Raw genomic sequence first — 115,343 nt, forward strand, 5'->3', positions numbered from 1 at the left:
TATCCGAACTTCTTTCAGCATTCTCCTGCCCCCCATCTAACATGCCTCCCCTTTGCTAATAGTTTAATTAATTGGGGGCTAAGACTCCAGTTTAATTAGGGGGCCGTGGAGATAAGGCCGGTTTATTTCTTACGATTATCGGCTTTAAGGAGTGTTTTCACAAGAATCCTCAGAGCGTTCTATTTGTTCACGTACTTCATAATTATTTTTCAATGTCATTATCTTTATTTTGCATCAGCTGTTTTGCCAAATTTTCCGAAGCTTCTTCGTTAATGGAATTCTCCGCCGGTACATGTTCAATCGCATTTTGCACATAGCTTGTTCCCGAGTGATTTAAATTGGTATAGGCAACCGGCTGCTTCTCCATTTTTGAGTTGCTTAGCTGATCTTGTTTCATAAGGATCCGACCTCCATTCTGTTTTTAAATTCAAGTTATTTTGGATGTATTCGTTAAATAATATGCATATTTAGGGTAAATCCATAGGAAAAAGTTTCTTGTCCTGTCCGGTGCTCGGATTTTCAATTTTTTTTACCGGCACCACTTGCACCCAAAATAACGACGAAATCTCCTTCTGATATGGAAAAGTCAACACTATCAAGGGCCTTGATTAACACTGAGAATCTCTCGTTCACGACATCCAATTGTATTTTGGTTAGACCCTTGTCCTCGACAAACGACAAGAACATGTATTCATAAAAAAGAACCACGCAGCGCGTGGATCCAAATGAATACATGTTCTTGTCATTCGACATTTCAAGAGTTGCCTGAGTTCTTGTGACGAAACAATAGTCTAACACCTTACATAATTGCGTTTGAAACCAAGCTGCCCTTTATCTACTGCCTTTTGAATATTTTCGGAAGCGTGTAGAAACTTGCTCTTTGTCTTGTCGCGTTTGACTTCAACTGGGCCTACAGCCTTTGCGGTCTCGAACGCCTTATCATGAAGAGGTAAATAGGATACCCCCACTGTGTAAATAAAATTATTCATTGCGTATTTTGTTCGTTCGGGAGAATCGTGAATCGTATTTTGCACAATTTCAAGCATATTGGCAAGCTTGCTTTCGGAAAATTCACCGTCCGGTCGATTACCCAAAAGCCAGCAGTAACAACTCCAACCCGCTGACATTCTCAGCTCTTCGCCGCTTGCAATCCATTTATCGGCAACTTCTTGTGCTATATCTGTTTCTGCCAAGGTAACTGCCACCACATAATCGGAAAGCATATAAAAATAAGCCGCATCTATCCAACGATTAAAATCATCTTCAGTCATTGCTTTTGGGTCTGCAATTACGCCGGCAAAGTACATGGCATCGTAATTCCCCGTGGTATAAAGCTGCTCAGCCAAAAGTTGATTTTTTTTGATTTTCTTGGCGATGGGCTTCATTTCGCCTGTGGACACACCGAAAAGTGGTTCGTGCGCGCCATTGGATATGTATATTTTCTTGGTTCGTTCCTTACCGAGAGTTTCAAGCTCCTGCATAACCGTTTCGAAATTCATTGTTTAACACTTCCTTATTTTTGAAGGATTCATCAAGTTTATCATAACCACATCATATCACTAGATAGCGATAATTTGTACTGCATTGACTTGTTATATATTAACTTGGGACCGTTATTCCGTCATGCAGCCTCCACCCATTAGCATAAAAAAATGAGCAGGTCACCATAGCGCCTGCTTATAAAAGAATTATTCAATTATCGTTTCCGATTAAAATTACATAGAAAGCTCCATTAGCCATTGATCCCTAAGTTCCCCTTCATGCCATTCGTGCTTAGGCAATAGCTTTACCTTTTTGAAGCCGCATTTTTCATAACACGCGATTGCTCGTACATTCCAAGTCTGTGGGTCCATCACAATTTTGCTTGCATTTAGTTCAGTTATTAAGTAGTTGACCATTGAATTAACTAATAACTTACCTATCCCTTTATTCCAATAATTGACCTCTCCAATGAATTGGTCCATACCATATATTTTTTCTTTCAAATTTGTATAACCATAATCCCCTTTTCCTTCATCATCCAATTCATAAAATTGAATATACCCTATTGCTTTAGAAGCGTATTCTATAATGCATCTCGTTTCACTATCTTCTTCTTGAAAAAATATTTCTCGCACCATCTCAATATTATGAGGGCGGTCTCTTCCAGCGTAATATTGCAGCACCAATGGATTAGAAAGCCACTGTACTATATAATCCGCGTCTTCATTCGATAATTTGCGAACACGAAGGTTACCCATTTCGAAAAACAACAACATGAACTCCCCCATATATCGATATTATTCGTTAATATTACCATATCCGAACTTTATCGGGGAGATCAATAGCGTTTGAAGAGGAAATAAAGCAGCTAGCTCAAGAGGCGAATCGTATGATTTCAGCGTATTTCCCAGGCCCCAAGCAATGGTGTTTTACAATGCGCCAACTACTGGATGGGGAACATATAGCTCCTCTAACGATGCAATTTCATCATGCGTTAATGTCATCGTAAGCGCATCTACCGCCTCTTCGAGTTGGGCTATTTTCGTAGCGCCGATAATTGGAGCTGTTACGGGATCTTTCTGCAATAGCCAGGCAAGCGCAATTTGAACACGGGGAACGCCGCGCTTTTGTGCGATTGCAGCAAGACGGTCAACAATCAATCGATCAGCGTCTGCAGTTGCCTCGTATTTCATTTTCTGGGCTTGGTCGGTTTTGGAACGATGTGTCGTTTCGGACCAATCACGTGCCAATCTTCCTGATGCGAGCGGGCTGTATGGAATAACGCCGATTTTTTCCTCCTTACAAAGCGGCATCATCTCTCTTTCCTCTTCACGGTAGATGAGGTTGAGATGATTCTGCATAGATACAAACCGGGTCCATCCATGTTTCTCAGCTACATGTAACGCCTTAAGAAACTGCCATGCGTACATGGCAGAAGCACCGATGTATCTTGCTTTTCCTGCCTTCACCACGTCATGCAAGGCTTCCATCGTCTCTTCAATCGGCGTATTGTAATCCCAACGATGAATCTGGTACAGGTCTACATAATCTGTTCCTAGTCTTTGTAGGCTTTTATCAATCTCACTCATGATTGCTTTTCGGGAAAGGCCTGCACCATTAGGCCCTTGATGCATTCGAAAATGAACTTTCGTTGCTATGACGATTTCATCTCGATTGGCATATTCTTTCAAAGCGCGACCAACCATTTCTTCGCTTGATCCGACTGAATAAATATTAGCCGTATCAAAAAAGTTAATGCCAAGTTCCAAAGCCTTTTTTATAATCGGGCGACTATTCCCTTCATCAAGCACCCACGGATGAGTCCAGCGCTCTGCTTCACCAAAGCTCATGCATCCAAGACAAAGTCTAGAAACATCCAGTCCTGTATTCCCTAGTTTTACATATTCCATTTGAATTATTCCCCACTTTCCAAGAGATAGTATTCCTACATATGAAGTACACTCCGATGACGGTTACCTGTAGATAGCTGATATTATCTCACTTAGAGTTAACTCCAAGTCAAGAGATATAATTAAAGGTATCGTCATTAGAAATCAGCATTTCAAGCCATGCCGTTCCCGTAAAATAGGTATTCGTAATTTTTTCACCCTTCGGGAAAATGAGACGTTCACCTGTATGATTAAATTTGAATTGATCCATAATTGTTTACTCCTCACATCAAAAATTAGTTTACGTCTATAGGCCATTTAGCGACTCACTTCTATTGTTCGTCCGGCATTCTCAGCTTTTTCTCTTTTTCAAGCACGGTCTGTTCATAACGTGCAATTTTGTAATCGAGTCGTTCCTGCACTTTCTTCATGTCTTCCATTCGAACGATAAGCTGGTCGCGCTGATCGATCAATAGTTCTTTTCTTGCCTCAAGGGTTTCATCGCCCTGCTGGAAAAGCCCGACATAATCGATCAATGCTTCGATAGGCATGCCGGCATTTCGCATACATTTAATAAATTCTACCCATCTAAGGTTGTCTTCGGTATAATCCCGTATACCGCTGTTATTGCGATTAACCGGAGGAATTAGTCCTATTCGTTCATAATAGCGGAGCGTATCCTGTGAAAGCTCAAACTTTGCACTTACTTCAGCCATTCTCATATCGTTTCGCCTCCCACTTAAATAGTCTTATTTGGAGTTAACTCCAAGTCAAACAAACAGTCTCTAATAGATAACTTTACCTCCTGGAGTTAACTCCAAGTCAATACTAAATACAATAAACTAAGCACTCATTGATGAATGAATCTTGATCTATTAGTGAACAATAGTATATAATTATAATAATATCTAAAAAAATCATGTCAAAAAACACAATATCATTTACTATTCAATAAGGAAGACTGGAGATCACCATGCCGAAAGTGGACAGAAGAATACTCAAAACACAAGAAGCTTTAAAGAAAGCCGTACTCGAGCTCATGTCCGAAAAAAATTTTGACGACATTACGATACAAGATCTTTCCGATCGTGCTAATGTTAGCCGCGGAACGATTTACTTGCATTACATGGATAAATACGATTTACTCGATAAGCTGATCGAAACACATATTGATGAACTTCGCGAAATGTGCAAATCAGCAGCTGATTTGAATTTTATTGAAGGTTCATTGATTTGGACGAAATACTTCGATCAGAACTACACCTTTTTCTCCATGATGTTAACGAGCAAAGGCGCCCCTTATTTTCGAAACCGATTTCTGGACTTTCTTGTTGAAGAGTTTCAGGATGAAGTCGATGTTACACAAGGAAAAAATCTCGGACTAAACAAAGACGTAATCGTTAGATTTGTTGCTTCCGCCTACGTTGGCGTCGTAGAATATTGGTTTATGAACGACAGGCCTTTCCCCCATCAAGTGCTAGCCGAAGAACTGGGGACGTTGTTGGAAAGAAACTGCAATTAAATCAGAGCCGTATTTCCTCTATGGAAATACGGCTTATTTTATTGTTATCGTCTTCCATTTCCAGGCTTATTATCACCTAAACTGCGGCGGACTTCCATTCCCGGTGAAATCGCGAGTTGGACGACCTGGTGCGCTACGCTTTGCAAGAAACGACCGAACCTTTGAGGATTTCTCCTTTTTGAGTCGTCTCATAGTCAATTTCATCTTTATGGGTAAACCATGCGGGTCTTAGTATCGTATAGTCTAAATTTGAAGCTTCACAGCGTTACGCAAATACAGAGTTAATTGTGCATCTGTTTCTATAAGAAAAAGATTGATTGCACAACGTGCGATTTGGCCATTTGCCCCTAAAATCAAAACTTTTTTTCACGGTTTATACATCCTTTCACGTATTCACTTCGCATAACGAAATGAAAGACGGACCACTGTTCAATCAGTGGTCCGTTTCTTGATCTGTTGCCAGCACCCGGTTGGGGTCCGTAAGATCGATAGAAAACACTATATTATAACGTAGACATGTCAATAACAAAGCGATAACGCACATCGCTGTCGAGTACACGTTGATAAGCCTCATCCACTTGATCTGCACGTATCAACTCGATTTTCGGAGCAATACTATGCTGAGCGGAAAAATCAAGCATCTCCTGCGTTTCCCGAATCCCGCCTACAAGTGAACCAGCAATGCTCCGGCGCTGCATGATTAAAGAAAAGACATGATATTTGTCTGGCTCCGCAGGCGCACCGACGTTAACGAGCGTACCATCTACGCGAAGCAAGGATAAGTAAGCATCGACGTCAAGATTTGCAGCAACTGTGTTTAAAATAAGATCGAAACGATTAGCCAGTTCTTTAAAAGTAGCTTTATCGCTAGTTGCAAAATAATGATCCGCTCCCAGTTCGTGTGCTTCGTCTTTTTTATTCATGGACTGGCTCAAAACCGTTACTTCCGCGCCCATGGCATGTGCGTATTGAACGGCTAAGTGGCCCAGTCCTCCCATACCCACAACAGCCACTTTCTTCCCAGGTCCCGCGTTCCAGTGCTTCAAAGGAGAATAAGTCGTGATACCTGCACATAACAGCGGGCTTGCAACATCCAACTCTATGCTGTCTGGAATACGTACAACGAAGCGTTCGGTGACGACGATCTTTTGGCTATATCCGCCGTAAGTTGGGTTGCCGTCGTAATCTATGGAGTTATAGGTTCCAACATAACCTTTCGTACAAAATTGCTCCTCGCCTTTGAGGCAATATTCGCACTCACCGCAGGAATCCACAAAGCAGCCTACGCCAACGCGATCGCCAACTACAAATTTTGTAACGGCCGATCCCACAGATTCCACAATTCCTGCGATCTCGTGGCCAGGAACCATCGGGAACATCCCGCCGCCCCATTCGTCATATGCGTTATGAATGTCGGAGTGGCAAATGCCGCTAAACTTAATATCGATCAAGATATCGTTTGGGCGTAATGCTCTACGCTCAATCGTCGTTTTTTCAAAAGGTGACTTAGCACTCGCTACACTTAAAGCATGCGTTGTACACATCGTTTTTATCTCCTTCGCTTTCGCTTATTCTGATTGCGGCCGAATTAACATTGATCTTTTGGACCCGTTTCTTGCTATTCAAACAGCAATGATGAACAATGCTATCTTATTGTACATCTGAATATTATTATAACGATGTTCAACAATCATACAATTGTTAAATGGACGCGATTTGTTAATTAATGAACGAAATCGGTTAAATTGTTCAAAATTTATAATGAACTCTAGTCTTTAACGTTGAAATACCTTTAATACATGTATAAGTATACAACTGGGAGTTAACTCAAGGTCAATAACTCATTATTCATTTCATTTATTTTTTTAATCAAAAAGGCGCACTGCTATATGCAGTGCGCTTTTTTTGAAAAATAACGGATGAGTGCCTATAACATTTAACGCTCCTTTGGCCTGCAATCTTGCGGTAGGAATCACCACTTTAGGAAGAACGCTTCTCATCAGGAGGCCGCATGGGCATCCAGCAATCTTCGCTTTTTACTTTTAGCCGATAAGACGAAACAAATAAACAATACCAGGCATGCCAGTGTATACGGGTAATTGACATCCAAGTCGAATAAAAAACCAGCTGCAATAGGCCCTGCAACATTGCCGAGACTGGTAAAGGCAGAGTTCAAGCCGGCTACATAGCCCTGCTGATCCTCAGCCACCATTGACATTTGTGTGCTGATAGCCGGTCGTAAGATATCGATTGCCAAAAATACAATAAAGGTAACGGCAAAAATCATCCAGAACTTGTGAACAAAAAGCGTCAGCAAAATAAAAAGGCCCGCAAAGAAAAGGCAGAGCGTTATGACACGTTGCTCACCTAGACGCTTTAATATCCAGCTAAAAGCCGTAACCTGAACCACCGCACCGGCTATCGACCCGAACGTAATAATAAAAGCGATATCTTTGGGCTCAAACCCAAACTTTTTATCCACAAACAGTCCAAAGACCGTTTCAAAATTAGCAAGCCCAAACGACATGACAAAAACGATGACCAAGCTTAGAAAATAGGGCTCTCTATATGCGTACCTCAATTGTGATAGAAGACCCCTCCGTTCAACTGTGCTAGGTTGAGTATCAGCTCTATTTTCTTTTGAAGGATGCGATTCTCTAAGTATCAATAATGTGATACATGCAGCGAAAATCCCCGCAGCACCCGCGGCGAAAAAGGGGACGCGGATTCCAAATTCAGCTATATAACCGCCAATGCCCGGTCCGATAATAAAGCCTGTTGTAATGGCTGCGGTAATGTATCCCATCCCCGCCGCGCGTTCTTCTTGCGTTGTGATATCTGCCGCATAAGCCATAACGGCCGGCATAATCATTGCAGCACTAATGCCGCCGAGCAACCTAGAAATAAACAGTAAGCCAGATGAACTTGCTATCCCAAACAGGCCTTCAGAGAAGGCGAACACGATCATACCAATTACAATCAGCTTTTTTCTACCGAAGGAATCGGCCAGCCGGCCGGCCAAAGGAGAAAAAAGAAACTGAGTCAATGAAAAAGCTGCAACCAACAGGCCGACAATCCCCCCGGTAATGCCCAAACTCTCCATGAACTTAGGCATAATAGGGATGACAAGGCCGATCCCCGAAAAAACCAAAAATAGATTAAACATGAGAATCGGTAAGGCTCCCCGATTTTTTGATAATAAAGACATTCTTAATTCCTCCATACATACGAAAATACTGAATATTTATTCAGGATAATAACAAAAAAAAGGGACTAGCTGGTTGGCTTGGCAATGCCATGCAGAAACACATCCATAGCCAAACGATATGTCGCCAATGCTTCCTCCCGTTTCATCCTTCGGCTATGTTGACTTAAGCCAAGCATCAGACAGTCCAAAATAATGGCGAGTCCGGTAACATTGATGATTTCGAATTCATTGTTATCGATTCCCCTCTGGAGCAGCTGCTGATTAAAGTCCAAATAACCTTTAACCAATTCATTAATACGCTCCTCCACATCTGGGGCTTTCTCTGAGTTGTTGAAAAATTCATCGGAGGCCTTGGTTAACGGATGATTGAGTTGATCAAGCGCTAAATGCTCGGCCATGCCATATAATTTATCGATTGTAGTGGGGTATAGCGTTTCTTTGGCCAGCCATGTCTTATCCCATTCCGTACTCCACTCTTCAAGTAAATATATAAATAGCCCTTCCTTGTTCTTAAAATGATAATAAATGTTACCGGCGCTGCACCCAGTCGCTTTCACGATATCTTCGATGGATGTTGCTTTATAGCCTTTTTGAGCAAATAAAGCTCTTGCTGCATCGGCGATCTTCTTCTTCGTTTGCTCGGTTTGCTGTTTCTTTTTATTCACGACAATATCACCACTTTTCTGAATAACAGATTCTTTAAGACAAAAACAGCCTTATAATACTGAACATTTATTCAGTATTATAAGGGATGAGTGTAAAATTTGCAATCAAACTATGATGCACAGACTAATCCCAATAATAGAAACGGCGGCAGCCAGGGAGCTTTACTATTCAGACCGTTAACGCAACGAAGGCTGCCGATCCAGGCGGCAGCCTCCAAGGTATGTTCGTTTTAGCTTTTGCTCATTGTCAGTTAGGCGAACTGGCTATAGCCTTTTCGTATTTTTGATTGATGAGGAATGGTTAGAACGTATTGGACACGGTAACTTGATCCAAAGCGAGCCTTGGGGAAGGTCTGGCTGGTGTGGCGGCTAAGCCTACACTGATCAGCATAACAGGCACGTAACGCTCAGGTATATTGAATTCTTTAATGAAACGAACGGCGTCATATCCACCCATTGGGCATGTATCATATCCAATTGCCTTCGCAGCGATCATCAGCTGCATGGCAGCAAGCGAGGCGTTGCGGATCGCTTCATCGCGGGCAACTTGGGGATGTTGGTACGCTCCTTCGATTTGACCGGCAAGCGAGTCTTTAAGCTCTTTAGGCATATGGCCTGCAGCAACAAGAGGACCAAACACGGGCTCCACATTTTTGTTCGCTTCCAGGTCACCTAGAACCGCAATAACGACAGAACTCTCCACAATTTGTTTTTGTCCATAAGCAATTGGGTGCAGCTTTTCTTTGTAAGCTTGCTCCTCGATAACGACGAATTTCCAATGCTGCAAATTCCAAGCGGAAGGTGCTTGTACAGCAGACAGGAGTATTTGATCCAGATGCTCCTTTGGCATTTTATGTCCGGGTTGATATTCTTTGACCGAATGACGTTCTGCAAGAACTTTCAAAACTTCCGATTGAACATTTTGTTGACTCATTTTGTTTTCCTCCACTAATATTGGTTTTGTTTAGTATCTTACTATAGCGATAAAGCCATTCAGCATTTTACGAGCATAATTCTCCATGTTTGCTTAACTAATGTTACCCGTTAGTCAAACCCAGATCGATTTTCTCCGAGGTAAATCTTGCTTTGATTTGCCCCGCGCTAAGATCTATCACATATCTCCGACAATATTGATGATATTCCCTTCCGTGTCCGAAAAAGAAACATACATCATGCGGATTTCGGGAATTTCAGTTCGTTCCTTCACGATTTTTCCGCCGCATTTCAAAATTTGCTTTGTCATTCCGTCCACATCGATGACCCTAATGACTAGGCGCGTTTCCTTCAATTCTTCGCTGCGTCGTACGATTTCACCGTGTATTGCGCCCATCATCGTTTTGTTTGAGTAAACTTCTTCAGTGCTCCAGCCAAAAACTTGCTCGTAAAAATGCCATGCCCGTTCCTCATCTTCTGCCGGAAGTTGAAACCAAGTAACATGGTTAGAAGGTATCATTGTGGTCCCTCCACTCAATTAATGTTGACTTCAACCAAATTATAGAGTGGAAATACTGACAGCATTATGTCAGTCATTAGGTGTTAATTCCCAAAATCATCTGATACCGATGGAAATGTAATTTACGGCACTGCAGCTCTACGAAACAAATAAAGCCTGCCTCTAAAGAGCGCAGGTTTTATTTGTTTAATGGCTTTTAATCGGATGGGATGATTCGAATATCCTTATCCAAATTGGCAAGCATCATGTAATTGCGATTGAAAGTAAAGATGCGTTTTACCTGATAATAGGACATGGTCACAGCAGTGAATGCTTCGCTGAGCGAGAAATGAAGCTCGGGCCTGTCAATAAGCAGTCTGCGCGATTCCCGATCAAATTCAGGCCCGCTGGAGATGACTGCCAGCTTCCCGTTACTCACTGCCTTATCAATTGCATTTAGAAAATATTCCGCCTGCTGATAGCTATATTCATTACGAAGCCATTCGTGAAGATCAAATATTATGGAGTTGGTCGTCACGTAATTACGTTCAAGATCATGCAAATCCAGAAACAAGGAACGGGCTTTCATATAGCGGGGGTCTTCAGGGTTCATTAAAGCGGCTAAAGCTGTTCCATCCAGAAAAATTGTGTCCTGAATGTTCAATTGGTTATCCATATGTTAGCACTCCTTAATCCACTAGTTTGCAAATACCATCCAAATACAGAAGTGGGTTATCTTCCTTTTGATCCACTGAGATAGGGGTTGATTCGTATGGGGTGCTTGTTAGGTATTGGACAATAATTCCATTGACCAGCGCTTGCACGGTCGTATTCTGTTTATCGGCGATTGCTTTTAGCTCAACATAATTTTGTAGTTTCAGTTCTATAGTACTATCTTCTTGAACTTCATTTCTTGAAGAAATGAATTCGGAAGCGGTAGACTTCGCTTTTTGGAATTGATTTTGAATGAAGCGTTTGTAATTATTCACCATCGTGATTCACTCCTTATGTATAGATTCTATAAAAATTCGTCGCATTATGTCGATTTCAGGGGGTGATGTCGGGTGGAAAGCCAGTGTGCAAAAATAAACTGAACCATTAATGGTACAGCTGAGCATACAACAACAAAAAAGCAGGGATTTTTCCCCTGCTTTTTCCTTTATTCAATATAATGATAAATAAGTATAAACCATTCATTGAATTGATTTATAATACTCCGCAAACACGTCAGCGAAAGCCTCTGCTGTTTGGAGATTCTCTTCCAGCGTATTGTTTACTCCGCCAAATTCCAGCAGCAGGCTTCCGTTAGACACAGACTGGTTGTATTCTGCATTTCCTTGATGGGCGCTTTTTAACAGAACACCCCTCGATATGCCCGGATACTTCTTGTTTAATAGAGCATTTAACGCTTCGGCAAACTTTTTGTTTTCCTTATGGGCGGGATTAACGTCTCCAATGACGAACATAATACGCGCATACGTTTTACCGTTAATTACAACCGTTGTCTTATTGCGCGGAACATCCGCATCTCGGTGAATATCGAAGAAATATGACAAGGAAGCATGAGACTTCATCGCTTTGTCTACTGCTTTACGCGATTCGATGTAGGCTTTCGTGTAGCTTAGTTTTTGTTCATTCAGCCTTTCGGAAAAATCGGTCTCTTCAACAATTGAAGCTATCCCTTTTTTTCGTAGGTTCTCTGCGAGCTTCTTGCCTACAAGTGTAATGTTCACTTTCAGATCGTCGACAGAGGCTCCTTTAGTGCTACCCGCTACATTTTTCCAGGACTCCCGATTATGCGTATGATAAATGTACACTTTGCTGCCACTTTGTTTGATAACACCGGTATTCACGACCCAATTGGCAACGTAAGCAGTGCCCCCGCTTGGCAGCGATACTTGATACCAATCCCCTTCTGATCCAATGACAGGAAACGACTCGCCTGCCCTTGCTTTGGTAACAATCTCATAATCTAGTCCTGGCCCTATGCGCAAATTAGTAGTGTCCACAATGTTTACTATGGCTTCCTTAGCTTGATCACTGCTCGGCTGTTTAATATTTTCCGGTTTTTGTCCATCATTAATAGATTGGCCGCTATTGCTCTCAACGGTTTCCACTACCCAATTCGCTACATAAGCCGTGCCGCCGCTGGAAAGGGATACTTTATACCATTCCCCTTTCGAGCCAACAATCGGATAAGATGCGCCAGCTTTCGCCTTAGCAACAACCTCATATTCAAGCCCCGGTCCTTTGCGCAAGTTGGTAATCTCCACAATTTTAACAATGGTTTCTTTATTCCTAGCTGATGAATTCAGTGCGTATTGTTGAGCTCCGATACTTAGCTTTTTTCCTGCCGACAAGTTCTGAATAGACGCGAATGCAGAATCAGACGCCCCGAATAATAAAGAAAGAATAATTGTTCCACCTAAAATTTGATTTCGTAATCTCAAAGGTAACTTTCCTCCATTTCAAAGACTTGTTCTACGAATTTCGACAGCAATGGAGGAAAATCCTTCTAAACTACATTCTGCAGTGCGAAAATGAGAATAAATCCCTACCCTTGTCGAATCAGTAAAAATGACATGACGCTACAGCTAGAAAAAGTACAATCTATTAATCAGTCCAATGAACTATATATTTATACTGTCTATTACCCCAAAGGGTGGTCCGCACCTATGTTTTTATTTAGGACTGGATGTTTTTTCAACTATCATTCCGCTTTAGTCTTAGTGGACGTAATTCGATAGGATGATTGTATTATTTTCCTCTTATGCTAGCTCAACATAGATCGCAATTAATATGTCGGGAATTAAACGCAAGTGTAGGAGCTATCTTGACGCTAATACCAAATCATGCTAATTTTTGTGTTGATGAGAGGAGATGAATCATGAAAGTTCACCACTGTCCTTCTTGCAACACTTACAGTCAAGAGTGTATCATCGTCATCCAGAATGCATCGCACCCTACAGAAGAGAGACTAAAGTGCAAGATCTGTTTCTGGAGCGGAATGTGGTTGGACATGAAAGTGAAGGAAATTGCAGACGGCGAACCGATCCCAGGCGTTGAACCGATTACCGACTATGGTGTGCTTCATTCAGATCAAATTAGACTTCGATACACGGGAGGTTTGTGCCCTCATTGCGGGGGGGTTGATCCTTTATGCTGGTGCCATGCATATTAGGGATAGGCAATATTAAATACAATAGCTAAAAATAATCACTATAAAAAGATAACCCACATCCATTGGAAGTGGGTTTCAACTATTGTTATACCTTTCGAAACAGGACGATTCCAACCCATATACTTTTATCCCTGAACTACCTTTTCCCCGAAACACTTCGGAGTTATTTCAGCGTTTGCCATCAAGCTCTACTCTATTAGGCTTACGGGAACTTCGCCTCAGGATACTGCTGGCTCGGTCCGTTTAGCAGTTCCCCCTTGCCCGTTCCCTTTAGATGCTTATCGAAAAAATCCAGCACATAGTCATTGACTAGGCGGGCACCGCGATCCCCTTTGATAGTGCCGGTCATGCCGGTCAGGTCGAGCAGCTCCGTAAAGAGCTGCAGATCCGTAAAGTTGTAATGGCTGGCTCCCTCCACCGCGATCATCGTCCCCCCGTGTTCAACCGCGCGGTCGATCGTTGCCAGCTCGGCTGAGAGTCGCTTCTGAATGGCGGGATCGGTGACCTCTCCCTGCTCAAACCTCGTTTTCCACGTCAGAAAATCCTCCGATTCCAGGAAAAGGAACGGTTTGTCCATACCATCCCGTTCTTGAATTCCATATAGCGTGCCGTCCATATTGATGCCTGCGCGGATTTTTGGAATGTCGTTTACCGCCCGGAATGCCGTCGCCCCGCCGAACGAATGGCCCAACATGCCGATCCTGTCCATGTCGATCCTCCCCTGGAATCCGCCTCCGGAAGCTCCGTCGTTCACCTGCTCCAAGCTGCTGATGACAAACGCAATGTCTTGCGTCCATACGGCGCCTACCCGTGTTGCCCGTTCAAAAAAATCTTCGACCGTCCCACTGTTTTGGACCGTATATCCGCTCACCCGGCCATCTGGAAAAGCGGTGGCCAGAGTACTGTAAGTATGGTCGATGGCAACGACGATATAGCCATGGCTAGCCAAATTCTCCGCTTGCGAGACATGCAGCAGCCTGCCGGTCCCCTCCCCATGACTGATCAACACAAGAGGGAAAGGCTTGCCCGAGGAAGCAATCGGCCTCCGCTCGTATGCGTTCGTCTGGAAGTATTTCCAATAATCCAACACGAATGCAGGCAGGCTCAATTCCGCAGTGTACGCCTTAATATATGCATCGAATAGCTCCCGATCCTCTGGGAACAACGAAACTCGGTTGCCCGCGGGATGGGCCTGCTGTGCCGGGTACCAGATCTGCACCATCAGCTCGCGATTATCTTCAGGCTCCTCTGTGAACGTCTCCTCGCGCTCCCTATCAATGAGATGAAAGGTCTCCGTACCGATCGCATACGCTCCCTCGGGCTCGGGCAGCTGAATAACAGGCATCGCAGATGCAAGCAGTGCGGACCCGATTAGAAGAAGACAGCCCATCCCGTAACCAAGGAAGCGGAGTGGTTTCCAAAGACTCCTGCCGTTCTCGCTTTGCGAGCGTCTAAGGATAACGATCAGTATCCCGGCCAAGGTCAGTGCATATGGGACAGCCATCTGCCATCTGTATCCCTCGAAAATTAGATGAGCCGCCAATGCCCCAGAACCCGCGGCGCCGGCGAGCACGGCTGCTCTGGAAACCTTCTGGGTTCGGAACATCAGCGTCAGCAGCTGCAATGCCCCACATAGTACCAATACCATTTCAATGTTTCTCAATGCGCATTCCCCTCCGATTCAATGTCGGCTTCGCCTAGGCGGCCGACTTTTACAATTTTAACGGGCGGAGGTTAAGTTCCAGTGAGGGTCCAGGTTAAATTTCGTTTAAATCTAACGCAAATTGCTAGCTGCCTGCCTATTAACTAAATAAAAAGAGCAGGCTTCAACAGCGCCTGCTCATCGATGATTGCTATTCAACTATTGAGTCCCGTATGTGTAATGTAATCACTGATTATGGCTAAGAATTAAGTTTTAGCGTATGGAAACAGCCGTTATTTGTGTTATTCAACTTTCATTATCCGTAAGCGTCATGTTATTTAACGCCAAATCCTTTTTATTATTGCTGATGATGTGCCATCAACTTTTAAATGGTAGACATCAGGATTTGATAGCGCTTCCCATTCCTCGTAACCGATTTTGCTGTCATAATATTTGAGCATTAAGGACATTAAGTTTCCATGGGTAACCAAGACGACATTTGTTAATCCACTTTCTTTTACATCTCTTATGACAGATAAGGCACGGTCCATCGCTGTGCTGCTTGACTCCCCATCTTCATAACATAAATCAAGGTCATTAAAAGTATTTCGAAGCATTTCACGCCAATTCGGATGATTCTCACCGCACAATATTCTTTCTGATAACCGGTCATCTGTAATCAAATGAACCTGGAGTTTCTGTGCTAAAGGTGCGATTGTATCGACTGCCCGAACGAAAGGACTTGAATATATGCATTGTATGTTTTTTCCGTATAGAAACTCAGCAAGTCTGATGGCTTGCTCATGACCTTCCTCGGTAAGATTTGCATTTGGTGCTTGTCCATCCGCTTTGCAGTGTCTCACTATATAAATGTTCAAAGCTAACCCTCCCTTTTCAAAATTGTATCACATTCTCAGACGCTTCACTGCTCTTGTTATGCTTTCCTTCGTCCACGGAGGAGTATTTGTTGATCTATAATTACATCGTTTGGCATCCAACATCCTTCTTCTATAAAAGAAACAGCAGTCATCTTGGACGAGAAAAAAAAGTCCTAGACTACCGCTGTTTTATTGAGTTATCGTTTCCCGTTGCCGTCCATCTCGACAGCGCGCAATATAACCGTTGCCGCTTCCGCCCTGGTTGCGCTGGCTTTGGGTTTCATCGTATTGTCCGGATAACCGGCAAGCAATATTACTTTTCTCTTAAGCTGTTCTCTGATGCTGGACACGCTGTTCCCCACGCTAAGCGTATAGCTGGTTGTACTCGCCGCAAAAGCGGGACTAAGCACCCCCTCGCTCAACGTCAAGCCGCTTAACGTAAACCCGCACACAAGTTGTGCCGGTTTCTATTAAACCTCATTTGATCCTACTCAATGAAGACTCTCTAATTGGGCAAAGACGATGCGGTATTATAGAAGCTTCTTCCAATGCTCACGGCTGCGGGCATCCATTTGATCAATATCGGATAGCTCGAAACGGCGTCCTTCCTTGTCCGTTGCCATCCAGCGGTTATTCGTTACGGGTTGGATATTTTCATGAAGATTATCCATAAACACTGACGCAAGTCCATAGTTCGTATCGACCTGCAAATGCCACTCGGTTCCTCTTTTTTTGACGGAAATGATCTGTTTAACGATAGGAATCATATAATTCCGGTGAAGCTCTTCTCGAACAACCTGAATGGTTTCCTCCGCCAGACCATTCACGTCCTGGATCATTGCCAGTTCACCCCCGTCTGCCGAACGGACCGAGATGAACCTGTCAGGCATTGCATAAGGAAAACAGCGGACAAGCGTCACACATTCAAAGCGCTTTCCTTTCAGCTCCATATGTAATATACCATCAAGCGATCGGAACAGACGGATCTCGTTCAGCTCTGCCTTGCTTAAAAAGATTAACGGGTTCATCTTATCGGGCCTCCGATGGCATTTTCACCTTTTGCTGTTGCGATTCGACCAAACGGTAATAGTGCGTTTGTTTCGCGTAAAGCTCTTCATGCGTCCCCATTTCCACAATACGGCCTTGGTCGAGGACAATTAGCCGATCAGCATGGCGAAGAGTGGTTAAGCGGTGGGCAATCGCGATAGTGGTCCTCCCCTGGACTAAACGGTTTAATGCTTCTTGAATAAGACGCTCCGTCTCCGTATCAACGGATGCCGTCGCTTCGTCCAAAATCAAGATCTCCGGATCAAGCAGCAAGGCTCTCGCAATCGCAATTCGCTGTTTCTCTCCACCCGATAAGCGGTGTCCACGTTCCCCGACGCGCGTATCGTAGCCCTCCGGCAGGCGACAAATAAAGTCGTGGGCATTCGCAGCATGTGCAGCTGCAATAATGTCCTCCGGCACAGCATCAGGACGGCCGTAGGCTATGTTCTGGGCTATCGTACCATCGAACAAAAACGTTTCCTGCAGCACGACACCTATATGTTTTCGGAGGCTTTCCTGCTGGATATCCCTCAAGTCGTACCCATCCAGCTCTACGCTTCCGGCATTCGGATCATAAAAACGGCAGATCATGTTAATGAGTGTCGTTTTGCCAGCACCCGAGCGGCCAACAAGTCCAATCATTTCACCGGAGCGGATGGTGAGGTCAATATCTTTCAGCACCGGTCGGTCCACCTCATATCCATACCGTACACCATGAAATCGGATCTCGCCAGATACGGAAGTAAGCTCCACCGCATCCTCTTTATCAGGGACATCAATCGGGGCATCGATGATTTCGAGAATGCGCTCGGCCGAGCCAAGCGTCCGGTTTAGCCAGCTTAATAGCTGACCGGAGGCTTGAACAGGTCCGAAAAACATCAGTAAATAGGTAGTAAAAGCCGTCAATGTACCGATGGACATCGTCCCGGACATGACAGCACGTCCTCCCAAATACCAAACGGCAATGCCGAACACCGCGGTCAATACCGTAAAAACCGGCGATACGCCTAGCCAAAGATTACCGAAGGATATCGTTCGATTGATCCAATGATCATTTACTTTGTCAAAACGATTCTTCTCCGCATTTTCCTGTGCAAAAGCTTTAATGACCCGAATGCCCTGTAGCGCTTCGCCAATCATATTATTGACATGCAAAGCGGATTGCCATTGCGAATACCAAAGCGAACTAAGTCTCTTCCACAGCCAATAGAATCCTGCCGCCAAGAACGGGGTTGGGATCAGAATCATCGCAGCCAGCTGCCAATCCAAATGAAACAACATAAACAGGATGCATACAGCGAGCAGCAGCTGCGTGACCAGATAGACGATGCCGTTCGTTAGAAACTCTTTCAATTCATCGGTATCATCCTGGATCCGGCCGATAAATTGCGAGACCTGGCGGTGGTCAAAAAAACGCATTGAAAGCTTCATCAAAGCCCCGAACATATCCCGTCGGATCGCCCCTACCAGTTTCCCGCCTATTCGAACGCCCAGATAGCTTCGGATAACTTGCATGCCTGCAGATAGCACCTGTACGAGTGCTAAACCGCTTGCCAAGGCAAATAGGACGGCCATGCTTCCAGTTGATTTGGCCACTTCATCCACAATCATTTTGATCAAATAAGGAGGAATCACTTCAATAAATACGGATATGACAAGCAGCAAGGCGCTTACCAGCATGGGACGTCGGTATGGGGTACAGTAAGCTGCCAATCTCCGCAGCATGGTCCATTTACTGCCGCAGCTTAAACATTTGCTAGTACCGTGAGTGGCCGGCTTTCCGCATTGAGAGCATCTCTTCATTTCCGTCGTTTCTTCTAAAGCAAGGATGCTAAGTTCTTCAGCATCGTCAACTTCCGCCAACCAGTTCCTAATTGCCGGAACAGCCTGTCGGAAAGACTCGATGCACGGCAGCGAGAATCTCGCAGCTTCTATTTTGCCGTCAATAGTTATAATAAAAAACGATGCTCCGCCGAGTGCTTCGCGAACGGATACATCGATCATTTTTTTCTTTAGAAGGGTCATGATGGTTTTTCCCTGCTCATCCACCACTTCCATGGTAGAGGCTTTAAAGACGACGTCGTATTGCCGGAATCGTTGTAAGGTGATATCCATATCCGCTCTTAATCGAAGCCATGGAATCTCTGTACGTTGTTCGAATGTGTTGACATTAACAGCCTTACCAGCTTCCCGCATCGAGTTCTCCGTTTTCACGTCAAAATACTCCTTTATCAAAATCACTCACCGGCTGCTGCATTTAAAGCTGTTTTCTTTCTGCGTACCATCGAATCACTTTATACCACTTGGGCACATGCAAGGACAGTGCAGTTAGCAGCTTGGACCTCCAGTGATTCGCCGGCAGAAAACGATTGTTACGCCGAACACCAGACCACCGTCCGATAATGCTTGCAAACGGTACGGGATCATCCGGCTCAAAGCAAGTATCCCCTTTGAAGATAAATAACTCCTGAACGCCATCCTGCTTCACTTCATGTAGACGGTGACCGATTAACGGACCCTTGATTGTCATAAATAAGCATATATCGCCAACCTTCAGCTCTTCCCGTCGCACTGTCGTGAAGGTGCTTACGTTTCCTTCCTTAATCAAGGGGTACATGCTGATACCCACTGAAGGCAGTTCTATCTTACCGGTACGCTTGATTGCTGCCGACATGATTGGCGACAAATCATTCATTTCTTAGCAATCCAGCCTCTAACAGCATCTTAACAAACGCCTGCACATCAGCGCTGACCACTTCCATCTCAACACCGTACTCGGTATGGATTTTTTCGGCCAGTTGAGCCACGGTTGGATATTCGGGAAGTATCGACCAAATGTAACCGCCAAGCTCGTTAACCTTCGTGATGCCATGGGTCTCAATATTCAGCAGCAGCCACTCGCCATCCAGCTCAGCACTCTCGACATTTTCCCGCCTTAGCAGCGTTTGATTTGCTAGTATCGTCAAGATATCACTCCCCAAAAGGTATCGTTTTTCTGAAAATAAAGCTCGTAAGCCGGCACGCGTTCAACTGCCTGTTTGCATAGCGCAATCATCTTTGCCGTCTCCAGCTTGTTATGCTCCCAATAAAAAACCTTATCAAGCAGCATAATCAATGCGTCGGCTTTGCGGATACCTACCCGTTGAACTTCCTGCGATTGGATCAGAAAATGAATTCCAGCCAAAGGCCTGCTCAGCAGTTCGCACGCTTCTTCCATTTCGCTCCGAAACGGAGAATCATGGATCGTAATTGAACCATCTGTCTCGAACAAAAGCAGCGTCGCCTCATCGGAAAGAATAGGACGGGGAACAGAAAGGTCGGCCACCGTTGACTTGCCCGCTCCGGAAGGTCCGGCAAACATCCATGCGCGATTATCCTCCACGACGCAAGATGAATGGATGAGCAGCCCTGCGCGCCGATGGATCAACCAGGCACTATAGAGATTGATTAATGCGTGCTTGAGTGCCAAATCGTCGTGAACATAAATTTTAGCGATGCTGTAATCCGGTGTTGTCACCAGCTTATAATCCGCTCGGGTATAAACATGCTCTCTGCCGTTGTCTTCCATTTCGACAGGACCGTCGTCGTAAGGCTTTCCATAAAAGTCGTACAGCTCTACCTGAATATCGGGTTCTTCACTAGACAAGCTTGTTTCAAATGTCCGAAAACGTGCGGTCAATTCATTATATAAAAAGGTTGTTTGAATTTGAAAAACGATCGAACTCCTGCCAACCCGTGTATGCAATGTGTATGCCATCCTGCACCGCCTGTTCTTCAGTATGCCAGAGAAGGAAAGGGGAGCAAACTCAATCGTTCGCTCCGCTTCTCAAATAAAATCTATCATCGCTTTCGAGTTAGCCTCCGATATAGTGTCTGCAGAACATAGGCTTGAAATTACGTTTTTGACACCATTCGTAACCACCGACTTTATCGCTCGGTCTCGCTGTTCCAAACTCGACAGTATGCTGCATAAGTACTTTTGGAGCTTCATATTTTTTCATTGCACTCACCTCCTCTCAAAAAACTTATGACATATTATAGTGATAGTCAACGATATTTATTATATTTAGTTAAATTTTACTATAAAGAAATGATTTTGATGTTTCCAAAGTCACGAAAACGTGACTATTCATTTAATTTATTTTTATTTTGCCTGGACCGAACGGTTCGCAGCCAGAACTGAAGCCGCCGCTTATAGATTTTGGCATAGATTTTGCTCATAGGTTCGTTCGGATCCGGGACCTCCGATCTATTGGCATACTTTAATAAGTCCAATGCATAATCTCTCGGCGGAAGCAGTAAAAAACGCAGGTGCGCCCATTGTTGTCTGACCGAATCGTAGGCGACGAAGGCAGAGAATAGATGGAAACCATAAAATCGCCAGTTTCTGCGCCCGTACTGGGCATTACGCATCAGCTCGATATTCCAGAACGGCCAGCGTCTTCGTACGTTGAGTGGCTTGATCCCTTGCAGCTCGGGAAACAAATCATAAACAATCGTTAGCGCAATCAGCACTTTGGCATAATTTCCGTCACGCTTTGCCTGTTCAAAGAGACGGCCGTAATCGATTTCGGCGCTGCTGCACCGCAAGACGTGTAAAATATCAATTATGTATTTAAGTGACAGCATATTGTGGTTATAGCCATGAAGGCAAAGGTAGTAAAAGGTATCCTTGACCGAGAGCTCCTTCACGAATTGATAGGGAGAAATCGGCTCCGCATCCATCCAAAAGCTGCTCATATCCGTGTCCGAGACATGTTCTCGCAAAATGTTCCAATGAAGCTCCACACCGAGCAGCGGAAATTCCTCGTTCGCGTAAAATTTATTCAACAGCATATGAAAATGGTCCGCATCGTCTTCTATGTACCGGATAAACTCATGACTTTCCAATAAGGAAACTGCCCTATCCAGATCTTCAGGACGAACTAGCAGATCGATATCGGATGTTCCCCTACCCGAAAAATGCCCAAAAAACCGCTCAGACAACCGGATGCCTTTCAACACGATGACTTGAATTCCTGAACGCTCGAAAGCCTCTAGAAGCTTATACATCTCAGAACGTATCAGCATATTTTGAAATAAAACAGCATCAACACCCGTTTTAAGCCGGCTTCGGTGCTCGGAAGGTACGGCATCCAATAAGCCGTGGCTCTTCAACAAATAATAAACTTGGGGAGCGACTTGAAAAATATCGATATCGTCAATTGCTTCTTTGGCTGATTCCTCTGAATCAAACAACGGACATTGATTTTGGTAGATCCGCCTTATAAGAGTTACCGCTTCCGAATCTTTCATGAGCCTCTCCTTTCTTTATCGTTAATAAAGTAGATTCGGTTTGAACTTCTAATTTGGGGGGGTAAGCGTATCTGCTTTATGGTTTGATGACTCGTAAAAACACTTTATTTATCGAATCAGCACTTCCTTTGTCACCCGTGCAGGTAGTTTCTTCCTTACAGCGAATTATCCGTAATAGAACACCTGAAACGGAGGGATTGATATGGGTATTTTGAAAACGAAAGATGCCGCAGATCTGCTTTCTGTCAGCCAAACGACTATCAAACGTTGGGCTTCCACTTATCCGAATTTTTTTCAAAAAGACCGATTTGGCCACTATATATTCTCAGAGCAAGAAATTGACCTGCTCATTCACATTAAAGACCGAGTCGATCATGGGGAATCATTGGATTGCATTGTTCTCATGGCTAACAAGCAGCCGTCAGAAACTCTGCATGATGAGACTCTATTGCACATGCATGATCCGTCTAAGGATTTGTTGGCCCGTATCGAGCATATCGAGCGCTCGCTAGATCAAAAAGCCGACGAAGTCGTCTCGGTCCAGTTGCTCCGGCAGCGCGAGGAACTGGAGGAGCTGCGCCAAATGATCGTACAATTAGCGGCTTCCATTGAAACGATACAAAGTTCTAGCAGCAAATCCTATTTGTCACACGAGGAGATTCACCCGGCTGGCATCGCCAAACTACAGACACCGCCCAGGAAGCGCGGCCTTTTGCGATCTATTTTCTCATTCTTGTAAAAGGAGGAAATAAAGATTGAAATGGATGGAAGAAAAGTAACGGAAAGTATAAAAAGAGGCAGCCCGGACTCGATATGTCCAGGCTGCCTCTTCTATTGCCACTTTCCCTGATGTAATTAATGTCATTAATCTTCCGGTCATCAATTTTAATAATCGGCTTCATCTGCATAAAAACAATATTAATGTAAAAAATAGGATTTAGATGTTTCTTAAATAAGGAGGTATTCCAATTGTAATTGCATTTCCTGAGATTAGAGCTTCAATCAACAATCGACTCAAAACATCCGCTAATAATAGGAATTCAGGAGGAAAGTAATGAAAAAAACGATTTTATTTGCATGTTTGATGCTATCTGCCCTTACGCTAGGAACGGCAATGACCCATTCGAATTCAAGTCCTGTCACGGTTACGATCATTAACGGTGAAGGGAAAAATATAGGCAAAGCTGAGCTTACGCAAAAAGGTGACAAAGTGCATATCCTCGTTGAGGCAGAAAATCTTGCTCCAGGAACCCATGGCATCCATTTTCATGCTGTAGGCAAATGCGATATCCCTGATTTTACGACTGCCGGCGCCCATTTGAACCCTCAAAACAAACAACATGGCTTCCATAATCCAAAAGGTTTCCATGAAGGGGATTTGCCAAACATCGAGGTTGGAGCTGACGGGAAAGTAAAAGCAATGATTACAAGTGAAACCGTAACTTTGGCACATGGGAAACCTCATTCATTGTTCCAGCCTGGAGGAACCTCCATCATTATCCATGAAAAAGCGGATGATTATGTGACAGATCCATCTGGAAACTCCGGAAATCGAATAGCCTGCGGGGTTATCAAATAGAGATTGTCCTTTTCTCATAAACGACAAGAATAAACCGCGAAGTAATCATAGGATTACGTTGCGGTTTATTTTCATCTCACCCTTTCCCCTTTTCTAACCACTCTTACATCGTTCCGCCACCGCGGCGTATGGATGCAGGGATCTTCTCAGGCCCTTCATTGATATACTTATAAATAAAAGTGGCGATTTTTTCTTCATCATAGACACTGAGCTCCATCGTTTTCGTCCAAGCATTAACGACAACCTCTTTGCCGGCAGGAATATCTTCATTCGGAACTGCCAATATCCCTGCCCCCGCTTCCCTAAAATTCACAAAGAAGTTAAGCTGCTCCTTGATTTTAGGATCGGCGTCGGCATGATAGTAAATGATAATATCGCCATGCTCCAAATTATGAACGAGCATCTCGTACGACGGCTTGTCTTTATAGAAGCCAAATTTCAAATCATGCGGGCTATGTGTCCCTGATGTAGGAATCTTCATTTCATATTGAACGGAGTCATCCGAATGGTCGGCCCCATAGTATTTGTCCTCCGTTACATCAATTGCAGCCTCTAAATTCAAGCTATTCACGTCATATTCCTTACCCAAATCCTTGGCAAAATGAACAATCACGACAATGATTGATAGGCTTAAAAGAAGATGTGCGGTAATGCGCATTGTTTTTGTTTTCCGCTTAATGGCCGCTTTTAGTTCCTTTTTTAGCCAGCTTGTATTTTCTTTATTCCATTTGGCAGCAAACCAATAACTAATGATGGCTAACAACAAAATAATTCCAGCAGTAACTAACAAAAAATACGAAGATCCTGATTGCTGATGCAAGCCCATATGCTCATTCATAAAAAAATCCGCACTCTCCTTTGCACTACTTCCTGTAGTGTTAATGATCAAAAAAATTAAGTGATTGCCAAAACAATCATGCCCATAAAGAGCAGCAAGACATGAATAGAAATCACTATAGAGGTCTTGCCCAGCCTTACAGGAATGTCATGGTCAGGGTCGACTAATTGCTGCAGCCTATAATTTACGACGCCATCGGTAAAATAGACTAGTACAGGTGTTGGGTTATCTTTAAATCCTTTTTTGATCAATTTTAGCAGCGCTCCGCCTAAGCCAAGCTCGGTGCCGGTTTTTTTAATCGCATGTTCATCGGCCAGCAATTCGCTCATCAGCTTAAAGTTATGATAAGTCCATTTTGTGATGGGAATAAACCAAAGTGATTGCGAAATAAGCTGTAGAATGAATATTTTCAAGGAATCGTTATGGCTTTGGTGAAAGGATTCGTGCTCTATAACGGCCTCCAGTTCTCTCTGATCAAGCATTTCAATCAGTTCACTGGAAAGAACGATGAGCGGTCTTCTGAATCCAACGGTAAACGCCATGGCGTGTCCGTGATCGATAACGATAATATTTTGATTAATCGGCTGAAATTGTTGAATGATCTTAGCGGTTAAATGTATATTTCTAAGCGACATCAGCCTTATTTTAAAACGTCTAGACAGCACATATTGCTGAATGACCTTAATCAGCGTAATTAAAATCGCATAAGCAATTAGCGAGTTCAGAAAAGTAATGACGATAAAATAATAAAGCGTGTTTTCTTTGAACAAGCTAATACAAAACTTGAAAAAGTTCACTTTCACATTAACGCCAAAAATGAGATGGACGATGTACATCCCCATCTGGCTCCATACCAACAGGGCAATGAAAAGACTGAGCGCCAATACTAGTGAGGACTTTCGCTGCCATCTCATGCTTGATTGTCCTTTTTTAATTGTTGAATTTTACGCTCAAGCTTGTCGATCAACGTTTGATCAACGTCCGAAAGCGCATCGATCATATGGTTGATGACCACGCCGCCAAATTCATCGAGAAGATTTTCGGTAAGCTTCTTGGACTGCTGCTCAATAAAATCTGCCTTAGATTCAGTAGGACGAAATAGTGAAAGTCTTCCTTTTAACCTTTTTTCTAAAATGCCCTTGTCCAACAATCGATTCATAACCGTCATGACCGTATTGAAATTAACAGGCTTCTCCTTCTCCAAACGAAGCTGCACGTCCTTAATGCTCAGCTCTTCTGCATCCCAGAGGATATCCATGATTTTGGCCTCTAAAGAACCAAAAAATCGATTTAAGCCGACTTTGCCATATTTAAAATTTTTAATATCCATGGACCGCTCCTTCCACTACATATTATAGTGTAGCAATAATTTCATTTCAAGTGGTTACATCTGCCTTCAAATTTCTCGTTAGTATGAAATGATCATACTCTGCTCAATCTAATGTTGCTGGAGGTGATGATAATGACAGGAAGAAACAATAAGCCAGATAACGATGGTCCAGCAGCAAGCCCATCTCGTCTCGATCAATTTGGCGACAAGCTTAGCCGCGACACGCAGAACGCACCGAAGAAAGCAAATAACAAAGGAAAAAGCTGCTAACAAGCAGCAAAGGCAGCCCATTTTCAGCGGGCTGCCTTCCATCTTATCGTAACGAGTTCTTCGCATATTTCTTTTGATACCGCAAAATCTTTTGATAGACGGACTTGTCACTTAAAGACTTGAATCCATAGATAGCGGGACGAGTATTCACCTCAATGATTCATAGCTTAAGGTTCCGATCCATCCCTATATCCATCTCCATTTCATTGAGATGCTTGTAGGGTACTGCACAGCTGATGTGCTGTTTGCAGCCCTAACCTTCTGAGCTTTTGTTTATATGGTTTTATGTTAGGCATATATTTTCCAAGCAAATTCAACCGGTTTTGAAGTTCCTCCCTTGCATACGTTTGTGACGATATTCTCTCGATGACCCAATCGGCCAATCTCACCTGTCGTTTCCCATAGGCCTTTCGGATTTTCTGCACCATCACTCTTGTACGAATATCTCGTTTGGGCATATTTTGTACCATTCTCATTGCGAGCTTAGTAGACGCAAAAGAACCGCATAGACAGCAGCTGCCTAAACGGTTCTTTTATCGGATTAGTCCCAAGGATGCTTCACAGTTAAAAATCCAGCAAACTTCTTGCTCTCATCTCTTCTAAGCTTGCGCATCTTTGCGCGGTGCGGAGCCGTCTCAAATAGCTTGAGCTCCTCTTCCGTTTCTGGTACGACTATCGGAACGGGAATAGGCTTACGATTCTCATCCAAAGCGACAAACGTCAAGAACGAAGTTGCGGCAACTTTGCGCTCCCCGCTTAACAAATCTTCCTTAATGACCTTAACAAAAACCTCAATAGAAGTACGGCCTGTCCATGTTACAAATGACTCTAGGCATACGGAATCTGTGGGTCTAATGGGCTGGAGAAAATCGACGGAATCCGTTGAGGCCGTTACGACCGATCTCCTGCAATGCTTCGTTGCTGCAATAGAAGCAATGTCGTCAATGTAGGCCATTAGTTTACCGCCAAACAACGTATTGTGATTGTTTACGTCTGGGGGAAAGACCCTAGCCGTTTTGTAGCATTTGGATTCACGCGAGTACCTTTGCTCCATTGCTTATTTTTCCCCTTTTGTAAAAACGGATAATAGCTGCGCTATTGCTTTCTCCTGATCGACCTCTAAGCAAAAATCAACGGGGCGGCCAACGGTTGAACGTACTCTGCGATCCGTAATGATCATTCCAGCCGTATATCCACTCCCACAGTCTATAACCGCATTCATCGTTTCGATTTGGACGAGCGACGGGTTTATGGCTACGATAACGGCTAACGGATCATGCATCGCGCATTCCCCATCGAACTTATTCGAAAACGCATAGAAATCAAAGTAAGGCTCTAATGCTACATTCAAAAAATCGAGAATTTCTTGTTTGTCGTCTGCAATCTCTTGAGACAAATAAGCCATATGCCGCTTACTTAACCGCGTCTTCTGCGTCACATCAAGACCAACTATCGTAAGCGGAAGCTGCGATTCGAATACGATAGCTGCCGCTTCCGGATCGCCGTAAAAATTAGCTTCGCTAACGGGTGTACTATTTCCCGGTACGAATACGCAGCCTCCCATAACGACAACCTTCTTGAATTTGGTTTCGATAGAGGGGTCGAGCTGCAAAGCAAGCGCCAAATTCGTCTGTCTGCCAACGGTAACCAGAGTAAGCTCACCAGGGCTCTCATTTACTTTTCGAACGATAAACTGTGCGGCGCTTTCCTCTTCCAGTTGTTGAGGAGACGGCGGCAAAATCGCGTCTCCTATTCCATTATGCCCATGGATATGGGATACAGACCCAGGAAACACACGTTTAAGCGGCCCTGCAGCACCCTTAGCAATAGGAACCTCATAACCGCAATTCGCGACTTGAACGACACGAAGCGTGTTTTCGGTAGCTTGTTCAACATCAATATTTCCGAAGCCTGTTGTGATGCCCTCTACATTTATCTCTGGAGATAAGAGCGCGTATAAAATGGCTAAGGCGTCATCGATGCCAGTATCTACGTCCAGCAGCATTCTGTTTATGTTTGACATATGATAACTCCTCCTTCTTCTTTCGTTCATTGTAAACAATTTATGAAACAAAAACCAAGCCTAAATTTTTAAAAAAAGTCATTATTTAATCATAAAAATCCCCTATTAGCCTTGCTCGGCTAGTTGCTTTAGCTGTTCATTGCGATGCTCCAAAAATTTAGTCATATAGGCCTTTAAAACCATTCGCTCCGTTATCCATCCCAGCCAGCCAAACGGAGCCTCGAAACGCAAAATATCCGTCATTAGCGTGCCTTCTTCAAGCTTTTCAAAAGCGTGAACATGCATTAGGCTCTTGAATGCACCTTTTTGCGTTTCATCGACAAATAAATATGGAGCGTTAAAATCCGTTATTTTCGATGTAAGCCGCTGTCTAATTCCAAAATGCGTCGCTTCAAAGGTAACCAGCTCACCTGCTCCTATACAGCCAGTCGTCACACCGGCTACCGCTCGCTCACGCGTATGTTTCCAAACCGTTCTCGTATGTACATCAATATCGCGCGCCAAATCGAAGCAGCGTTCAATCGGTGCCTTTATCATTATGCTTGTCGTTACTTCGACCAACCCATTCACCGCTCTTCATTCTTAGCATTCTAAATCCGGATACATAAAATTAATTCATACAACTAAGATAAGCCTTCTTTGATCATGTTCATAAAATAAGACTTATGCTCGGGATGGCAAGCGATCAAATAAGGCTGCCCGATCATGCCAGAAAACGGATTACCGTCATAGTCAAAGATGACGCCTCCTGCTTCCTTCACCATAAGAATACCGGAATACAAATCCTCGCCTTCCGAGTTATATACGATTATGGCATCCAAATCGCCTCTTGCGAGCATCGTCCATTGGAGCGTCGGCGCCCAAAGGCGCATCATCCGTTTCGTATTAACGTCTATGTAGTGTCTTAGCTTAACGGCTCTCTGTTCATTTTGAACCGCATGACCCTGAATCCAGCCTACTCTCGCTTTTTTAAATGCTTTTGCCGCACCCATGCTGACCGGCTTCGTATTGCAATAAGTACCCTCGTTCTCGCTTGAAACATAAAGCCGATCCGTCATTGGCTCGTAAATGACTGCAAGAACGACCGTTCTTTCAAAAACAAGCGTTATCGAAATGCCAAACAAAGGCATACCTATCGCAAAGTTATTCGTGCCGTCAAGCGGATCAACGAGCCACGTCCAATCGCTTTGCATATCATTTTCGCCGTATTCCTCTGATCGAATTTTATGGTCTGGAAAGACAAGCCTAATTTTATTTAAAATAATAGCTTCAGCCAAATGATCCACTTCCGTTACAATATCACCGTGGTCGTCCTTCTCCTCATAGTGATCCAATGTTCCGAACCTCTCGCGCGTGAGCCGTCCCGCTTCGTATGCTGCAGATATGGCCACTTCCCGTGCCCTATTCAACGTCATCTGATCCAATTTACTAATCTCCCGCTCTCCATTGATTTCTTCAATACAGTAAGTCACGTTACTGATTGCTCCTCTATTTATCAGTATAGAAATGAAGCCGATTGCCGAACGGATCAGTCAAGCTCACTTGATTCCATTCGTCATCAAAGCCCGGTCGCGCGAATTTGTAATTTTTCCCAAGCAAATACTGCTGAAGCCCCTTCGCGTCATCCACCTGAATGCGTACAGCAGAGCCTGGCGTACAATCACCGTGATGCTCGGATAAATGGATAATGCAGTTATCATTCGAAACTTGCATATAAAGCGGCATGCCTGGCTCAAAGCGATGCTCCCAGTCACATTTGAACTCCAAAAAATTGAGATAAAAATCTCTTGCCTTCTCTTCATCAAAAATCCGAAGTATGGGTACAGTACGTTTCATTTGAAAAGTCATCGGTCACACATCCTTATCCAGTGATATATCCTCCATGATTATACATTTATTTCTTGTGGTACGGAAGGTTGATCACAGGAAAAAGGACCATACCCGTTTGCGACAATCGCATACAGATACAGTCCATTGTTCATCTTAGCACCTATTTATTTTACGATACTCTCCAACACATCGTCGATGATCTGCGAGTTTGCAATAGCACCCGAATATAGCCAGCTAGCTGTTCTTGGATATTCGTAAAGCTTGCCATTCTTCACTGCAGGAATTGCTTGCCAGATCGGATCCTTCAATGCTTCAGAGCCAGAATCAACATCGCTGTTGATAAGGAAGATATGATCGGCATCCAGCTCTGCCAGCTTCTCTAGAGAAATAGCATTCCAGTTGCCAGTACCGGTTGCAGCGATTTCTTTCACTACTTCAGGAACAGTTAAACCCAGATCATTGTAAAGAACAGCGCCGCTGGATAGTTTATCGCTAACGACGAAGAAGCTCTCTTGTACTAGCCAAACCGCTGCCGCAGATTCGCCTGCTGCTACGCCTTGAAGTTTCTCTTTTGCTTCTTTCGCTTTTAATTCATAGTCATCTAGAACCTTTTGAGCTTCTTCACTCTTTCCTAGAACCTCACCGATTTTCAACAGCGATTTGCGCCAGTCAGCGTTAATCTCATCGCCAAGTGTATAGGTAGGAGCTATCTTTGCATATTGCGCATATTTGTCGCCCTCAACCGCACTATTTCCGCCTATTAGAATTAGATCAGGGTTAAAGCTTGTTACCGCTTCAAAAGGCAGATCATATGGAATGGGAGGAATGCCATTGAGTGAATCTTTCAAATAATCTTGCGTCCCGTTTTGAACGGACCACTGCGCAACAGGCTTAACTCCCAATGCTACCAGATGGTCTTCCAAATAAGAAGCGATAATGCGCTGTGGGTTTGCAGGTATCGTTACTTCGTTTCCTAATGCATCCGTTAATTTAAGCTCAGCAGGCGTTTCTTCAACAGTTGGTGCCTCAGTTGGTGCTTCAGTTGCAGCCGATTCATTGTTATTGCTGCCTCCACATGCAGCCAGCCAAAGCGACATCACCATCAAACTCATAAGTACAAGTACAAATTTCTTTTTATTGCGAATAAACACGATAGTTCCCCCTGAATAACTTATTAGTGTTGAAGTGAATCTCATCCACCTCAAAAGACAACTAATGATAACAATTATCATTTTCATTGTCAACCGTGGTTTAATTTTTTAAACCATCGTTTCTAAGTCACAATGATTTTTTATAAATATCCTGCTCGTTCAAACATTTCGTTTACCTGGCGAGAGGTTTCTTGGACAAATTTCCTGACGATCTCCTCCGAAATGTAAATAGGTTTAATACAAGGCTCTTTCGCCGAGTCATTAAACCAATGCAGCGTTCTCATTTTCCACTTCTCTATTTCTTGAGCGGTCAAGATCCCTGGCAATTCAACAGCAGCAGCTGTATGGAGCGTTTCCCATAGCCTTGGTCGCCAAGGCTCTATTTTATAAAAATTAAAATCGATTTGATCCGTGTCCATATAGTATAAGCTTCGTTCATTTTCAATCGTTTCAACGTCTATTTTTTGTTTGAAGTCTCTGTACACGGTGTTTTGCCAGAATAGATCCGTAATGACGTGAGACATATACCCTTTTGCAAACCAGAACCATTGCTCGCTCGAATGGTAAGGATCAAAATACGGACGCATATTGTTTAGAAAAATGTCTTCAACAGTACTATCCTTCCCCATTCCAAAATGGGTCTTTTGTTTGTCCGCTCTCGTTGTGTTCTCCCTCATATGAATAGCATCGGGCGATATGCTTCCGAGCAGAAAGGCAGCGTTAATGTCCATCCCTTTTTCCCTGAAAATCGTTTCCGTAACAAACATATGTACCATCGGCAGCGGCATCGTTCAAAGCACATCCTTTTCTTCAAATGAACAATAAATTTGATTGAGGTCACTCCAACCATATGCCATTTCGATTAAATGGCCGTTTCCTAATGGGATATCCTTTTCCGCAAAAAGCTTGCCTCCTAATCTGGAATAAAAGGTTGTCGCGGGATTTTCAGCTAAAACCCAGACCATTAAAGATTGATATTTGTGTAGTCTCAAATGATTTACGATAGCGGAAAATAATGCTTTTCCATATCCATTACCTTGATATTCTTTTAGCAAGTAGATGGAATAGAGCTCTGCGTCGTATTTATATTGTTCACTTCTGCTCTTTCAGCCATTTGAGAAGCCGACAATAGCTCCATCTTCATTTTCCAATACGAAGCTCACTTCATCGGGATTCAAATGATGAAATACCCAGTTCCAATTATTTATGCGCTTTTCAACGCTTAGATTGTTTAAATAATCATCCGAAATCATCCCTCTATAAGTCGACTTCCAACTGGCTACATGAACTTGAGCAATGCCAGGGACATCCTCGATAGAAGCTTGCCGAATCCGCATTTCAACCTCCTTTAAAGTAATTTCCTTTATAATAAAAATGGATTCAAAATCACTGTTTATTCAATAACTTCATATTGGTTATAAATTGTTTAACTTCTTTTGGAGACTTTAAAATAATTACTCTCTTATCAGGCGAATGGTTTCTGAGTTGCTCCATAATTTTAGGTTTTTGTTCTATTGAATAATCCCATACCCACTTTAGAAATTGAAAATTGATACGTTCTTCGCAGCCTTCTGCCAGATCATCTCTTTTCTTATTACGGTACTGAAACCTTCTCTTAAGCACACGAAATAAGCAAATCCACCTTGACAAATCAATAAATATGATTGTATCTGCCGCATTTAGCCTTATGTCAATTGTACCCCCGTAATTTCCATCAATTATCCATCTTTCGTGATTTATGAGTTTCTCTTGAACCTTCTTTTGCTCATCTTTTGGTGTTGCAACCCAGCCTGGCTTCCAAAAAATCGCATCTAGATGATAAACATTTATCAACAGAATCTTCCCTATCGTACGAGCCAGAGTTGATTTACCTGATCCGCCAGAGCCTATTAGTATAATTTTTTTCATCATGAGGCCGTCCTATCAAGAAATATTTGTAACCATATTAGATTTATTATGAGATATTCTTATTATTCACGCTGACCACAAAGTACTTTTCTTAGCGCTTCTTAATACATTCCCAAATTCCCTTGTACCCAAGGGACATGATAAGCAGCCACCGGTTTAAAAAACCTCTCCCTTTTGTTTCGTCTGTGCATCCGATAAAACTAATCGGGTTTCATTAGGCAACGGTAGTCCTATGACGTTCTTTCCTTCTCTAATAATAAGCATTTGTTTCATTCACCTCTTACTAATTATAACGAAATGGACTCCTAACATAAACGAAATGTTACAATGTATGTAAATTTATTTAGGAGGAGATTGGAATAAACAGAATTGTTTTTCAAATCATTGCAAGTATAGTTGCTATACTAATACTATTAATAGGATTATTATATGGCTATTGGGATATGAAGCAGCCGAAAACAGGACCAGTCGGCAACGGTGTAGTAGAAGGACCTAGTGCAATGCAATGGATATCATTCATCGGCGTTATGTTCGGAGGGGTTTTGAATCTAATTGTTGGCATAAAAAGATATGTGGATTATAAAAAAGCGGTTAACAAAGGAACGAACAGCCAAAAAGATTCAAGCGAATAATTTTTGGTCCCAGCTAGCGCAAAAGCATTATGCAAAAGAAAAAACTGCCAATCGGCAGTCTTTTCTTTGCTTTGTGATCATCATTGAAGTTTTTACGTCTAAGCAATTATTGCAGTGATTGTAAATGCTCCTCGAAGCGATCCCAAGTTTCTGTGATTCCTTGCTCCATTCCCATTTCCAAAACAGTTTTGAGCGCTTCAGCAGAAGCATATTTGCCTCGGTTGACGATCTTTGTTTTTCCTTCATGCTCTAGAAATGTCATTGTGACCTCAGTCGAAGGCATTCCCTCTGCTTCATTACCTTCTGCGTCGGAGAAATAATCGATGTAGACGATTTTTTCATTTCTTTCAATTTCCTGATAGACTGCCTTGCCCCAAGACTCGAATCCGTAAAAATCCCCTTGGTTCTTATCCATGCACTTCATGCAGTAATGCCAAATGCCACCTGGCCGAAAATCGACATTGCAAACCGTCACTGTCCACCCGCGAGGTCCCCACCACTGCTTTAGATGCTCCGCCTCCGTGAATGCTTTGAATACTAACTCGCGTGGTGCATTAAAAACACGCTCTAAAATAAGTTCTTGTCCCTCTACCTTGGTAATCATTTGGTTTGTCATCGAAAATTCCTCCTGAAAATTAGTTTTTATTTTTATTTGATTCTTCGAATTGCAGCTTCTGCAAGTAATGATCCAGGTTGTCGAATCGTTCATTCCAAGTCCTTCGGTAGCTTTCGAGCCATTCGTCCAGTACTTTGAACTGCTCTATGCGGAGACTATAATTCCGCTTATTGGCGTCAGCGTGTACCTCGACTAATTCTGCATCGAGCAAAACACGCAGATGCTTTGAGGCTTGAGGTTGGCGAATTTGAAGGCGATCTGCGATCTCCCCCACCGTTAAGGGGCCGCCCTGCAGAAGCTCCACAATGCGTAAGCGATTGGGCTCGGCGAGTGCGCTAAAAGTCGATGTGTTCATGATTTTGATTTTCCGTGAATGGTTGAACCAGCTGTTGTATCCGTTATTGCACAAGCTTTACTTCCAAAACCATTCATAGCAATCCACCTCATTTCGTTTGCGCTTCTAACTCTTGAATTCAATATACCATTTAAGGAATATTCCTGTCAATGAATATTCAAAACAAATTTACTTTTTTTATGTTTTGCTTAAATTTGTTCCTTTTACATTCAGATCTTGTGTGCTTTTACCCCCACAAAAAAAGACTGGCACCATACCAGGTACCAGCCTCATTCATTTTCATACCACGTGTTATATACGTAGCTTAATGATTTATAATTGGTATACTCATTTTTTTCGACCAAGTTTTGCCGCCATCGGTTGTTCGATACACAGCAGGACTAGACGAGCTTGTATCAGCCATCCACCCTAATTCTTTACTTGTGAACGAAATAACACTCTCAAAGCCTTTAATGGTCTTGAGATTAGTCCACGTCTTTCCTGCATCTAATGAACGGCCAACTCCAATGGCTTCACCTGCAGGTGAATAGCCTCCGAGAATAGCTGCTCCTTCGACCAGCACCAAGTTGCTTGGGTGACCGCCTGGCGAAGCCGGTCCTTCCTTCACAATACCGACAGCGCCGCCGGGAGCTGGGCCGCCTCCTGCTGTGTCTTGACTTATTACTTTTTTCCAGCTTGCTCCATTATCTGATGTTGCATATAGTGAATAGGATTGCTGAGACATGCCCGCGCCGCCATAAAACACAGCCCAAATCTGGCTGCCTCTCGTATAAATCTCACCGCCACTAATCTCAGTTGCTTTCACGCTCAGTTTAGTTGACCAAGTTGCACCGCCATCCGTTGTTCTAGATAGCTTATAGCCGAATCCTGGTACTACGATAAGCGTCCAACCATGCATCGCATCCGTAAATTCGGCATAGCGAGTATTAGCCGGTGTCGTTATTTTGATCCAAGTTTTCCCGCCGTCCGACGTTTTATAGGCAAACGCCCGGGTATATCCGAACCCTTTTTGGGTATCCATAAAATGTATGCGCTCTAAAGCGATTGGACCGGTTGGAATTTTTGTAAAGCTGCTGCCGCCATTCGTCGTATGAACGAGGGCATTTGTTCCAGCAGCCGAAGATTTAGCTAACGCCCATCCAGTCGTATTGGATATAAAATCGAGCTGCGTAAACTGCCATGTTCCTTTATAAATAGACTGCCAAGAAGCGCCAGCGTCCGAAGTTCCGATCAGGAATCCGTTGCCTGCCGCACGTCCCGTTGTACCGTTAAGAAATTGAATATCGCTAAAATGGAAGGTAGAATCACCTGCCGGAGTCCCGCTGAAAAGATCTTTAGCTGTTGATTCAGCAGCCGCTTGAGTTAACGGCACAGATGCCGTAAGTCCAATTGCCAGCACAGCTACAATAAGTCCACGCTTTAGTTTTAATGTGTTCATTGTCTTTGTCCTCCTGCCATCAAGCTGTGATGAAAACTTTTATTCGATAAAGTACCCTTCCTTGATCCAAACGAAACTTTAACTAGGAAGGTTGCGTCGATTCACATATTAAAACTAATGTGATTGCATAATGAAATAATGATTTCTTATGGTCCCATATTTAGACAGTTTTGATGTATGATGATAATACAAGATTTTAAAAGGAGGATTCTATAATTGAAAGTGGGCAATGCTCGAGCCGCAGCTTCCTTGTGGGTAATGGAACATGCAAGCCATGATCCATCATTTATGGGTGCCTATTTCAGCGGATCAACTATAGCGATGTCAGAAGAGATGGAAATGCCGGCTGCTTCAGATATCGATGTCGTAATCGTTACTTCACATGATGAACCACCTTTTAAGCTGGGGAAGTTTGAGTACCTTGATACACTGATAGAGGTTACGTACATGACATGGAGCCAGCTCTCCTCTGTAGAGGAGGTTTTATCCTCCTACCATCTGGCTGGGAGCTTTCGCATCAATACGATTATCGCTGACCCTGCCAAACTACTCGGCAGATTGCAAACGCAAATATCCCGCCACTTCTCAGACCTTGCGTGGGTACGCCGTCGATGCGAAAACGTTCGGCAAAAAATCGAAAATGGCCTGCTTGCTGCTGACACCTCAGCACCGCTGCACGATCAAGTGACGGGTTGGCTGTTCCCAACGGGCGTTACCACTCACATGGTTCTTGTGGCAGCGCTTCGAAATCCCACAGTGCGCCTCCGCTACCTTGCCGCCCGTGACGTTCTTCTGGAATATGGTTATTCGAGCTTTTATGAAGATTTGTTAGAGCTGCTTGGATGCTCACATTTGACTCCGCAGCTTGTTGAGCATCATCTCGACAATCTTTCCCGAACATTCGATGCCGCAGCAGCCGCAGCTAAGACTCCGTTTTTTTTCAGCAGCGACATTACCGAAGCGGCAAGACCGATTGCCATTGATGGAAGCCGGGAACTTATTCAGGCCGGCAACCACCGAGAGGCGATTTTTTGGATCGTTGCGACTTTTGCTCGCTGCCATAAAATTTTAGCCGCAGACGCTAAACCGGAGCTGCAAGCCGCTCTTACTCCGTCATTTAAGGCCGTTGTCGCGGACCTTGGCATTCACACATCTGACGATATCATTAGCCGCAGTAAAGCAGTCACTCAATTTCTTCCTTTGCTTTCGAAGACCACAGAGGCCATTATGCAAGCGAACCCTAATATAAAAGCGAAGTAACCCTGTTACAATACAATTAATTAATGAGGCTGCCTAGCGGTGGTCACCATACTAAACAAAAAAGAAGCCGCAGCAATGCGGCTTCTAATTCACATTTGTCATGATTTTTGCGGCATGTAATTCCTTTTTGTTGTTATCTTTCATTACTCGAACTTTATCCTGATACGGTTCTAAAATTTTAAAAATTACAGGCCTATCCCGCTTCTCATAATTGTAATTCCAAATGTACATCTTCCGAAGCATTTCAAAGGTTTGTTCGTAATTGCCTTTTTCAATTCCAAGTTTCTGTATTATAAATCTTTTTAGTATTCTATAATTTCTAATCCAAATAGCGGTGTCGAGATAAATGATCATTTCTGCATTTTCAAAACACTGCTGCGTCCATTTGTAATGCACCCCCTCCGTTATCCATTGGTCAGAGGCTATAATGTTATGTAATTGTGCGTCTCTTACTTCCGTGCTATTTCTTACATCCCCGTTATCCGTTCTCCGCCAAACCACATTATCCAGTTCATAATATGGAATACTGAGTTTAGTTGATAATTGTTTAGCTAATGTTGATTTTCCGCTCCCTACAGACCCGATAATATGAATCTTATGAGGCATTTTGCTTGCCAATGCACGATCTACCTTCCTCCATTTTCATTTAAGCGTTGCTACCTAAAAGTGAAAAGGCCGCCGATCCAAGCTCAGCAGCCTTTTTTTCACAAATTTCAATCTGCATTACGCGTCCTGCTCATCCAAGAATTGCTTTATAGATAGATAAAGCTGTTCACGCTCTGTCGCGCGTATGGCATGTGCCGAGTTAGCAAACTCTTTAACCGTTAGGATGCTGAACAAATGCTTATAATGTAACATATCCGCTTCGCTAAGCAATGAGCCTTCAAGCATGCCTCTAATGACCATGGCAGGAAGCGCAAGCTTAGCCTCCATCCGAACAGGCGTCGAGTCCCGTTGTATCCCTTTTACCGCCTGCTGCCGAATGAACTTATTTCTGCCAGTTGGAATTAGATACTGGTTTATATATTCGTCAGCCCACTCGGCAGACATTTGTTTATGTTCAGCAGGATAGTCTTCCACGATAAGCGATACGATTTGATCTGCATTTTTTTGTGCAAACCCGAGCGCATAGGATACGCCACGAGAGTTGCCCATCAAATGAAAACGTTCAATTCCTGTCTCTTGAACTACCGCTGCCAAATCTGACACGTGATCCGCCAAATCATATTTGGTTCGCGGCGTATCACTTCGGCCTCTTCCGCGAAACGAGAGAACAACGGCCCTTCGAGGCAGCAAATAAGCTAACAAATCTTCATATTCTTCCGCGGCTTCCGATAATCCTGGACAAATAATGATAGGTGTTAGGTGATGATCTGCCATACGCAGAGTGTCCAGATAATGAATATTAACGTCTTGATTAGCAGCTAGGCCTGATACAAACATAGGTAACCCCCCTTCAGCAATTCCTAATCATTTCTCTCTAGCAATGAAGAAGCATTTATCCGTGTGGGTGAAGCCAATACGCGGATAATATTCAACTGCCGCAGGAGCGGAGAGCAGAACGAGCGATACTTCCGCTCCGAGCGACTCCCTTAAGCTGTCGACCAGCTGCTTGCCGATGCCAAGCCGTTGATAATCCCTGTCGACAGCCAGATCCGAAAGATAACAGCAATATGCATAATCTGTGATCGCACGAGCTACGCCAACAAGTTTATCGCCATCCCAGGCGCTTAAGATAATGTCAGCGTTGTCAATCATTTTTTGCATTCGCTCTAAATCCTGAAAGGGGCGCTTTATGCCTGAGTTAGCGAATACTTGTGAGAGATCGGACGCGGATAAGGCTTTACTATTTTCATACCGAATCATAATCGGCCACCATGAGCATCCTTGCGCTTATTTCGGTATGCCATAATGTGAGCAACGTGATGGTTGCCATGCCACGCGTAATTGCCGAGCGTATAATCTAACGCATAGGTTTCCTGCGACCCCGGATGAAAAAATAGCTTTTTAAAATCAGAATCCGTCAACGATCTAAGTAAAATCGCCCATCTCTTATGTAAGTGGTCAAGTAGGGATAAAGAAAGCTCGATATCCGCATCTGTCGTATCCTGAAGCTCTGCCCAGCGCTCCTCGTAATAGGGTTTGATCGTTGATGTCTCCTCAGTCAATGCGAGCTTAAAACGAGTGTAACTGTTCATATGACTGTCCGCAACATGATGCACAACTTGCTTGATTTTCCATCCACCCTCGCGATAAGGGGTATTTAGCTCCTCCTCATTTAAACCCTCAACGCTGCTGCGGAGACGGCTTGGAAGCTGCTCGATTTCCTGAATCCAGCCTTCTCGCTGCTGCGGTGAGATCTCGCCTGTCAGGCTGAATGTTCCAATCGGATATCTCTCATCCATACAAATCCTTCTCTCTTCTTATAGGATAGCTAGCAATTCGTCTAATCTAGTAATGGTGTGCAGCGGCGTTGCCGTTAACTCTTCGCGCCATGGCTGATTCACCTGTACCCATATCGTGCCTAAGCCTGCAAGAGAGGCTCCCTCGATATCGTTTACGGGGTGATCGCCAACATAAATGCACTGCTCAGGCCGCAAATTCAGCTCGGTCCATGCCGCCTCGAAGATGCGACGGTCAGGCTTCTTAACGCCCGCTTCCTCAGAAACGATAATAAAGTCAAAATGTTCTCGCAATCCTAAATGATCAATTTTCCCATATTGGATTTCGGTTCTGCCATTCGTTATGAGTCCAACTTTATATTTGCTTTTGGCATGCCGAATGACCTCTAATGCCTGGTCGAAGAGAACCGCGCTTTTTACATAATGCTCGCTATAAAAATGCATAAGCTCTTGATGCTCCGGCTTCGCCGTCCAAGGCAGCTGATCCAGCAATTCCCGGAACAGCTCCCGCTTGTCCTTATAGCCGTCCTGATCTAATTCGATAATGAGAGCAAGCTGCTGTTCATAAGATTCCAATTGCTCGAAATAATGGTTTAGAAACGAAGCGGCAAACGACTTGAAAGTATGTGTACGATCCAAGATGGTATTATCCAAATCAAAGATAACCGCTTTTATATCCGTCATAGCTCTGCCCCCTTCATTTTCATGATTATACAACTTTTAGGGATTAACGAATAGTCAGTTTTTTAATGAAACGATAGCCTGTCGTCTCAAAGCCTTTCGAATGCGCTCGCATTCTCTCAGGCTTCAATCCGCTGGTAATATATGGGATTTGAGAATGTCGTTCAAGCGCCACGCTTCCGCAAAACGGACTAAAGCGGTTCAGATGCCTTGGCCCTCGTAATTTTTCTTCGTAACGAGCAAAGAGATTTGCGTCACAGCGTCATCCTCTTCATAGGAACAAAGCTCGCGTAGCCCTATCATGCCTACCACTTTTTCCTCTAATAACTCCTTTATATGAAAATATGAACAAATAAATAGGCCGCCTGCAATTGAGGCTGCCTATTTATTTTATAATATTAGTTCACTCTAACCAACTGCCATTGCTGATTTGTTCCGCCATTATCGCTGTATTGGACGATATTCGCTCCATCTGCGGTTGAACCGCCAGTCACCTCAAGCGCCATGCCGCTATTTCGATTGATAAGCTTATAATAGCCGCTCGTCGTCTCTTGAATTAGCCATTGTTGATTAGTTCCGCCAAGATCAGCCCACTGGACGACGTCCCCGCTGTTAGCGGTAGAGAGATTGTAAACCTCCAGCGCCTTGCCGCTGTGTATGTTGACGAGCTTATGGTAGCCATTGCCGATATCCGCTATACTCCACTGCTGATTGGAACCGTTTAAATCGGCCCATTGAATGACGTCTCCGCCATCTGCCGTCGAGAAGTTAAGTACATCTGCCGCTTTTCCGCTCTTCCGATTTACTAAACGGTAGGTTGTAGCCTGTTCATAGGTTGGCCAGCCTTCGGCATCCCAGTACAAATCATTGATCAACAGCTTGGGTGCACCATTCTCGTTCGCATCGTATGCATGGCGGGCAATCGTGTTCCCATTATAAATATCCTGTCCGCCCGGGCCTTTCCAGATTGCGTTGCCGCTATCGAGAATAGTTCCCCCGTTGCTTGTCATACTGGTCCCATTTTTATCAAGGTAAGGTCCCGTAATCGTTTTAGAACGCCCGTAAATGATTTTGTAGGTGCTATTGACACCTTGACAGCAATTATCGATAGACGCAAACAGGTAATAATATCCGTTACGATACGTAATGCTCGGCGCTTCTATCGCATTGTTAGTCCTTGAGGCGATCGCATAAAGCGATCCCGAAGGCTTCATCGTGGCAGAGTTAAGCCTCGTCAATTTTAAGCCCGTATTCCATGACCCGAATGCCAGCCACGGCGCCCCTGTTGGGTCGATGACAAGATTAGGGTCGATGGCATTATAATTGCTGCTGCTTGTTGTATAAGTAACAACTCCGTCATCCCGCCAAGTAGCATTTGATAAGCTCGTAGTCGAAGCTAATCCGATTGCCGATTCTCTAGAGCCGAAAGTAGAAATGGAATAATACAGCCAGTAACGACCGTTAAAATATTCAATGTCTGGTGCCCATACATCTGTGCCCTCTTGATTCGGTACATAGGTTGCCCACCAAGTAAGCTTTTCCGTACGATGACAGGTTTTCCGTTGCAAAACAAACAAGCCACTCTTTAGTGAATGACTTGTTTGTCTATTTATAGATTGTGATTAGCCTATTGAAATTGATTAGTCGCAATATATCTCATCATCTGTTCAAACAGCTCTTCCCGCTCCCAAATTACTTTGAATCCTTTCATAGCGGCGTCACCCATCTCTTGATTCACGGGCTGCTGCAGCCATTCTTCACCCGCAACGGCAAACTCGGCTTCAAGACCGCTCGCATATTCGATACGCAAGGAGGTAAGCAGCCCCCACTCCTCCTTCGTCGCCTGCTCGATGTGTTCGAATGAAAACTGATGAATAATAGCTTCCAATGTCTTTGCTTTCTTATCTGAAATAATGAGAAAGCTCAAGTCTGCGTCTGCTTCCTCATTCTCATCATCTGCACAAGGGCCAACCAATGCGATGCCCGCTATATGTGAATGACCGCCTGCCCATTTTACAAAATCGTACATTAACTGATAATAATCTGCTCTCATTGCTGTCTTCCCTCCAAATACCACCGTGGAATGATGTTATTAAAATGATCGTGATCATGAAGCACTCTCTCTAGCTTTTGCGTCATAATGCCAAGCTCGGATGGCCTCACCTGCAAGATCCAGACGATAGAAGAGAGTATGGTCATCGCCAAATAAAGCGAATATAAGGTCCAAAATTGCTCATCAGGCTCATGATTGTCATGATAACCATTTATTTGGCCAACCGTGAACGGAATGCTTACCTCGCTGCTGAACATTCCCGCCTTCAAAAATTCATGAACCGGATCTCCCCAGTCTAAACGGTTAAAATCAATAACGCCTGTTAACCTTCCGTCCTTCACGATCAAATTGCCAACATGGAAATCGTCATGCTGGAAGACGTTTGGCCTTCCCTCCATCAGTTGCAGATGCCGATCGATGAATGCTAAAAACTGCTCATCTCCCACGATTCGTGCCTTGCTGTTCAAATATTGCTCCAAATAGCGCTTGTGCTTAGCAAGCTTGCGCTCATGCCAAGGAGCTATAGCTGCTGGAGCTTGCCACCTATGCATCTTTGCCAGCTCCCTGCCTGCCTCCAAGCCAATCGTATGCTGAATGGCAGGCGAATAAGCAGGCAATATCTCCGTTGCCTCATCCCCTTCTATGTAAGTCAAAAGCATATACCCGATATTTGAATTTGGCAAAGCACCCATCTCAACAGGTTTCGAGCAAAGAACATCATAGCTTTGCATTTGGAAGATCGCATCATATTCAGCCCGCTTAGCGGATAACTCATCCAACGAAAAGCTTCTTAACAAATACGTCTGACCATCGTTCTCTACCATAAATTTTTGGTCATTGGAATAACCCTTATTAATTTGAGATATACGACTGCTCCCACGGAGCAGACTAATTTCATTTATTAGACGTTCGGATAATCCCTTATTGTTCAATCGAACTCCCCCTGCCCCATGCACGCGATCAATCTTATGGCTGTAATTTCAGTTCCTCAATCGCGGCTTTCAGTGTGCTTGCTCTCGTTTCAGCTTTTTTGGCGCCTTCAATCGCGGTTACGATCCGCTTCCGATTCGTGTACGATAACGCTAAAAATCTAGCTTCCACCTTATTTTGCACGAGCGCTAATTGCAAATCCTCAGGAACAGCTATTTCTCTTGGCTCAAGATCAGCGTGGAGACTCACGCGAACAACATCTCCAGCCTGCTTGCCCAGCTGCTTCCTTATTTTCTGAGTCAAGCCGAGACAATGGCATTCCAGCCCCATTTTCGCCAAAGAGCCTCTGTATTCAACGGTTTCATCGAATATCGCTCTTACCTTCACTTGTCCTTTAACGCCAAACTCCTCTTCTACTTGATACGGAAATGTAATATAAGCGGCATCCATACCGTCATGCTTCAATATTTCTGCTTCAAAGTTATACACCATCAAAGGGCTGCTCCTTTCTTAACCATACATCCTTATAATCGATTTTGCCCCAAGCATTGAGTGAAATGCCTTGAAGGGTTTGATGATGGCCGACTAATTGCAGACTATGGTGAAGGAATAATACACTGAAATTGCGTTTTAGCTGCGCCTGAATATTTGCCAAATAACCCATTCTAATCGCCAGATTCTCATCCTTCAAGCACATGGAAATTTGATTACGAATAAAGCTTTTGTCCGCTGGATTCCTGTGATTTGTAATGTAGCTATTTCTTGACATATACATCTCAATGAGCGAAAGGTCCGGCTGCTGTCCAAGCACCTCGCCGCTAAGTATTAAATCCGCTTGTGCAATGATAGCAGGGATATAAAGCTCTTCGACCGGCAACACAACCACTTCGATGGAAATCCCGATTTTTCCGCTTGCTTTTTGAAGCCATTTGGCGCTTTGTTCATTAGCTGGCATCTCGTACGTGTACAAGGTCAAGGTTTCACCATTATACCCGGACTCTTCCATCAATTGGGCGGCATGGGCTGGATCATATGAGGAGCAGTAGATTTCATCCCTCTCTTCCAAAATAAAGCCTGCAGAAGGCTTCTGTCTAATGCCTCCCAAATCATCGATCATTTGCTGCCGGTTTATTCCGTAATGAATCGCTTGGCGGAACTTGATCTGCTGAATGATATTATTTTTTGTCTCATTAAAAGTCAGGAAGGTGCTCCCTTGCTCTAGCTGCGTTAAAGCATTGCTCAAGCCTCTCTTGATTTGAGCGTCAAAATAGACGAGCTGCTCCTCTTGATCAGAATGAGTCAAGCGCGGATTTTCCACATAATTAGGCCAAACCCACATCTCGATCCGGTCCAAATGAGGACAGCCTTCAAAATAATGCTCATTTGCCTGCGCAACCAGCATAGATTCATTATTTTGTATGATTTGAAATGGGCCTGTACCGATAGGCAGCGCTGCAAACCTCTCTTCAGAGCTCGGTTCACTCGTCATCTCAGGTACGATGGAGTAACGCTCCGTGCAAAGGAAATGTAGAAATAGCGCATTCGGCTCCTTTAATTCAAACGAAATGCAGTACTTCCCCATTTCTCTGACCTCACGAATCATGGACGTCATCCACTCGGAAAGAGAATTAGCGAGCAGCCTATGGAAAGTGAACGCAACGTCACGTGAGGTCATTATTTTGTCATGATGGAATCGAATCCCTTTTCGCAAAAAGAACGTCCATTTCGTTTTCGTCTCGTCGCACTCCCAATGATGAGCAAGTTGCGGACGAAATTCGCCCTCCTGTGGCGAATATTTGATCAGCGTATTAAAAACCTGCTCGATCCAATGCGTTTCCGTGCGCCGGCATACTGTTGCTGGGTCCAAACGCAATACGGGGCGATAGAATGGGAATCGCAGCACATCCTTCTCCTCCGTATCCCGCTTAAGGCCAAACAGCTCGGTTAGCCATCCCATAATTTCTGATTTTAATGTTGGGTCTTGATCCATCTCCAGCATGCTCCATGCTTCATTGATCTTGCCCTTCTCCACTAAACCTTTCGCTTTTCTAGACATCATCTCACGATACGAAATAAGAAATACGATTTGAGAGAGATTGCCGCGTCCACGGCCTGGCAGCCATTCGATATATTGCTTCTCAATCATCTTGGTCAAAAGAATTTGCACGTTTCTGCGCGTGCAGGAAAGGATATCGCATATTCGTTCCATTGACAAGGCGAAGCTTTCTTTTTCGGGTACATCAAGAAAGGTTTTTCTAAGCATGCCATAATAATCTTCGACTTCCATGTACACACCGCCTAAAAGACGAAACCCTTTTGACATAGGCTCCGAATATTCTTCCTCTTTTTACAAAAGTATAATTTACAGCTGTAACACGGTCAAATAAAAAAACTACCGACTATAATGGGATCAGTCAGTAGTTCTCTATCGCTGTCATTTCAAATTTATTTTTGCTGCTTACTGTAAGCAACAACCTCATCATAAGATAAATTGCCGCCAAAAATATCCAAAGCACTGCCAATCGTAATATCCAGCTTGCCATTTGACAGATCATTAAATTGATCCATATCCGCAATCGATCTCGCGCCACCCGCATAAGTAGTCGGGATCGTCACCCAATCGGCGAGCGCACTTACGAGGCTTTGCTGAATGCCGCGCTGCTTGCCTTCAACATCCACGGCGTGAACGAGAAACTCATCACAAAATTGCTCCAAATACGCAATATTTTGTTGATTCACTTCAAAGTCGCTGAACTGCTTCCATTGGTTAGTTACGACAAACCATTTGCCGTCCTTCTCCTTGCAGCTCAGATCAATTACCAAGCGGTCCTTGCCAACTTCGGACACGATTTTCGCCAAATGCTCCTGATTCAGTTGACCGTCTTTGAAAATAAAGGACGTAACGATAATATGGGATGCGCCCTTCTCCAAATAAAACGATGCATTGTCCGAGGTGATGCCTCCGCCAATTTGCAAGCCGCCGGGGTACTGCCCAAGAGCGCTAACTGCCGCCGCTTCATTCCCGCCGCCAAGCATAATGACATGGCCGCCGGTTAATGCATCCTTCTTAAATAGCTCTGCATAGTAGGCAGAATCTTGCTTGGATACAAAATTTTCTATGATTTCAGTATTAAGCGTCTCACCAACAATTTGTTTCACTTTCCCATCATGCAGATCAATACAAGGTCTAAACTTCAACATAATTCCTCTATTCTGTATGTTCTATGAACGAATGTCTTTATAAGAAAAATAACCTAAAAGGCAACTATAAATCAACTCAAGCAGCCAATCTATTTCGCCAATTGTGATTTTCCGGCTATATCGTCTATCAAATCGGCTAAACTCCTATCCTCCATAGAAGGAATCATCAAATCGTAATCTGCAAATGCATAATCCTTCGTCAGCTCATTCGGTACGATTACCGTATGCAGACCAGCAGCGCTTGCTGCCCGGAATCCATTTAATGAATCCTCAAAGGAGATGGCTTCGCTTGCCGTTACACCAAGCTTTTGCAGGGCAAGCAAGTACAGCTCGGGGTCTGGCTTCACGTTAGCCACTTCGTCTGCTGTACTATAGCTATTGAAATAACCGGAGAGCTGATGCTTAATCAAATAAGGCTCAATCCAGTCTATGTGCGAGCTGGAAGCGAGGCCAACCTTCAGGTTCAGCCGCTTCGCTTCTTCCAAATAGGCGAGAACGCCTGGACGAATCACTGCATCCTTCAATAGCTCCGCATAAATCGCTTTAAACCTCGATTTGAAGATTTCCAGATCAATGGCTTCCGTAACGCATTCTGCAATATAAGTATAAGGATTAAAATGGTCCAAGGATGTTCCTACACATTTGGCATACAAAGCGATCGGCAGCTCTACGCCATACTCTTGATAGACTTGCCGAAAAGAATAATAAGATGGCGTCTCCGTATCGATAATCAATCCGTCAAAATCAAATACAAGTGCTTTTATCATGTGGCGCATTCCCGCTTTCTCACAAACGATTGTCGTATGATCGTTAAGTAATCAATAATTTCGATGCATTATAATAGCTTTGCAGATACTGCTCTCTTGCCTTTTCATTCGCCTCGATTTCGCTTGTAATGCTGCTTTGGATCAGATTCTGTAATTGTCCATTCTCATATACACAATGATGATCATAGCAATTGGCATCATTGAGCATGATAGGAAGCGTCCGCGGAATATTGGATACGATGCCGACATTATGGTCATTCATAATCCAATCGATTTTTTTCCAATCTAATATGCCTTCATCCGTTTTTATCGGCGTAATATATTCAAAGCTCTCGGGCACTTCCGCAATATAGGCATACATGCCGCCAAAATCGAAGTCCTCGCCTGTCCATGTCACCAAGCCTTTGAAATGCAGCTCGCAGGCTTGAATTCCCGTTTCTTCCTCGATCTCTCTTATCATCGCTTCTCGGGGAGTTTCCATAGGCTCTAGCTTGCCGCCAATTCCATTCCAGCAGCCCATCCAGCTCGCCTTCTCCCGATTGAGCAACAAAATCTCATCGCCTCGTTTGACGAAGCAAATATTATATTTCAGCATGCGATAGCTCTCCTAATTAGATTGCATATTTCAATAGAAATTTGTACTTAGCGCAAATACGAGCATCGCTACAACGGCGGCTGCAAAGACATATCCGATTACTCTTATTCCCTTTGGCAAAGTGTTCCAAATGATTTTTTGCGGGGCCCCCCCGCCTTCGATTCGCTGAGCATCCTCAAATTGCGGATCAAACGAACCGCTTCTTCCCGTATCATTCGCAGATGGCTGCGTTTCATGAATGTTGTTTGGTTCCTTGTCCATTCCATGACCTCCGCAAATCAAAGTGTCGAAACATTTTTCAGAGCAGCAATCCGTTTCTTCGGCGCTCTCGTCAAATAAGCCTCTTGCTCCACGTCCATGCACTCCAACCGCTGTAGCATCTCATCTTGGATATATTTTACCATATCGTCTACTGGACTGAGCAAAATAATTCTCGGAGCGAGCGTACAGCAAAAAAGACAAAGAATTGAATTCTTTGTCTTAACGCCTTACTCTTATCTATTTGCTTCAATTAAAAGTCAAAATTGTCAGGGTCCGGACCTACACGAAGATTTTCATTCAGTCCGCTGATCCGGTCCATATCCTCTTGTGACAGTTCAAAATCGAACACTTCAGCATTGGCGATAATTCTTGCTTCCTTTGTCGATTTCGGGATAGTGATGACGCCATTTTGCAAATCCCATCTTAATATGATCTGTGCAACGGATTTGTTGTAGCTTGCTGCAATTTCTATTAGAAGCGGATTATCGAGCAGCTGCCCTTGCATTAGCGGTGACCATGCTTCCAGCTGGATGCCGTTTGCCTTGCAATAGCTCCGTAATTCAAGCTGTGTCAAACGCGGGTGATACTCCACTTGATTGATCATAGGCTTGATTTCTGCATCCTTCATGAGCTCTTCAAGGTGATGAATTTGAAAATTGCTTACGCCGATCGCTTTGACTTTTCCTTGCTTATACAAGGTCTCGAGTGCACGCCAAGCCTCCTTGAACTTACCTTCCACTGGCCAGTGGATTAAATATAAGTCAAGATATTCTAAGCCAAGCTTCGATAAGCTGGCTTCATAGGCAGCAAGCGTCGACTCATAACCTAAATCGGCATTCCATACTTTCGAGGTTACAAACAAGTCCTTACGGTTTAATGACGCCAGCTTCAAGCCTTGCTGAATGCCTTTGCCTACGCCAGCTTCGTTCCCATATATAGCGGCCGTATCAATGCTGCGATACCCATTCTTAACAGCTGACGCAACCGCATTTTCCAGCTCGTCGCCTTCCTCTACTTTAAATACCCCTAAACCAAACCAAGGCATTTCTACTCCGTTATGCAAAGTTGTTGTTGATTGTAAATGTTTCATCATGATTTATTCCTCCAATTATTATGAATTAGCTGCTTTTTGCGAATCCTTGCGCTCTAAACTCATGCTCCAGCCCGTCAAGATGACAGCTGCTACAACCATGATTCCTCCGAACCAAGAGGTGTGGATAAGTCCGATCGAATCTGTAACGACTCCGCCTAAATAGGCGCCTATTGCAATGCCGGCATTAAATGCGGCTATATTAAGTGCGGAAGCTACATCCACACCGCCGGGCATAAATCGTTCGGCAAGCGTAACGACATAAACCTGTAGGCCCGCCACATTCATGAAGTGGAACAATCCCATCAATATTATCGTAAGCAATGCTGCTATTTTAAAAGGTGCGGTGAAGCTAAGAATGAACAGCACGACAGCTTGTACGATAAACATAAAGAACAGTGCCCTAAGCGGATTCTTATTAGCAAGCTTCCCGCCAATAACATTGCCAATTGCAATGGCGATTCCGTATACGAGCAAAATAATCGTGACATGCTGCTCCTTAAAGCCGGTTATTTCTTGAAGCAATGGGGTTAAATAAGTAAAGACAGCAAACGTTCCCCCATACCCTAATGCCGTAATAAGAAAAATGAGCAATAAACGTCCGTTCGTAAAAAGCTTAAACTGCTCTGAAATCTTGATTGGTGTTCCTTTGCGCAAATCAGACGGCACTAGCATGCTGTTTGCAATAAATGCGATGATGCCAACGATAACGATAGCGACAAATGCGGCTCTCCAGCCCAGCTGCTGTCCAATAAAAGTACCTATCGGAACGCCGGTAATCGTCGCAACGGTAAGACCTGTAAACATGATGGCAATTGCACTTGCACGTCGGTTCGGCGGGACGACATCTGCTGCTATCGTTGAGCCAATCGACATAAATACACCATGCGACAACGCTGAAATGATTCTAGCGATAAGAAGAATCTCAACCGATGACGCTGTAGCCGCAATCGTGTTCCCAATAATAAAAATGACCATTATCCAAAGCAACAACGCTTTTCGCGGAATTTTCGTCGTTAAAGAAGTCAGGATCGGCGCTCCAAAGGTAACCCCAAGCGCATATAGCGTAACGGTTAAGCCTGCTGTTGTGACCGAAATATGCAGATCCTGCGAAATAAGCGGCAGCAGCCCTACGCTAATAAATTCTGTTGTTCCGATTGCGAATGCACTGACTGCTAAGGCCAGCAAAGCAAGCGTGCTTCTTTTTCTCTCTATAGTCATGATGCTTCTCTCCTGTCCTTTCATGTATGGATATTTATTTTAATTAAATGTTGTAGCTGTATCGGCCGATGAATGTTATTATCGTTTATGCAAGGAGAAATGACCAGTACGCACTTAAAAGTACTATAGATACTGAAAAGTACCTATAACCTGAGATAGGAGTGAGCAGCATGAGCAAGAAGAAATATAATATTTCCGTGGAAGCGACACTTGAGGTCATCGGAGGCAAATGGAAATGCGTCATCCTCTGTCATTTGACTCACGGAACGAAGCGCACGAGCGATCTTAAGCGGCTTATGCCGAATATTACGCAAAAGATGCTCACTCAGCAGCTTAGAGAGCTGGAGGATGACGGAATCATTAATCGCATCGTCTATAATCAGGTTCCCCCAAAAGTTGAATATCAGCTCAGCGAATATGGGCAGAGCTTGCAAAGCATTTTGGACTCGCTTTGCTCGTGGGGAGAAAATCATATCGTAAAGGTATATGGCAACAAGTTTGATATGCTCGAAGAAAGCATTCTCAATAAATAACAAAAAGAAGAATTTCCTTATTGCCTGAACGGCAATCCGGAAATTCTTCTTTTTGTTAACCGGCATTCTTATTCCGGCAAGTAGGTATAGCCAGGATATCGCACAACAGGCCATTTTTCCTTGCGCAGCGCGTTCAGCAGCTCCCCACCGACATGCAAATTATCCGCAACCAGTTCGCGCGGCGTCAAAGCCATCCATTGGTTTAAAGAAACATCGACAAACCGGTCGCTCTTGAACATCTCTAAAAACCATAGCGACTGATCGCCTGTATTTTGAATATAGTGCCCAAAAGCGAATGGAACGTAGCCAACATCCCCTGCTCTATAATCAAACGTACGTGCAACCCCATTCCCAGCAAATACGGTCATTCGGCCTTGGCCAGCAAGATAATACTGCCACTCATCGTTATTGGGATGCCAGTGAAGCTCCCTCATTCCACCTGGCTCAATCTCAACTAAAGCAGCAGCGACCGTTTTGGAAATCGGAAAGTTGGAGGAGTCCACTATTCTTACATTGCCGCCCGGCGTTTTGATTGGAGGCTGCGCCAGCAAATGATGCGTAAAGCTTAACGGGACCGTTCCATAAGGGGATTGCACCCGCTGGCTCTCCAATGAGCCGGGTACCTCATCTTGGAAAATATAAACCTGACCGGGCGGAATATCATTGAAAGCATTTTCCGGTACCCCAAAATTTGCAGAAAGCACTTCCTTTGGCGTATGCGCAAACCAATCCGAAATCGATAAGGTATTCAAATCAGAGAAGCTGCCGTCATCAAAGACGAGCAAAAACTCACAGCCGCCCTCCAGCCCCTGAATCGAATGGGGGATGCCCGCAGGAAAATACCAAAGATCACCCTCGCATACGTCTGCGATGAAATTGCGGCCCGCTTGGTCGACGGAAGTAATACGTGCTTTGCCGAGCAGCATATATGCCCACTCTGCCTGCTGATGCCAATGCAGCTCACGAACGCCGCCAGCCGTCAATTTCATGTTAACGCCAGCTAGCGTAGTTGCAATGGGTAAATCACGGACGGTAATCTCGCGCGACCATCCTCCCTGATTTAACTGCATATGCGCATCTGAGAAGGAGAATTTCATATTAGGCAGCAAGCCTGAGTCCGTTACAGGCGGAACAAACATATTCGGATTCTCTTTGTCGCGCATTATATCTCGAGGTCCTAGGTCAACGCCGCCAGCACCATCACTTTTTCTTATGGGCTGCGGGACATGACCGTAGCTGTATGGGCTCCGAGGCGAATGGTCCATCAGTCTCCTCCTCATAGATCAATTAAGGTTACAATAGCTTTCCTAACCTATACAGATTATGATTGAGAAATGTGCGTTATGCTGCTGTTCCACCCTCTTTAGAATGAAACCTACAATCGCATCTGCAACTATTAGGAGAAGTCAGTCGTCAGGATAAAAAACAATTGTAAGGTATGCAAACACCCGTTCAAGGGGATATTGCAACGAGGGAGGAATAAGCAATGACCAAAAAAATAGTTGTCATTCTTTCACTTTTAATCATCTGTGCCAGCTGCAGCAAGCCAAATGCAGCGAATAATCCAGCATCTTCACCTACTCCTATCATTAGTCCGAGCATACAGCCAACCACCCAGCCTACAGCTGAACCAACTCCCGAACCAACGGTAACCACTGATCCCATCAAAGAGCAAATAGCCAGCATGACGCTAGATGAGAAAATTGGACAAATGGTGCTGGTAGGTTTAGATGGCACATCTATGGAGAAAAATGCAAAAAAGATGATCGAGCAATATCGAGTTGGCGGATTTATTTTATATAAAGATAACATGACGAGCGCAGCTCAAACGTTAAAGCTCCTCAATCAATTGAAGGCAGCCAATCAAGCAAATTCTGCTCCTCTTTGGCTTAGTATTGATCAGGAGGGCGGCAAAGTCAGCCGCATGCCTGCCGAGTTTGCCAAGCTTCCTCCTGCAGCAGATGTCGGACGAGCAGACGATCTCGCATACACGAAGCTAATAGGCGAAGCGCTGGGTGAAGAAGTGTCTGCGCTTGGCTTTAATATGGATTTTGCACCTGTCCTCGACATCAACAGCAATCCAAAAAATCCGGTTATCGGCAACCGATCCTTTGGCGCAGACTCCGAAACCGTCATAGAGCACGGGCTGGAGACGATGAAGGCTATACAATCCAAGCAAATAGCCGCAGTGGTCAAGCATTTTCCGGGCCATGGCGATACATCGGTTGACTCACATCTTGATTTGCCTGTCGTGAACAAAACAAGGCAACAGCTTGAGGCTTTTGAGCTGCTTCCCTTCGTTCAGGCGATTGAACAGGATGCAGATGCCATCATGGTAGCTCACTTATTGATCCCGAAAATCGACGAGAAGTATCCGGCATCCATTTCCAAGAAGATGATAAAAGAACTGCTGCGAGAGGATTTGGGCTACGAGGGCGTCGTCATCACGGATGATATGACCATGGGTGGCATTACCGATCATTTTAATGTCGGCGAAGCTGCTGTCAAATCGATTCAAGCCGGCAGCGATATCATTCTTATCGGGCATGATAACGGGATTCAAGTATCGGTACTCAAGGCGTTGAAGCAAAGCGCGCGGGATGGCGAAATTACGAGGGATATGCTCGATCAGAGTGTTTACCGTATTTTAAAGCTAAAAGCGAAATATCAGCTTTCCGATACCGCCGTTAATAAGATCGATGTTAAGGCCGTGAACAATCTAATCGGAACAGCTGTTAAAGCGGGAAAATAAAAATGGCGTTGCCAATTATGAAAAAAGGCCCAAACCTCATTCTGGTCAAGACCCCAAATTGTACACAGTTAAAAAAAGCTCTATGCAAAGCTGGCACCGATACTCTATCGGTGTCAGCTTTTTCAATTGAATTTGGATTCGTTCTTCGTTTGTGTGCTCAATAGAGCTATTTTCTGAGTATAAACGCAAAGAACAGCCCAGATGGCTGCTCTTTGTTACGAACACTATCAACTTGCTAAAATATCATTTTGCATTTTGATCTGATTTCGGTATACAATTTTCGAAATCGTAATACTGATTTCATAAAGCAAGAATAGCGGTACAATCACAATAATATCCGACAGTATATCCGGTGGGGTAATGGTAACCGCTATTATTACAAGAACAAAATAAGCTAGTTTTCGCGCCTTTGCCAATCTGTTTGGGTTCAATATTCCAAGCTTGGTGAGAAACATAACAACCGCTGGCATTTCAAATAAAAGACCAAACGGAACTGTCATATGGATCATGAAAGTAAAATATTTTTCTGCTGTATACATAGTGGCAAAATCATTCGCAGCCATCGCATTCATAAAATGAAGAACCATCGGGAATAAGATAAAATAACCGAAAAATATTCCTATCAAAAACAAAAATGTGATGCTTGGTATAAAAAGCAAAGTAGCTCGTTGAGCTTTTTCCGGCACTGCGGGTTGAACAAATTTCCATGCTTGATAAGCGGCAACCGGCAGTGTTACCGCAATTGCAACAACCCCTGCAATCATGAAATACACCCACATTACATCAGATGGACCAAGTACAACCAGCTTTTGATCCATATCTCTTACCAGCCACTGATAAATATCACGTACGTAGATGAATGCCGCTACCATGGATACCAAAAAAGCGATGAGGGTACGTATGATACGAGCCCTCATTTCCTCCAAATGTCCAATTAAATTTTGTTCGTTTTGATTTTTCATATTACTTATTTGGAAGGACGCTTTCCTGTCCCATTTCAGGTTCTTTCTTCTTCTCGTCGTCATCCCCATTTACAAGACCTCGTGTAGCGCCTTTAAATTCACTTAAAGTACGCCCAAAGGCTCTACCAAGTTCCGGAAGTTTAGACGGTCCGAAAATAATCAGGGCAATGATAAGAATCAATACTAAACCACCAATTCCAATGTTACCGAAAGGCATAATCAGTCATCTCCTAGAGGATAGTATTCAGCCACGGCGGTAATCCGTGGCTGATAGTAACAAATAAGTACTACTTAGCCAAGTTTAAATCCGCTAATCGCTACGACACCGCAGCGTGCTATTTTATCGCCTGGACGATGCGGCCATGTGCTAGTTGGTTTACTTAGATCTGTTGTATTTTCGCCAGGATGCTGTACGGAAAGGAAAAGTGTCTGTTCATCCGGCGTAAAGAATGGGCCAGTCATCTCGGAATCCATCGGGCCGGACGCAAATTGTAGTGCGGTACCCTTGCCCGCACCGCTCGTCGGAATAACAAATAGTCCGTTATTCATGAAAGATTTATAAACGCCCTTATTATGGCTGCTTGAGGAAATGTCTGTCACTACCCAAAGATTTCCATTTGAATCGAATGCTAAGTTATCTGGCGAGCTGAATCCTGACTGTCTACCACCGGCAGCAAAAATCTCAAAATCGAATTCGAGCGATCCTAAATCGTTGCCATATTCGAAAATGCGTGTGATATGGCCATGGATATTACCGTGAATATCGTTATTGGTGTGACAGATAAAGACCGTATTATCAAAGGGTGAAATTTCAATATCTTCCGGACGGTCCGTCGGAGTACCTCCTACCAGCAACGCTGCTTCATGGCAGTATGTTACGACATCACCTTGTGATTGGAACTTTTTAAGCAGATCATCTTTTGCTCCTGAAATGCCATAAGGATTTTTGTACTTTTCATTGGATAATACTTTTTTTACTTCTTCGATCGTAACCGGAAGCCATTTACCCGATTTAAGGTTCGCAACATATAACGTTCCTTCTTCCAACAAAGAGGAGTTGGAGCGGCCTTTTAGCTTATCGTATTTACCTTTACTTACAAATTTATAAACGCAAGCATCTTTCTTATCGTCGCCCATGTATACAACCACGCGGCCGTCAGCTGCAATACCCATTGCAGTATTCTCATGATTAAATCGACCAAGGGCAGTATGTTTTTTAAGGTAAGACTGATCAAAAGGATCAACTTCAACTACCCAGCCGTAATGCGTGTCAGGAAGTTTTGCATTAGCAGCAGTTTCGGCATAGTTCTCTTCACATGACAGTACAGTGTTCCAGAGTGTTACACCACCTGAACAATTTGCGAATGTGCCGATTGCAGTTGTAGCTTTGCCAAGTGCAGCGGACCCTTTTGCTGGGCCTGTAAGATCAAATTTAGTTGATCCATTTATTCGACGTGCATATTTAGAAGATGTGTCCATTTTCCAAGTGCCGTTCTCGTCCCGAAATACTTCAATAACAGACATTCCCTGGTAGTAAAGATCTCTTTTAATCTGTTCTGCTGTCATTTTACCGTCAACAATGGGACCCAATGAGAAGATATTGGTATATTCATGGTTTGTTACTAGTAATCCACGCGTATTAGATCCTTCAATAGGAAAATATGCGTTATAGTCGGCTCCTTGACCGAACTTTTCCCCAGCCTTATTAATCACGTCATCAAACGCTGCGACAACATCATATTTAAAGTTTTTAGGAATAATTAGGTTGTCTTCTTTCGAAGGTTGAATAGGATCAAAATACCCACTGACTTTATTCGTTTTAAATCCAAACAAATGGTCAGCAGTCGATGACATTGCGGAAACTTTACCATCAAGTGAGCCTAGCCCTGCCGATGCTGCAGCTAAAGCAGCTGCTCCTGTTCCAAGAAAAGAAAGAAACGTTTTACGATCCATATTCTTATTCAAAATGTCCACTCCTTAATATTATTTGCCTAGTTGCCTTCGTGGACTAGCATATCGCAGTAATGTAAAGAGGGCTTCATCATTATTTGATGATTTTGTAAACTTAGGATTTTCTAAATAAGTATGTTCCCATAAAAAAAACCCCTATTTTTCATCGGAATAACCAGTGGGTTTTCCAATGTCTATTTTAAGGGGTGCACTTCATTCCGAGATCCGAGCCTCGTTTCATTTTATCAAGCTTACGCTAGCTTATCTTTGCGCTAAGCAAGGCATTAATGGTTTTCCTTTTCTTTCAACCAATCTTTGTATTCAGGTAACGTGTATTCGTCTGTCTTTATGACCTTCCAACGGTTGTCTATTTGCTCTATATGTAATTCAATTAAATATTCCCCTCCAGATAGGTCAAAATCATTTCTCAGATAAGTCGTACTGCCATGCACAAGAACGATTCCCTGAATATCATTTATTGTTTTCACTTTAATTCGTTCATTGCTTTCCAAGTTATAGTTGGCATCCAACAGATCAAAATGTTGATTTAAAGATTCAACCTCCATTTTCTCCACATTGATTCCTTGTTTAAGGTCCATATTCCCTTTTAAACCGGGGTACTTATTCCATAGGATATTGATATCATTGTTCACTACCGCCTGCGTTCTATAATACATATACTCTGTTACAGGTTTTATATATTTCACCCATTCAGATGGTTCCAGGTCGACAAATCCATTACTATCTTCCGATCCTGTTAGCTGATCTGATTGGGTAGTATCGGGCTGGCATCCTAATAGTAATATTAAAAAAACAGCAGCTATGCTTCCTAAAATAACCTGTTTCATCCTATTCACCTCCGTTTATAAAGACGAATAAATTTTCCAAAAGTTTCAATCCTCACCCTTTCTATATTGTTGGAAATACAGAAGACTCCCCCAAATTTTCTGCAAAAAAATAAAAAGACAGCGATTATCCGCTGTCCATTTGATTAGATATAGTTTCATTGCGCTGTGCTTACATGCCCAAAATATGATAACCGGCATCGACATGCAGCACTTCTCCCGTAATCCCTCTAGACAATTGGCTCAGAAGGAACATCGTCGCGTCGCCCACTTCATCCTGGTCGATATTTCGGCGAAGCGGCGCTCTTTCCTCAAGCGTAGACATAATATCATTAAAGCCTGATACGCCTTTAGCAGCGAGCGTACGAATCGGCCCAGCGGAAACGGCATTGACACGAATACCGTATTTCCCCAAATCCTCGGCTAAATACATCACGCTTGCTTCCAGCGCAGCCTTCGCTACACCCATTACATTATAGTTTTTTACAACTCGTTCAGCGCCAATATACGTTTGAGTGACGATGCTGCCGCCTTCCGTCATCAGCCGCTTCGCTTCACGCGCAACTGCTACCAAGGAATAGGAGCTTGAGTTCTGTGCCAGCAGATACCCTTCTCTCGTCGTATCGACATATTCACCCTGCAACTCATCCTTATCGGCAAAAGCAACCGAATGGACCAATCCGTGAATGACGCCAGTTTTTTGCTCAATTTCGTTAAAGGCTGCTATTACACTGCTATCATCCAGTACATCACAGGATACCGCCTGCAGCGCTTCTATTTGATGCTGCTCCAATAGCTTCTTCAGCTTCTCTAAAGATCTTTCCTTGCGGTAAGTGAAAATAAGCTTAGCTCCTTGGTTATGCAGTGACTTGGCCACGCCCCATGCGATGCTGCGCTCATTTGCTACTCCCATTACGACGATTACTTTGTTTTGCATTAAGTTAGACATGCTGCTCCTCCTAGTTGGTTCATCCATCTTTAGAATCGTATATGTTTAACCTGCGTTAATACGCGGTCATACGCTTTTTTTAGCTTCCCTCTATGATCCGGTGACAAACTGATATTGGACATCGATGCGATGCGCTCCGCATTTTGCGGCACGGACGATTGATCTGTATCTAGATGATGCCGGAACACTTCATTCGATAATCCTGCCATACATCTCTCGATCTGCTGCTCCGCCCATGAATGCTTTCGCTCGCCTCTGCCCCGAAGCCGATTTCTCAATGTCTCTTCCGATGCACACAGGGCAAAGTGATGAATAACGACGCCATCTCGCCTTAAACGACCGACAATTTCATCAAAATAGGTTGGATTTACAATCGTCATCGGCGCAATGACTATGCCGTCATAGGTTTCATCGAGATGCTTGAGCATGGCATAGTTAATCTCCCGCCACATCGGATAATCTTGAAAATCACCTCGTTGAACCGAAGCCGGAACGTTTTTCCTTATAAAATAACCCGCATTCTCCGGATCATATACGAAAGAATTTGCCGTTCTTCTATGCAATTCATGCGCAGTTTGCGTCTTGCCTGCACCAAAAGCGCCATTGACCCAAATGATCACGACCGTCACCTCGATACCAAACTCATATCACTGTTCTATACTAACGATAACCTTTAACATATTCAACTTCTATTTCATCAATCAAAAATATTGACATGCTCACGCCGCTATTCCAATTGTCTCACATAAACGATGTAATCCGTACTAACGGGCTCTTCTCCAGCTTGTCTTTGCAGCATCGCTATTTGTCCGCGGTGATAACTGCCGTGTAACGAAACTTGGTTTAAAATATCGTTTATCGATGTGTGAAATACAATCCCCTTGCTATTCGGGTAAGTAACTATTTTAGAGAAGTCAGCTTCTTTTAACGTTTCAAACAACGTTTGATAGCCCCTGATATTCTGGTTCATAACCTGCTCGCACTCCTCAAGGGAATACTCAGGCCATATCGAGAATACCAAAGCATCCTCCCCGTTTATCCGGGCAAGCCACACCTGCTCTGCAGCGAGAACGTGGCCAAACAAGCGTAATAGCTTCTCTTCAGATCCCTTGCTTTTCTGAAAAACATCGAAAATTTGTTGGTTTGCCCATGCCGCATGTTCAAAAATTTTGATCATCGCCATATTAGGTTGAACATTCATCATCGCTACCTCCATTTATTACAAACTCTACTCCATTAGCTTACGATTCCATCATTCGCTGCTCTTTCGGACAAAATACGTCAAGCAATCGCTTTTTAGCAAAATGTCCCGATCTTCCCGATTGATCGTAAATTCTAGTTTTTTCACATGGCTGTCTAATACTTCCCAGCGGTTATATGCTTGGTTTAATAGCGTCAGCATCTCTTCCGTGCTCTTGATTATCTCAACGTACGGCTGTAAGCTTTCGCCGCTCTGCACGTCCAGCTCTTCTATGTTCGTATTGACGATGAGACAGTTGATACCTTTATGCTTTGTTCCAATATTCATTCGATCCAAAACGTCTGACAGCACCGCCTCAGAGGCGACATGCTCAAGCGAGGATACTGCTACTATGTAATCAAAGGCCTGATTAGGGATGATATAATCTCCGATATCACAAGCAGCAGGCTTCAGATAATCGTTTACTCCATAATGCTCGCCATAACTCATTAATTTGTTTAACGCTGACTCGAGTAAATCGACGCATACGACCTTTCCGTTGCTGCTTCGCAAGGTTTCGGCCATAGGTATGCTATTTCTGCCTACTCCGCAGCCAAGATCGAGGATAGATAGGTCATCTTTATTTTCAAGGCAGCCGAGGTTATCCATCACGGTTTTCACCGGTTTATGCAGCCATGACCCTGCCTCAAACAATTTATATTGGTCATAGCATGCTTCATGATAAATTTTCTCTTGTTCTCGAATAATCGCTATTCTATCGTTCATTCGAACGCCCCTTCACCGTTACTCTTGCAATCGCTTCTCATAGCATACACTGCTCTCGCTATCCACATAAATGCCAAATCTATCGATTGGTGTATAGCCGTGCTTTCTATAAAAGCTGAGCGCCTCCGGCTGCTCTTCCCCCGCTTCGAGCTTAATGCTGCGAAAATGCATGGCCCTCGCCTTCGCTTCAAGCTCGAACAATATTTGCTGCGCAATGCCTCTGTTGCGATAGGCTTCAGCAACGAAGAACCTTTTCAGCTCTGTCGCTTCCTCATCTAGCGGCCGAATCGCACCGCAGCCTGCCGGTATTCCATCGTAGTAAGCAACGATGAATACAATCTCCTTAACTTTTTCATCCGTAAAATCCAGTCCAAATATTTCTTCCGCAGGATAACGCTGCAATAAGTCTTCATCGAGCTGACGGATTAGCATTTGTAATTCCTCGTTCTCTGGGGCTACTACCGTTAATGTCACATTTTGCATATTCTATACTCCTCTTGTATGGTTAGTCGATTATAATAAGATGATTTCATGGGCTGTCCGATCAAGAAATGGTGCATTGAACAGGAAAAACTCCAGTTAATTTCTATGTAAATAAAATAGAATTGGATTTAAAAGGATTTTCTCCTGTTAATCCGGTTAGAAATCCGTGAACTCACCCATTTCAGATTAATTAAAGGGAGAAATTCCAGCTCATCCATGCACAAGCGCGCATTCGGCGAAATTTGCAGGAGCTTTTCCCGCTAAAATACTAATCTTCCTGTTTGCATGAGTCGAATGAAGAGTCTGGAGCTAGGAGGGTACCCGAGGAACCTCTAAACCCCCTTCTTCCATTTCCACTTTCCTCTACGCCACCCAAACCTACTCCGCCTAAAACTGGCGATTTCCCAATTAAGGCTCAATCGATATCAAAGTTGGTCTTTCCCACTTCCGATGCTCGTAGGTGATCCAATATTCACGATTGACTTCAATTAACTTATAAATGCCTTTTGGTATTTGAACGGTCTCACGGCCGCCGCTCATTTTCTCAACGACAATTTCATCCGCTTTTGCCTCGATTACCTTCACCTGCGCAATGGTTTGAGTCGTAAAGTGGTTCCATCGAAATAGCGCTAGCAGCAGGACAATCAAACCCACTGCTAGGAGCATTCTTTTCTGCTTGTTCATGACAACCTCCAAAACAATTCCTCTAAACACCATGAAGACCTATAACTCTATGATCCTTCGTCTTTCTTTGCTTTAGATGCATAGTACGTGCTGGTAAGAAAGGATGCCAGCCCCAGAATCCAGCCTATTAGAGGCGAATATTCCAGAGCTGTTCTTAATGACATGCCACCTACCACAAACACAACGCCAACGAATAAATAAGCAATGGATAATCGATGATACTTGTTCATCTCAATCACTCCCTATTTCGTTTCATGCAGCATCTCCTTGATCAATTCAATGCTTTTCGCCGCCCGATTATTCAAAGATTTTTTATCTTTGATTTGGAAGTCGTGCAGCTCATGACCAGGATCAATAATTAGCGGCTTAGAAATAATGTCCTCCAAAATGAGCGCAGTCACTTTATAAGCATTGTGAAGCTGCTCGGTTGAACATTTATCTTTTACCAGCTTCATTATCGCTACGCTATGTTCGGCATGCATAAGCTTGACGATGCTGTCCGATGACATAAGATGCCTGGAAGCAAAGGCAATCACATTGTCCAAGATACGGCTGTCCGGGAAGTTTTTCGCGATTGACAATAGGAGGGCGATCGCATCCCAGTTCCTAATGGACAGCTCGGCGGTATATTTCGCAATCGATTCCTCCAGCCATTCGGCTTCGGTTTCCTTGGTCACTTGATACGTTTTATATTCTTCATACTTCCCATCTCGGTGCATCTGAAAATAACTCCCAAAATAAGAGGTGAACAGCTCTTTTGCTCTTTGTAAAGTTTGATCCAACTTATCGCCGCCTTGATCTGCACATATTATTTGGTTAGTGCTCCTTCGAATCTATCGCACAGATGGTGAATCTCATCCAGTCTTGCCAGCTGACTCATCCATCCTTCTGGAATTGCGTCTATTCCATAATAAAGACCAGCCAATCCACCGGTTACCGCACCCGTCGTATCGGTATCCTCGCCTAAGTTGATGGCACGCAGCACTGCCTCGCTGTAGCTTCCGGTCGTCATCAGACTCCAAATGCTCGCTTCCAGCGTATGGACGACGTAGCCTGATGACTGAATATCATCTTCTGCCAGCTGAGCCAAATCTCCTTTTAGCACGCGATCAAATGATTTTAAATGCTCAGCCGCGCCCGCTTCTTGATAAGCTTCATTGACCGTTTCTCTCATTTGTCCGATGCTATCCTCCAAACTTAGGCCATTCAATAGATGAATCGCAAGCTCAACATAGATAACACAGGCAATAATAGAAATTTGATGCCGATGGGTTAGGGAGGACACCTGCGCAACAAGCGCTAATCGATCCTCAAAGGTTTCTTCCTTTAGCAAGTAAGCTAGCGGAATAATACGCATTAACGATCCGTTTCCATTGCTGAATAGCTCTGATCCACCTGCTAGGTCAGGCCGAATGCAGTTATATTTATACCTTTTAATCGCATCTGCGGTAGCGATCCCAACATCAAACGTATCGCCATGAGGCGTCCAATAGCCCCTATTCAACCATTCCACAAACCGAGCAGCTATATCAATTAAATCTATCTGAGGGAACGCAGCGATGCTTTCCATTAGACAAAAAACTAACGAGCTATCATCCGACCATGTGCCTGCTGGCTGCGAATGCGTGCCAAAACCGATCATATCGATTAATGGGCTGTTCTTCAAAGCGCTGCGTGATCGGAATTCGACGGGGACGCCCAACGCATCTCCAACACAAAGTCCAATTATTCCATCGCGTACTTTAGTCATCGTATGACAACCTCCATTTTAGAGCAAAGTCTTATCGCTCCTCCAGTATAACAACGCTAGAATCATTTGGAAACAGCATCCAACCCTTTGTTGGCGATTCTTAACGATTGCAGCCTGCGCGAAAGCAAAGAAAGGCTTTACGCCAATAACGCAGCGCAAAGCCTCCACTTGCTCCAAACAAAGCATGTTGATTAAACTTGAATGCCGATAGCCGCGAGCTCGCTCTTAAACCTCGCTATCAACGATTGCTTCTCTGCTTCCTCCAGAAAGGCAGCTTTCACGCCATTCATCACGATTGTCACGATCTCATTCAGCGTAATGCCGCAATGGTCCATCAGAAGCTCATATTCCTTCTGAAGCGTCGTACCTGTGACCGTCATATTGTCCGTATTGACCGTAACGACGATGCCTTGCTCCAAGTAATGGCGCAGCGGATAAGCATCCCAACCCGAAACCGCCTTCGTCTGAATGTTGCTGAGCGGACACATTTCAAGGGGGATTTGCCGCTCCTTCACAAGCGCTACAACCTCGGGGTCCTCCAGCATTCGTACGCCATGGCCGATTCGGACGGCGCCAAGAGAAGTTATCGCTTCGCGAACATTTTCCGCGCCTGCAGCTTCTCCTGCATGAATGGTGACCGGCAAGCCAAGCTGCTGCGCCCCTTCGAACAGCTGACGGAACAGCTTAGCCGGGAAAGAAGCTTCATCGCCTGCCAAATCGACAGCGACGACCCCTTTTTTATAAAATCGCGCCGCTTCTTCGATTACATCCTTATTCCATTCATAAGGATGGCTTCTCAAACAAATAATGATTGCTCTCGCTACCGTACCGAAGGCTTCCTCGCCGCGCTTCAAGCCCTCTATTACATGGTGAATGACCTGATGATTGGACAGCCCTTGCAGGCGATGCAGCTGAGGGGCGAATCGCACCTCAATATATCTCACCTTTTCCTTTGCAGCTTGTTCAACCACCTCGAACGCAATTCGCTCTATTGCCGTAGCTGTCTGCAAAAAAGGGAGCACGAAGCTGAATTTACTTAAATATTCCTTTAAGCTCTCGCATTGCTCTCCCACTCTCATTTGATCCAGAAGCTCGGCATCCGAGTCTGTATGCAGCGGCAAGCCTTGCTCCTCTGCAAGCTCCTTCAACGTTTCAGGCTTTACGCTTCCATCTAAATGCACATGCAAATCGACCTTTGGCAGCTGCGACAATAACGCCTTACCTGCTGCCGATTGTTCAATTGTTAACGTCATCGCAGGCTCCCCCTTCATAGTACCTAATCATACACATCCCTTAAAGCTTATATACCTGTCCCGCAGCACGATTGCTAGCTTCCGCGATAAGTGCTGTACCCGCCAGGCGCCACTAGGAGCGGGACATGGTAGTGTCCACACGCATCGTGAACCTGGAACCGAATCGGAATCCATTCGAAGATGCTTCCCTCAATGGCTGACAGATGCGCCGTCCGACGGAAAAATTCGCCAGCTGCGAATATAAGCTCATAGGTGCCTGGCTCCATATCCTCACCGTCAAGCAAGGGGTGATCGACTCGCCCGTCATCATTCGTCTTATACGCACCGATCAGCTTAGGTGCTTGCAGTCCTTCCGCACTTCCAGCTGCCTGCCCCAAATACCAAAGCTCGATCGCTATCCCGATAACCGGCTTCCCGCCTGCAAGGTCAAGAACATGGGTCGTGATCCGTCCGCTCATGACGGTTCCGTCCCTTCATCCAGGTCAGCCCTCGTGAGCGTAAAGCCCTGGAAGCCATAAGGAGGACGCGGCTCCGTATAGACGCCGGCAGCTGCCGCATGGTCCGGCTCCACGACCGTTTCCCATGTGCGATTGTTCGATTCGAAGCGAACCTCTGCAAGCTGCGGATATCTTATTAAAATGCTTTTCCCTATTCGGTAAATCAAATATTGGATCGATGGCGATTTCTCCGAATGAAACTGCGTATGGGCAAGATCATGAATTTGCTCGGAAGGAACGTACCCGCCGCGCTTGCTATCGAAGGCATCCTCCGCATGCTCATACGTCCAAAAAATATCAAGGAAAATAAATAAAGGCCGATCAAAGCTTTCAGGCAAAGTCGTATATTCATCGCGAACGAAGCCATAGAAGGAGCTGCCGCTAACTTTAATTAGCTGAATATGCGACAAGGCGCTTTCTTGCTCTGCGAGCGCCGCGCCATCCGGCATGCGAATCCATTTTTGGGCAGCGCTGGCATGCTCGTTATGCGATCTTCGAAAGACGAGCTGGCTATCGCTCCAATCGCTTCCTTCCGCAATATTTACCGGGCTAAATGGCATTCGATCAGCTCGAATCTCAATGGCGTCGATATGCGGATAACGCTCAAGAAACTTTTGGCTGATGAAGGCTAACAGACCTTCCGTCGTGCTTCCCTCATAATTTGCCGTTTGGCGCAAAATAAAATTTTTCATAGAATCGGTAGCTACGACCTGCGTATTGTCGCCTTCCGTGAAGGAGGTTAGCAGCACCTCGCTGCTTACCGAGAAGGTTATGTTATGAGCGAAAATAACGTTGCTGTCCCCCGTGAATCGCGATTCCGGAATCGCTTTGACCAAGAGCGGGGCTGCATAAGTCCGATAGCTGAGCACATCCCCTTTTCCATAATAAAGCGTTCGACCACTGCGTAATTTTAACATGACGATCGTCCCTTCTCTACTCTATGATGAGATCTTTTAAGCGAAAGCCGGTTATCTTTTCTATTTCGAGCAGCGCCTGTTCCGCTTCTTCGCTAGCCGAGTTCCATAATCGAGCTTCCATCGCTTCCAAAATATCCTCCTTCTTCTTCCCTCTCACCGCCAAAATAAAAGGAAAGCCGAAGGTTTTCAAATAGGTTTGATTCAAGCCGTAGAAGTGGTCATATTCCTCGATCGTTAATTGATGCAGTCCAGCTCCTTGCTGCTCCTGCGCGGAAAATTCAGCAACCGCAAGCCGCGTTCCGAGATCGGGATGAGCACGGAATAAGTCAACAATCGTCTCTACTCTGGACTCCCGCACGACATTGATCATGGCTGCATGCAGAGCTTCAACCGATGCGAAAGGACGAGCGCCATAAGCCGAAGCGGCGATCCAAGGGGAATGCTCAAAAATCTCGCCCAGTAGCTCGACGAATTGCTCGCGGGTGCTTTCATTTATTTGTTCAATCGTTATCTTCATTTCCAGTACCCCTCATGAACCGCAATCGCCGCTTCCTCAACCTCTGGGAAAGGACCGAATACTTGAATGGGTTTTCTGCCCTGCGCAAATACGATGCGACAGGGCAAATCTAACGTCGGATTTTGTTCATCGTCACCCGTTAGCTCAGCTAAACGCTTCTCTGAAATGCCGTAGACGACCGAGCCAACGTTGCCCCAATAAATAGCGCCAGCGCACATTGCGCAAGGCTCCGCCGTCGTATAAAGCGTAAAATGCCATAGCTCATCTCTGCTGTATCGTTTGGAGGCTGCTTCCATAAGCGTTCTTTCCGCATGGCCTGTGCAGTTTGATTCCGTAATCTCAATATTACCTTGCTCAAGCACGATTTCGCCTTCTGGGCTCACAAGAATAGCGCCGAATGGTGTATTCCCAGATTCCCTAGCTTTCCGCGACACTTCGATGCTGCGCAATAAGTAGAATAAGTGCTTATCCGTTTTTGTCATGTCGCTTGACGCCTCCCTTCTATAGCTCGTTTAACCGCTCGCCAAATTCCCCCGTAGCCCGTACATCTGCATATATTGCCGGACAACGCCTCGGCTATTTCATCATCAGAGGGATTGGGATGCTCATCGAGCAGCGCTTTGACGGAAATAATCATGCCAGGTGTACAATAGCCGCATTGAAAGCCGCCCTCCTCCAGAAAGGCTTGCTGTATCGGATCGATCCCGCTAGGAGCAATGCCCTCTATCGTCGTAATTTCGGAGCCTGTGCATTGGTAAGCCATCGTCAAGCAAGAATTGACCGCCTTGCCATCGATCAGCACCATACATGCGCCGCATCGCCCGATTTCACAAGAACGCTTCGTTCCGGTGAGCGCCAGATCATCCCTGAGTATGGTCAGCAAGCGGGTTGAAGGTGCTGCATCAATCGTTTTCTCTCCTCCATTAATGGAGCATTGCAGTTCAAACTTCGTTCCAGCCTGCGCAGCCTTATCAATCATTCCCTCTCACCCTTTCATCAGAAAAAACGGCGCTTCCTGCAAAAAGCTAGGCTTAACCGGCAATTTCGTTACCCATTTGCCGCTTGCCTGCCGTATGGCTGCCGCAATAGCAGGAGCCAGCGTTACGGAGCCGACCTCACCGATGCCGCGCGGGCCATAATTATCATTTTCCGGCAACTGTTCAATAGCCTCGACCTCCACCAAGCCGTTTTGATCAGCGATGGTCGGGACAAGATACGTATCCAAATTCCGTGTAATATAATGGCCTTTATCCATAATGGCATCTTCCATAAGGGTAAAGCCCAGCGCCATGCTGCTGCCTCCTTCGATCTGACCGAGGAAGCCCTGTGGATTGATTACAGGTCCAGCCGCCACCGCGTGATATTGCTGAAGCACTCTTACTCGCCCGGTTAATGAATTGAGCTCCACCTTAACGGCAACTGCCGAGTACGTATACATAAAATGAGCGCCTACCCGATCCGTCGGCGAGGTAGGAAATGCAAATGACGTTTCACAGCTGATGGGGGAACCATCTGTTTTGGCTAAATCCTCATAGGAGAGCAGCAGCTTATCGTCAGCTCCTCCCCATATGCCACCTTCGCCAAGTCGGAGCTGCTCTTCCGAAAGATGGAGGAAAGCTCCTGCTCTCTTCAGCATCTGCTCCGTTAATGGCTTCTTCAACCGCTGAAGCGACTTCCACATCATAGCGGTAGCGCGCGATGCCGTCGTAGAACCGCTCTCGGGCACGACATCGGTATCTCCGATAATGATTCGGATATCTTCTGCGGCGAAACCATACTGCTCAATAAGCATTTGCTCAAGCGTCGCAAGCAAGCCTTGGCCAAATTCCTCATAGCCGAACACCGCTTCGATTCTCCCGTCCGCCGCGAGCGCCAATCGTCCGCCAGCCGGATCGGGAATACCGACGCCAAGTCCAGCACCATGCATCGTAAAAGCCGCTCCGATCCCCGTCTTTATCCAAGGCTCGGCTTCAGGCAAGCCGGCTGCAACCGAGCTGCCTCTCTCCTGCCACAGCGGACATTTTGCAACGGCGTCCCACACCTGTTCGGCACCTTCTGTCATTGCGATAGGCTGATCGAATGGTCCAAGGTCCTCTACCTGACGCATATTCAGTTTGCGAAATGCCCAAGGCTCCATGCCGAGCCGTTCGGCAAGCCGATCCATTTGGCCTTCCAGCGCGAAGATGGCCTGATTGCCGCCAAAGCCTCGGAATTCACCGGACATGCCGTTATTCGTGAACACGGAAACGCCTTTGACCTCCAAATGCTCATAGCGATATGGGCCTATGACATGCTCGGTGGCGAAGTTAAGCACCTCTGCGCCTAGCGTGGAATACGGACCTGTATCCGAAATAATGCTGACTTGATGCGCTAGCAATTTGCCGGCAGCATCCGTACCTGTTTTCATCGTAATTTTCATCGGATGCCGCTTTAAGCCCGCTCGAATCGATTCGTGTCTGGAATTGTGCATCTTAATGGGCTTTCCCGTGCTCATTGCGAGCAGCGCGCCGTATGGCTGCACGTTGAGTTCATCCTTCCCGCCAAACGAGCCGCCTATGGGGCTTGAGACGATCCGAATTTCTTGCTGAGGCTTCGCCAATATGCGGGATAGCTGCATCCGATCCATGAACCCATGCTGCGTAGGCGAGTAGACCGTCAATCGACCGTCTTCCTCAGGCACGAACAAGCCGCCTTCGGTTTCCATGTACGTGTGCATTTGGCGAGGCGTATAATACGTTTCTTCAATAATATGAGTGCATGGCTTGAAGCCGTCCTCCACATTCCCTCGGCTGAACGATGTATGATGCATCGCATTCCCTTGAGGGTGCAACTGCGGTGCATCTGCCAGCAGCGCACGCTCAGGATCATCGACTAATGGTAAAATCTCGTATTCGATTTCGATTAATTCGATCGCTTGCTGGGCTATCGCAATGCTGTCAGCTGCTACTGTCGCCAGTGCATCGCCCACATAACGCACACGATCCTCACACAGCACGGGCTGATCCGGGTGCGCGATTCCAAAAGCATTCAATCCGGGGACATCCAGATAGGTGAGCACCGCATGAACGCCGGGCAATTGCTTGACAGCTTCCGTTTGAATGGATACGATTCGCGCATGCGGATGCTCGCTACGCAGCACGAGACCGTAAAGCATATCTTCCCTTGTCATATCCGTTAAATAAGCCAAGCTGCCTGTCACCTTGCCTAACCCGTCAGGACGAATTCTCCATCGCCCTGCGCTGGTTGCGCGGTTTAAGAGCATATGCCTCATCCTCCCTTTTTGCCATTAAAGTCTCGCTGCCTTCCACAGCTCAGCCACGATAATATTTGCAGCCGTAGTCCTCCGATAAGCAGCCGATGCGAACAGATCCTCTCGCGGATCATAGAGCTGTAGAATTCGGTCGTATACATGCTGAAGCAGTTGACCATCCACAAGTGCTCCGACGATTTCCTTCTCTAATTGGTCGAGTCGCTGCGGCACGGTCTGACCGCCGCCAAGCGCAATCCGAATTTCCTGCAGTACACCATCATCCGCAAGCGTTCCCTTGATTGCTGCGGTTACGACTGATGGAGTGAACGCTTCACGGCGTCCGACTTTATGATAAGCGCCGAAACGCTTCATTTTCGAAATCGAATCCTTCCCATCAAACACAACGTCAGCGTCATCTCTCGCTGCCTGTTCCTCCGTCTCCTTAAAAGGAAGCAGCAAGCTTAGCAGCAGACGCTCATTTGCCAGACTCGGAACACTTGCGATATGCAGCCATTCCGTCAATGGCAGCTGCTGCTCTGCATTGCCGTCGTACCAAAGCAATTCGGCATCATACGCGAGCAGTGCAGGTACCGAATCGCCTATATTGGAGGCAACATTGCCCCCTATCGTCGCTAGATGCCGAACGGAAGGCGCCGCTATCGTACGTATCGCCTCGCTTACCATGGGGAAGTGCCGCTGCAGAAAAGCGTTGGTGCGGCAGGCTTGCAAGCTCATTTGACCGCCAATTAAGAGTCCCGTCTCGCCGACTCTAATCTCCTTCAAACCGCGAACCGTGCTCAAATCAATTAAGTGCTTCGGCAAAGCCGCTATCCCAGCTTCCCAGTGCGTGCGAAGCAGTGTGCCGCCGGATATATAAACGCTATCTGTTGCATAGTTTTGTTTGAGCTGCCACGCATCCGCTGCCGTTTGCGGATGCCATACAAGAGGAGACGCCATGGTCTCCGGTACGTTCATGCCCATCGTTCTCCCCTCCTTTTGTTGTTAAAATCGTTGCTCCCGAATATACGGTACGCCAAGCGATTCCGGCGAGCCGGAAGGCTTGTTGCGATTGCGCCAGCCGAGGAACATGAGGACTAGAATCGTAACGACGTATGGAATCATTTTTAAGAAATAGGACGGTATTTCACTGCCAATCAATTGAATGCGGAAGCCCAGCATGTCGAGCGCCCCAAAGAAATAAGCGCAGAAGAGGGCGCGAACCGGATTCCATCTGGCAAAAATAACTAAAGCAACCGCGATCCAGCCTCGCCCCGTCGTCATTCCCTCCGTCCAAGTCGGCGAGTAGACGAGCAGCAAATCCGCTCCTGCAAGCCCAATGAGGACAGAACCAACAATGATGTAGCCGTAGCGAAACGCTTGAACGCGTATCCCCATTACATCCGCAGTAGCCGGATTATCGCCCATTGCCCGCAGATGAAGCCCGAGCGAGGTGCGATGGATGAAGAGATGAAGACCGATTACAAGCAAGAAGCTGAACCAAGTCAATAGATCAAGATGTGCGAAAATGCGGCCAATGAATGGAACGCCCTCAAGCCAAGGCATATCAAGCTTCGGTACCGCTCTCGGTACGGGAAGTCCGCTAATCGGTTTGCCTAAATAAGCGCTTAGCCCCGCCCCGAACAAAGTCATCGCAAGTCCGCAAACGATCTGATTCGCTCGCAGCGACACGCTGAGAAAAGCATGAATGCCGCCTAGCAGAATACTGATACCGCAAACGGCAAGCAGCGTAATCGTTAAGCTGCCGGTTTGCAGAAATGTCAGACATGCCGTAACGGCTCCCATCAGCATGAGACCCTCTGCGCCTAGCTGGATGATGCCAGAGCGTTCGATCAATATGCCGCCTAGCGTTGCGAACAATAGCGGTGTACCAGAGGATATGGCGGCCAGCAGCATTTGATACACGATTTCCATCGTTTAAACGCCCCTTTTTCAACGAATTCTACGAAGACGGAATTTACTGATAGTGCCGCCTGCAATAAGGAAAAATAAGATCGCGCCCTGGAGCATTTCGGAGATCGAGGATGGCAAGCCAATCGTTTGCACGCTGTACCCTCCGACTATAAGGCCGCCGAATAGAAACGAGGATACGACTAGCCCGAGAGGATGCAGCTTCGCGAGCCATGCTACAATAATGGCGGTGTAGCCGTATCCCGGCGAAATACCGTACATCAAGCGATGCGTCACTCCGGATACCTCAGCCATTCCTGCAAGACCGGCCAGCCCGCCGCTAATGAGCATAACCAGTAAAATATGTCTGCTAATTCGAATGCCCGCATTTTTGGCAGCTTCGGGATTGGCACCAATCAATCTCAGCTCATAGCCCCAGCGCGTGTATTTAATGAAGAAGCCATATAGAACAATCGCAATAATGCCAAACAATAGCCCTAGATGCAGCCTTGTGTCGCCAAGCACCGGCAGCGATTGCGCCTCCGTAAACATAGGCGTCCCCGGAAAATTCATCCCTTTCGGGTCCTTCCAAGGGCCAAACACAAAATAATCCATCGCGAGCAAAGCAACGTAATTGAGCATTAAAGAGGTTACCAGCTCATTGACTTGAAAGTAGGTGCGCGGAATTGCCGTTAACAGACCCCATACGCCGCCAGCAACAATGCTGAACACGATCATCGCAGGAATAATGAGAATGCCGGGCATATTCGGAAAATAAATCGTCACCGCGGTCGCGGCCATCGCGCCAGCTGCAAATTGCCCCTCCGCGCCGATGTTCCAAACGGATATGCGATAAGCAATCGCGACGCCAAGTCCACATAGCAGCAGCGGAATCGTTTTTACAAGCGTTTCGGTCAAGCCGTATGAAGTGCCGAACGCGCCGGTGAACATTTTCTTATATACTGGAAATGGATTCATGCCGTTCGCTGCAATAAATATGCCGCAAACGACCAGCGCCAGCAGCAACGATGCGAAAGGAATCCACCACGTGCTGCCCTTCTTGGCGCTATCGATTTCAATGCGATAGGTTCGCCACTTCCATTTGCTAGATTTTTGACCGACTTCGATAGCAAGCGGGCCTTTCGTTAATACAGGCTTGTTGTCGCTCATCCCGCCTCCTCCCCCGGCGCCTCAGGAGCTTGAAGACCTGCCATATACATGCCGATCCTCTCCCGATCCGCTTCCTCCCTTGCCATCTCGCCTACGATCTGCCCGTTATAAATGACGAGAATGCGATCAGAGAGCTGAATAACCTCATCCAAATCTTCTGAAATCAGCAAAACGCTCTTGCAAGCGTCTCTCATCTCCGCCATAAGTCGGTGCACGCCTTCCGTCGCTCCAACATCGAGTCCTTGAGTCGGATGCACGGCTACCATAAGCAGGGGATTCTGGTTTACTTCTCTAGCAAAAAGCAGCTTTTGCTGATTCCCGCCCGACAATTGCTGGACTGGCGTGTCGAGGCCAGGCGTTCTAACATCAAATTGTTTGACTAAATCTTGCGACCATTGGCGATTTGCCCCGATCCGCAAAAATCCATATCGAGAGCGTTCCTTCGTCCGATACGATTTGAACAATAAATTGTCTACGATGCCCAGATTTCCGGCGAGCCCGCTCTTCATGCGATTCTCGGGCACATGGGCAATCCCCGCTTCGATTGCCGCCTTTACGGAACCATTCTTCAGCTCTTTGCCATCAAAAAGAATCGTTCCGTGCTTCCACGGCCTGAGGCCTGTAAGCACCTCGGCAAGCTCCTTCTGACCATTTCCAGCAACACCCGCCACGCCGACGATTTCGCCCTCGCCAACCTCTAGCGAGAAATGATCGAGCGATTTCCTGCCATGATCGGCATAGACATCAACATGCTGGACGGTGAGCAGCCGCTTCCCTTTCGGACGCGGAAGGATTGGCCGGCTTTCGCCGAGCTCCTTGCCAACCATCAGCTTCGCAAGCTCGCGTTCATTGGTGTCTGTTTTCGCCATAGAATGAATCAGCTTGCCTTTGCGCATGACGGATATATGATCCGATGCGGACATGACCTCCTTCAGCTTATGGGTAGTCAGAATGACCGTCTTCCCTTCCGATTTCATGCGCTGCAGCGTAGCGAATAGCTGCTCGGCCTCGCCGGGCGTCAGAACCGATGTCGGCTCATCCAAAATAATAAGCTCCGCACCGCGATAAAGCGTTTTGACGATCTCCACTCGCTGCTGCTCCCCAACCGAGAGCTGCCAAATCGGTCGATTGACCGGGAAAGATAAGCCAAAATGGTCCGCGATCGCTTCGATTTCCTGCTGCTTATTGTTCATCCATTTGGAGCCTCGCCAAAACGATGATTTCTCCCCCAGCACAATGTTCTCGGCTGCGGTCAACGTTTGAACGAGGCGGAAGTTTTGAAATACCATGCCAATCCCTAGCTTCATCGCATCCTTTGGCGATCGAATCTTTGCCGGCTCGCCATGAATGAAGATCTCGCCGCTGGTTGGTCGATATACGCCAGAGAGCATGCACATCATCGTGCTTTTGCCTGCCCCGTTTTCCCCAAGCAGCGCATGAATTTCTCCCCGCTTCGCTTGAAAATCAACAGAGTCATTCGCCACGACCGAGCCAAAATGCTTCACGATTTGGCGCATTTCTACCGAATACTTTTTCATTTTGACCCTCCTCAAAGGTTGCACAGCAATCTACTTCGAAAACTGCTACATACCCAAATAGGTGATAATAAATCAACAAATCCCTTAATTCAGGGATTTGTTGACTTATCCATATGGCGAAAGCCGATTATTTCGGAATCGTGCCTTCTACCCCTTTAACGAACCAGTCCATGATCAAAATGTCATCAAGCGAAAGCGTCTTGCCTTCCTCAACCTTGACTGCGCCGGAAGCATCTGTGATCGGACCAGTAAATACGTTGATCTCGCCGTTAATGAGCTTCGTTTTCGTATCGTTTACCATCGTTTTCACATCCTCAGGCACGCTCGGTCCAAGCGGGGCAATATCGACCATGCCGTCTGCCAATGAGCCGGAATACTGCTCGCTCTTCCAAGTGCCATCGATTACTGCTTGAACTGTCCTCGTATAATAAGGTCCCCAGTTCCAAATCGGGTTCGTTAAGTATGCTTCAGGCGCGAATCGGGTCATATCGGAATCGTTGCCTCCAGCCATTGCGCCTCGTTCAGCCGCTGCTTGCAGTGTTGCCGGTGAATCCTGATAAGCGAGCAGGACATCTGCTCCCTTATCCAGCAGACTTACTGCTGCCTGACGCTCTGTTGTCGGATCATACCAGGTATTCGTCCAAACGACGCTGACCTTCGCATCCGGATTCACGCTCTGCACGCCAAGCGTGAAGGCGTTTATGTTATAAATAACTTCAGGTATTGGGAAAGCGCCCACATAGCCGATCACGTTTTTCTTCGTCATTTTTCCTGCTGCAATACCGCTTAAATAGCTGGCATCGAAGTTTTTACCGAAGAATGTGCCCATGTTGTCATTGGTTTTGTAGCCTGCGGTATGAAGGAATTTCACATTCGGAAATTTTTTGGCTACGTTGAGGGTGTAATCCATGTAGCCGAAGCTTGTCGTGAAGATAATGTCGTGGTTTTGTGCGAGCTCGGTAATGATCCGTTCCGCATCCGCGCTCTCCGGCACATTTTCGACCGTATCCGCATTGATGCCCAGCTTCTCTTCCATATACAATCTGCCCTTGTCATGCTCGAAAGTCCAACCGCCGTCTCCCGGAGGTCCGATATATACGAATGCGACACGGGGCAGCTTCGCCGTCTCATCCGTTGCCGCTTCTCCTGCTGGAGCTTCTGTCGACGGGTTTGCTGTACCCTCATTTGAGTTGTTTGTCTTGCTGCTTGAGCAGCCGCTAATGACGAATACAAGTGATAACAAAAGTGCAAAAACTGTAGTCCATCCTTTTTTGTGCTGTTTCATACCGTTCCTCCCCGACTCTCTATTTTTTTTGGATAGCTGACAAGGTACAAGACTATCAGTTGTACGCTGTCGATTAGTCGACACGAGATGGCTTCAACAACCTTCCATGGAAGTTGTTTGTACCTTTCGCTCGTTTTGGCCTCGGCCAATAACGTACTATCAATATATATCGATGTTAACATTACGTCAATATATATAACACAAAATAGTTAAAATGTGGGTTTAAGTCATGTTGAATACAATTAATTTACAATAATAATTGAGATTTGTGTTATTTATTCTAACATAATTTCGTTTCCTACTTTGGAAGCGAGTTTAAAAAATGGTTTTTCGCATGTTCATAATCCTCAGGCGTATCCACATCGATTAGAGCCGCCCCATCCACAGCGAGTAAACCATACCCTTTAAATCGAGGAGAACCAAACCACTTCCTCGCCCCAGCTTCCCCCTCAAGCTGCAGCAAATCTTCGAACATCGAAGACGACAATATAGCAGGAGGCATTAGAACAACCGCCCCATCTCTTGCATCATGCACAGCTGTAGCTACATAATCCAGCTGAGGCTTTTCAAGCCAATAATAAATGAGCTCATTAATCATACAAGACGTAATAAAGGGTTGGTCCGCGAGAGCCACCACGACTGCATCAAGTTCTGCTTCAATGCTCATAAGGGCTCGAAGGCCATGGCGAATTGAATGCCCCATGCCATGCGAAGCATCTGTGCAGGCTTCTACATAGATAGAACTAGCTTTAGAAGAAACAACAACACCACTCGCTCCCCCTTCATCTGCCCGCAGCCAATCCAGAGGATCCTCTGGATTCACAACGACCATCACACTCTTAAGACAGCTTCCCATAAGAGCATGCAGCGCCAGGCTTGCGAGCGGCTTGTTTGTGGCGAGCTCGAGCGTCTGCTTCCTCACTCCCATCCGTTTGCTCTGTCCTGCCGCTAAATAAAGGGCTGAAATAACCATTGCCCGCCATCCCCCTCCTTGGATCCGCTTTATTTCCAGCACGAATCGCAATCAGCTCTGCCGCAACGCTGACCGCTATTTCAAAGGGGCCATCGGCGCCAATGGATAACCCGATAGGCGCCCTTACATTCGATGGCATAAGAAACGTTTCAAATAACATCCGAATTCGTTTCTTCGAGCCTATAATGCCGATGTAAACAAGCTGAAGCGGCAGCGCGAGCCGTATCATTTCCTTATCCTGCTGCAAATGATGGCTGCATACGATCAAATAATCATCCGGATGGAACCCAATCTGCTTAACGATGTGTTCTGGCGAACCTACGATGCACACCGCATCCGGGAAACGCTCCTTCGTGCATAATGACGGACGCCAGTCCGCGACCACGATATGGAAGCCTATATTTTTGACGAGCGAATAAATGGCCTCTGTGTCTTTGCCTACTCCGAATAAAACCAACCTTGGCCTAGGTCTAATCCAAATAGACAAATAATTGGCGCTCTTCGCTTCGGTAAATGAATCGTTCATCCCAAGTTCCACTGCCGCTTCATCAACCAGAGAATAGCTTATTTGCTGCTCATTCCAGCTTCTAACGAGCTTCACCGACTTACCGGCATCGTTTTTTTCCTTTGCTTCCAATAGCAGCGATCGCAATCGCCCATTGACCGGCTCAAGCAGCAAGCGCACCTTCCCGCCGCAGCCAATGGCATCCCCCCAAATGATATCCTCATCCGAATTCAAGTTGTAATCGATGATTTCAAATGGACCTGATTGAGCAATGGCTGCAGCCCTCTCGAACAGATCATGCTCCAGGCAGCCGGGACTAACGGTCCCGATTTGTTCCCCGCTTTGCTTGAACAGCATGGCCGCTCCCTCTTTTCGGTAAGAATGGCCCTCAACACAAATGATCGTCGCCAGCACACTCAGCTCATGGTCTGCCATCACCGCCGTCAATATATCATGCATATCCATCCCTTTTCCCTCCCTAAGCATAAGCCGCCGCAAGGACTGCATTTAACGCGATTTGAGCAAATCGCCTCTTCTAAAGCCTTTCAATTAATTTGCGCAAAGAGCGGTCCGCTTCCTTTAATACAACTTTCTTGTCGACCGTTCTTACCAGCTTGCCCTCCATGACGATTTGGCCGTCGATAAGCACCGTTTCTACATCGCCCCTCGTTGCTGCATATACGACTCTCGAATACCAATCCGCATCGAAGGATGGATAGACGTGGAAGTCTTCCAGATCAAGAAGCTGCAAATCCGCAAGCTTCCCGACCTCGATGCTGCCAATCTCCTTCTCTAATCCAAGCACCCTAGCGCCGCCTATCGTCGCCATCCGAAGCACCGTCCTGGCATTCATGACCGTCGGGCCATGCTTCACCTTTTGCATATAGGCGGTCAACCGCATTTCTTGGAACATATCCAGGTTGTTATTGCAAGGCGCGCCGTCAGCGCCAATCCCGACGTCTATCCCTTGCTCAAGCAAAAGCGGAATTTCTGCAACGCCTGACGCAAGCTTCATATTGGAGCCCGGACAATGCGTCACTTTAACGCCTCGCTCACGAATGATTCGCTTTTCCTCCTCATCAAGCCAAATGCTATGGGCCAAAATCAAATTCGGCTTCGCAAGACCAATATGGTCCAAATAAGCAACGTTTCTCATCCCGCGTTCCGCTTCGACCATGGCGATTTCGCCCAAATTTTCCGAGGCATGCGTGTGCACCATTACGTCATATTCCGCAGATAGATCTCGCACGCCAACAAGCAGCTCCTCCGTGCAGGAAACGACGAACCGCGGGCAAAAAGCATACTGAATCCTTCCATTTTCCGCTCCATGCCATTTTTCCAGTAAATCCACGCTTTCCTGAAGCGACTTTTGCGTATTTTCCTGCAAAGCTATCGGCACCTCCGTGCCATGGTCCATCATGACCTTTCCGGAGAGGGCGCGAATGCCGCTTTCCTTTATCGCCTGAAAAGCTGACTCTGTATAATGAACCGTCTCCATGTCCAAAATCGTTGTCGTACCGCTTCGGATTAATTCCCCAATCCCTAGCATGGCAGAGTAATAGACGGAGTCCTCGCTATGTGCCGCTTCGAGCGGCCATATTTTTTCTTTAAGCCACTCAATAAGCGATAAATCATCAGCCCTTCCCCGGAAGAGCGTTTGACAAAGATGGATATGCGTTTGTACAAACCCGGGAAGCAGCACCTTGCCGCCCGCATCGATAATCCGATCCGCCGTATTCGTTTCCAGCCGTTCTCCGAGTTGTACAATCCGATTGCCTTCTATTAATACATCACCGTTGAAAATTTGATCCTGTGCATTCATCGTCATCACTACAGCGTTTTGAATAAGAATGGTTGTCATCGTCTTCTCCCCCTTATGCATACAAACCCAAATATTGCATTGTTGAATTAGCTAAATATTCTGACTTCAATGCTGATCCATACCCTATATATCCTGCAATGCATCATTGCATTACTATCTTTATGCGCCTTATCCCCGCTCCAATCGTATCATGGAACTTATCATCACCAGACAGCCCATTCTGCCAAACAGAAAGGAAATTCACGTTTTCGCTTTCTATATGTAAGTTTATCTAACATCATAATGCAGAATTTACCGTTAAGCAATACGTTTTGTGAAATATTTATATTCGATATTTTGATTTTCGGTCCATATCTAACACGTATATCACGCTGGAAAAAGCAAAAAAAGCATCGAACAGAAGTCGATGCCTACATACCTTAAAATTTAATACCGCTTATGCTTGCGATGAACTTTTTTTCTCGATACTTGCTGGAATAAGATGCTCGAACAGGAGCTGCCTTGACCAAATAGCGTCATTGCGCTTGGTCACTTGCTTCCGAATGACAATAACGAGCTCATGCTCCGGAGCTACCAGCAAATATTGACCGCCATGGCCAAAAGCAAAATAACAGTCGCACTGGCCATTGTGGCTTTCGGGCGAATGCCACCAATGATAGCCATAGCCTCCATAAATCGGCGGCTCATATTGCAGCAAGCCGCGGTGATGAAGCTTCGTCGAGCTCTCCACCCAAGCCGAGGATAGCAGCTGTTTGTTGTCGAATCGCCCATTTTTAGCAAACAAGCTGCCAATCCTCGCTAAATCCTTGCCATAGAGATAGAGTCCAGTCCCGCCTTCGTTAATGCCCCCTCGCTCCATCCAGCGAGCGCTGTGAAAGCCGAGCGGACCAAATAAATAGTCCTTCGCGAAAGAAAGCGCCGGCATGCCGACCGCATTCGTCAATATTGCCGACAATAAATGCGATCCCCCGGAATTATAGGCAAACGCCGTTCCTGGCTCAGAAATCAATGGCTGCTCAAATACGAATTTGATCGGATCCTGTGCCGCTTTGAATGCTTTGTAGGGCTTGTCAAAATCAGGCCAATCAAAGCCGGGCGTCATCGTTAGAAGATGTTTAATCGTTATTTGGCTAAGCGCTTCGCTTATTTCAGGAGGATGCTCCAAATAATCCGTAATCGGCTCTTCTACGCTATTTAAGAAGCCCTTATCGATGGCAATGCCGATTAATGCCGATAAAATACTTTTGGTACATGAATAGAGCGCCCCGATCGAATCCTTGCCGCTCTCATACCATTCGCCAAGGAGCTGCTGGCCCTTTAACACGATGACCGTTTTCATTTTCCATTCTGAAAGCTGCTTGCGGTATGCTTCCATATCATTCGGGTTCATTGGCGTAATCGACCTTTCTAAGAAGCATTTCTTTGCTGCTGTTCAACTTGTTCGAGCTTAGGCAAGCCTAATGAGACCACCACAACAATGATCGACAAAACAGCTACCCAAATAAAAATCGTGTGCAAGCTTCCTGCAAGAACTGTTGGCTCGATTGAATCGGCCTGTCCAGTATGAAGCAGCAAACCAAAAGCCGTAATGCCGATCGTTTGGCCGAGAGTTCGAATAAAGTTATTGCTGGCAACCGCCGAGCCGCGAAGCTCCCAACCTACTGAGGACGATACGGCAACCGTCAAGGAGGTCAAGGATAAGCCAAAGGATAGCCCTGCCATAAACGTATAAATGATAAATAGGGCAATAGATGTTGAGGCTGTCATGAATGCGAAGCCAATGCTGCTGGCCAGCAGGATGCAGGCGCCTGCAACGCCGATGTAGCGCAGTCCTTTTCTCGAAATCCAATTGCCAGCCAGTATGGAGCCTAGCGGCCAGGCAATCGAGAGCGGAATCATGGCGAGCCCCGAATATGTAGCCGGTTTGCCGTAAACGCCTTGGATCCATAATGGCAAATAAAAAATAACAACCACATTGATGACGCATAGCAGAAAACTATCCAAATTCGCCATGCTGATCATCCGGTTCCGAAAGAGCTGGAAAGGAATGATCGGCTCGGGTGAACGGATTTCAATCCGCGCAAACAGAGTAAAAAATAGAGCGGCGAGCAACAGGAGCAGGCCAATCGTCCAAGCAGTGCCGCTGCCCTCCCCTCCATCTCTAAGAAGCGTCATCGCATAGAGAAAGCTGAACATTGCAATGGCAAACGTAATAATGCCGGGGTAGTCAATATGTTTCTTCTTCTTCTCCAATGTCTCCCTCAGTGAAGTCGACAGCAGATAGATGGCTACGATGCCAAACGGAAGATTCATGTAAAAAATGGCGCGCCAGGATATGTAATCGACCAAAAGTCCGCCTAACAACGGCCCTGAAATGCCCGCGATTCCCCAAATGCTTGACATCCAGCCTTGTACTTTAGCGCGTTTCTCGAATGGATACAAATCTCCGATAATCGTATAAGGAATTGTTGTGAGCGCTCCCGCTCCCAAGCCCTGCAGCGCTCGAAACCAAATGAGCTGATTCATCGTTTGCGCAACGCCGGAAAGCATCGAGCCAGCCAAAAAAATCAACGCTCCGATAATGAACATCCTTTTGCGCCCATATAGATCGGATAGCTTGCCGTAAATGGGAGTTGTAATGACCGTCGCTAACAAATAGATGGAAATAATCCAGCTGTATTGCTGTATGCCCTGAAGCTCTCCCGTTATGCTGGGCATAGCCGTACTTACGATCGTTCCCTCAATCGCAGCAAGGAAAGTGGCGACAAAGAGAGCAATCGTTACTTTTTTGCGAGTCTGATTAGCGTTCATTGTTCATCCTTTCCGTCATTTTTTTGTAGGAAATAAAAAAAAGAAGATGATCCTTTCTATTATGATCGCTGTAAGCCTGAAATATCAACGATTATATTCAAAGCTATGACGTTTGCTGAAGATTGGCTCGCGTCCAATGCAAGCACCCTCGTTTGCACAGCCGCAAAATATAGGATGGCCTTTCTGTTTCTTGCAGCAGCCAAAATTCGGAATCGCCAAATAGCTGGCACAGCATCTGTTCAGCCATTTTGCATGCTGCTTGTTCATCTATGATCAGCGTTACGCATACCGTATAACATAATGATTCGTAGCCCCTTAATATTTCAACCTTTTTGTGGAAATCAAGCATGATACTAGTCGCCCCTTCATACGCATTAAACCTATTCCCCTATTGTATCTGCTAGTTGTAAACAAGATGTTACAGAATGGTAAAACTTGAATCTTTCTCGCTTGTCATACGTATGAATGATATCCTTTCGGATTCGTTTGTGTTAACATATTTGATGTGATTTAATCTAAAATTCTATTTATTGGAAAGTTAGGATGTTGCTACATGTATGATGTATTGTTAAATATAATCGATCAGGTTGGCTATTTCGCGCTCTTCCTCGTTTTATGTCTAGGCTTGATCGGTTTGCCTATTCCTAATGAAGCAGTCGTGATGACAGGCGGCGCATTAGCCGCATCCGGTATGTTAATGCCTATTCCCGCATTTATTATGACCTTTCTTGGCATTTGCTCTGCAATGACATTTGGATATAGCATTGGAAGATTTGCGGGAAGCAAGCTGTCTGATTGGTTTAAAAGGAAGAAGAACATAGGACGGTTTGTCGCCAAATCCGAGCAGCTGAGTGAACGCTACGGCGGTTATGCAATCAGCCTAAGCCTTTGCCTCCCTTTCTTAAGGCATGTCACGCCTTATGTGATGGGCATGAACCGGATGCCTTACAAGCGCTTTGTCCTATTCGCATATCCATCCGCATTAATCTGGACGCTTATCTACTTTATAATCGGTTCATTCGTTGGCGATCAGGTACAAGATCTTTCCGATCATATTTATAAATATGGCATATGGATCATATACGCTCTCGCTGCAGCTGTAATCGGCTTTGCTGCTTACAAATACTTAAAAAGCAGAAACGAGAAGAAGCAGATTGAACGTCCAATGTAGCCCTGCTCCAAACCAAGAGCCATCGCAAATTGCGGTGGTTCTTTTCTGTTGCTGCAACCTTTTATCTATAATGAAGCTAGTGGACGTAAAAAGTCGGAATGCAGTGATGTAAGCGCTTAAACGAGCTTACTGATATGAATGTTGAGCTTTCATTTGTTGTATAATAACGCTCAGTGTGCATCGGCCCCGACTTTCCTGAGAGTGGAACGTCAACGAAAGAAATGTCATTCGCTTTTATTGCCAATATTTTTTCACAAAACATATTTTGGAGGAGGCTTATTTGCTTTGCTCGAACAACTAAAAAAATCATGGTTTTCAAATGTGCGCGGCGATGTATTAGCTGGTATTACGGTTGCCCTCGCCCTCATTCCGGAATCGATCTCGTTCTCTCTGATGGTCGGGGTGGGACCTATGGTCGGACTTTACGCTTCCTTCTGCATCGCTGTCATTATTTCGATTGTCGGCGGCAGGCCCGGCATGATCTCAGCTGCAACAGGCGCGATGGCGCTGCTGATGGTTTCACTCGTCAAAGACCATGGCATCGAATACTTATTTGCTGCTACGATTTTGGCTGGCGTGCTGCAATATATAATGGGTGCTCTGAAGCTGGGACAGCTCATTTCGTTCGTACCGCAATCGGTCATGCTCGGCTTTGTTAATGCGCTTGGCATTCTTATCTTTACGACACAGCTCGTTCATTTTGTTGGGGCAAGCTGGATCATGTATGCGCTCGTCGCATTGACGTTAGTCATTATATACACGCTTCCGAAGTTTACAAAGGCCATTCCCTCACCGCTTGCTGCGATTATTATCGTATCGATTATTGCCGTAGCGATTGGAGCCGATCTCAAAACCGTTGGCGACAGAGGCTTAATCGAAAGCACACTGCCTTTGTTTCACATTCCGGACGTACTATTCTCGTTCAAAACGTTGTGGATCATTTTGCCATACTCCTTCTCCCTTTCGATTGTAGGCATTTTAGAGTCGCTATTAACGGCTTCCGTTCTTGATGAAATGACGGACACGACCAGCAATAAGAATAAAGAGGTCCGGGGTCAAGGCATCGCGAACATTGCGACAGGCTTCTTTGGCGGCATGGCCGGCTGCGCTTTGATTGGACAATCCGTTATCAACGTTAAATCCGGCGGCCGTTCAAGGCTTTCTACATTAGTAGCTGGCTCCTTCCTGCTCTTTCTGATTATGGCCTTAAGCGACGTCGTCAATAAAATACCGATGGCAGCATTGGTCGGGGTCATGATTATGGTCTCCATCAGCACCTTCGATTGGAAATCAGTGTTTCAAATTCATAAGGTGCCGCGCTCGGATGCCCTGATCATGATCGTGACAGTCGTGATCGTTCTGATTACGCATGATTTATCCAAAGGCGTTTTTGCCGGCGTCATGCTCAGTGCCTTCGTATTCGTCGGTAAAATGGCCAAAATACGCGTCTCTACCGCAGCGGACAAAGCAAACATGCGGACGTACCGCATATCCGGGCAGTTGTTTTTCGGAACGACGAGCCGCTTCGTTTCTTTGTTCGATTATCAACAGGATCCAAGCAAAGTCACATTGGACTTTAGCGGCTCACATGTTTGGGATCAATCCGCTGTGACGGCCATCGCAAAAGTAAAAAGCAAATACGAGCAATTAAATAAGCAAGTAACGTTCATCGGCCTTAATGAAGAAAGCAAGCTCATTATCCGCAATTTAGGATTAACCTCTTCAAGCGGCCATTAATGTAAAAAAAGCTCATGCCCGTTCACCTCTCAGGTGTCCTGGCATGAGCTTTATTTTTTTGTGTAGGCCTGTTATTCGGCCTTTTCTAGCTTCTCTTTCGCTGTTTCGACGAGGAAATCAAACAGCTCGTCATCCTCTTCAAGCAAATCCTCTAATGCAAGCAGCTCTTCTTCCTTGCCTGATTCATGCAAGAAGAACAATCCGTAACCCCATTCTTTGCCTTTCTTGCTGTGCAAGGCGATTTCATATTCGTTTACGTGGCCTTCTACTCCAAAATGCACTTTTCCCACATAACCGTCTTCCTTCGAATACGTCATGGATGCCTCTAATACATTGATGTTGATCACTGCCATTCTTCCTTCCTATATGTTCGTTACGGCGCGAGCTGATTGATTTGGTTTAACAGCTCGTTAATTTTGTTAATCGTATCCGGAATACCCGTTGATTCAAACACGGCTCGCCCTTGCTCTATATTCGTGAGAGCCTGATCGAGTCCCTGCTGAAGCGTCATATTGTAATCGGCAATCGACTGGTGAAGATCCTTTGCGTAGTCCGGTACCTGGAGCTCTCCATAGCTGATGACCTGCTCCTTGAGCGCGAGCAGTCGCTCCTTCAAATCCGTTCTTGCATCCAGGTCTGTCACCGCTTGCTCTGCAAGTGTATTCATATCTTGTCCGAAGTCCGTTAACGATTGTAAGTAATCCGTCGTCTCTGTTGCAAAATTTACCGTTTGACCTACTTCCTCCATAATACCACAGCCAGCTGTAAGAAGCATTATAGTGAGCATCAATATGGTTACGCTGCGTTTAATCATCTGAACCCTCCTCATTATATTGTGGCGCTCCCGAGGGCGAACGCCTATCCCTGTTCATGCATACATTACAGTACGAAATCAGCCCCTGCTGGTTTCGTGTATGTCACAAGGAGATGATCGGATGGAAATTCAATTATCGGCGCTTCACTGGGTTTATTTAGGATTTATAATCGCCATTATTGGATTTATGCTGATGCGGCGCGATACTACGCTTATTTGTATTGCGGGAATTTTAGGAATCGGCATACTTGCAACCACTTCGGCAAGCGGTTCTGTAAGCGGTATTTTTAACAGCTTTATTTTTGCCATAAAAGAATTGCTAGGAACGATTTTAATCATATCTATCATCGTCGCCATGAGCCGCGTGCTCATTCGAACCGGTATAAACGAAATCATGATCTCGCCCTTCACCCGTTTCTTAAGGACACCTGCACTCGCTTTCTGGGGAATTGGGCTAATTATGATGGTGACATCGTTCTTTTTCTGGCCCTCGCCCGCGGTTGCCCTCATTGGAGCTGTACTGCTGCCCGTTGCAATCAGAGTCGGCTTGCCGGCGCTCGGAGCGGCGGTAGCGATGAACCTGTTCGGGCACGGCATAGCGCTATCAGGCGATTATATTATCCAAGGAGCCCCCAAGCTTACAGCGGATGCCGCAGGAATCCCTGTCAGCGACGTCATGCAGGCCAGCATTCCACTCGTCATTGTCATGGGTGCCGTTACGACGATTGCTGCTTACTGGATCATGCGGCGGGATCAGAAATTAGGAACATGGCGTGATGGTCTCATCGCAACGACAAGCGACAAAACGCTTGCCACAGGCTTTGGCGATGAATCCGATCGCCATGCATTGTCTCTAGGAACTAAACGCGTGCTTGCAGCCATTATACCTGTTCTATTCGCGCTTGATGTAGCTGCCATGTTCATGCTTAATCTGCAAGGCGGAGATGCCACCGCACTGATCGGCGGAACCGCAATCCTCATTATGCTGCTCATTACAATGATGACGCACCGGGGCAAAGGCTTCGAGAAAACGACCAGTTATTTAATCGAAGGCTTCTTATTCGGCTTTAAAGTGTTTGGTCCCGTCATTCCGATTGCGGCTTTTTTCTATTTGGGGGACTCTGGATTTCTGGCTCTGTTCGGCGAGAAGCTGCCGGAAGCGTCACATGGCATCGTGAACGATTTAGGCGTCGCGCTTGCTCATGTCGTACCCGTAAACGGTGTCGTTGGCTCCATCACCTTAACGATCGTGGGCGCTGTCACCGGCCTTGACGGCTCCGGCTTCTCCGGTATTTCGCTGGCAGGCTCAATCGCCCAGCTTTTCGGGCATGCAATCGGATCGGGTCTTGCCACTCTAACGGCGCTTGGGCAGGTTGCCGCCATATGGGTTGGCGGCGGTACAATTATACCTTGGGCGCTTATTCCGGCAGCGGCTATTTGCGGAGTAGATCCTTTCGAGCTCGCTCGTCGCAATTTGAAGCCTGTCCTTATTGGACTTACAGTGACGACTATCGTCGCTATGTTCTTGATTTAGACCCTTTTTGCTTTCGATAAACAAGAAATCCTATTAAAACTGCAATGATCGCTCCTATCCCTATATACAGACCCTTCGAAATTGAATCATCCGTCTGCTGGTTTGCTGAGCTAGGCTGCGGCGGCATTGAGCCGCTTCCTAGCCATTCGATATGTTCATGCGCTTCGCTGTGCAGCATCGTGCCGCTGCATAGGCTTAACTCCATCGATTTACCTGTTGAGGCGGCGTAGACCAAATAACGCTCGCCCTCCTGAAATTCAAAGCCGCAGCTATCACTGCCATTTGCCGTTAACACTTCAAGGGTTGGCGCAACATGCCCCTTCCACACTTCATTGACTCGGAAGCTTGCTTTCACTGCCTTCGCTTGCGAGGGAAACAATGATATTGAGGATGGCTTTATAGAGGTTGCCGTGCCTTCAAATACGGCATCGCTCTTGCTTATAGTCTCTTGTATTGAATCTGGCTTTACGCAAGAGCATGCCGAAGCATCCCTTGGAAAGAGCAGCAAACTGGAAGCAAACACAGCTGCAGCCAGCCATATTCCGATCCATCGCTTTTTGCTTTTCATAAATAGTCCCCTGACCTTAATGATAATAGGCAAAATAGCCTTTTATCTTAAACGCTATTAATTGGGAAAATGTTGCAATCATTGGAAAATAAAAAGAGGCTGTTTCTAACCCAGCATACGCTGCGATAGAAACAGCCTTCCATTTGTTAACCTTGAAAGCTTTTCTTTGACTCTTCGACAAGCTCGACCTTTGACGGCCAGAATGCTTTCTTACCCAGCAAGGTTGTGATCGCCGGAACTAGGAACGGACGAACGATAAACGTATCCATCAATACGCCAATTGCTGTAATTAAGCCGAACTGGACAAGCACTTGAATTGGCAGCGTGGCAAGCACGGCAAACGTAGCCGCAAGAATAAGTCCCGCTGACGTAATGACGCCTCCCGTTTCGCTGACGCCCTCTTTGATCGCCTGCTTTAAGGGCATTTTTTTGCGCTTCTGCCAAATGCTTGAGATCATGAAAATATTATAGTCCTCGCCGAGAGCGATCAGGAACACAAACGCATAGAGAGGAATCGCACCTTGTATCGCGTCAACGCCCATGAAATAATGCAGGATAACCCAGCCTAAGCCTAGCGCTGCCGCAAAGGACAGCAATACCGTACCAATTAAGTATAGCGTTGCAGTAATCGATCTCAAATAAACAAGCAGCAAAATCATGATAAGCAAGGTAACGAGCGGGATGATTACGCGATTATCACGATCTGTGAGCACCTTGGAATCATATTGCGTGGCCGTTTGACCGCCGACCCATACCTTTTTGCCAGCTTCCGCAACATTCGCTCCGGCAAGCGCCGCTTCTGCTGCCTCATGAAGCAGAGGAATCGTACCCATCGCAGCAGACGAATAAGGGTTCGTGTTCAGAATAACCTTATAGGAAAGTAAGTTTGGATCATCAACGCTTGGCTGCGGCTCCTGTACATGATCAACGAGCGGAACGGCTGCCAGCTTGCCTGCCAAGTCAGGTGCCGATCCATCCGTTTGTGCGACTACCGTGATCGGCGCCAAATCTCCAGGCGTGAATGAGTTGGAGATCAATTCAAATCCTTCTCTGGAAGGCATATCTTTCGGAAAAGAAGAGAGCAAATCATAAGTAAATTTAATTTGACTGGAGAAGCTGGCCAAGATGCCTAATACAACAACAGAAGAGATGACGACCATCCATGGCTTTGCAATAACGAGATTGCCTATTTTGGAGCCAAGCTTCTTCTCTGGATTTGGCTTGCGGTAAGGCTTACCTTTTTTTCCTGCACGCACTTGCTCCATAAATTCGGTACGCGGAATGAATGGGAAGAAGGATACTCGACCTATGATCGCAAGCAATGCCGGGACAAGCGTGAGGCTTGCGATGCCCATAATGAGGATGGATAAACTAAATGGTACGGCAAAACGATCATATGCGCCGTATTTAGCGGCAAGCAATGCCAGCAAAGAAAGCACGACCGTAAATCCGCTCATCGCAATTGCGCCTGATGCGTCTTTGAATGAGCGTTTTAATGCGACCATTTTGTCACTCTCGCGAGTTAGCTCAAGGCGGAAATGGGAGATAAAGAACAAGCAATAGTCCGTACCTGCCCCGAACAAGAGAACGGTCATAATCGAAATAGCCTGTGCATCAACTGTAATCCAACCTTCGCCTGCCATCCAGCCAAGCAACGGACTCGTTACCGCATACGCAAAGCCTACGCCAATGAGCGGGATAATTGCAAGAATGGGGGAACGATAAATGAGCAGCAAAAGAATTAACACGATGAGCACCGTTGCGATAAGCAGCGATATATCCGCTCCTTTGAACAGATCGGTCGCATCTACCGAAATGCCAACCGGACCGCTGACACGGACACTAAGCTCTTCCTTGTCGTCAACCGCAGTAGCAAAAGGCTCCTTTCCTGAAGCTTCATTAATGATTCCTTTGATCGCTTCGATATTCGCCTTCAATACCTCAGTTTCGGTCTGCTCGCCGAATGAGATAGGCTGTACGAGCGTCGTTCCGTCTTCCGATGCGAACTTTTGAAGCGCAGGAATCGGCATTTGATGGAGCGGTACGACCTCCCCCTGCTCTTTTAACGGATTTTCAATAAGAGCCTGCGTCGTTTGCTGAATAAGTGCAAAATCCTCATCAGACAAGCCGCCTTCACGGTGCCAGACGACGAGCGCCGGAATGCCGGAGGAGCTAGGAAACTTGTCTTTAATAAGCCGCTCAGCTACAACCGACGGACTGTCTGAATTCAGATTGGGTGCATTGCTTTCTTCTTTATCCCCGACTGCAGGAAGAAATAGACTGAGCAGCGCTGCAATAATAATCCATGCGACTAACGTAATCCATCGCGTACGCGGTCCAGCGATGATCCCAGCTAATTTTTCGATCATTTGTCAAATCCTCCATTTCACTTATTCACTCATATCGTTTAAAATTAATGCATACTACGAATTAATTATATATACCCGAAGGTTAATTAATCAATCTCTATTTTTTACAATTTGATGAATGGAGGGCAAGGCTCTTGAGCGACGAGCAAATAAAACGCAAACCAGGCCGGCCCAAAGGGACAGGCTCAATTCAGACGATGCAGCAGATTTTACGAACAGCCGCCTATCTTTTTATGGAACAAGGATTCGAGAAGGTTTCGCTGGATGGCGTCGCTCAAGCCTGCGGCGTCACAAAGGCCAGCGTCTATTATTATTTTAATAATAAAAGCATTCTCTTTACCGAATGCCTTCAATTTGTGCTGAAAATGGCATATGATCAAACCGCAAAGCTCGTCCAAGGGCCTGGCACGCTTAAAGAAAGAATGCTTAACGTTGCCGAGCGCCATATGAACAATGCTCATGTGGAGTTCGAGACGATGATGCGTGAAGCGTCAAGCGGCCTTAGCGAGGAGCAAGTGACGAGTATTCGCACGAGCGAAAATGCTATTCATGAGCTTATCGCAAGCGTATTTCAGATAGCGATGGATGAGGGCGAAATTATGCGCGGCGATTCTTTATTGCTGGCACATGTCTTCACGGCAATGCTAACCGTCCGAAATCGCAAGGAAATTATTAATTCAGAAAAAACAGTGGAACAAGCGGCGGCCGAAATCGTAGAACTATTGTGGACTGGCTTGGTACCGCGTTCGAAATCAATTTAACCTGGAGGTAATGAAATGCTTAAAACGGTAATTGGCCGACTTCGTTTCGTCGGTTTGTTTGAAGGGATATCCTTTCTTGTACTGCTTCTAATCGCGATGCCGCTCAAATATTGGGCGGACATCCCGGAGGCAGTCGCAATCGCAGGAAGTCTGCATGGGCTATTATTTGTTCTTTATATGCTTGCTCTTCTTCACGTTTGGATTGCCTGCCGCTGGTCTATTTTCAAGGTAGCAGCAGCCTTTATTGCTGCTTTCCTTCCATTAGGCACTTTTGTCCTCGACAAAAAACTGCTTCGCGACCAAGCTTAAATAATGGTACAAAAAGAAGACCAGAGCATAATGCTCTGGTCTTCTTCATTTGACTAAACATAATTAGCTATGAAACTCCTGTCCATCATGAACAGCTTTAACATAACCAGCCCGGATTACAAAATCTCCGAAATGCTCACCCGTCTCGCGCTCTTTCGCATACTGATGAATAATCGGCTTAAGCGTATCCAGAATTTCCGTTTCGTCGATGTTTTCCTTGTAGAGCTTATTCAATCTTTCTCCGGCAAAGCCGGCACCCATATACATATTATATTTACCGACTGCTTTGCCGATAAACGAGATTTCACCTAATGCCGGTCTTGCACAGCCATTCGGGCATCCAGTCATCCGGATGTTAATCTCTTGGTCGCGTAGTCCAGCCTCATTAATGATCGGCTCCAGCTTGTCAATTAAAGTCGGCAGATAACGTTCAGCCTCAGCCATTGCGAGTCCGCAAGTCGGCAAGGAAACGCATGACAATGAGCTTCTGCGAAGAGCGGAATGCTGAGCGCCATCGGTAAGTCCAAATTGCTCGACCAATTCTGTAATTTTGCGCTTCTTCTGGCTGCTGACATTTCCGATAATCAAATTCTGGTTCGGCGTAATGCGGAAGTCGCCGCTATGAACTTTAGCGATTTCGCGAAGTCCCGTCATTAGAAGGTAGCCATCCTTATCCTCAATTCGACCGCTTTGGATGTACAACGTTAAATTCCATTTGCCATTGCTGCCCTTCAGCCAGCCATAACGGTCGCCGTTGTTCTCGAATTGATATGGACGCACAGCCTCAAGCTGCCAGCCCAGTCTGTTTTGCAGCTCGGTTTTGAACCAATCAATGCCATGACGGTCGATCGTATACTTAAACCGTGCATTTTTGCGAACGGAACGATTTCCGTAATCCCGTTGAATCGTAACCGTCTTCTCAGCCAGATCAACGATGCGTTCAGGCGGGCAGAAGCCGATAACTTTCCCAAGCTGCGGATACGTAGCCGTATCGCCATGAGACATCCCCATACCTCCGCCAACGGAGATATTGAAGCCCTTCAGCTTGCCGTCTTCAACGACAGCAATGTAGCCGATATCCTGCGAGAACACGTCTACATCGTTATACGGCGGAATCGCAAATCCGATTTTGAATTTACGCGGCAAATATACCGGCCCGTAAATAGGCTCTACTTCGCCTTCTTGTTGACCGTCAACAACCTTCTCGCCGTCCAGCCAAATTTCATGATAAGCGCGCGTACGCGGTGCCAGATGATCATTCACCTGCCGTGCCCAGTGGCTTACTTCACCATGAAGATCGGATTGAAACGGATTCGGGCTGCACATAACGTTACGGTTAACGTCACCGCAGGCTGCCAATGTAGTCATCAGCTCGCTGTTGATTTTTTGAAGCGTCGGCTTCAAATTCCATTTTAAAACGCCATGCATTTGAAAGGTTTGACGAGTGGTCAGGCGCAGCGTTTCATTTCCGTATTTATGCGCCAAACTGTCCATCGCAAGCCACTGCTCGGAAGTCGCTACCCCGCTTGGCAGCACCACGCGAATCATGAATTGAAATGCGGGCTCCAGCTTCTGTTTTTCACGCTCGTTGCGCAAATCCCTGTCATCCTGCATGTAGCTCCCGTGAAATTTCAACAACCGATTGTCGTCCTCAGGCAAACCGCCCGTAATCGGATTTCTTAACGTTTCGACAAGCGCTCCGCGCAGGTAATTACTTTCGATCTTAATATGCTCAACCTCGCTTGGCGGCCCGCCGATAGGCTTAACCAACTGCTCTTTCGCCATTGCTGCTAATCTCCTCTCGCAATCATTCACATACTCTTGTTGTTTTAAAACGATCTATTAATACACGTCGCGCTGGTAGCGCTGCTGCTGCTGCAAATCGTCCAAATAAGCCGCTGCTTCCTCTGCGCTCTTGCCGCCTTCTTGCTGAATAACCGTAATTAGCGCAGCGTGAACATCATGTGCCATATGCTTCTCGTCGCCGCAAATATATACATAAGCGCCCTCTTGCAGCCATTGGAACAGCTCACGGCTTTTCTCCAGTAAACGATGCTGTACATATACCTTCTCTTCTGTATCACGGGAGAATGCAACATCAAGCTTTGTCAGCACGCCGTCCTTAAGCATTCTCTGCCAATCGGTTTGGTACAAGAAATCCGTAACGAAATGGCGATCGCCATAGAACAGCCATGATTTCCCTTCTGCACCCAGCTCCTCGCGCTCCTCAAGAAATGCGCGGAATGGCGCAACACCCGTACCTGGACCAACCATAATGATCGGCGTTTCCGGATCAGCTGGCAGCTTGAAGTTTGGATTTTGCTGAATATAGATTGGCAATGAGTCGCCCGCTTGCACTCGCTCTGCGCAATGCACCGAGCATACGCCGTAACGATCGCGGCCATGCGCTTCATAGCGAACCGCACGAACCGTAAGATGCACTTCATCCTCATTCGCCTTGAAGCTGCTTGCGATGGAATACAGGCGAGCTGGAAGCTTCCGCAAAATAGCAACAAAGCTGCTTGGCGTTAGCTGCCAAGGCTTAAAGTCTTGAATTAAATCAAGCAGATCGCGCCCGTTGATATAGCTCTTAAGAGCTTGCTCTTGTCCTGGCGCCAGCAGCTCTTGGAGAGCCGTGTTCGAGGTGAGCTGCGCTGCTTGCGTAAGCAGCGGTTTCGTTAATGCCGTAATTTCATAATGCTTTAAAAGTGCTTCGCGAAGAGATGCTTGTTCGCCGTTCTTATTAATGGGAACGGAATCAATTAGAGAAAAGCCCAATTCATGAATGATTGCGTCCACCAGATCAGGATGGTTCTCCGGGTAAACACCAAGGCTGTCGCCTGGCTCATACTGCAAGCCAGAGCCTTCAAGGGAAAGCTCCAAATGACGGGTTTCCCGATCAGAGCCGCGTCCGTTCAAGTTCACGTTTGCGAGCACTTCGGCTTTAAACGGATTAGTGCGTGAATACGCCGATGGCTCCGATGAAGTGCTGCTAGTTTCTTTAACCGTGTCGCTCGAGCCCGAAGCTGCGTTCAAGCCTTCATTTAAAGAGCTAATTACCTGGCCGATCCAGCCTGCAACCGGCTCATCGTAATCAAGATCACAATCGACACGCGGTACTAGCCGCTTGCCGCCAAGCTCCTCCAGACGCTGGTCGAAATCCTTGCCTGTCTGACAGAAAAACTCGTAGGAAGTATCTCCAAGAGACAGCACGGAGAAGTTCAGGTTCTCAAGCTGAGGCGCTCTCTTGCTATAAACGAACTCATGGAAAGCCCGCGCATTATCTGGCGGCTCGCCTTCGCCATGCGTACTGACGACCAAAAACAGGTTTTCAACTTTTTTCAAGCCATTTGTTTTAAATTTGTTCATCGCAGCTAGCGTTACTTGAAACCCTTGCTCTTCGAGCTTGCGCGACAAGCTGGTTGCGATTCTTTGGGAATTGCCGGTTTGGGAGCCGAATAGCACCGTTACCTCGCGAGAAACAGGTGCTTGACTCGCTATAGAGATGACCTCCGCTGCGCTTGTTGCTGCCGTGGCGGCTTCAAGCTCAGTGGCTGCTGTCGCTCCGACTGCTGTCTGGCGAGCGAACAAATAGCCTGTAAGCCATATTTGCTGAGACTCGGTTAAGGATGGCAGAAGGCGATTAAGAAGCTCGACTTGCTCTTGACTAAAAGGACTGTTCGTTACCTGAAGTTGCAACAATATCCACCTCTCATAAACATAAAATCATCTTCTATTTTTTTATAGTCAGATAAAAAAGTAATACAATATTACTTAACCTAACATAATCAGACAAAACCTTCAACGATGTTTTCGACCGCTCGAATACCCATATTTAGGCAATTTGACCTTATTTCCAGTTAAAATAAAGAAATCAGGGCTATTTGCCCTGATTTTCGCTCGTTTATTAGAAAAAATGATCGTTTGGATATAAAAAAGTGATAGTTGAATGATTTATTATTCCGTTAAAACGAGGTCTAATTGAAAATCGTTCTCGTTATTTCCGCTTTATTTATAAAATAATAAAATAAAAAAGTGCAGCTAGCGCAAAGCGATAGTAAGCGAACCATGAGAGCCTGATTTTTTTCATCATGTTAATGAAAGTGACGACAGCTATCATTCCAACAATGAAAGCGGCAATTAGACCAATCAAGAACAGCGGCAAATCCGCCATCGTTAGAAAATCCCGGCTCTTGACAAGGTCAATGCTGCTTGCACCCGCCATGATTGGCACGGAGACGATAAACGTGAATTCCGCAGCAGCCTTCTGGCTGGTACCGAACAGCATGCCGCCTGATATCGTAGAGCCTGATCGCGAGAAGCCCGGCCAAAGGGCAAGCACCTGAAAGCAGCCGATGGCGAAAGCTTGCTTATATGTAATATCGTCGAGCTCCTCGGCGCTAGGCTTTCTCCTCACTCGATCGGCGATAATCATCAGTATTCCGCCGGCGACGAGACCGATCAAAACCTTTTGTGCTACAAAAAGTTCTCCTTTGATAAAGGAATGCAGCAGGACAGCGCAGATTCCAGCAGGTGCCATCGCAATGATAACATGTAAAGCATTCAATCCTGATTTTTTGCCGATATTGAAATTGAGCAGGCTTGCAAATCGCTTTCGATATAGGACAAGCACAGCCAGCACCGCCCCGAATTGAATGACCACCTCGAACGTTTTCGCGCGATCACCCGTAAATTTCAGCAGCTCTGCCGTCAAAATCAAGTGGCCGGTTGACGAAACGGGCAAAAACTCCGTCAACCCTTCCACGATGCCCATAATAATGGCATTAATCAAATCGCCCAACGCCCGATTCCCCCTCGTAAAAAATGATTCATACTCGCTCTATTCAAGCTTATGCATGTCCGTATGCGTCCATCTCATTTTCAATCAAATCGGTTTGAATTTCTATTTTGCGGATTCGGTTATCGTCTCTCTCGCGAATGATGAACGTCATATTGCCGTACGTCCACGGCTCTCCTACCGGCAGCTCCGGCATCTGATTAAACAGCCAGCCCCCAATCGAATCCACCTCTTCGCTCTCAAGATCAGTTCCGGCAGCCTCGTTCAAGTCGCTAATCAGCGCTTTACCGTTAACCAAATAACGCGACTGCTCAATGATCTCGATCTCCTTCACTTCATCCGCATCGAATTCATCACGAATTTCCCCAACAATCTCTTCAATGATGTCCTCGATCGTAATTAAACCGGCCGTACCGCCATACTCATCCAGCAGAATGGCAATATGAACACGTTCCTGCTGCATTTTGCGAAGCAAAATGTTGATCGGCATAACCTCGGGGACGGACATAACGGTCTGCAGCAGATTCGTTACTTCAACATTCCGGTCCGTGTCATAACGCAGAAAAAACTGCTTCGTATTGAGAACCCCGATGATGTTATCCTTGCTGCCCTTGGCAACAGGAAACCGCGTATATTGCTCCTTCTTGATCGTAGCCAAATTCTCTTCTGCAGATTGATCCGCATACAAGCAGATCATATCCGTTCGCGGCACCATGATCTCGCGAGCAAGCCTTTCATCGAAGGCAAATATCCGGTTCACGTAGCCGAATTCGCTCTTGTTGATTTTCCCGCTTTCGTAGCTTTCCGACAAAATGATGCGAATCTCTTCCTCGGAATGCGCCTCATGCTCGCTCGCTGGCTTTAAACCAAGCAGCCGCACCAAGCCATTCGCTGAGCCGTTAAGCAGCCATATGAACGGATACATCACCTTGTAGAAGACGATGATGATCGGAGCTGTCCATTGACTGACCTCCTCGGATTTAATGATCGCAAGCGTCTTCGGAGCAAGCTCGCCAAGCACGACATGCAAGTACGTCACAATAAGGAAAGATATGACAAACGACAATACGGAGCTTAACTCTCCTTCAATGTGAAGACGATCAAACAACGGATGCAAGATTTGCTCGACCGTCGGCTCGCCCAACCAACCGAGGCCTAGCGCTGTTATCGTAATGCCAAGCTGGCAAGCGGATAAATAACCGTCGAGCTTGTTCGTCACCTGCTCTACCGCTCTAGCATTCTTCATTCCTTCCGCTACCATCTGATTGACACGGCTTGAGCGCATTCGAATAATGGCGAACTCCGTCGCAACGAAGAAAGCAGTAAGTACGAGCAATAACGCGAATATTACAAGTTTTAAAATCATAGTTATCTCCCTCTTTTCGAATGGAGATGCTATTAGTAGCCTACCTCAACCGATGCATTAACGATATAGATCAAATCGTTCTTATCATCTTTGTCAGGAAGTACTACACCGCTGGTTGTCAGCATGCCGCCGTCCATCAGCTCAACAGTCACATGACCATAAGGCAGCACGGCTTTTACCTGTTCGATATCAAGAAGCTCATGATCGCATGGAAGCGCAAGCCTGACCCGCACCTTCATGTTATCGAGCGACCCGCCAGGCAGAACAGACCGCAGTCCGGGCATCGAATTGTGGTGAATCGCGTTTTGAACCGCACGCACCGATGCCTTCGTAATATTTTGACCGTGAAGATCGCATCCCATGCCTATTTCTATAAAAAATAAGTTGTCCACTTAAATATCCTCTCCCTTATTTATACATTTGATACATGCTAGCTCCATTACCAAGGCACATCATCGTTAGGTCCGGCGCCTTCACCTGCGGGCGTGTAGCTGTAACCGGAATCAGCGTCTTCAGGCGGCTTCCTGCTTCCAATGCGTGGCATAACATCGACCAAATCTAGCGGCTGTACCAGCTCGACAGGCGACATGCCTTTCTCAAATTGGAAGGCGTCTCCTTCGATCACGACAACATATCTGCCGTTATGCTTGGCAAAATGGATAGCATCGCCAAAATCGGCAAGCAGCCCCTTCACCGTTACGCTATCCAGCTTGAATGAAAACGGCAGATCCGGCTTTTGCTCGACAAGCGCTGCTGCAGCCACCTCTACTTGCTCCGGCGTCCACCACTCCTGCAGGTCGCGCTTCTCGCTTGCCGCCCACACCTCAACCGCATTTTCTTCCTCACGGCGCTCGGAGCTCTCATCCTCCTGCCACTTGTCGGCAATATATTGATGGACCATTTCGACTACCTGCTCACCCATAACCTCTGGCAAAGGCTTCTCATAGGAAACATATTTCAGGAAGTCCTCAAAATACCGCGCATGCGACGCCTGATGAATTTTCAGCTCCCAATGCTCAAGCATCCCCTCCTCCGGCATATGCGGATATTGGATGGACTTGATGCTGCGAGCGCTTATCGCCATTTCCACCTGCGAGATCAAGTTTTTCTCATCGGAAATTCTAGCGATCTTCGGCTCGAAATCACATTTGAGCAAAAACAGGAACGGCTCGTCGAAATACGTATTCAGCTTGGACAAGGCAATGATAAAGGCTCCGCCACGCACTGCGCTCGTATCCATATAAATCCGAACAAGCTCGTCCGCGATGCCGATAAAACGCTCCTTCGAGTCAGCGTCACGGAGACGTTGGAACAGGTTGTAGTTTTGGTTGCTTCCGAGCTCATAGCCGGGCTCTACCATAAAACGACCGATTTTGGTAGGAGCTCCCGCGGAGTTCGGGTTGCGCTCAACCTTCCTTTTGACGATACGCTTAAACTCATCATCCAAAAACTTCTGAATCTCGCTATCCTCGTACGTATCCTCTTCTAGTGTCTGATAATGCTTAAATCGCTTGCCAGATGAGGTTGCGCTCTCCTCTCCATCGGTATGAATAACGAAAAAAGATAAATATTGCATATTAAAATCCACGTTAATAATTCCTCCAAGCGGGCTAATGTCATCTCCTTAGGATAGCATATCTCTCCTCTTCATGACATCAGACGGGAGAACCTCGCACGCATTCGCCATCATCTCAAAGTTCGGAGAGGGGGGGGGCGTTAGCAGCATGATTCATTGGAACTGGAACTAGGGACGAGTCTGGAGCTAGCATGTAATTAAATAAGGTATGAAACTATTTTCAACCAATTTTCCGTTTTTAAATCAGAAGGACATGTAAGGATGAATATGAAGAGGCGTAATCGGCTGCGAGCAGAAAAAATCGCATTCCTTAAAAAGACGTTCATCGGGGGTATTATGTAACATAAAGCTGGAGGAATTTGCTAGAGGTAATCAAGGCTTGCTTTGGACGCTTCAAACACCATATCCTCTTCTCTCTTCCATATGGCTCAAACGGCGGCTTCACGCTTCCGGGTGGGGGCGTGCCAATCGTCTCGTTAAACGAACAGGACCGCCGATTTGATGCGCAAGGATTTGCTGGAAAAAGAAGCGGCTTAATATGGAGCTGCCTGATAACGGTAAGCCGGCGACCGCTCCGCATCATCGAAGCTGCGATGCCAGATGCCGTTCGTTGCGGGCGACATCGGCGGTATTAGCCATGACCAGCGCCCGGTCACTGCTCTGCCTTGATCCTGCTCCTGCTTCTCGAAGCGAAGGAACTGCTCGGCAGCCGTATGGTGATCGACAATGCTGATACCATGTTTTTTGAATGAGTGAAGCACGGCAGCATTCAGCTCCACTAACGCGCGGTCCTTCCAAAGCGAAGTATTTGTCGTCGTATCGAACTCGAAGAGCTTGGCGACGGTTGGCAACTGATTATAGCGATCGATATCCGATAGGTTTCTAGCCCCTATTTCCGTTCCCATATACCAGCCGTTAAACGGGGCTGCAGCATAAGAAATGCCTCCGATCTCAAGCTCCATATCCGATATAAAAGGAACAGCGTACCATTGCAGCTCCAATTGCTGAAAAGCGATATGGTCCGGATGCGTTAAGGGCACCTCGAGCACCGTCTCACTAGGCAATGGATACCACTTCGGCGCTTTCCCTTCCATCTGGATGACGAGCGGCAGCACGTCAAATCTTGTCCCTTCGCCGCTCCAACCGAGCTTCTGGCAGGCTTCAGTAAAGGCAAGCGATGCCGAGTCGCCAACGATCACATTATTTTTACGGTAACCCGCATAACGAACAAGCTGATGATTCCATATCCTTAAGCGGTTATGCGAATGGTTAGCCGGGAAAATAGTAATCGCAGGACGAATTCGTCCGCTATTGGTTGCATAGCTCATATGCTTGAAAATGCGATTTGCCGCATCGTTCTCATCCACTACATCACGGGCGTCAAACACTTCAAGCGTTTGCCAAAATAATCGGCCGATGCAGCGGTTGTTGTTCCGCCATGCCATTTTCGCGCCATGCTTAAGCTCTTCATAGGAATGCGAGTAGTAACCTGTACGCTCAATCTGCTCCAAAGCCTGCTCGATTCGGCGCTTTGCATCCTCTTCGCTCTTCCCAAGCTCATAGTAAGCTTCACCCAAAAAAGCCGTTGCTTGCTCAGCTATCTTTTTCGCCGTTGTCGTTGTCATCATCATTCGCCTCGTTCTCCGCTAGCTTTAACCATATTCTGCGCTTTCTATAAAGCATCGTAGCCGCTTCCGACACATCGTTCAGCATGCCTCGATTGATAAAAGCTCCAAATAGCATGCCTGCAATCGGGATCATTTGGAACAGCTTCTTCCAGCCAAAATTATCGCGGTAAACCGTGACAACCTCCCGCCAGCCCTGCAGCTGCGACATCATTTGATTGCTGCGGCTCGTTTTGTCGTAAGCGCTTAGCTCTTCCAAAATCGCTTTTTTTCCTACAATATCAGAAGAAGCGAATTGCATAACCTTAACGGCGAAGATGCGCTCCTCCTTGAGCTTGGGATCGAAGCCATAGCAGATCGCGATCTCTTGAATAATTTTTAGCGATAGACCAAGAACAGCCGGAATATCAACCGCCAGCGTAAAAATGCCGCCTATGCCTGTCGTCGCGCCTTGAAGCGTTGCAATCGCCGAGCGGCTTGAGGCTAACTGCTCCGCGCTTCTATTCATGACGGATAGCGGCATCGCTGCAACGTCGTTAATCGTAAGCTGTTCCTCTTCCGCATTGGAAGCGGCGGCCACCTTGTCCGCGTTGCGCTGCATGCGTCCGATGACCGAGCGTTCGGAAATGAGATATTTCCCTCCGGTTTGAATGTAGCTCCCAATCTCGTCTACCGCTTGTCCAATCTTCTCTTGAATAAACTTTGGCGTTACTTTGTCGAGCAGCATAAACGGCAGCCGTCCCAGCTTCTCCCAAAACCATATATCCTTCTGGCTGCTCTCCCATAAAGCAATCTCGCGCAAAGCAGCTTGCAATTGCTCTTCCGTATCGCTATTAGACTGCAACTTCATCACTCTCCTTCATCGTTGTAATACGCAGGCATTCCGCAATCGGATTCGTCGTTCACATTATTGATCCAATCTGCGTCCCGTAAACAACAGCATCACGAAGGAAAAAGCGATGATCGCAATCGTCCAAGCCCATGCCATCCCCGTTTCTCCAGTCTCCACCGCAATATAAATGGCAGTCGGAACCGTTTGCGTTCGTCCGGGTATATTGCCAGCGATCATCAAGGTTGCGCCAAACTCGCCGATGCTCCTTGCAAATCCAAGCAGGTACGCTGTCACCAGTGAACGCTTGGCTAACGGCAGCGTAATAAAGCGCAGCACCTGCAGCTCGCTTCCGCCAGCGGAGCGTGCTGCATCCTCCAAATGACGGTCTACAGATAGAAAGCCGACCTTCATCGTCTGGTAAACGAGCGGAAACGCAACAATGACCGCCGCGATAATCGCGGCGATCCATGAGAATACGATAGGTTGAGCAAATAACCATTCATAGGCCTGTCCGATCCAGCTTCCACGACCCAGTAATAGCAGCAGAATGAAGCCAACGACGGTCGGTGGCAAAACGAGCGGCAGCATAAATATCGTTTCTATGATGCTTTTTCCTTTAAAGGAATGCTGCGTCATGAAGCGAGCGGCCAGCATTCCGATTATAGCAACTATGATGCTTGCAAATAGTGATACTTTTAAAGAGAGCGCTACTGGCGGCAGCCATACGTCCCAATTCATGTCGCATGCCTCCGGTTAGACGTTATAATGCTCCCTATTATATCGAAGTTAGGCGTGTTCGCCCAGCAGAGATGTGAGATTTCCGCGATAAAACAGCTTTAACATATGCAAAGCACGCGTACAGCCGACATAGAGCAGCTTCGAATCAAGCGGCGTATACGCAGTATCGCTTGCATCGGCAATCAGCACCGCATCGAATTCCAGCCCTTTCGATAAATAGACCGGCACGACCGACAAGCCGCCGCCATAAGCGGGCTGCTTGCTCTGCACAAGGGATGCGTCCAAGCCGCTATCTGTCAAATGCCGATAAATTTCCTCGCATTCAAGCGCCGTACGGCCGATGACGGAGATCGTTTCGTATTCGCCCTTTGCTTGCCATTCCCGAACGGTGGCTTCAAGCGAAGCAAGCCATTTCTCGCTCGCAACCGGCTCTGCAGCCACGGCATCGCCGCTGCGGAATACAGGAACGGCAGGCTTGACGCCTCCGGTCATGCCGCCTAATATTTTGTTCGCGAATTCGATAATTTCCATCGTCGAGCGATAGCTTCGATTCAGCTCATAGAAGCCTATCTGCTCCTCTTCGAACAATGCGGTCAGCTCAGACCAGCTCTGCACGCCGGTATAAGCATGAATGCCTTGCTGCAAATCGCCTAGCACGGTCATTGATGCCGTTCTTTGGCAGAGGCGCAGCACTTCAAGCTGAAATGGAGAATAATCCTGCGCTTCGTCAATGACGATATGATCGAATGCCTGCTTCGGCAAGCCGAACAGCTGAAGCTGGATATAAGCTAGAGGCGCCAAATCCTCGGCTGCTGCGATTCCCTTTTTCAACCGGTCGGCCGTAGCAGCTGCAATGGCTTTTGGAATGCCGCCTGCAAGCTGCTTCCCGCTGAAGAGAGACGCATAGAGCTGGACAGATGTATAGGCCGGAATTTTTTTCGTATAGCTGTTAAACTTGGTGAGCGCCTTCGCCCGAATCTTCTTATCGACGATTCCCTTCATCTTCAGCTCCGACTCGAACCAACGCCGGATGCGGCTAACGAGCCGATCCCGCTTCTTCATAAGCGTCTCATCGCCATAATCGGTTTCGTACCATTCGCGCATGAGCACCGGAGACAGCTCAAGCCCGTCAATTGGCACAAACGAAGTAGTCGGTACGATTCGCTGCTCAAAATCGGCTATTCGCTCGTCGACAATGGCTTTAAAAGCCAAATTCCCTTTATAACGACCGGAAGCATGCTCGATCTCTTCGGCGGTCCGACGCTCTTCGAACCAATAAGCCATCGCATCGGAAGGATCGCTGACCGTTATCGTCTTCTCTAGCAACTCTAGCGACCAATCGCTAAAGGTCGTCTGCTGAATATCACCGACGCCGAGCTCTGGCAGCACGCCGGATATGTAGTCGAGAAACATGCGGTTTGGCGCGAAAATAATCATTCGCTCTGCTCGCATCCGATCGGCATATTGATAAAGAAGAAACGCAAGGCGGTGCAGCGCTACGGTCGTTTTACCGCTCCCCGCTACCCCTTGAATAAACAAGACCTTGTTGCGGTCCGCACGGATAATCCGGTCCTGCTCGCCCTGAATCGTCGAGACGATATCCCGCAGTTTATTATCCTTGTTCTCGCCAAGCCGATATAATAGAAATTCGTCAGTGACCGAGCCTTCCTCCTGGCCTCGTACGTAGCTGTCGACCAATCGGACAATCTCTCCCTGACGAATCATGAAATTCCGCTTTAAATGAACATAGCCTTCGATCTCTCCGTCAGGCGATTCATAGGATGCAGGCGCCTCGCCTCCTGTGAAGGAATAGAATACGCTGGCTGCCGGGGCACGCCAGTCGATGACGAGCAGCTCGTTGCTGCCTTGCTTGGCGACGCCTGCTTTTCCAATATATAATGGCTTCTGCTCGCTGGCAGGCAGCTCCTGAAAATCGATGCGGCCAAAGTAAGGCTCACGCTTCGAAATTTCAAGCCGCAGTCTCCGTTCCTCTTGCTGCAAATCGAGCATTTGCTCCGTAAAATCATCGCCTTTGTAGCGCGGGCCGATTGCTTGGAGCTGAGCCATAATGTCACGCAATGATTCTGTTAATCGTTCTTGCTCTTCTTGATAGGCACTTTGAACGGTTGTCATGTCAGTTACCTCCTAAGTTTTGGATGGCTGGAAAATAAAAAAGAGAAGCCCCAATATAACATAGGACGGCTTCTCAAAGCAATCAAGAGTTTACGATCATTCCAATGAGCCATACAGCTCCAATGATAAGCAATAAATTAAGACCAAACAGAAAAGGAATGCCTACAGTAAAGGAGCGATGCTTCGTTTTGTGACGCCAAGCTTTCATCGCAAGCCATGTGCCTCCCGCACCGCCGATCGCGCTAAGCAGAAAAAGCCGTTTTTCCGGCACGCGCCTCCTTTGCTTCTTGGCACTCTTTTTATCAACGCCCATCAATGCAAAGGAATAGCAGTTAATCAATAGCAAATAAACAATCAATATATAGATGGCCATAATCTAAGCCCACATCCTCTCTGAAAAAAAGCTGCCTCATTCAATGGGTGAGGGACCGAGAAAGGTCACGTATTTCTTGGCTTCGCCCGATTCGTCGGCACAGCTGAATAAGGATCATCCGGCCAATAATGCTTCGGGTATCGCCCTTTCAAATCCTTTTTCACTTCGAAATACGCATTCTCCCAAAAGCTTCTTAAATCTCTCGTTACTTGGACAGGCCGCTGCGACGGCGATAACAAATGAAGCGTGACCGGCAGCCTTCCCCTCGCGAGCATCGGAGTTTCTTTAAGACCAAACAGCTCCTGCAATCGAACGGCAAGCACCGGCGACTCCGGATCGCTGTAGTCAACCGGGATTCGCGAACCGCTAGGCACCATGATATGGGTCGGCACATGCTCATCCAGCTCTTGCTTTTGCTTCCAGCTAAGCTTGCCCTCCAGCAGCTGCAGCATCGACAGCCTCTGCAAATCCGAGCGGCTCCTCATTCCATAGAGATGAGGCTTCAACCATTGCTCGAGCGATTCCAGCAGCACCTCGTCGGAAGCGTCCGGCCAATCCTCTCCTGCAAGAGCCATAAGCTTCATCCTAGCCTTCAGCTGCTGCGCCTGCTTGCTCATCGGCAGCATCACAAAGCCTGCTTGTTTGATAGCCGCCAATAAAACGTCCGCCACCTGATCTTCATTCGGCTTCTGCAAGATCGATTCTTTCAGCACGATGGAGCCAAGTCGTGCACGCTTCCTCGCTCTGACCGCTTGGGCCTCAGCATCCCACTCCACGACATCCTCGTCCATGATATAGCTTCCCATATATTTCTCGATCATCGGCAGACTCAGCTCGGCAGCAAGCCGCATTCTGCTCTCAGAGCCGGCATCGTCCAGCTCGCAAGCGGCTAAATACGCCGACCGCGACAACGGCTGCAGCTCAGGCAGCACCGCGCCTCTGCCGTTCGCCAATACATATCGGCCGTCGCTCCGCCGCTGTGCGATCCGGTCGGGATATGCCAGGCCAAGAAGAACACCGAGCGGCACTTGATTTCCGTGCGGCTCGGAATGTTGAATGGGTGGCAGCTTCGAAACGAGCCGCTCCCATTGATCGGCTTGCGCCGCTATGCGGTAAGCGGCTCCGCTGCTAGGATGCTGCACGCTGCCGCCATGCGGGGCTTTGCTTGCTCCCGCCGCCCGACCGGTCAAGCGGTAAAGCAGCTCTAAGCGCAGCTGGACATCGACATTGCGCTCCTGAGGTAGAAGGTCGCGCTCGCTTAACAAAGCAGCAGCCTCGCATGCCACTCTGGCTGCACCCATTTCCGATGCTAGCAAAATCATGGCTCCAAGCCGTGGATGCAAACCAAATTGCGCCATCGCCTTGCCAGCTGCTGTCGGTTTCCCGCTGTCATCAATCGCGTTCAGCTGCCGCAGCAGCGCTTTGGCTTGCTCATAGGCTGCCGAAGGCGGCGGAGTTAGCCATTCGAGCTCGAGCGGATCTTGTATGCCCCAAATCGCAAGCTCTAACGCAAGCGCTGCAAGATCCGCCTCCAGAAGCTCAGGCGTGCTTTGCTCAGGCAAATAAGGATGCTCAAGCTCCGTCCAGAGCCGGTAGCAGCTGCCAGGTGCAAGTCTGCCCGCCCGGCCACGACGTTGGTCAGCCGACGCTGCAGAAACAGGCACCGTTTCCAGCCGCGTCATGCCCGTTCTCGGAGAAAACCTCGGAACGCGCATAAGGCCGCTGTCCACGACGATCTTAACGCCCTCGACCGTCAAGCTGGATTCCGCGATCGAGGTCGCAAGCACGATCTTGCGTTCTCCTGCCGAGCATGGAGCAACGGCTGAATCCTGCTTCTCCAGCGGCAAGCTGCCATGGAGCTCCTCAATCCGAATATCGGATGAAAGACCTAGCTCATTCAACTTTCTTGCCGTACGGCGTATTTCTGCGACGCCCGGCAGGAAAGCGAGCACATCCCCGTCATGTGCGCGCAATGCCTCGATAATCGTCCTCGCCATATAAGGCTCTATCGGCCAAGTAACTCTAGCTGGCGCGTAATGCGTCGAAACAGGGAACACGCGCCCTTCGCTGCGAACGATTGGTGCTCCTCCGAGAAGCTCAGCAATTGGCTCCGCTGCAAGCGTGGCTGACATGACGATTAAGCGCAATTCCTCTCGCAGCAGCTGCTGCGACTGCAAGCAAAGCGCAAGGCCAAGATCGCCGTGCAAATGACGTTCATGGAACTCGTCGAATAATACAGCTCCGACTTGTTCGAGCCCCGGGTCCTCCTGCAGCATCCGCGTAAGGACACCCTCCGTCACGACCTCGATACGCGTTCGCGGCCCAACCCGCGAGTCGAGCCTAACGCGGTAGCCTACTGTCTCACCTGCCTGCTCCCCTAGCGTTTTCGCCATAAATTGCGCAGCGGAGCGCGCAGCCAATCTGCGCGGCTCCAGCATGATGATCTTTTTGCCCAGGAGCCACGGCTGATCGAGCAGCGCAAGCGGAACCCGCGTCGTCTTCCCTGCACCCGGCTCCGCCACAAGCACAGCATTGGCGCCGCTGCGAAGCGATTCCAGCAGCTCAGGCAATACCGCATCAATCGGCAATTGCAGTTGATTCATGCTGATAACTCCTTTATCTGTCTCCATCTATTTCACGATTCGCAGCATTTGCACGACGGGCCTGTTGTCGCCCGGCAAGGCAGCTTCGCTGCTGAAAAGCTGCGAGGAGCCGTCACCATCTAGAAAAATACCGTCAACAAGCCTTCCTTCGCCAACACTTGCAACAATCGCTTCCCGAAAAACGGCCAGCGAGCCCTTCGTTTCACTCACGATGAGATATAAGTCGCCAGCCTGGTCATATACAGCTGCTGAACGCAACCGATCATCATCGGGAAACGGCGCTTGTTCCTTTAACGTTTGCTGAACCCACTGATCGTCAAGTCCAAGGCTCATACTAATGCCGCCCTGCGCCCAGAATCGCGTATGATCCTTCACCTTCAGCTCGGATGCATTGCTGACAACCTGTACGCTCAAGGCATCCGAAGCGCCGTCCCACACCAGCGTTCCGCGCGCATATTTCACATTTTCATTCCCTGTTCCGAAATTGCCAATCTCCTTGTTAACCGGCTGGCTGTCTACCATGCCTATGCTAAGCAGCTGATTGCCATAAAAAAATCCGCCGTTAATGCCCACCTTACCCGCAAGCGTAACGTTATTATTGATCGTCTCCAGCGTTACGTACGCAGGCTTTGTCTTTAGCACATGAAGCTTCATTCCATTAGAGGACATCTCTGAAAAATAGGTATAATGCAGGTTTTTCTCTGCAATTAACGGATCAGCAGCCGTTTTGTTGCCAAGTGCCATTATCATGAAATAAAGCATGATGCCAAGTAAAGCTACGATCCCTGCTAATATGCCGATAATCGCAAGAAGCTGTTTTTTGCTCATCCGAGCAGGCTCTTTCATTTCCATTTTCCTGCTATTCTCCTTGCCTATTATCATTTAAACCAACCCTTCGTTCGGAACCAAGCGTACATGCCTACGCCAATAACGAGCATAACCGTAATGACGGTAAAATACCCCCAGTCCCATTCCAGCTCAGGCATGTTGTGAAAATTCATGCCATAAATCCCTGCCAAAAACGTAAGCGGCATAAATATCGTCGTTATAACGGTGAGCGTCTTCATAATGGCATTCATGCGGTTCGAATTAAACGAGATGTAGCTGTCCCGCAGATCAGCCGTCATCTCCCTGCTGGAGTCCATCATTTCGGACAGCTTTAGAAGATGGTCATAAATATCATGATAAAAGGCCAAATAGGTGTTCAATCCTTCAATACGGTCCGAATTCGTCAATCGGTAAAGCAGGTCACGCATCGGCACAATCGTTTTGCGAAGTCTTAGCAGACGGGAACGAATGTTGAAAATATCGCTCATCGCCGTCTTGCTTTGCATCTCGTCGCCTCCGATCTCCATATCGAGCAGCTGGTCCTCCAGCTCATGAACGGCGGGGAAATATTGATCCACCAGCTTGTCCATAACTAAGTATGCTGCAAATAGCTGGCCGTGATCGCCTATTTTTGAGCTGCACATCAGCTTCGTCCGCGCTTCGTCGATTTCAGGGGAAGGCTCATAATGAAAGGTTACAATAAATTGCGGACCGAGAAACATATTGATTTCGTTTACGGTCAACGTCTTCCGCTCAACCTCATGCAGCACGAAAAAATGCACATCATCATAATGATCGATTTTGGGACGCTGCAGCAAATGGTAGCAATCCTCTATCGCCAGCGGATGGAAGTGGAAAAACGAATCGAGCAGCCTGCATTCCTCTTCCTTCGGATTGTTGAAATCAACCCAATACCATTCAAGGTCAGCGGACTTCAGCTCTTCAATCGTCAAATCCGTCAACCATTCCTTTTGTTTCGTGTAGCCAATAATCCGTATCACGGGATACATCCTCCCATTCGCAATGCTAAATCGTTAATCATAGATTGTTCAACTTATCCATTTTACATGAAATTAGAGTTGATTTAATAGTGATTCGACTATTTTTTTGAATCAAGTGCAGCTCGATCTCCCTAATAAAAGAATGCTGTCCCCTAATGCGAGACAGCATTTCATCAAAATTATGTAACTATATCTTTCCGTTTTCGTCCAGCTTAAACATTCGAATTTCTTCCTCAAGCCGTTCTGCCAGCGCATTTAAATGCTCGGCGGACTGCATGATTCCCTCCATGACTTGCAGCTGCCCTTTATAGGTTGATGCTGCTGATTGAATATGTTTGGCCGATTCCTCCGAGATGGAGGCCATATCATCAACGGTTGCGGTTACTTCCTGTACGCTTGCAGAAAGTTCTTCGGCCGTCGCTGAGACATCTTCAGACCGGCTCGTGACGGATTGAGTCGAAGATACGATTTTGCCTAACGATTCACCTACTTGATTGACGACTTCAACGCTTTCCTGAACAAAGCTCGAATTAGCCGTCATCGAGGAAACCGCCATTTCCACATGCGCTTGAATTTCTTGAATCATCATTAAGATCCGATCGGAAGACGCTTTGGACTGGATCGCCAGCTTACGAATTTCTGCTGCAATCACCTGAAAGCCTCTCCCGTGTTCCCCTGCGCGGCTAGCTTCAATTGATGCATTCAACGATAATATATTCGTTTGATTGGAAATATCGGTAATAAAAGAAGCAAAGGTTCCGATTTCGGCAGACCGGGCATGCAGGATTTGAATAACTTCCTTCGTACCAAGGGTAGATGTCAAAAGGTTGTTCATTTGTCCAATAACCATTTGAATATGACTTTTGCCTTGCTGAAGCTGTGCTAATGTGTCATGTGAGGAGCTTGCTATATCTCCGATCGATTCTGCAATCCGCTGTACGCCATTCGCCATCTCGCTTAATGCGACTGCGCCTTGATGGGCTCCAATCGCTTGTTGGCTAGCCCCGCTGCTTATTTCATCTAGCGTATGATTAAACACATCCGCCGATTGCTTCGTAACGGCTACGTTTTCATTAAGCTTTCTTCCTGAGTCCGTGACTTCAGAGGATACGCTATGAATACATAGCACCAGCTTGCGCAATTGTTCCATCAGATGATTCATCTCAGAAGAAAATCGCCCGATTTCATCCTTGCTTCTGCTATCGAACTCCTCCGTCAAATCTACGCGGCCGCTTGCGAACATGCTCTTCGTCTTCGCAGTCAATCGGTTCATTTTAGCTTTTACCAATATTAAAGATAGAATCAGCAGCACCACCATAATAATAACGAACATATACAAGTATTGGATTAAAATTTGCATACGCTGATTAGCAATGGTTTTATCAGCTATCTGTTTGGATATCGCAACCCGTACAGCTCCCCAATGCTTTCCGTCAAAATATAGAGGAGATGAAATATCCCACATCGTAACAATTTTGCCGTCTATCAATCTGGGGTAGGTTTGCACCAATGGCTTCTCTCTATCGGTGACAGCCGCTGCGTTATAGCCTGTGACATCGTTAAATATCCGGTTAGCTCTGTATTTTTGACTAATAAGCCCCACGCTTCCCCACTTATCCTCGGATTCATCGTCAACAGGGCTATACACCGTATTATGTGTGGGGATGTAGCCTGCCGCTTCCTTCTTATCGGAGAAAAAAACGGGAAGCGCGAAAACGACATTCTCGCTACGCAAATAACTGTCGATTACGCCTTGCCAACGCTGATCCGTATAGGCATCAAATACGCTTTCGTACTTTAATTCATACTTCCATAAAGGGATTTCAGATCCGTCAAACAAGGTTTGCTTTGCAGCCGCGTACTCCGGATCCTTCAGACGGATTTGGGCTGCCGTTTCGCTTTCCGGTATTACAGACAGCCTATCGTCAAATAACCATTGCTTCAACTGAGCACCTGAGATGTATTTGCCATCCTTAAGCGTGACGCCGTTGCCTAGGTCCTGCTGGACTATGCTTTCGATTGTTCCTGCAAGCGATAAAGTAAGGCTGATTCCCTTGTCCTTAAATTGCGAATTAATAGGAGCACTAACTTGACCATACCGCCACGCGAATAAGGATGCAAATAAAACTAGCATGAAGAGACCTGTTATCCATAGAAACTTTCCTGTTATTGATTGAAGTCCCAAATACTTAGAAAGCGTTTTCACAATACTCCCCCTGCATATAAATTGGATAATCTCTTATATATTTGCAAGAGTAGTATATAATGAAACATTTTGTATGTCGACATGTTTCGACACAATTATTCGCAAATTGTAAAAATACAAGAATAGATGAAATTAACCTATCTTTATTGGCTAAATCATTCCTACGCACTTAAGATGGCTCTATGCGCAGCAGAACGCAGCAGCGCGTCTTTTCATGCCGCATCGCAAACTATCAAGCAAAAGAAAAAACCGCTTGTACCAAGCGGTTTTTCGTGTATTCATGTTCGATTGCTGCTTCATTTCGTTAGCACCATATGGCGCGGATTTGATGCTAACACATCAATGGTCAATTTAGCATCGCGGGGAAAGGATTGGTCCAGCCATCCGCGCAATCTTTCTTCAAGTTGTTGAATGGTCATCGGATTACGACTGCCTTCATCATGAATAAGTGCCTTATTCATTTGAGCGAGAATCCATGCATCTGACTCTGCTGCTTTCCGAATCAAAATATCCAATTTGCTCACCACCAAATCGGGAATTTCCCTTAGTCCTCGTGCTGCGTCCGCGTAGACTCAAGCACTGTCTGATATACCATCTCGCCGATGGCGCAGCCGATCGTTGTTGCTGCTCCTGCATACGCATGCACCGCATTCCAGCTCGCCGCCTGGCCGACTGCTATGACGATGGCGTCTGTCGTAGTGCCCGTTGCAGCGTTGCCGCTCTCCTTCTCAACGATGCCTAAATGCTGGAGCGCGGCTGTTTTGGCTTCTGTAGCAGTTATGATTGCATTCACCATCGCAGATTCAGACATCTGTCCATCAATCAAAAGTATCGTATTAATCGTACCTGGCGAGTAGGCGGAGAAGGTGCTGCGCGGCAAGCCCGCTCTCGCTGCATTCCGTGTGCCGACAGTCGTACAGCATAACAGGTTGAACTTGTCGCCCTTATGCTCGGCAATAGATGCGTGCGTCAGCTTCGCCGCTGTTATCAGACCAATCGTATTTGCTGGATCATGTCCCCATTCCTCGCATTGCCGTATAATATCTCGAACAGGATCATCACATTGATAAGAAAGCGGAACCTTCCAGTTGACGATGCGGCTCGCATAGGAAAATCCTCCCGGATGAACGGCGCTGCTCAGCGCATACAGCTTCTCAGGACTGCTTGCTTCAATCCGATCCTCCAGCAGCTCTAGCTTCACTCCGCACCAGACAGCCGAGTCATAACGTTGTCCCTTGCGAAAGGGCTGAGTCATCACGCCTCCTCCTTTTTCTGCCCAAGCAGTTCATAAATAAGCGGCATATTAAGATAGCTTCGAGCATGCTCCGCCAAACGTTCAAATGCCGATTCCCGTCTTTCTTGAAAACGAAGCTCAGCGGGAAGGCTGGCTAGCCCTTTCGATTCTCGAAGCCCATTTAACCATTGCCTGCGAAAATCATCATTATGCAATATGCCGTGAATAAACGTTCCCCAAATCTTCCCGTCAGCCTTGCTCGCACCTTCGGCAGCGTACTCAGAGGATACTTCGTCCTCACTCCCTGAATTATGCTCTCTAACTTGAAAAGGTTGATAATCGGATTCGTCCCGCTGAATCCACGCGACTTCGCCCATATGTATCTCGTAGCCCTCAATAGTAGAAGGTAATTCATGTCCATGGAATCCGCTTGCCCCTTCAACGCGAACCGTTCTTTTCTGCGCCGTGAAGCGGACCTCAAACGGGAAAAAGCCGAGCCCCTCTGCTTCCACAATAGACGATTCTATGCTCATCGGATCATGCAGCCGAGTGCCAAGCATCTCATAACCGCCGCAAATGCCCACGACGGCTCCGCCGCTATTTGCATGCTTCTGAACCATTTCGTCTAGACCGGTTTCCTTCAGCCATTCCAAATCCGCGATCGTGCTTTTGCTTCCTGGGAGGATGACCGCATCAGGTTTGCCCCATTGACCTGCATGCTCGATATAGCGAAGCTGTACGTCCTTCTCGAAGCGCAGCGGGTCCATATCAGTAAAATTCGAAATCCGAGGCAGCCGGATAACCGCTATATCCAGCTCGCGCTGCGTACCAGTCTCTTCTTTTTGGACGAGTGTGTGCTGCTTGCTAAGAGAGAGCGAATCCTCATCCTCCAGCTCTAAGCCAGGCAAATAAGGCATGACGCCTATTACGGGCTTGCCTGTACGCGCTTCAAGCCAATCGAGTCCGGGCTGCAGCAGCGATACATCGCCGCGAAACTTGTTTATAATAAATCCGCCTATGCGGTCTCGCTCCTCCTGCTCCAGCAGCTCAAGCGTGCCGACAATCGAGGCAAATACGCCCCCCCGATCAATATCGGCAACCAGGATGACGGGAGCGTCCGCCCATGCTGCCATTCGCATATTGACGATATCGCGATCCTTCAAATTAATTTCAGCCGGACTTCCTGCCCCTTCCAGGACGACAATATCATAGTCCTCCCGCAGTCTCCGCAACGAGGACTGCACAATGGCGCCAGCTGCCGGCAAATATTTTTCGCGGTATTCGGTCGCCTCATAATCGCGCAGCGGTTTTCCGTGCACAACGACCTGCGATACCATTTCACCGGTCGGCTTCAGCAAGATCGGATTCATATCTGTTGTTGCCAATATGCCGCATGCATCGGCCTGCATTCCCTGCGCACGGCCAATTTCCTTGCCATCCCATGTCACATAGGAGTTCAGCGACATATTTTGCGATTTAAAAGGGGCCGTACGCCAGCCATCATTTTTAAAAACTCTGCAAAGCGCAGCGGTAATCAAGCTTTTGCCTACATCCGATGCCGTACCTTGAATCATGATCGTGCGACCTAGCGATTTTTGAGCGTCTGCTGCAAATTCATCGGCTATTCTCATCTGCCACCGCGACTTTGCAGTAAGCATTGCTTGAATGCCGCCACCAGCTGCTCGTTTTGCTTGCGAAGCTTAACGGCAACCCGAATATACGTGTGATCTAGACCGGCAAATCTTGATGCATCACGAATAAGGATGCCAAGCTTGCCCATCTCGAGCTGAAGCATGCTCGCGCTTAGCTCAGCCTCTCTCGGGATACGAATGAGCAAATAATTAGCCACGCTTGGATTAACAACAAAGCCGAGCGCTTGCAGCTCCTTAATGAGCCATGGCCTTTCCTCTTGCAGCCACATCATCGTCCTCTCCGCATAATCCGGATCGTCAAGCACCGACTCGCCGATCAGCTGCGCCAACGAATTGACGCTCCAAGGCACCTGCAAGCGCCTTAAACCGCTTAACGTTCTTGGCATGCCCACGATATAGCCAAGTCGAATGCCGGGGATGGAATAAAACTTTGTCATCGAGCGGATCACAAACAATTTCTCATTCCTCGCTGCCTCCTGAACGAGACTGTATTGCGATTCCTCCGGGACAAAATCCATAAATGCCTCATCAACGACTACGTATGCCCCTTTACTCAGCAGCATGCGAATGAGCGCTGGATCGACAAGCTGTCCAGTCGGATTGTTCGGAGATCCAAGCATAAACAATGAACCCGTGGCGGCTGCTCCGCAAAGATGCTCCAATTCCAAATGCAATTCAAATTGATTTTCCGCAGACAGCTTGATTTCATATACCGCCCCGCAGATTTTGCGAATAGCGTCCCCGTATTCGTCAAAGCATGGGATTGCCAGCGTCGTTAATTTAGGCTGAAGCGCACGTATGATTAAATCAATTAATTCCGCAGCGCCATTGCCAACGACAATGGATTGCTCATCAATTTGATGCCGCTCAGCCAGCTTTCGTCTCAATCCGCGGACGGCAGGATCTGGATATTGCCCGATAAGTTCCGCATAGGACAACAACGCTTTTTTTACACTATCAGGGGGACCTAGCGGGTTCATGTTCGAGCTGAAATCAACAAATGATTGTGCTGCCATTCCGAAGGCTTCCTCCGCGGTCCTTAAATCGCCCCCATGTCCGTATCTCTCCAACATCTTCGAACCCAACTCCTTAATTAGTAAGCTTGCATCCAAATAACCGCTGC

The 115,343-nt window shown here is 46.4% G+C and carries 124 protein-coding genes and 4 pseudogenes (1 of these 128 running past the window's edge); 13 read left to right on the forward strand and 115 right to left on the reverse strand.

The window, feature by feature from the left end:
• Nucleotides 1-202: 202 nt before the first annotated feature.
• The 7 genes and pseudogenes from HI950_RS05195 to HI950_RS05220 form a co-directional block, all read right to left on the reverse strand.
• On the reverse strand, nucleotides 203-397 hold the full coding sequence (locus HI950_RS05195; protein ID WP_169082857.1) for a hypothetical protein: 195 nt from the start codon (nucleotides 395-397) through the stop codon (nucleotides 203-205).
• A gap of 131 nt (nucleotides 398-528) precedes the next feature.
• Nucleotides 529-648: pseudogene (locus HI950_RS36635) on the reverse strand (phosphonate ABC transporter ATP-binding protein); the annotation flags it as partial.
• Nucleotides 649-791: 143 nt separating this feature from the next.
• Complete coding sequence (locus HI950_RS05200) at nucleotides 792-1,499, reverse strand: DNA alkylation repair protein (RefSeq protein ID WP_169082858.1); 708 nt, start codon at nucleotides 1,497-1,499, stop codon at nucleotides 792-794.
• Between the two features lie 216 nt (nucleotides 1,500-1,715).
• The gene (locus HI950_RS05205; RefSeq protein WP_169083455.1) at nucleotides 1,716-2,255 is read right to left on the reverse strand and encodes a GNAT family N-acetyltransferase; all 540 of its coding nucleotides are present in this window, start codon (nucleotides 2,253-2,255) and stop codon (nucleotides 1,716-1,718) included.
• A 156-nt stretch (nucleotides 2,256-2,411) separates the two neighbouring features.
• Complete coding sequence (locus HI950_RS05210) at nucleotides 2,412-3,392, reverse strand: aldo/keto reductase (RefSeq protein WP_169082859.1); 981 nt, start codon at nucleotides 3,390-3,392, stop codon at nucleotides 2,412-2,414.
• Nucleotides 3,393-3,501: 109 nt separating this feature from the next.
• Nucleotides 3,502-3,642 (reverse strand): hypothetical protein, encoded by a 141-nt coding sequence (locus tag HI950_RS05215; RefSeq protein WP_223285144.1) that lies wholly within the window; start codon nucleotides 3,640-3,642, stop codon nucleotides 3,502-3,504.
• Nucleotides 3,643-3,703: 61 nt separating this feature from the next.
• Nucleotides 3,704-4,093 carry a MerR family transcriptional regulator gene (locus HI950_RS05220; RefSeq protein WP_169082860.1) on the reverse strand — a complete coding sequence of 130 codons (390 nt, stop codon included), beginning with the start codon at nucleotides 4,091-4,093 and terminating at the stop codon, nucleotides 3,704-3,706.
• 251 nt (nucleotides 4,094-4,344) lie between these two features.
• Between HI950_RS05220 and HI950_RS05225 the strand changes: the two genes are divergently transcribed.
• Nucleotides 4,345-4,893: a TetR/AcrR family transcriptional regulator gene (locus HI950_RS05225; protein WP_169082861.1), complete on the forward strand. Its 549-nt coding sequence runs from the start codon at nucleotides 4,345-4,347 to the stop codon at nucleotides 4,891-4,893.
• A 133-nt stretch (nucleotides 4,894-5,026) separates the two neighbouring features.
• Here the strand turns inward: HI950_RS05225 and HI950_RS36350 are convergent, their stop codons facing one another.
• The 19 genes from HI950_RS36350 to HI950_RS05320 form a co-directional block, all read right to left on the reverse strand.
• Nucleotides 5,027-5,128, reverse strand: coding sequence for a hypothetical protein (locus HI950_RS36350; RefSeq protein WP_317618315.1), 102 nt, complete (start codon nucleotides 5,126-5,128; stop codon nucleotides 5,027-5,029).
• Between the two features lie 268 nt (nucleotides 5,129-5,396).
• Nucleotides 5,397-6,437: an NAD(P)-dependent alcohol dehydrogenase gene (locus HI950_RS05235; RefSeq protein ID WP_169082862.1), complete on the reverse strand. Its 1,041-nt coding sequence runs from the start codon at nucleotides 6,435-6,437 to the stop codon at nucleotides 5,397-5,399.
• A gap of 455 nt (nucleotides 6,438-6,892) precedes the next feature.
• The gene (locus HI950_RS05240) at nucleotides 6,893-8,101 is read right to left on the reverse strand and encodes an MFS transporter (RefSeq protein ID WP_169082863.1); all 1,209 of its coding nucleotides are present in this window, start codon (nucleotides 8,099-8,101) and stop codon (nucleotides 6,893-6,895) included.
• A gap of 65 nt (nucleotides 8,102-8,166) precedes the next feature.
• The gene (locus HI950_RS05245) at nucleotides 8,167-8,766 is read right to left on the reverse strand and encodes a TetR/AcrR family transcriptional regulator (protein ID WP_169082864.1); all 600 of its coding nucleotides are present in this window, start codon (nucleotides 8,764-8,766) and stop codon (nucleotides 8,167-8,169) included.
• Between the two features lie 301 nt (nucleotides 8,767-9,067).
• Complete coding sequence (locus tag HI950_RS05250) at nucleotides 9,068-9,700, reverse strand: nitroreductase family protein (protein ID WP_169082865.1); 633 nt, start codon at nucleotides 9,698-9,700, stop codon at nucleotides 9,068-9,070.
• 177 nt (nucleotides 9,701-9,877) lie between these two features.
• Nucleotides 9,878-10,219: a VOC family protein gene (locus tag HI950_RS05255; RefSeq protein WP_169082866.1), complete on the reverse strand. Its 342-nt coding sequence runs from the start codon at nucleotides 10,217-10,219 to the stop codon at nucleotides 9,878-9,880.
• A gap of 196 nt (nucleotides 10,220-10,415) precedes the next feature.
• Nucleotides 10,416-10,874: a hypothetical protein gene (locus HI950_RS05260; protein WP_169082867.1), complete on the reverse strand. Its 459-nt coding sequence runs from the start codon at nucleotides 10,872-10,874 to the stop codon at nucleotides 10,416-10,418.
• A 13-nt stretch (nucleotides 10,875-10,887) separates the two neighbouring features.
• Entirely contained in the window at nucleotides 10,888-11,190 is a 303-nt protein-coding gene (locus HI950_RS05265) for a hypothetical protein (RefSeq protein ID WP_169082868.1), read from the reverse strand.
• A gap of 201 nt (nucleotides 11,191-11,391) precedes the next feature.
• Nucleotides 11,392-12,456 carry a stage II sporulation protein P gene (gene spoIIP / locus HI950_RS05270; RefSeq protein WP_187768036.1) on the reverse strand — a complete coding sequence of 355 codons (1,065 nt, stop codon included), beginning with the start codon at nucleotides 12,454-12,456 and terminating at the stop codon, nucleotides 11,392-11,394.
• Nucleotides 12,457-13,581: 1,125 nt separating this feature from the next.
• Entirely contained in the window at nucleotides 13,582-15,042 is a 1,461-nt protein-coding gene (locus tag HI950_RS05275) for an alpha/beta hydrolase family protein (RefSeq protein ID WP_169082871.1), read from the reverse strand.
• Between the two features lie 317 nt (nucleotides 15,043-15,359).
• On the reverse strand, nucleotides 15,360-15,899 hold the full coding sequence (locus tag HI950_RS05280; RefSeq protein ID WP_169082872.1) for a histidine phosphatase family protein: 540 nt from the start codon (nucleotides 15,897-15,899) through the stop codon (nucleotides 15,360-15,362).
• Nucleotides 15,900-16,096: 197 nt separating this feature from the next.
• Nucleotides 16,097-16,321 carry an S-layer homology domain-containing protein gene (locus tag HI950_RS05285; protein WP_169082873.1) on the reverse strand — a complete coding sequence of 75 codons (225 nt, stop codon included), beginning with the start codon at nucleotides 16,319-16,321 and terminating at the stop codon, nucleotides 16,097-16,099.
• A 108-nt stretch (nucleotides 16,322-16,429) separates the two neighbouring features.
• Nucleotides 16,430-16,927, reverse strand: a complete 498-nt coding sequence (locus HI950_RS05290) for a DUF1854 domain-containing protein (RefSeq protein ID WP_169082874.1) — start codon at nucleotides 16,925-16,927, stop codon at nucleotides 16,430-16,432.
• 1 nt (nucleotide 16,928) lies between these two features.
• Entirely contained in the window at nucleotides 16,929-19,160 is a 2,232-nt protein-coding gene (locus HI950_RS05295) for an ABC transporter ATP-binding protein (protein WP_317618305.1), read from the reverse strand.
• A 43-nt stretch (nucleotides 19,161-19,203) separates the two neighbouring features.
• Nucleotides 19,204-19,641 carry a signal peptidase I gene (locus HI950_RS05300; protein WP_169082875.1) on the reverse strand — a complete coding sequence of 146 codons (438 nt, stop codon included), beginning with the start codon at nucleotides 19,639-19,641 and terminating at the stop codon, nucleotides 19,204-19,206.
• Entirely contained in the window at nucleotides 19,634-19,912 is a 279-nt protein-coding gene (locus HI950_RS05305) for a PqqD family protein (protein ID WP_169082876.1), read from the reverse strand. The genes HI950_RS05300 and HI950_RS05305 overlap by 8 nt, the downstream gene beginning before the upstream one ends.
• Nucleotides 19,909-20,703 carry a hypothetical protein gene (locus HI950_RS05310; protein ID WP_169082877.1) on the reverse strand — a complete coding sequence of 265 codons (795 nt, stop codon included), beginning with the start codon at nucleotides 20,701-20,703 and terminating at the stop codon, nucleotides 19,909-19,911. The genes HI950_RS05305 and HI950_RS05310 overlap by 4 nt, the downstream gene beginning before the upstream one ends.
• 97 nt (nucleotides 20,704-20,800) lie before the next feature.
• Nucleotides 20,801-20,947 carry a hypothetical protein gene (locus tag HI950_RS05315; RefSeq protein WP_169082855.1) on the reverse strand — a complete coding sequence of 49 codons (147 nt, stop codon included), beginning with the start codon at nucleotides 20,945-20,947 and terminating at the stop codon, nucleotides 20,801-20,803.
• Between the two features lie 124 nt (nucleotides 20,948-21,071).
• Nucleotides 21,072-22,241 carry a nucleotidyltransferase domain-containing protein gene (locus HI950_RS05320; RefSeq protein ID WP_169082878.1) on the reverse strand — a complete coding sequence of 390 codons (1,170 nt, stop codon included), beginning with the start codon at nucleotides 22,239-22,241 and terminating at the stop codon, nucleotides 21,072-21,074.
• 202 nt (nucleotides 22,242-22,443) lie between these two features.
• On the opposite strand from HI950_RS05320, the gene HI950_RS05325 reads away from it, so the two are divergent.
• Together HI950_RS05325 and HI950_RS05330 are read left to right on the forward strand one after the other, a co-directional pair.
• Nucleotides 22,444-22,980 (forward strand): MerR family transcriptional regulator, encoded by a 537-nt coding sequence (locus HI950_RS05325; RefSeq protein WP_169082879.1) that lies wholly within the window; start codon nucleotides 22,444-22,446, stop codon nucleotides 22,978-22,980.
• A 315-nt stretch (nucleotides 22,981-23,295) separates the two neighbouring features.
• Nucleotides 23,296-23,820, forward strand: coding sequence for a superoxide dismutase family protein (locus tag HI950_RS05330; protein WP_169082880.1), 525 nt, complete (start codon nucleotides 23,296-23,298; stop codon nucleotides 23,818-23,820).
• Between the two features lie 103 nt (nucleotides 23,821-23,923).
• Here HI950_RS05330 and HI950_RS05335 read toward each other — a convergent pair whose 3' ends face one another.
• The 3 genes from HI950_RS05335 to HI950_RS05345 are packed head-to-tail and all read right to left on the reverse strand — an operon-like array spanning nucleotide 23,924 to nucleotide 25,988.
• Nucleotides 23,924-24,658: a DUF3105 domain-containing protein gene (locus tag HI950_RS05335; RefSeq protein ID WP_169082881.1), complete on the reverse strand. Its 735-nt coding sequence runs from the start codon at nucleotides 24,656-24,658 to the stop codon at nucleotides 23,924-23,926.
• 56 nt (nucleotides 24,659-24,714) lie between these two features.
• Nucleotides 24,715-25,572, reverse strand: a complete 858-nt coding sequence (locus tag HI950_RS05340; RefSeq protein ID WP_169082882.1) for a M56 family metallopeptidase — start codon at nucleotides 25,570-25,572, stop codon at nucleotides 24,715-24,717.
• A complete protein-coding gene (locus HI950_RS05345) occupies nucleotides 25,569-25,988 on the reverse strand; it encodes a BlaI/MecI/CopY family transcriptional regulator (protein ID WP_169082883.1) in 420 nt (139 codons plus the stop codon). The genes HI950_RS05340 and HI950_RS05345 overlap by 4 nt, the downstream gene beginning before the upstream one ends.
• Before the next feature lie 132 nt (nucleotides 25,989-26,120).
• Here HI950_RS05345 and HI950_RS05350 point away from each other — a divergent pair, with 132 nt between their 5' ends.
• Complete coding sequence (locus HI950_RS05350; RefSeq protein WP_169082884.1) at nucleotides 26,121-26,258, forward strand: hypothetical protein; 138 nt, start codon at nucleotides 26,121-26,123, stop codon at nucleotides 26,256-26,258.
• Between the two features lie 541 nt (nucleotides 26,259-26,799).
• Here HI950_RS05350 and HI950_RS05355 read toward each other — a convergent pair.
• The 10 genes and pseudogenes from HI950_RS05355 to HI950_RS05395 all read right to left on the reverse strand — a co-directional run bounded on the left by HI950_RS05355 (nucleotide 26,800) and on the right by HI950_RS05395 (nucleotide 33,170).
• Nucleotides 26,800-27,312 (reverse strand): acyl-CoA thioesterase, encoded by a 513-nt coding sequence (locus HI950_RS05355; protein WP_169082885.1) that lies wholly within the window; start codon nucleotides 27,310-27,312, stop codon nucleotides 26,800-26,802.
• A gap of 3 nt (nucleotides 27,313-27,315) precedes the next feature.
• Complete coding sequence (locus HI950_RS05360; protein WP_169082886.1) at nucleotides 27,316-28,281, reverse strand: nucleoside hydrolase; 966 nt, start codon at nucleotides 28,279-28,281, stop codon at nucleotides 27,316-27,318.
• 105 nt (nucleotides 28,282-28,386) lie between these two features.
• Nucleotides 28,387-28,851, reverse strand: coding sequence for an SRPBCC family protein (locus tag HI950_RS05365; protein WP_411268070.1), 465 nt, complete (start codon nucleotides 28,849-28,851; stop codon nucleotides 28,387-28,389).
• Between the two features lie 53 nt (nucleotides 28,852-28,904).
• The gene (locus tag HI950_RS05370; RefSeq protein ID WP_317618306.1) at nucleotides 28,905-29,753 is read right to left on the reverse strand and encodes an inositol monophosphatase family protein; all 849 of its coding nucleotides are present in this window, start codon (nucleotides 29,751-29,753) and stop codon (nucleotides 28,905-28,907) included.
• A 16-nt stretch (nucleotides 29,754-29,769) separates the two neighbouring features.
• Nucleotides 29,770-30,129 carry a glyoxalase superfamily protein gene (locus HI950_RS05375; protein WP_223285145.1) on the reverse strand — a complete coding sequence of 120 codons (360 nt, stop codon included), beginning with the start codon at nucleotides 30,127-30,129 and terminating at the stop codon, nucleotides 29,770-29,772.
• A gap of 146 nt (nucleotides 30,130-30,275) precedes the next feature.
• Nucleotides 30,276-31,223 carry an iron-hydroxamate ABC transporter substrate-binding protein gene (locus tag HI950_RS05380; protein WP_169083460.1) on the reverse strand — a complete coding sequence of 316 codons (948 nt, stop codon included), beginning with the start codon at nucleotides 31,221-31,223 and terminating at the stop codon, nucleotides 30,276-30,278.
• 179 nt (nucleotides 31,224-31,402) lie between these two features.
• Nucleotides 31,403-32,050 (reverse strand): zinc dependent phospholipase C family protein, encoded by a 648-nt coding sequence (locus HI950_RS05385; protein WP_169082887.1) that lies wholly within the window; start codon nucleotides 32,048-32,050, stop codon nucleotides 31,403-31,405.
• Between the two features lie 3 nt (nucleotides 32,051-32,053).
• Nucleotides 32,054-32,335: pseudogene (locus tag HI950_RS35670) on the reverse strand (GNAT family N-acetyltransferase); the annotation flags it as partial.
• A 33-nt stretch (nucleotides 32,336-32,368) separates the two neighbouring features.
• On the reverse strand, nucleotides 32,369-32,599 hold the full coding sequence (locus tag HI950_RS35675; RefSeq protein ID WP_223285147.1) for a hypothetical protein: 231 nt from the start codon (nucleotides 32,597-32,599) through the stop codon (nucleotides 32,369-32,371).
• A 49-nt stretch (nucleotides 32,600-32,648) separates the two neighbouring features.
• Nucleotides 32,649-33,170: a DNA topology modulation protein gene (locus HI950_RS05395; RefSeq protein WP_169083461.1), complete on the reverse strand. Its 522-nt coding sequence runs from the start codon at nucleotides 33,168-33,170 to the stop codon at nucleotides 32,649-32,651.
• Between the two features lie 443 nt (nucleotides 33,171-33,613).
• Between HI950_RS05395 and HI950_RS05400 the strand changes: the two genes are divergently transcribed.
• Nucleotides 33,614-33,802 carry a hypothetical protein gene (locus tag HI950_RS05400; protein WP_191296709.1) on the forward strand — a complete coding sequence of 63 codons (189 nt, stop codon included), beginning with the start codon at nucleotides 33,614-33,616 and terminating at the stop codon, nucleotides 33,800-33,802.
• Between the two features lie 106 nt (nucleotides 33,803-33,908).
• Here the strand turns inward: HI950_RS05400 and HI950_RS05405 are convergent, their stop codons facing one another.
• The 3 genes from HI950_RS05405 to HI950_RS05415 all read right to left on the reverse strand — a co-directional run bounded on the left by HI950_RS05405 (nucleotide 33,909) and on the right by HI950_RS05415 (nucleotide 36,211).
• Nucleotides 33,909-34,418 carry an SRPBCC domain-containing protein gene (locus HI950_RS05405; RefSeq protein ID WP_169082888.1) on the reverse strand — a complete coding sequence of 170 codons (510 nt, stop codon included), beginning with the start codon at nucleotides 34,416-34,418 and terminating at the stop codon, nucleotides 33,909-33,911.
• A gap of 19 nt (nucleotides 34,419-34,437) precedes the next feature.
• Complete coding sequence (locus tag HI950_RS05410) at nucleotides 34,438-34,773, reverse strand: ArsR/SmtB family transcription factor (RefSeq protein ID WP_169082889.1); 336 nt, start codon at nucleotides 34,771-34,773, stop codon at nucleotides 34,438-34,440.
• 304 nt (nucleotides 34,774-35,077) lie between these two features.
• Nucleotides 35,078-36,211, reverse strand: a complete 1,134-nt coding sequence (locus HI950_RS05415; protein ID WP_169082890.1) for a WD40/YVTN/BNR-like repeat-containing protein — start codon at nucleotides 36,209-36,211, stop codon at nucleotides 35,078-35,080.
• A 222-nt stretch (nucleotides 36,212-36,433) separates the two neighbouring features.
• Here HI950_RS05415 and HI950_RS05420 point away from each other — a divergent pair, with 222 nt between their 5' ends.
• Nucleotides 36,434-37,471, forward strand: a complete 1,038-nt coding sequence (locus HI950_RS05420; protein ID WP_317618316.1) for a hypothetical protein — start codon at nucleotides 36,434-36,436, stop codon at nucleotides 37,469-37,471.
• Nucleotides 37,472-37,555: 84 nt separating this feature from the next.
• Here the strand turns inward: HI950_RS05420 and HI950_RS05425 are convergent, their stop codons facing one another.
• The 17 genes and pseudogenes from HI950_RS05425 to HI950_RS05500 form a co-directional block, all read right to left on the reverse strand.
• Nucleotides 37,556-38,089: a P-loop NTPase family protein gene (locus HI950_RS05425; RefSeq protein WP_169082892.1), complete on the reverse strand. Its 534-nt coding sequence runs from the start codon at nucleotides 38,087-38,089 to the stop codon at nucleotides 37,556-37,558.
• Between the two features lie 105 nt (nucleotides 38,090-38,194).
• A complete protein-coding gene (locus HI950_RS05430) occupies nucleotides 38,195-38,914 on the reverse strand; it encodes an alpha/beta fold hydrolase (protein WP_169082893.1) in 720 nt (239 codons plus the stop codon).
• Between the two features lie 27 nt (nucleotides 38,915-38,941).
• Nucleotides 38,942-39,238, reverse strand: coding sequence for a GNAT family N-acetyltransferase (locus tag HI950_RS05435; RefSeq protein WP_486187802.1), 297 nt, complete (start codon nucleotides 39,236-39,238; stop codon nucleotides 38,942-38,944).
• Nucleotides 39,239-39,333: 95 nt separating this feature from the next.
• The gene (locus tag HI950_RS05440; RefSeq protein ID WP_169082895.1) at nucleotides 39,334-39,876 is read right to left on the reverse strand and encodes a YfiT family bacillithiol transferase; all 543 of its coding nucleotides are present in this window, start codon (nucleotides 39,874-39,876) and stop codon (nucleotides 39,334-39,336) included.
• Between the two features lie 18 nt (nucleotides 39,877-39,894).
• Nucleotides 39,895-40,557 carry an HAD family hydrolase gene (locus HI950_RS05445; protein WP_169082896.1) on the reverse strand — a complete coding sequence of 221 codons (663 nt, stop codon included), beginning with the start codon at nucleotides 40,555-40,557 and terminating at the stop codon, nucleotides 39,895-39,897.
• A 395-nt stretch (nucleotides 40,558-40,952) separates the two neighbouring features.
• Nucleotides 40,953-41,375 (reverse strand): annotated as a pseudogene (locus HI950_RS36940) (RICIN domain-containing protein); the annotation flags it as partial.
• A 9-nt stretch (nucleotides 41,376-41,384) separates the two neighbouring features.
• Nucleotides 41,385-42,089 (reverse strand): annotated as a pseudogene (locus HI950_RS36945) (family 43 glycosylhydrolase); the annotation flags it as partial.
• A gap of 92 nt (nucleotides 42,090-42,181) precedes the next feature.
• A complete protein-coding gene (locus HI950_RS05455; RefSeq protein ID WP_169082897.1) occupies nucleotides 42,182-42,607 on the reverse strand; it encodes a hypothetical protein in 426 nt (141 codons plus the stop codon).
• Nucleotides 42,604-43,539, reverse strand: a complete 936-nt coding sequence (locus HI950_RS05460) for an aminoglycoside phosphotransferase family protein (protein ID WP_223285148.1) — start codon at nucleotides 43,537-43,539, stop codon at nucleotides 42,604-42,606. Before HI950_RS05460 ends, HI950_RS05455 begins: the two co-directional genes overlap by 4 nt.
• A 34-nt stretch (nucleotides 43,540-43,573) precedes the next feature.
• Nucleotides 43,574-44,029, reverse strand: a complete 456-nt coding sequence (locus HI950_RS05465; RefSeq protein WP_223285149.1) for a YdeI/OmpD-associated family protein — start codon at nucleotides 44,027-44,029, stop codon at nucleotides 43,574-43,576.
• On the reverse strand, nucleotides 44,019-45,824 hold the full coding sequence (locus tag HI950_RS05470) for an SgrR family transcriptional regulator (RefSeq protein WP_169082899.1): 1,806 nt from the start codon (nucleotides 45,822-45,824) through the stop codon (nucleotides 44,019-44,021). Before HI950_RS05470 ends, HI950_RS05465 begins: the two co-directional genes overlap by 11 nt.
• Before the next feature lie 158 nt (nucleotides 45,825-45,982).
• The gene (hisA, locus tag HI950_RS05475) at nucleotides 45,983-46,735 is read right to left on the reverse strand and encodes a phosphoribosylformimino-5-aminoimidazole carboxamide ribotide isomerase (protein WP_169083465.1); all 753 of its coding nucleotides are present in this window, start codon (nucleotides 46,733-46,735) and stop codon (nucleotides 45,983-45,985) included.
• Between the two features lie 92 nt (nucleotides 46,736-46,827).
• Nucleotides 46,828-47,505: an HAD family hydrolase gene (locus tag HI950_RS05480; protein ID WP_169082900.1), complete on the reverse strand. Its 678-nt coding sequence runs from the start codon at nucleotides 47,503-47,505 to the stop codon at nucleotides 46,828-46,830.
• 43 nt (nucleotides 47,506-47,548) lie between these two features.
• The gene (locus HI950_RS05485) at nucleotides 47,549-48,100 is read right to left on the reverse strand and encodes an NUDIX hydrolase (RefSeq protein ID WP_169082901.1); all 552 of its coding nucleotides are present in this window, start codon (nucleotides 48,098-48,100) and stop codon (nucleotides 47,549-47,551) included.
• A 30-nt stretch (nucleotides 48,101-48,130) separates the two neighbouring features.
• The gene (locus tag HI950_RS05490; RefSeq protein ID WP_169082902.1) at nucleotides 48,131-48,361 is read right to left on the reverse strand and encodes a hypothetical protein; all 231 of its coding nucleotides are present in this window, start codon (nucleotides 48,359-48,361) and stop codon (nucleotides 48,131-48,133) included.
• 250 nt (nucleotides 48,362-48,611) lie between these two features.
• Nucleotides 48,612-49,454, reverse strand: a complete 843-nt coding sequence (locus HI950_RS05495) for an aldo/keto reductase (protein WP_169082903.1) — start codon at nucleotides 49,452-49,454, stop codon at nucleotides 48,612-48,614.
• 18 nt (nucleotides 49,455-49,472) lie between these two features.
• Entirely contained in the window at nucleotides 49,473-50,672 is a 1,200-nt protein-coding gene (locus HI950_RS05500; RefSeq protein ID WP_169082904.1) for an MFS transporter, read from the reverse strand.
• A 170-nt stretch (nucleotides 50,673-50,842) separates the two neighbouring features.
• On the opposite strand from HI950_RS05500, the gene HI950_RS05505 reads away from it, so the two are divergent.
• Entirely contained in the window at nucleotides 50,843-51,205 is a 363-nt protein-coding gene (locus HI950_RS05505; protein WP_169082905.1) for a winged helix-turn-helix transcriptional regulator, read from the forward strand.
• Nucleotides 51,206-51,273: 68 nt separating this feature from the next.
• On the opposite strand, the gene HI950_RS05510 is transcribed toward HI950_RS05505, so the two are convergent.
• Nucleotides 51,274-52,470 (reverse strand): oxalate decarboxylase family bicupin, encoded by a 1,197-nt coding sequence (locus tag HI950_RS05510; RefSeq protein ID WP_169082906.1) that lies wholly within the window; start codon nucleotides 52,468-52,470, stop codon nucleotides 51,274-51,276.
• A 221-nt stretch (nucleotides 52,471-52,691) separates the two neighbouring features.
• On the opposite strand from HI950_RS05510, the gene nagZ reads away from it, so the two are divergent.
• Nucleotides 52,692-53,957, forward strand: a complete 1,266-nt coding sequence (nagZ, locus tag HI950_RS05515) for a beta-N-acetylhexosaminidase (RefSeq protein WP_169082907.1) — start codon at nucleotides 52,692-52,694, stop codon at nucleotides 53,955-53,957.
• 227 nt (nucleotides 53,958-54,184) lie between these two features.
• Here nagZ and tatC read toward each other — a convergent pair whose 3' ends face one another.
• The 31 genes from tatC to HI950_RS05670 form a co-directional block, all read right to left on the reverse strand.
• Entirely contained in the window at nucleotides 54,185-54,919 is a 735-nt protein-coding gene (tatC, locus tag HI950_RS05520) for a twin-arginine translocase subunit TatC (protein ID WP_169083466.1), read from the reverse strand.
• A 1-nt stretch (nucleotide 54,920) separates the two neighbouring features.
• Nucleotides 54,921-55,136 (reverse strand): twin-arginine translocase TatA/TatE family subunit, encoded by a 216-nt coding sequence (locus HI950_RS05525; RefSeq protein ID WP_169082908.1) that lies wholly within the window; start codon nucleotides 55,134-55,136, stop codon nucleotides 54,921-54,923.
• A gap of 74 nt (nucleotides 55,137-55,210) precedes the next feature.
• The gene (locus HI950_RS05530; protein WP_169083467.1) at nucleotides 55,211-56,872 is read right to left on the reverse strand and encodes a PhoX family protein; all 1,662 of its coding nucleotides are present in this window, start codon (nucleotides 56,870-56,872) and stop codon (nucleotides 55,211-55,213) included.
• Between the two features lie 281 nt (nucleotides 56,873-57,153).
• Nucleotides 57,154-57,717, reverse strand: coding sequence for a hypothetical protein (locus HI950_RS05535; protein WP_169082909.1), 564 nt, complete (start codon nucleotides 57,715-57,717; stop codon nucleotides 57,154-57,156).
• Between the two features lie 169 nt (nucleotides 57,718-57,886).
• Nucleotides 57,887-58,663 (reverse strand): enoyl-ACP reductase FabI, encoded by a 777-nt coding sequence (fabI, locus tag HI950_RS05540; RefSeq protein ID WP_169082910.1) that lies wholly within the window; start codon nucleotides 58,661-58,663, stop codon nucleotides 57,887-57,889.
• A 29-nt stretch (nucleotides 58,664-58,692) separates the two neighbouring features.
• Nucleotides 58,693-59,283 carry an AAA family ATPase gene (locus tag HI950_RS05545; RefSeq protein WP_169082911.1) on the reverse strand — a complete coding sequence of 197 codons (591 nt, stop codon included), beginning with the start codon at nucleotides 59,281-59,283 and terminating at the stop codon, nucleotides 58,693-58,695.
• Between the two features lie 107 nt (nucleotides 59,284-59,390).
• Nucleotides 59,391-59,867, reverse strand: a complete 477-nt coding sequence (locus HI950_RS05550; RefSeq protein WP_169082912.1) for a DinB family protein — start codon at nucleotides 59,865-59,867, stop codon at nucleotides 59,391-59,393.
• Between the two features lie 48 nt (nucleotides 59,868-59,915).
• Complete coding sequence (locus HI950_RS05555) at nucleotides 59,916-60,629, reverse strand: class I SAM-dependent methyltransferase (protein WP_169082913.1); 714 nt, start codon at nucleotides 60,627-60,629, stop codon at nucleotides 59,916-59,918.
• Between the two features lie 18 nt (nucleotides 60,630-60,647).
• Nucleotides 60,648-61,112, reverse strand: a complete 465-nt coding sequence (locus HI950_RS05560; protein ID WP_169082914.1) for a GNAT family N-acetyltransferase — start codon at nucleotides 61,110-61,112, stop codon at nucleotides 60,648-60,650.
• 408 nt (nucleotides 61,113-61,520) lie between these two features.
• A complete protein-coding gene (locus HI950_RS05565; protein ID WP_169082915.1) occupies nucleotides 61,521-61,796 on the reverse strand; it encodes a hypothetical protein in 276 nt (91 codons plus the stop codon).
• 47 nt (nucleotides 61,797-61,843) lie between these two features.
• Nucleotides 61,844-62,026: a hypothetical protein gene (locus HI950_RS05570; protein ID WP_169082916.1), complete on the reverse strand. Its 183-nt coding sequence runs from the start codon at nucleotides 62,024-62,026 to the stop codon at nucleotides 61,844-61,846.
• Between the two features lie 12 nt (nucleotides 62,027-62,038).
• Nucleotides 62,039-62,578 (reverse strand): hypothetical protein, encoded by a 540-nt coding sequence (locus HI950_RS05575; RefSeq protein WP_169082917.1) that lies wholly within the window; start codon nucleotides 62,576-62,578, stop codon nucleotides 62,039-62,041.
• Nucleotides 62,579-62,604: 26 nt separating this feature from the next.
• Entirely contained in the window at nucleotides 62,605-63,546 is a 942-nt protein-coding gene (locus HI950_RS05580; protein ID WP_169082918.1) for an ADP-ribosylglycohydrolase family protein, read from the reverse strand.
• A 191-nt stretch (nucleotides 63,547-63,737) separates the two neighbouring features.
• On the reverse strand, nucleotides 63,738-64,799 hold the full coding sequence (gene add, locus HI950_RS05585; protein WP_169082919.1) for an adenosine deaminase: 1,062 nt from the start codon (nucleotides 64,797-64,799) through the stop codon (nucleotides 63,738-63,740).
• 74 nt (nucleotides 64,800-64,873) lie between these two features.
• The gene (gene uraH / locus HI950_RS05590; RefSeq protein ID WP_169082920.1) at nucleotides 64,874-65,257 is read right to left on the reverse strand and encodes a hydroxyisourate hydrolase; all 384 of its coding nucleotides are present in this window, start codon (nucleotides 65,255-65,257) and stop codon (nucleotides 64,874-64,876) included.
• Nucleotides 65,254-66,213, reverse strand: coding sequence for a factor-independent urate hydroxylase (gene pucL, locus HI950_RS05595; RefSeq protein WP_169082921.1), 960 nt, complete (start codon nucleotides 66,211-66,213; stop codon nucleotides 65,254-65,256). Before pucL ends, uraH begins: the two co-directional genes overlap by 4 nt.
• 16 nt (nucleotides 66,214-66,229) lie before the next feature.
• Complete coding sequence (gene uraD, locus HI950_RS05600; RefSeq protein WP_187768038.1) at nucleotides 66,230-66,730, reverse strand: 2-oxo-4-hydroxy-4-carboxy-5-ureidoimidazoline decarboxylase; 501 nt, start codon at nucleotides 66,728-66,730, stop codon at nucleotides 66,230-66,232.
• Complete coding sequence (locus tag HI950_RS05605) at nucleotides 66,727-67,212, reverse strand: nucleoside deaminase (RefSeq protein ID WP_169082922.1); 486 nt, start codon at nucleotides 67,210-67,212, stop codon at nucleotides 66,727-66,729. The genes uraD and HI950_RS05605 overlap by 4 nt, the downstream gene beginning before the upstream one ends.
• The gene (pucE, locus tag HI950_RS05610; RefSeq protein ID WP_169082923.1) at nucleotides 67,209-67,709 is read right to left on the reverse strand and encodes a xanthine dehydrogenase subunit E; all 501 of its coding nucleotides are present in this window, start codon (nucleotides 67,707-67,709) and stop codon (nucleotides 67,209-67,211) included. The genes HI950_RS05605 and pucE overlap by 4 nt, the downstream gene beginning before the upstream one ends.
• 6 nt (nucleotides 67,710-67,715) lie before the next feature.
• The gene (gene pucD / locus HI950_RS05615; protein ID WP_169082924.1) at nucleotides 67,716-69,992 is read right to left on the reverse strand and encodes a xanthine dehydrogenase subunit D; all 2,277 of its coding nucleotides are present in this window, start codon (nucleotides 69,990-69,992) and stop codon (nucleotides 67,716-67,718) included.
• 24 nt (nucleotides 69,993-70,016) lie between these two features.
• A complete protein-coding gene (locus tag HI950_RS05620) occupies nucleotides 70,017-70,961 on the reverse strand; it encodes an FAD binding domain-containing protein (RefSeq protein WP_169082925.1) in 945 nt (314 codons plus the stop codon).
• A 21-nt stretch (nucleotides 70,962-70,982) separates the two neighbouring features.
• Entirely contained in the window at nucleotides 70,983-71,912 is a 930-nt protein-coding gene (locus HI950_RS05625; RefSeq protein WP_169082926.1) for an ABC transporter permease, read from the reverse strand.
• A gap of 18 nt (nucleotides 71,913-71,930) precedes the next feature.
• Entirely contained in the window at nucleotides 71,931-73,058 is a 1,128-nt protein-coding gene (locus HI950_RS05630) for an ABC transporter permease (RefSeq protein WP_169082927.1), read from the reverse strand.
• A complete protein-coding gene (locus HI950_RS05635; protein WP_169082928.1) occupies nucleotides 73,055-74,596 on the reverse strand; it encodes an ABC transporter ATP-binding protein in 1,542 nt (513 codons plus the stop codon). Before HI950_RS05635 ends, HI950_RS05630 begins: the two co-directional genes overlap by 4 nt.
• A 127-nt stretch (nucleotides 74,597-74,723) precedes the next feature.
• Nucleotides 74,724-75,881, reverse strand: a complete 1,158-nt coding sequence (locus HI950_RS05640; RefSeq protein ID WP_169082929.1) for a BMP family ABC transporter substrate-binding protein — start codon at nucleotides 75,879-75,881, stop codon at nucleotides 74,724-74,726.
• 298 nt (nucleotides 75,882-76,179) lie between these two features.
• On the reverse strand, nucleotides 76,180-76,809 hold the full coding sequence (locus HI950_RS05645) for a nucleotidyltransferase family protein (protein ID WP_169082930.1): 630 nt from the start codon (nucleotides 76,807-76,809) through the stop codon (nucleotides 76,180-76,182).
• Entirely contained in the window at nucleotides 76,721-77,824 is a 1,104-nt protein-coding gene (locus HI950_RS05650) for an XdhC family protein (protein ID WP_169082931.1), read from the reverse strand. The genes HI950_RS05645 and HI950_RS05650 overlap by 89 nt, the downstream gene beginning before the upstream one ends.
• Nucleotides 77,825-77,894: 70 nt before the next feature.
• Nucleotides 77,895-79,220 carry a 5'-deoxyadenosine deaminase gene (locus HI950_RS05655; RefSeq protein ID WP_169082932.1) on the reverse strand — a complete coding sequence of 442 codons (1,326 nt, stop codon included), beginning with the start codon at nucleotides 79,218-79,220 and terminating at the stop codon, nucleotides 77,895-77,897.
• A 397-nt stretch (nucleotides 79,221-79,617) separates the two neighbouring features.
• Nucleotides 79,618-80,571, reverse strand: a complete 954-nt coding sequence (locus HI950_RS05660) for a serine hydrolase domain-containing protein (RefSeq protein WP_169082933.1) — start codon at nucleotides 80,569-80,571, stop codon at nucleotides 79,618-79,620.
• Between the two features lie 17 nt (nucleotides 80,572-80,588).
• Nucleotides 80,589-81,992, reverse strand: a complete 1,404-nt coding sequence (locus HI950_RS05665; protein ID WP_169082934.1) for an MDR family MFS transporter — start codon at nucleotides 81,990-81,992, stop codon at nucleotides 80,589-80,591.
• A gap of 103 nt (nucleotides 81,993-82,095) precedes the next feature.
• Entirely contained in the window at nucleotides 82,096-82,341 is a 246-nt protein-coding gene (locus tag HI950_RS05670) for a hypothetical protein (RefSeq protein ID WP_169082935.1), read from the reverse strand.
• Nucleotides 82,342-82,545: 204 nt separating this feature from the next.
• On the opposite strand from HI950_RS05670, the gene HI950_RS05675 reads away from it, so the two are divergent.
• Together HI950_RS05675 and HI950_RS05680 are read left to right on the forward strand one after the other, a co-directional pair.
• Nucleotides 82,546-83,163: a DedA family protein gene (locus HI950_RS05675; protein ID WP_169082936.1), complete on the forward strand. Its 618-nt coding sequence runs from the start codon at nucleotides 82,546-82,548 to the stop codon at nucleotides 83,161-83,163.
• Nucleotides 83,164-83,448: 285 nt separating this feature from the next.
• A complete protein-coding gene (locus HI950_RS05680) occupies nucleotides 83,449-84,900 on the forward strand; it encodes a SulP family inorganic anion transporter (protein ID WP_169082937.1) in 1,452 nt (483 codons plus the stop codon).
• A gap of 71 nt (nucleotides 84,901-84,971) precedes the next feature.
• Here the strand turns inward: HI950_RS05680 and HI950_RS05685 are convergent, their stop codons facing one another.
• Complete coding sequence (locus HI950_RS05685; RefSeq protein ID WP_169082938.1) at nucleotides 84,972-85,253, reverse strand: hypothetical protein; 282 nt, start codon at nucleotides 85,251-85,253, stop codon at nucleotides 84,972-84,974.
• Nucleotides 85,254-85,273: 20 nt separating this feature from the next.
• Nucleotides 85,274-85,714 (reverse strand): DUF6376 family protein, encoded by a 441-nt coding sequence (locus HI950_RS05690; protein ID WP_169082939.1) that lies wholly within the window; start codon nucleotides 85,712-85,714, stop codon nucleotides 85,274-85,276.
• Between the two features lie 121 nt (nucleotides 85,715-85,835).
• Between HI950_RS05690 and HI950_RS05695 the strand changes: the two genes are divergently transcribed.
• Complete coding sequence (locus tag HI950_RS05695) at nucleotides 85,836-87,248, forward strand: hypothetical protein (RefSeq protein ID WP_169082940.1); 1,413 nt, start codon at nucleotides 85,836-85,838, stop codon at nucleotides 87,246-87,248.
• Here the strand turns inward: HI950_RS05695 and HI950_RS05700 are convergent.
• Entirely contained in the window at nucleotides 87,232-87,816 is a 585-nt protein-coding gene (locus HI950_RS05700) for a hypothetical protein (RefSeq protein ID WP_169082941.1), read from the reverse strand. The genes HI950_RS05695 and HI950_RS05700 overlap by 17 nt on opposite strands.
• Before the next feature lie 146 nt (nucleotides 87,817-87,962).
• Nucleotides 87,963-90,185 carry an MMPL family transporter gene (locus tag HI950_RS05705; RefSeq protein WP_169082942.1) on the reverse strand — a complete coding sequence of 741 codons (2,223 nt, stop codon included), beginning with the start codon at nucleotides 90,183-90,185 and terminating at the stop codon, nucleotides 87,963-87,965.
• A 134-nt stretch (nucleotides 90,186-90,319) separates the two neighbouring features.
• Here HI950_RS05705 and HI950_RS05710 point away from each other — a divergent pair, with 134 nt between their 5' ends.
• Both HI950_RS05710 and HI950_RS05715 read left to right on the forward strand, forming a co-directional pair.
• Nucleotides 90,320-90,946, forward strand: coding sequence for a TetR/AcrR family transcriptional regulator (locus tag HI950_RS05710; RefSeq protein WP_169082943.1), 627 nt, complete (start codon nucleotides 90,320-90,322; stop codon nucleotides 90,944-90,946).
• A gap of 15 nt (nucleotides 90,947-90,961) precedes the next feature.
• On the forward strand, nucleotides 90,962-91,255 hold the full coding sequence (locus HI950_RS05715; RefSeq protein ID WP_169082944.1) for a DUF3817 domain-containing protein: 294 nt from the start codon (nucleotides 90,962-90,964) through the stop codon (nucleotides 91,253-91,255).
• 63 nt (nucleotides 91,256-91,318) lie between these two features.
• Here HI950_RS05715 and cysI read toward each other — a convergent pair whose 3' ends face one another.
• From cysI to cobS, 20 genes are all read right to left on the reverse strand, one after another.
• Nucleotides 91,319-93,040 (reverse strand): assimilatory sulfite reductase (NADPH) hemoprotein subunit, encoded by a 1,722-nt coding sequence (gene cysI / locus HI950_RS05720; RefSeq protein ID WP_169082945.1) that lies wholly within the window; start codon nucleotides 93,038-93,040, stop codon nucleotides 91,319-91,321.
• A gap of 57 nt (nucleotides 93,041-93,097) precedes the next feature.
• A complete protein-coding gene (locus HI950_RS05725; protein WP_169082946.1) occupies nucleotides 93,098-94,954 on the reverse strand; it encodes an assimilatory sulfite reductase (NADPH) flavoprotein subunit in 1,857 nt (618 codons plus the stop codon).
• Between the two features lie 313 nt (nucleotides 94,955-95,267).
• Complete coding sequence (locus tag HI950_RS05730) at nucleotides 95,268-96,056, reverse strand: undecaprenyl-diphosphate phosphatase (RefSeq protein WP_169082947.1); 789 nt, start codon at nucleotides 96,054-96,056, stop codon at nucleotides 95,268-95,270.
• Between the two features lie 49 nt (nucleotides 96,057-96,105).
• Nucleotides 96,106-97,419, reverse strand: coding sequence for a hemolysin family protein (locus tag HI950_RS05735; protein ID WP_169082948.1), 1,314 nt, complete (start codon nucleotides 97,417-97,419; stop codon nucleotides 96,106-96,108).
• A gap of 32 nt (nucleotides 97,420-97,451) precedes the next feature.
• Nucleotides 97,452-97,811 carry a Lin0512 family protein gene (locus tag HI950_RS05740; protein WP_169082949.1) on the reverse strand — a complete coding sequence of 120 codons (360 nt, stop codon included), beginning with the start codon at nucleotides 97,809-97,811 and terminating at the stop codon, nucleotides 97,452-97,454.
• A 47-nt stretch (nucleotides 97,812-97,858) separates the two neighbouring features.
• Complete coding sequence (locus HI950_RS05745; RefSeq protein ID WP_187768039.1) at nucleotides 97,859-99,007, reverse strand: DUF3900 domain-containing protein; 1,149 nt, start codon at nucleotides 99,005-99,007, stop codon at nucleotides 97,859-97,861.
• A gap of 521 nt (nucleotides 99,008-99,528) precedes the next feature.
• Entirely contained in the window at nucleotides 99,529-100,626 is a 1,098-nt protein-coding gene (locus HI950_RS05750) for a nitric oxide synthase oxygenase (protein ID WP_411268071.1), read from the reverse strand.
• A complete protein-coding gene (locus tag HI950_RS05755; protein WP_169082950.1) occupies nucleotides 100,589-101,470 on the reverse strand; it encodes an EcsC family protein in 882 nt (293 codons plus the stop codon). Before HI950_RS05755 ends, HI950_RS05750 begins: the two co-directional genes overlap by 38 nt.
• 57 nt (nucleotides 101,471-101,527) lie before the next feature.
• Complete coding sequence (gene modB, locus HI950_RS05760; protein ID WP_169082951.1) at nucleotides 101,528-102,190, reverse strand: molybdate ABC transporter permease subunit; 663 nt, start codon at nucleotides 102,188-102,190, stop codon at nucleotides 101,528-101,530.
• 48 nt (nucleotides 102,191-102,238) lie between these two features.
• The gene (locus HI950_RS05765) at nucleotides 102,239-104,323 is read right to left on the reverse strand and encodes a HelD family protein (protein ID WP_169082952.1); all 2,085 of its coding nucleotides are present in this window, start codon (nucleotides 104,321-104,323) and stop codon (nucleotides 102,239-102,241) included.
• Nucleotides 104,324-104,405: 82 nt separating this feature from the next.
• Nucleotides 104,406-104,696: a DUF1294 domain-containing protein gene (locus HI950_RS05770; protein WP_191296711.1), complete on the reverse strand. Its 291-nt coding sequence runs from the start codon at nucleotides 104,694-104,696 to the stop codon at nucleotides 104,406-104,408.
• A gap of 65 nt (nucleotides 104,697-104,761) precedes the next feature.
• A complete protein-coding gene (gene hrpB / locus HI950_RS05775; protein WP_187768040.1) occupies nucleotides 104,762-107,299 on the reverse strand; it encodes an ATP-dependent helicase HrpB in 2,538 nt (845 codons plus the stop codon).
• A 27-nt stretch (nucleotides 107,300-107,326) separates the two neighbouring features.
• Nucleotides 107,327-108,151, reverse strand: a complete 825-nt coding sequence (locus tag HI950_RS05780) for a hypothetical protein (RefSeq protein WP_169082953.1) — start codon at nucleotides 108,149-108,151, stop codon at nucleotides 107,327-107,329.
• A 26-nt stretch (nucleotides 108,152-108,177) separates the two neighbouring features.
• Complete coding sequence (gene corA, locus HI950_RS05785; protein ID WP_169082954.1) at nucleotides 108,178-109,128, reverse strand: magnesium/cobalt transporter CorA; 951 nt, start codon at nucleotides 109,126-109,128, stop codon at nucleotides 108,178-108,180.
• 187 nt (nucleotides 109,129-109,315) lie between these two features.
• Complete coding sequence (locus tag HI950_RS36640; RefSeq protein WP_169082955.1) at nucleotides 109,316-111,334, reverse strand: methyl-accepting chemotaxis protein; 2,019 nt, start codon at nucleotides 111,332-111,334, stop codon at nucleotides 109,316-109,318.
• Nucleotides 111,335-111,630: 296 nt separating this feature from the next.
• A complete protein-coding gene (locus HI950_RS05795; RefSeq protein WP_169082956.1) occupies nucleotides 111,631-111,849 on the reverse strand; it encodes a hypothetical protein in 219 nt (72 codons plus the stop codon).
• 29 nt (nucleotides 111,850-111,878) lie between these two features.
• Nucleotides 111,879-112,589 carry an adenosylcobinamide amidohydrolase gene (locus HI950_RS05800; RefSeq protein ID WP_169082957.1) on the reverse strand — a complete coding sequence of 237 codons (711 nt, stop codon included), beginning with the start codon at nucleotides 112,587-112,589 and terminating at the stop codon, nucleotides 111,879-111,881.
• On the reverse strand, nucleotides 112,589-114,226 hold the full coding sequence (locus HI950_RS05805; RefSeq protein ID WP_223285151.1) for a cobyric acid synthase: 1,638 nt from the start codon (nucleotides 114,224-114,226) through the stop codon (nucleotides 112,589-112,591). The genes HI950_RS05800 and HI950_RS05805 overlap by 1 nt, the downstream gene beginning before the upstream one ends.
• Nucleotides 114,196-115,293, reverse strand: a complete 1,098-nt coding sequence (locus HI950_RS05810) for a pyridoxal phosphate-dependent aminotransferase (protein WP_187768041.1) — start codon at nucleotides 115,291-115,293, stop codon at nucleotides 114,196-114,198. Before HI950_RS05810 ends, HI950_RS05805 begins: the two co-directional genes overlap by 31 nt.
• A gap of 20 nt (nucleotides 115,294-115,313) precedes the next feature.
• Nucleotides 115,314-115,343, reverse strand: the 3' end of a protein-coding gene (gene cobS / locus HI950_RS05815; protein WP_169082958.1) for an adenosylcobinamide-GDP ribazoletransferase. It continues 783 nt past the right edge of the window; the window shows 30 of its 813 coding nt (coding positions 784-813); the start codon falls outside the window, past its right edge; the stop codon is at nucleotides 115,314-115,316.

Origin of the sequence: Paenibacillus sp. PL91, assembly GCF_012935325.2 — a bacterium.
Taxonomy (GTDB): Bacteria; Bacillota; Bacilli; order Paenibacillales; family Paenibacillaceae; genus Pristimantibacillus.

Coding starts and splice junctions, on each gene's coding strand:
- HI950_RS05330 (WP_169082880.1), top strand. CDS start 23,296: ATGAAAAAAACGATTTTATTTGCATGTTTGATGCTATCTGCCCTTACG.
- HI950_RS05335 (WP_169082881.1), bottom strand. CDS start 24,658: ATGAATGAGCATATGGGCTTGCATCAGCAATCAGGATCTTCGTATTTT.
- HI950_RS35675 (WP_223285147.1), bottom strand. CDS start 32,599: ATGCGGATTCGGCAAGCTTCTATCGAGGATGTCCCTGGCATTGCTCAA.
- HI950_RS05300 (WP_169082875.1), bottom strand. CDS start 19,641: ATGAATGATTTGTCGCCAATCATGTCGGCAGCAATCAAGCGTACCGGT.
- HI950_RS05415 (WP_169082890.1), bottom strand. CDS start 36,211: ATGAACACATTAAAACTAAAGCGTGGACTTATTGTAGCTGTGCTGGCA.
- cysI (WP_169082945.1), bottom strand. CDS start 93,040: ATGGCGAAAGAGCAGTTGGTTAAGCCTATCGGCGGGCCGCCAAGCGAG.
- HI950_RS05495 (WP_169082903.1), bottom strand. CDS start 49,454: ATGATGAAACATTTACAATCAACAACAACTTTGCATAACGGAGTAGAA.
- HI950_RS05765 (WP_169082952.1), bottom strand. CDS start 104,323: ATGACAACCGTTCAAAGTGCCTATCAAGAAGAGCAAGAACGATTAACA.
- HI950_RS05530 (WP_169083467.1), bottom strand. CDS start 56,872: ATGGATCGTAAAACGTTTCTTTCTTTTCTTGGAACAGGAGCAGCTGCT.
- HI950_RS05560 (WP_169082914.1), bottom strand. CDS start 61,112: ATGCAAAATGTGACATTAACGGTAGTAGCCCCAGAGAACGAGGAATTA.
- pucE (WP_169082923.1), bottom strand. CDS start 67,709: ATGATTGATAAGGCTGCGCAGGCTGGAACGAAGTTTGAACTGCAATGC.
- HI950_RS05240 (WP_169082863.1), bottom strand. CDS start 8,101: ATGTCTTTATTATCAAAAAATCGGGGAGCCTTACCGATTCTCATGTTT.
- HI950_RS05320 (WP_169082878.1), bottom strand. CDS start 22,241: ATGAAAGATTCGGAAGCGGTAACTCTTATAAGGCGGATCTACCAAAAT.
- HI950_RS05685 (WP_169082938.1), bottom strand. CDS start 85,253: ATGGCAGTGATCAACATCAATGTATTAGAGGCATCCATGACGTATTCG.
- pucL (WP_169082921.1), bottom strand. CDS start 66,213: ATGTTAAAATTACGCAGTGGTCGAACGCTTTATTATGGAAAAGGGGAT.
- HI950_RS05620 (WP_169082925.1), bottom strand. CDS start 70,961: ATGGGCATGAACGTACCGGAGACCATGGCGTCTCCTCTTGTATGGCAT.
- HI950_RS05445 (WP_169082896.1), bottom strand. CDS start 40,557: ATGACGGATATAAAAGCGGTTATCTTTGATTTGGATAATACCATCTTG.
- HI950_RS05250 (WP_169082865.1), bottom strand. CDS start 9,700: ATGAGTCAACAAAATGTTCAATCGGAAGTTTTGAAAGTTCTTGCAGAA.
- HI950_RS05805 (WP_223285151.1), bottom strand. CDS start 114,226: ATGCTTACTGCAAAGTCGCGGTGGCAGATGAGAATAGCCGATGAATTT.
- HI950_RS05635 (WP_169082928.1), bottom strand. CDS start 74,596: ATGAAAAAGTATTCGGTAGAAATGCGCCAAATCGTGAAGCATTTTGGC.
- HI950_RS05690 (WP_169082939.1), bottom strand. CDS start 85,714: ATGATTAAACGCAGCGTAACCATATTGATGCTCACTATAATGCTTCTT.
- HI950_RS05535 (WP_169082909.1), bottom strand. CDS start 57,717: ATGAAACAGGTTATTTTAGGAAGCATAGCTGCTGTTTTTTTAATATTA.
- HI950_RS05435 (WP_486187802.1), bottom strand. CDS start 39,238: ATGCAAAAAATGATTGACAACGCTGACATTATCTTAAGCGCCTGGGAT.
- HI950_RS05380 (WP_169083460.1), bottom strand. CDS start 31,223: ATGAGTTTGATGGTGATGTCGCTTTGGCTGGCTGCATGTGGAGGCAGC.
- HI950_RS05605 (WP_169082922.1), bottom strand. CDS start 67,212: ATGACAAAAACGGATAAGCACTTATTCTACTTATTGCGCAGCATCGAA.
- HI950_RS05410 (WP_169082889.1), bottom strand. CDS start 34,773: ATGAACACATCGACTTTTAGCGCACTCGCCGAGCCCAATCGCTTACGC.
- HI950_RS05650 (WP_169082931.1), bottom strand. CDS start 77,824: ATGGATATGCATGATATATTGACGGCGGTGATGGCAGACCATGAGCTG.
- HI950_RS05375 (WP_223285145.1), bottom strand. CDS start 30,129: ATGACTTTTCAAATGAAACGTACTGTACCCATACTTCGGATTTTTGAT.
- HI950_RS05705 (WP_169082942.1), bottom strand. CDS start 90,185: ATGATCGAAAAATTAGCTGGGATCATCGCTGGACCGCGTACGCGATGG.
- HI950_RS05430 (WP_169082893.1), bottom strand. CDS start 38,914: ATGTTTGTATCAGGCCTAGCTGCTAATCAAGACGTTAATATTCATTAT.
- HI950_RS05670 (WP_169082935.1), bottom strand. CDS start 82,341: ATGCTTGATTTCCACAAAAAGGTTGAAATATTAAGGGGCTACGAATCA.
- HI950_RS05750 (WP_411268071.1), bottom strand. CDS start 100,626: ATGATGATGACAACGACAACGGCGAAAAAGATAGCTGAGCAAGCAACG.
- HI950_RS05490 (WP_169082902.1), bottom strand. CDS start 48,361: ATGGACAAGGAACCAAACAACATTCATGAAACGCAGCCATCTGCGAAT.
- HI950_RS05555 (WP_169082913.1), bottom strand. CDS start 60,629: ATGAACGATAGAATAGCGATTATTCGAGAACAAGAGAAAATTTATCAT.
- HI950_RS05405 (WP_169082888.1), bottom strand. CDS start 34,418: ATGACAAACCAAATGATTACCAAGGTAGAGGGACAAGAACTTATTTTA.
- HI950_RS05265 (WP_169082868.1), bottom strand. CDS start 11,190: ATGGTGAATAATTACAAACGCTTCATTCAAAATCAATTCCAAAAAGCG.
- HI950_RS05640 (WP_169082929.1), bottom strand. CDS start 75,881: ATGAAACAGCACAAAAAAGGATGGACTACAGTTTTTGCACTTTTGTTA.
- HI950_RS05400 (WP_191296709.1), top strand. CDS start 33,614: ATGAAGCAGCCGAAAACAGGACCAGTCGGCAACGGTGTAGTAGAAGGA.
- hrpB (WP_187768040.1), bottom strand. CDS start 107,299: ATGAATCAACTGCAATTGCCGATTGATGCGGTATTGCCTGAGCTGCTG.
- add (WP_169082919.1), bottom strand. CDS start 64,799: ATGACGTTAACAATTGAACAATCGGCAGCAGGTAAGGCGTTATTGTCG.
- HI950_RS05655 (WP_169082932.1), bottom strand. CDS start 79,220: ATGACAACCATTCTTATTCAAAACGCTGTAGTGATGACGATGAATGCA.
- HI950_RS05360 (WP_169082886.1), bottom strand. CDS start 28,281: ATGTCAAACATAAACAGAATGCTGCTGGACGTAGATACTGGCATCGAT.
- HI950_RS05580 (WP_169082918.1), bottom strand. CDS start 63,546: ATGACTAAAGTACGCGATGGAATAATTGGACTTTGTGTTGGAGATGCG.
- HI950_RS05220 (WP_169082860.1), bottom strand. CDS start 4,093: ATGAGAATGGCTGAAGTAAGTGCAAAGTTTGAGCTTTCACAGGATACG.
- HI950_RS05800 (WP_169082957.1), bottom strand. CDS start 112,589: ATGACTCAGCCCTTTCGCAAGGGACAACGTTATGACTCGGCTGTCTGG.
- HI950_RS05550 (WP_169082912.1), bottom strand. CDS start 59,867: ATGATGAATGTTCAACCTAATATGGCGATGATCAAAATTTTTGAACAT.
- HI950_RS05290 (WP_169082874.1), bottom strand. CDS start 16,927: ATGAACCCGTTAATCTTTTTAAGCAAGGCAGAGCTGAACGAGATCCGT.
- HI950_RS05310 (WP_169082877.1), bottom strand. CDS start 20,703: ATGGCATACACATTGCATACACGGGTTGGCAGGAGTTCGATCGTTTTT.
- HI950_RS05225 (WP_169082861.1), top strand. CDS start 4,345: ATGCCGAAAGTGGACAGAAGAATACTCAAAACACAAGAAGCTTTAAAG.
- pucD (WP_169082924.1), bottom strand. CDS start 69,992: ATGCTCTTAAACCGCGCAACCAGCGCAGGGCGATGGAGAATTCGTCCT.
- fabI (WP_169082910.1), bottom strand. CDS start 58,663: ATGTCTAACTTAATGCAAAACAAAGTAATCGTCGTAATGGGAGTAGCA.
- HI950_RS05715 (WP_169082944.1), top strand. CDS start 90,962: ATGCTTAAAACGGTAATTGGCCGACTTCGTTTCGTCGGTTTGTTTGAA.
- HI950_RS05755 (WP_169082950.1), bottom strand. CDS start 101,470: ATGAAGTTGCAGTCTAATAGCGATACGGAAGAGCAATTGCAAGCTGCT.
- HI950_RS05570 (WP_169082916.1), bottom strand. CDS start 62,026: ATGAACAAGTATCATCGATTATCCATTGCTTATTTATTCGTTGGCGTT.
- HI950_RS05525 (WP_169082908.1), bottom strand. CDS start 55,136: ATGCCTTTCGGTAACATTGGAATTGGTGGTTTAGTATTGATTCTTATC.
- HI950_RS05665 (WP_169082934.1), bottom strand. CDS start 81,992: ATGAACGCTAATCAGACTCGCAAAAAAGTAACGATTGCTCTCTTTGTC.
- HI950_RS05255 (WP_169082866.1), bottom strand. CDS start 10,219: ATGATACCTTCTAACCATGTTACTTGGTTTCAACTTCCGGCAGAAGAT.
- HI950_RS05260 (WP_169082867.1), bottom strand. CDS start 10,874: ATGGATAACCAATTGAACATTCAGGACACAATTTTTCTGGATGGAACA.
- HI950_RS05345 (WP_169082883.1), bottom strand. CDS start 25,988: ATGGATATTAAAAATTTTAAATATGGCAAAGTCGGCTTAAATCGATTT.
- uraD (WP_187768038.1), bottom strand. CDS start 66,730: ATGAAGATAACGATTGAACAAATAAATGAAAGCACCCGCGAGCAATTC.
- HI950_RS05480 (WP_169082900.1), bottom strand. CDS start 47,505: ATGATAAAAGCACTTGTATTTGATTTTGACGGATTGATTATCGATACG.
- tatC (WP_169083466.1), bottom strand. CDS start 54,919: ATGAAAAATCAAAACGAACAAAATTTAATTGGACATTTGGAGGAAATG.
- HI950_RS05215 (WP_223285144.1), bottom strand. CDS start 3,642: ATGGATCAATTCAAATTTAATCATACAGGTGAACGTCTCATTTTCCCG.
- HI950_RS05505 (WP_169082905.1), top strand. CDS start 50,843: ATGAGCAAGAAGAAATATAATATTTCCGTGGAAGCGACACTTGAGGTC.
- HI950_RS05770 (WP_191296711.1), bottom strand. CDS start 104,696: ATGGCCATCTATATATTGATTGTTTATTTGCTATTGATTAACTGCTAT.
- HI950_RS05210 (WP_169082859.1), bottom strand. CDS start 3,392: ATGGAATATGTAAAACTAGGGAATACAGGACTGGATGTTTCTAGACTT.
- HI950_RS05470 (WP_169082899.1), bottom strand. CDS start 45,824: ATGGAAGTCGAAGATTATTATGGCATGCTTAGAAAAACCTTTCTTGAT.
- modB (WP_169082951.1), bottom strand. CDS start 102,190: ATGAATTGGGACGTATGGCTGCCGCCAGTAGCGCTCTCTTTAAAAGTA.
- HI950_RS05395 (WP_169083461.1), bottom strand. CDS start 33,170: ATGAAAAAAATTATACTAATAGGCTCTGGCGGATCAGGTAAATCAACT.
- HI950_RS05235 (WP_169082862.1), bottom strand. CDS start 6,437: ATGTGTACAACGCATGCTTTAAGTGTAGCGAGTGCTAAGTCACCTTTT.
- HI950_RS05645 (WP_169082930.1), bottom strand. CDS start 76,809: ATGGGAGTGAGGAAGCAGACGCTCGAGCTCGCCACAAACAAGCCGCTC.
- HI950_RS05780 (WP_169082953.1), bottom strand. CDS start 108,151: ATGGAAATGAAAGAGCCTGCTCGGATGAGCAAAAAACAGCTTCTTGCG.
- uraH (WP_169082920.1), bottom strand. CDS start 65,257: ATGAGCGGACGGATCACGACCCATGTTCTTGACCTTGCAGGCGGGAAG.
- HI950_RS05675 (WP_169082936.1), top strand. CDS start 82,546: ATGTATGATGTATTGTTAAATATAATCGATCAGGTTGGCTATTTCGCG.
- HI950_RS05700 (WP_169082941.1), bottom strand. CDS start 87,816: ATGAAAAGCAAAAAGCGATGGATCGGAATATGGCTGGCTGCAGCTGTG.
- HI950_RS05385 (WP_169082887.1), bottom strand. CDS start 32,050: ATGCCGCTGCCGATGGTACATATGTTTGTTACGGAAACGATTTTCAGG.
- HI950_RS05315 (WP_169082855.1), bottom strand. CDS start 20,947: ATGAAAAAATATGAAGCTCCAAAAGTACTTATGCAGCATACTGTCGAG.
- HI950_RS05200 (WP_169082858.1), bottom strand. CDS start 1,499: ATGAATTTCGAAACGGTTATGCAGGAGCTTGAAACTCTCGGTAAGGAA.
- HI950_RS05340 (WP_169082882.1), bottom strand. CDS start 25,572: ATGAGATGGCAGCGAAAGTCCTCACTAGTATTGGCGCTCAGTCTTTTC.
- HI950_RS05325 (WP_169082879.1), top strand. CDS start 22,444: ATGGGTATTTTGAAAACGAAAGATGCCGCAGATCTGCTTTCTGTCAGC.
- HI950_RS05195 (WP_169082857.1), bottom strand. CDS start 397: ATGAAACAAGATCAGCTAAGCAACTCAAAAATGGAGAAGCAGCCGGTT.
- HI950_RS05350 (WP_169082884.1), top strand. CDS start 26,121: ATGACAGGAAGAAACAATAAGCCAGATAACGATGGTCCAGCAGCAAGC.
- HI950_RS05625 (WP_169082926.1), bottom strand. CDS start 71,912: ATGGAAATCGTGTATCAAATGCTGCTGGCCGCCATATCCTCTGGTACA.
- HI950_RS05810 (WP_187768041.1), bottom strand. CDS start 115,293: ATGTTGGAGAGATACGGACATGGGGGCGATTTAAGGACCGCGGAGGAA.
- HI950_RS05660 (WP_169082933.1), bottom strand. CDS start 80,571: ATGAACCCGAATGATATGGAAGCATACCGCAAGCAGCTTTCAGAATGG.
- HI950_RS05500 (WP_169082904.1), bottom strand. CDS start 50,672: ATGACTATAGAGAGAAAAAGAAGCACGCTTGCTTTGCTGGCCTTAGCA.
- HI950_RS05735 (WP_169082948.1), bottom strand. CDS start 97,419: ATGATTTTAAAACTTGTAATATTCGCGTTATTGCTCGTACTTACTGCT.
- HI950_RS05630 (WP_169082927.1), bottom strand. CDS start 73,058: ATGAGCGACAACAAGCCTGTATTAACGAAAGGCCCGCTTGCTATCGAA.
- HI950_RS05485 (WP_169082901.1), bottom strand. CDS start 48,100: ATGCTGAAATATAATATTTGCTTCGTCAAACGAGGCGATGAGATTTTG.
- nagZ (WP_169082907.1), top strand. CDS start 52,692: ATGACCAAAAAAATAGTTGTCATTCTTTCACTTTTAATCATCTGTGCC.
- HI950_RS05455 (WP_169082897.1), bottom strand. CDS start 42,607: ATGAGAGCAGATTATTATCAGTTAATGTACGATTTTGTAAAATGGGCA.
- HI950_RS05355 (WP_169082885.1), bottom strand. CDS start 27,312: ATGGAGCAAAGGTACTCGCGTGAATCCAAATGCTACAAAACGGCTAGG.
- HI950_RS05695 (WP_169082940.1), top strand. CDS start 85,836: ATGGAAATTCAATTATCGGCGCTTCACTGGGTTTATTTAGGATTTATA.
- HI950_RS05465 (WP_223285149.1), bottom strand. CDS start 44,029: ATGGTGTATAACTTTGAAGCAGAAATATTGAAGCATGACGGTATGGAT.
- HI950_RS05510 (WP_169082906.1), bottom strand. CDS start 52,470: ATGGACCATTCGCCTCGGAGCCCATACAGCTACGGTCATGTCCCGCAG.
- HI950_RS05565 (WP_169082915.1), bottom strand. CDS start 61,796: ATGAACAAGCAGAAAAGAATGCTCCTAGCAGTGGGTTTGATTGTCCTG.
- HI950_RS05440 (WP_169082895.1), bottom strand. CDS start 39,876: ATGGATGAGAGATATCCGATTGGAACATTCAGCCTGACAGGCGAGATC.